This window comes from Enterobacter sp. Ap-1006, from assembly GCF_011752835.1.
Classification (GTDB): domain Bacteria; phylum Pseudomonadota; class Gammaproteobacteria; order Enterobacterales; family Enterobacteriaceae; genus Cedecea.
The window spans coordinates 56,370-171,712 of the sequence record NZ_VWWU01000002.1 but is presented as its reverse complement, the minus strand read 5'-3'; the positions used below and the strand labels follow the sequence as shown (position 1 = coordinate 171,712).

The window sequence follows — 115,343 nt, the reverse complement described above, 5'->3', positions numbered from 1 at the left end:
ACCTCGCTTCTTCCGGGGTGATGTTCTCCATTGATACCGAATCCGGTTTCGATCAGGTGGTGTTTATTACCGCCGCGTGGGGCTTGGGTGAAATGGTTGTGCAGGGCGCCGTAAACCCGGATGAATTCTACGTGCACAAGCCAACGCTTGAGGCGGGTAATCCGGCCATCGTTCGCCGCACCATGGGTTCGAAAAAAATTCGCATGGTCTACGCTCCAACGCAGGAACACGGCAAGCAGGTGCGGATTGAAGACGTGCCGGAAGCCGATCGCGACCGCTTCTGTATTACCCAGGAAGAGATTCAGGAACTGGCTAAGCAGGCGGTACAAATCGAAAAACATTATGGCCGCCCGATGGACATCGAGTGGGCTAAAGACGGCCATACCGGCAAGCTGTTCATCGTTCAGGCTCGTCCGGAAACCGTGCGTTCTCAGGGCCAGGTGATGGAACGCTACCAGCTGCACGCGCAGGGGCAGATCGTGGCGGAAGGCCGCGCGATTGGTCACCGCATCGGCGCGGGTCCGGTAAAAGTGATCCACGACATCAGCGAAATGAACCGCATCCAGCCGGGCGACGTGCTGGTCACCGACATGACCGACCCGGACTGGGAACCGATCATGAAAAAAGCGGCGGCGATTGTCACCAACCGCGGCGGGCGTACCTGCCACGCGGCCATCATCGCACGTGAGCTTGGTATTCCAGCCGTTGTGGGCTGTGGCGATGCCACCGAGCGCATGAAAGACGGCCAGAACGTGACCGTTTCCTGCGCCGAAGGCGACACCGGCTACGTTTACGCGGAGATCCTCGACTTCACCGTGAAAAGCTCCACGGTTGATGCCATGCCGGATCTGCCGCTGAAGATCATGATGAACGTTGGCAACCCGGATCGTGCGTTTGACTTCGCCTGCCTGCCGAACGAAGGCGTTGGCCTGGCGCGTCTGGAATTTATCATCAACCGCATGATTGGCGTGCACCCGCGCGCGCTGCTGGAGTTCGACAAGCAGGAGCCCGCGCTGCAGGCGGAAATCCGCACGATGATGAAAGGCTATGACGATCCGGTTGAGTTTTACGTGGGTCGCCTGACCGAAGGGATCGCGACTTTAGGCGCGGCGTTCTGGCCGAAGCGCGTGATTGTGCGTCTGTCTGACTTCAAATCTAACGAATACGCCAACCTGGTGGGCGGCGAGCGTTATGAGCCGGAAGAAGAGAACCCAATGCTGGGCTTCCGTGGGGCAGGTCGCTACGTGGCAGACAGCTTCCGCGACTGCTTCGCGCTGGAATGCGCGGCCATGAAGCGCGTGCGTAATGAAATGGGCCTGACCAACGTCGAAGTGATGGTGCCGTTTGTGCGTACCGTTGCCCAGGCAAAAGCGGTGGTTGAGGAGCTGGAACGTCAGGGCCTGAAGCGCGGTGAGAACGGGCTGAAGATCATCATGATGTGCGAGATCCCGTCCAACGCCCTGCTGGCGGACGAGTTCCTGCAATACTTTGACGGCTTCTCCATTGGCTCGAACGACATGACGCAGCTTGCGCTGGGCCTGGATCGTGACTCTGGTGTGGTGTCTGAACTGTTTGACGAGCGTAACGACGCGGTGAAAGCGCTGCTGTCGATGGCGATTAAAGCGGCGAAGAAACAGGGTAAATACGTCGGGATCTGTGGGCAGGGGCCGTCCGATCACGAAGACTTTGCCGCCTGGCTGATGGAAGAGGGGATTGACAGCCTGTCCCTGAACCCGGACACCGTGGTGCAAACCTGGCTCAGCCTTGCTGAACTGAAGAAGTAACGTTTGACCCTTCTCTTCCACAAAGAGAGGGGATCCGGCCCGGCGGCCTGCGTTAAGCGGTCACCGGGCCGACACTTATCCCCGCTTAATCAATTCCTTCATACCGGTAATAATGGCCTCGCACCAGGCGGCGTAATCATGCCCGCTCGACCAGGGATTAAAGCTCACCTCGTAGCCCTTTTCACGCAGCGCGGCTTCAAGCTGTTGCGTATTACGGTAAATACCGCCGTCTGCGCCTTTGCTTTCAAAGCGTCCCGCCTGCAGCCAAAAACGCACCGGCAGGCGCGGGGATGCCTGGTACTGCCGGGTTAACCAGCCGGGCGCTTCGCCCTCGGGTGCCCACCAGTAAGAGCCGGACAAACTCAGCACGTTGCCAAACGCTTCGGGATGGCGAAGCGCCACCCAGGCTGAAGCCAGGCCGCCGTAGCTGGAGCCTGCCACGATGGTTTTTTGTGCCGGGGTGGTGATGCCCTGGCGGCGCAGCCACGGCACCAGCTCTTCGGCCATAAAATCGGCGAAATCGGGATTGGGCGGCAGCTCTTTTTCACGTCGCTCGCCGTCGAGGCTGTCGATAAACACGGCGTTAACCGGCGGCAGGGCATGACGGGCTATCAGGCCGTCCAGCACATTGGCGAGATGATAACGGTCCTGATACATACGGCCATCGAACAACATTAGCGTCCAGCGGGCCGGCTGCCCGCCGCGTGGCCGGTAGACGGTGACTTCCCGACGGTTGGCCAGCTTTTTGCTTTCTACCTGATAGCGAACCAGGGAGCCCTGCCGAATCGGCTCGGCGGTTGCCTGCGGGGTAAAATAGCGGTGGGTGGTCAGGTCTAAAAGTGAGAAACGATTCCAGCGGTCGCCTTTGCCTGAGGGGCTGAATTGCGGGTTAAGCGGGTCGGTCTGAGCCGATACCAAAATCGCCCGGCGCTGCTCGCGCGCGGTGCCTTCCACAAGAGGAACGTCGGGGGCAAGTTTGTACTGCATAAGCGTATCAGCCGGCACCACATAGCTGCGGTACCAGACGTCGGACTGCCCGAGGCGGAACATCGGGTCATGGTCACCGGCCGGTGACCCGAGCACAAACACGTTGCCCTGCGCGCCTCGCCACAGGAACGTCACGCGTTTGCGGCTGGCATCGATGGGCTCGACCAGCGGCGTGCCCTGCTCGCGCCTTTCCTGCCAGAAGGCTTCCGTACTTGCGCCGTGGTTCAGAGCCTGCTCAAGCGCCAGCAGTGTCGGGCTTTCCGGGGATTGTTCGTCGTTACGCTTGAGCGGCACGGTTTCACGGATCTGCCAGCGAAACAGCCAGCGCCTGCCGGGTTCACCGCGAAGCACCAGCGTAGAAGGCTGGCCGACGGGCAGGGCAAAAAGCGGATTGTGCTGGCCATCCACCGGCCCATTTTCCACCAGCGAACGCCAGAGCCTGCCTTTGCTGTCCACCAGGCTGGCGTCGGTTACGCCGCTCAACCGGACGTTGGCGTAATTTTCACCCAGCGCCGGAAGGCCAAAGCAGATTTCGCCGCTGGCGTCGAACTTCCCATCCTGCTCACCCTGGCTGCCGGTAAAAGTACAGGTCGCGGCCACCGCCGACGCTGAACAAAGCCCCAACATTAATGCGCTCCACGCGGCTCTCATCGTGTTTATCATTCCTGATAAAAAAGTGCATACACGCTAATGCAAATGAGATTGATTTGCAATAACATTGCGAGTCGTTGCGTTTTACGACAAAACGTAACAGGAGAGAAAGGCGAACTTAATTCACCTAATCACATGGGATGTTACGGTCATGCACTTTAAAAATAATAAGGTAACCTGCGGCCTTTGGCTGATGGGATTCAGTGCCCTGGGGATGGGAAACGGCGTTCAGGCGCAGGAGCGGCAGGGCAGCGAGGAAACTCTGGTTGTTACCGGCTCCGTTAGCGAGGATCCTTCTGCGCCGCTGAAGGGGATGGTGGCTACCAAAACGCTGTCTGCAACGAAAACCGCGGCTGATTTGCTCAAAACGCCGCAGTCGGTTTCGGTGATTACCCGCGACCAAATGAACGCGCAGGATGTTAGCTCCGTGTCGCAGGCTTTGCGCTATTCGGCCGGGGTGCTGACGGAGTATCGGGGCAGTTCGAACCGCAACGATGAGGTGTTTGTGCGCGGCTTCAGCTATGCCCCAAAATATCTTGACGGACTGAGCTATGGTGCGACGGCGTCTTCCCAAACTGGGACGTTTGACCCGTGGCTGCTTGAGCGCGTGGAGCTGGTGCGCGGCCCGGCATCCGTGCTGTTCGGCCAGGTGAACCCCGGCGGGCTTATCAGCATGACCAGCAAGCGGCCGACAAGGGAAGCGATACATGAAGTGCAGTTCCGCTCAGGCAACCAGCATCTGGCCGAGGGGGCTTTTGATTTTGGCGGCTCGCTAAGCGACGATAACCGGGTACTTTATCGCCTGAACGGCATCGCACGCACGCAGCACAGCCAGGTGGCCGATTACAAAGAGCAGCGCCTGGCGATTGCGCCGGCGCTGACCTGGTATCCCAACGAGCAGACTCGTTTTACTTTACTGACCAGCTACCAGAAAGACCCGAAGGCAGGCTATCGTAACTTCCTGCCTGCCGCAGGCCTGGTGACGGAAACCACGGCGGGGTATATCCCGCTGGACTTTAACGTTAGCGATCCCAGTTACGATCAGTCGTGGCGCGAGCAAACGATGGTGGGCTATGAGTTCGAGCACAGCTTCAACGATATCTTCACCTTCCGCCAGAACGCCCGTTACGCCAGCATCAAACAGAAGTACCGTTACCTCGTGTATTCCACCTCTAAAAGCGAGACGCTACTTTCGCGCCGTGCGCAGCGAGAAACGCGTGATACCGATGAGTTTGGCGTGGATAACCAGCTTGAGGCGCAGTTTGATACCGGCGCGCTGGGGCATACGCTGTTAGGCGGCCTGGATTACAAGTCTAACCATGACCGGCAGCAGCTCAGCCGCGGTACCGGGGGGAAATACGATCTGTACTGGCCGAATCCGGTATATGGCCTCAATGTGGACGAAAGCACCTTCAGCGCGGTGAACGACGACCAGCAGAATCTCGACCAGACGGGCGTGTACCTGCAGGATCAGCTCAGCTGGAACAACTGGCAACTGTTGCTTTCCGGGCGTTATGATTGGGCCGAAGTGCGCACGACGGACAGGCTAAAAAGCAAAACGACGCAGCAGAATGACAGCAAGTTCACCTGGCGTACGGGGCTGCTTTACGCCTTTGATTTCGGTCTGTCGCCGTATATCAGCTACAGCACCTCGTTTGAACCCAATCTGCAGACCAACCGCGCGCCAGGCGCTGCGCCGTTCGATCCAAGCCTGGGCAAGCAGACCGAAGTGGGCCTGAAGTATCAGCCGCTGAAAGAGACCTTCATGACGCTGGCGCTGTTCGATCTCCGCCAGACAAACGTTGGAACCTACAACAGCGCGCTGGGTTGGTTTGAAAACGCCGGTGAAATCCGTTCTAAAGGGCTTGAGGCGGAGGTGCATTCCACGCTGTTTAACAGCCTCAACCTGATAGGCTCTTACACCTGGACGGATGCGGAAACCGTGAGCACCACCGTGGCGGGCACCGAAGGAAAAACGCCCGCGCGTGTTCCAACACATATGGCGTCGGCGTGGGGCAGTTACACTATTCCTGAAGGCCTGCTGAAAAACCTGACGGCAGGTGTCGGGGTTCGCTACATCGGGACCAGCTATGGCGATGCGAAAAATACCTTTAAAGTGGCGGCCGTGGATCTCTATGACGCCATGCTGCGTTACGAGCTGGGAGAAGTGAGCCCTGATTTAAAAGGGGCCGCCCTGCAGTTCAACGTCAATAATCTGTCGGACACAAAATACGTGGCGTCCTGCGCGTCGGATTCAGCCTGTTTCTACGGCATTGGCCGCACCTTAACCGCCACCGTCAGCTATCGCTGGTAAGGAGAACTTTTGCGCTATCTGCTTATGGCGCTTATCGCACTCGCTGCTCCCTCGGGGGCAGCGGTCATTGAGGATAAGCCCTACACGCTGGCGAATACGCTGGTACACAGTCTGCATTCGCCGGAAAACGGTGAGTATAAAATTATGGTTTCCTGGCCTGAAGGCGAAGCTCCGTCAGAAGGCTGGCCGGTGGTTTACCTTCTGGACGGTGAGTCCGTCTTCCCCGGTGCGGTGTCGCTGATGCAGCGCCTGACCTGTGAGCGTTGCCCGTTGACGCCGGGCGTGGTGGTGGCGATTGACTACCCGGAAAACAGCCGCCGGGAGCGGGATTATCGACCTGCGGTAGAACAAGTGGTGCTGGAGCCGAATCCGGCAGGGGGCACTTATCCGCCTGGTGCACCCGGAGAGGCGCAGAAATTCTGGCAGTTTATTGACGCTGAACTCCGGCCCTGGGTCGAAAAGCAGTGGAGAATCAATCCGCAGCGGCAGGCGCTTTTTGGGCACTCCTATGGCGGCCTGTTCACCACCTGGCTGTTTATGACCTCGCCGGGCGCTTTCCAGCATTATTACGCCTCAAGCCCATCGGTGTGGTGGAACGACCGTTATCTGCTGCGAATGGCGCAAAACTGGCGGCCTGATAAGGGAAATGCTCAGCTCTCGCTCTCCGTGGGGAGTTATGAACAGTCGCTGCAGCCGCAGGAGGCCAGGCTGTCGGAAGAGAAGCGCGCCACGCTATTAAAACATCGTGGGCAGCGAGCGATGGTAGACGGGAACCGCGACATGGCTAATGCCCTGATAGCTAACGCCCCGACCCGGGTCGATTTTACGCTGGTAGAAGGGCAGAGCCACCTGACCGTTGCCCCGTTGGTTCTGCATGGGGCGCTTATCAATCACTTTGCGAAATCAGAATAAAAAAAAGCCCATCATCAAGATGGGCAAAGACTACACACAGCAATTCGTTGTTTCACTCAGGGGATTTCGATGTTTATAAATCAACGTGTTGATTCATAACCGTGAGTAAAATAGTAGGCATCTCACTAAGTGGCGTCACTCAGATTCGTCTCAATCGTTAACAGAAGGTAAATAACTTGAGGCAGCATAGCCCGGAATGGGGGCTTCAATGGCCGGAATAGCGAAGGGAAAATGCGTTATTGATTAGATTTATTAACCATTTGCGTTAAGTCACTGCTTTAGGAGCGAGTTATCGCATGGTCACATTATGCTAGCTGGATTAGGCTCCGTTCACCTCAAGTACGAATTTATATGCCATCACAGAGAGAGTGAACGGCTCGGGGGAGTCACCGTCACTCCCCCGAGACCCCGGACTCCCGGCGAAATAAATCGACCGCGTGAGCGGCAGACCTCCGTTTTATCTCCCAGTCCTGGGTCGGCTGAGATGTGTTCCCGACGCTCTCAGCCACAACGTCTCTGCTTCTTTTACCCTCACCCTAACCCTCTCCCTGGAAGGGAGAGGGAATAAACAATGTTTCCCGTGGATTTTGTTTTCTCCCTCGCCCCTTTGGGGAGAGGGCTGGGGTGAGGGGAGATTTGTTCCCGGCTCTCATCGCCCCCGATTATGACCCAACTCAGGCGGGGTTGAGCTGTCGGGAACAGCGAAAGAGAGCGATCGTCGGGAACGCATCGCGAACGACCCCGAATGTTTGGGTGATAGCCGGTGGGTTTACCGCTTCAGCGGCGATGAGCTCGCCGGGCGCCGGGGGTTGTCAGGGGGCATGGCGTAATGCCACCTGACACGTTCACGGTTTACGGTCGTCGCATAGAGAACTGAGCTTGTGGTGAACGGAAAACCTGGGGCTGATAAATACCATCGCCAGACAGTGGCAAAAGGAGATGTTGGCCAAAAAACACCCCAACCCCTCCCAAACCTTTATTTATTTCTTCACATTCAGCGTCTCCTGCTCCTCAAGCAGTTCGACCACCTCTTGTGGATCGTCCTGCGGGGCAGGCGCCTCGTGCATCCAGACCGAAATCAGGCGATAAGAAACCGCCAGCAGCACCGGGCCGATAAACAGGCCAATCATCCCGAAGGCAATCAAGCCGCCGATAACACCGGAAAGAATCAGAATCATCGGCAAGTCCGCGCCCATGCGAATAAGCACCGGGCGAATCACGTTATCCATGGTGCCAACGACACAGCTCCATACCAGCAGCACCGTCCCCCAGGTGGTATCGCCGCTCCAGTACAGCCAGATAATGGCGGGCACCAGAATCACCAGCGGGCCAAGCTGAATCAGGCAGCTAAGCACCATCAGCACCGTAAGCAGCGCGGCGTAAGGAATGCCGGACACCGCCAGGCCAATCCCGCCCAGCACGCCCTGTGCTAGCGCGGTGACAACCACGCCCAGCGCTACGGCGCGAATCGCCTGGCCGGCCAGCAGTACGGCGGCATCACCGCGTTTGTCCGCGAGGCGGAAGGCGAAGTGACGAATGCCGTTCCCCAGCGTCTCACCTTTGGCATACAGCAGCACGCTGAACAGCAGCATCAGGCCGAGATGCACCAGCAGGGTACCTATGTGTACAGCCTGGCCAAGGAACCAACTGGTCGTGGTGCCAATATAGGGCCGGACTTTTTCCATAATCGCGCTGCCGCCGCTGCTCACCAGCGTGTTCCAGCCGCTGTAAAGTTTATCGCCGATAAGCGGGATGCTGTGCAGCCATTCGAAGGCGGGCAGCGCCATGTGCCCTTTGGTCGCCCAGTTAATCACCGGGCCGCTGTTGTCCACCAGGCTGTTCACTAACATCGCGACCGGAATGACAAACAGCATCAGCAGGAGCAGCGTCATCACCAGTACCGCAAGGGAGCGTTTGCCCCACAGCAGCTTTTGCAATTTGATGAGCAGCGGCCAGGTCGCAATGACGATGGTTCCGGCCCAGGCGAAGCCCAAAACAAACGGGCGGACAATCCACAGACAGGCGAGAATCATCACCGAAATAAACAGCACGGACAGCAGGATCTGCAGCAGATCCTTTGGCTGACTGACTTTGATCATAGGAAGAATCACCTCAATAAAATGCACCCGCGCTAAATTCGCATGGCGATAATTTAATGATGATGTATTTCCTCGATTTTTGACAGGTGCATTTCACATCGCGTTATCTGAAATAACAGCCGCAAATCGCGACGGAATATGATAAAAACAAAACAGACACGCAAACGATAACTCTTACTAAGCAACACAGGGTCGACCCGTCAATGATCCCACAAATTTCTCAGGCACCTGGCGTCGTTCAGCTGGTGCTCAGCTATTTAGCATCACTGGAGCAACAGGGCTTTACCGGCGATACCGCCACCAGCTACGCAGACCGCCTGACCATGGCGACCGACAACAGTATTTACCAACTGCTACCGGATGCGGTGCTTTTCCCTCGTTCGACCGCCGACGTCACGCTGATTACCCGCGTGGCCTCCGAAGAGCGCTTTAAATCCCTGGTGTTTACCCCGCGCGGCGGCGGCACCGGCACCAACGGGCAGTCGCTGAACGGCGGCATCGTGGTGGACATGTCCCGCTATATGCATCGCATCATTGAAATCAACCCGGAACAAGGTTGGGTGCGAGTGGAAGCCGGCGTGATTAAAGACCAGCTCAATCAGTTCCTGAAGCCGCACGGCTACTTCTTTGCCCCGGAATTGTCGACCAGTAACCGCGCCACCCTGGGCGGGATGATCAACACCGATGCCTCCGGCCAGGGATCGCTGGTGTACGGTAAAACCTCCGATCATGTGCTGGGCGTGCGCGCCGTGCTGATGGACGGTGAAATTCTGGACACGTACCAGATGGCAACCGGGCTTGCCGAAGAGCTGGGCCGCGAAGAGACATCGAGCGGTAAAATCTACCGTACCGTGCTTGAACGCTGCCGCCAGCAGCGTGAGCTGATTATCGATAAATTCCCCAAACTAAACCGCTTTCTTACCGGCTATGACCTGCGCCACGTCTTTAATGACGATCTGAGCAAGTTCGATTTAACCCGCATTCTTACCGGCTCCGAGGGGACGCTGGCCTTTATCACCGAGGCGAAGCTGGATATCACCCGCTTGCCGAAGGTGCGCCGGCTGGTGAACGTCAAGTATGACTCCTTCGATTCAGCCCTGCGTAACGCGCCCTTTATGGTGGATGCCCGGGCGCTGTCGGTGGAAACCGTCGACTCCAAAGTCCTGAACCTGGCGCGGGAAGATATCGTCTGGCACTCGGTCAGCGAATTGATCACCGACGTGCCGAACAAAGAGATGCTCGGGCTGAACATCGTTGAGTTTGCCGGGGACGACCAGGCACTGATCGACGGCCAGGTCACTGAGCTATGTGCTCGCCTCGATGCGCTAATAGCCGCAGGCGAGGGTGGGGTGATTGGCTGGCAGGTTTGTGACGAGCTGGCCGGTATCGAAAAAATCTACGGCATGCGGAAAAAAGCCGTTGGCCTGCTGGGGAACGCCAAAGGCCAGGCTAAACCGATTCCGTTTGCCGAAGACACCTGCGTGCCGCCGCAGCATCTGGCGGACTACATTGTTGAATTCCGCGCTCTGCTGGACAGCCACAACCTGAGCTACGGGATGTTTGGTCACGTTGATGCAGGCGTGTTGCACGTTCGCCCTGCGCTGGATATGTGCGATCCGCAGCAGGAAATGCTGATGAAAAGCATCTCCGACGACGTGGTGGCGCTGACGGCAAAATACGGCGGTCTGCTGTGGGGCGAACATGGCAAAGGGTTCCGCGCCGAGTACAGCCCGGCCTTCTTCGGTGAAACGTTGTATGAAGAACTGCGCCGGATTAAAGCCGCGTTTGACCCGGCTAACCGGCTGAACCCCGGGAAGATTTGCCCACCGCTCGGCGTGGACGACCCGATGATGCAGGTCGATGCCGTTAAGCGTGGGACGTTTGACCGGCAAATCCCGATTGCGGTACGCACCTCCTGGCGCGGCGCGATGGAGTGCAACGGCAATGGCCTGTGCTTTAACTTCGACGTGAAAAGCCCGATGTGCCCGTCGATGAAAATCTCCAGCAACCGTATCCACTCCCCGAAAGGGCGAGCCACGCTGACCCGTGAATGGCTGCGGCTGCTGGCCGAGCGAGGCGTTGACCCGCTGCAGCTTGAGAAACAGCTGCCGGAGCAGCGCGCCAGCCTGCGAGGCCTTATCGAGCGTACCCGCAACTCGTGGCACGCCAGCAAGGGCGAATACGATTTTTCCCACGAAGTGAAAGAGGCGATGTCCGGCTGCCTGGCCTGTAAAGCCTGCTCGACCCAATGCCCAATTAAAATCGACGTGCCGGAGTTCCGCTCTCGCTTCCTGCAGCTTTACCACACGCGCTATCTGCGCCCGCTGCGCGATCACGTTGTGGCCTCCGTGGAGAGCTACGCGCCGCTGATGGCGCGCGCGCCAAAAACCTTCAACTTCTTTATGAGCCAGCCGTGGGTCCAGAGTTTGTCCCGCAGGCACATCGGCATGGTTGACCTGCCTATGCTGTCCACGCCGACGCTGCAGCAGCAGTTGGTCGGGCACCGCTCAGCCAACGTCACGCTGGAAGAGCTGGAGCATTACTCAGATGAGCAGCGCGCCAAAACCGTGCTGGTGGTGCAGGACCCGTTCACCAGCTATTACGATGCTCAGGTGGTGGCTGATTTTATTAAGCTTGCAGATAAGCTAGGCTTTGAACCTGTGGTGCTGCCGTTCTCACCGAACGGTAAGGCTCAGCACATTAAAGGGTTCCTGCAGCGTTTTGCGCGTACGGCGAGTAAAACGTCTGAGTTCCTGAACCGCATTGCGAAACTGGGTATGCCGATGGTCGGCGTCGATCCGGCGCTGGTCCTGTGCTACCGCGATGAATATAAACAGACATTAGGCGAAGAACGCGGTGATTTTCAGGTGCAGCTGGTGCACGAATGGCTCCAGACTGCGCTGAAAGAACGGGAAGTGCAGGGCGCGGGAGGGGAAGCATGGTACCTCTTTGGCCACTGTACCGAAGTAACGGCGTTGCCGGCGACACCGAATCAGTGGGCCGGTATTTTTGCTCGTTTTGGCGCGAAGCTCGAGAGCGTGAGCGTTGGCTGCTGCGGCATGGCTGGCACTTACGGTCACGAGGTAAAGAATCTCGCCAATTCATTGGGCATCTATGAACTCTCCTGGCATCAGGCGATGCAGCGCCTGCCCCGCAACCGCTGTCTGGCAACCGGCTACTCCTGCCGCAGCCAGGTTAAGCGCGTTGAGGGCAACGGCGTGCGGCATCCATTACAGGCTCTTCTGGAGATTATCGGATGATTTGGCGACGTGAAGCCACGCTTGCCGCGCTCAATAAAATGGGCGCGAACAATATGGTCGGCCATGTAGGCATTGAATTTACGCGTTTTGACGACAACGAAATTGAGGCCACCATGCCGGTGGATGAGCGCACCCGGCAGCCGTTTGGCCTGCTGCACGGCGGCGCGTCGGTGGTGCTGGCGGAAACGCTGGGTTCCGTGGCGGGCTACCTGTGCACCGAAGGCGACCAGAAGGTGGTTGGGCTGGAAGTGAACGCCAACCATATCCGCTCGGCGCGAGAAGGCGTGGTGCGCGGCGTTTGTCGCGCGGTGCACGCGGGGCGTCGTCATCAGGTGTGGCAAATTGATATCTACGATCAGCAAGACCAGCTGTGCTGTACCTCCCGCCTGACCACGGCGGTGGTGTAGTATCGTTGTAATAACTACCTGATTTTGCAGTTAATAAGTAAGCCATTATCGGCTATCATATGTGAATAATGGTTTACTTAATTCAAACTTGATATTTGGCAGGTAAGTTCTCTTTTCTTAACCGTATGATCTTCCCAGCATTCTTCAAGTTTCTGTCTTTTATACCGATAATGTAATGATCTCGCCTGCTATCAAGGGAGCCTCGTTTTGACATCCGTATCCAACGTTACGTCAGCCAATTTTGCCTTTCTTGCAGAGCACGATCCTTTATTTGTGCAAATAGCCTCTGCGGCAGAAACCATTTTTCCAAACGATCCTAATACCACGCTAATCAAATTACGCCAGCTAGGTGAAGCGTTGGCCCAACATATCGCGGCTTTGGTCGGGGTTGAGTTTGACCAGCAGACAACGCAGGCAGAGCTTATTTTTCGCTTGCAGCGGGAATTAAAACTGGAGCCAGTGGTAAAGGATTTATTCCACACGCTGCGGGTGGAGGGGAATAAAGCGACGCATCAGTTCAGGACTCAACATAGAGAGGCTCTGGATGGGTTAAAAGTAGCGCGAGCGTTGGCAATATGGTTTCACCAGTCTTTTGGGCAGCAAGGTACGGCATTTAAACCTGGTCCTTTTATTGCGCCCAAAGATCCTAGTCTCCAGCTAAGGCAACTTCAGTCAGAAATTGAAAATCTCAAAAGCGAGCTAAATGCAGCCAGCGTTCACCTCGACTCCAGCCAGCAGCTTCAGGAACTGTTGGCAAAAGAGAAGGCGGAATATGAAGCGCTGGCTTATGAGATGGACGAAGAATCCAGGTCTCTGGCACAAGAAGCAAAAGTGCAGGAAATAAAACTGGAGCAGCTCCGTCAGGATTATGAGGCGAAACTTAAAGCTCTTCAGGCTCAGCTCATCGCCCAGGACGAAAAACAGGCCACGGCTCAAAAACAGCAGTTTGCGCAGAAAACAAGACGTGCCAGTAAGTATATTGTCCTTAACGAAGAGCTTACGCGTATCCTTATCGATCAGAAACTGGCTGAGGCAGGCTGGTTGGCGGACAGTAAAGAGATGACGTGGGCAAAAGGTTGCCGTCCGGAAAAGAACACGAATAAAGCGATTGCCGAGTGGCCAACTGAACATAAAGGCATCAAAGGCCGCGCGGACTATGTTTTATTTTACGGGCTGACGCCAGTTGCCGTTGTTGAAGCAAAACGAGAAAACGAAAACGTTGCCGGTAAAATTCCGCAGGCCGAACGCTACAGTAAAGGTTTTAAACTTAGTGGTCCGATGATTGGTGCCTGGGAACTGGCCGGACGAAGCGTGGCCTGGGCTGATGAATCTGACGGGCATTACCTTGTCCCGTTTGTCTATTCCTGCAATGGCAGGCCTTGGGTACCACAACTAGCAGAGCAATCCGGTACATGGTTCAGGGACGTTCGTGAACATCAAAACCTTCGCCGGGCGCTCCAGCAATTCCACACGCCAGAAGGGCTGTTCGATAAACTTAAACGCAGTAAAGAAGAGTCAGAGCAGCGTCTTGAGCAAGAGAGCTTTGGCTATTTACGGCTACGTGACTACCAGCAAAAAGCGATTCTTGCTGTTGAGGGTACGCTGGCGCAGAACATTCGCACGGCGCTGCTGGCGATGGCAACCGGAACCGGTAAGACGCGCACCATCATCGGCTTGATTTACCGCTTTCTGAAAACTGAACGCTTCAACCGCATTTTGTTCCTTGTGGACCGAACTGCGCTGGGAACTCAGGCGACGGATGACTTCAAAGAAGCGCCGCTTGAGCAAAACCTGACGCTGGCCCAAACCTACAATATTGCCGAAATGGCCGATATGGCCCCGGAAGTGGAAACCCGGGTACAGGTCGCGACCGTGCAGGCGATGGTCAGCAGGGTCTTTGCTTCAGATGACCCACCGCCAGTCGATCAATATGATTGCATCATTGTGGATGAGGCCCACCGAGGCTATACCCTCGATCAGGAGATGACCGAAGGCGAGCTCGCCACACGCGAGGTTAAGCAATATCTCTCCAGCTATCGCCGCGTCCTTGATTACTTTGACTCCGTCAAAATTGCGCTGACGGCAACGCCTGCAAAGCATACCAGCGAGATTTTTGGCAGGCCGGTTTATGTCTATTCCTACCGTGAAGCCGTCGCCGATGATTGGCTTATCGACCATGAGCCGCCGATCCGCTATCAAACCCTGCTGACGCAAAACGGGATTCATTTTGAACGTGGCAGCCAGGTTCATGCCGTGAATACGCATACCGGAGAAGTCGAGCTGGATGAGCTGGACGATGAACTCGATTTTGAGGTGGATGCTTTTAACCGCCAGGTGATCAGTGAAAACTTTAACCGGGTAATTTGCCAGCAGCTTGCCCAGGAGCTTGATCCCTTTGGGGAAGAGAAAACGCTTATTTTCTGCGTGACGGATAAACATGCGGACATGGTAAAACGCCTGCTCGATGAGGCTTTCCTGGCGCAATACGAAAACTACAATCAGGCAGCGGTTGAAAAAATCACCGGTAAAAGTGACAAAGTCGACACGCTTATTAGCCTCTATAAAAACGAGCGCTATCCCAATATCGCGATTACTGTCGATCTGTTAACAACGGGTATTGATGTTCCGAAAATAAGCAATCTGGTATTTATGCGCCGGGTTAAGTCGCGCATTTTATATGAGCAAATGAAAGGCAGGGCAACGCGCCGCTGCGATGATATCGGCAAAACGGTATTTCGTATTTACGATCCGGTTGATCTCTACGAAACGCTTGCCGACATTGACACCATGAAACCGCTGGTGAAAAACCCGGATATCACGCTGGAACAGCTGGTGGACGAATTGACCGATCCGGACACGCTTGAGCAGGCGCTGAACCAGCCGGGAGACGAAACGGGTGCCACTCAGGCAGATGTGGTGCTCAGCCAGCTTAGCCAGAAGCTGATGCGCGTTCTGCGTAAGGCCGAAAAGAAAGCCGAAACCAATCCACAGTTAAAAGAGAAACTGGATGAGCTGCATGAGCTTTGGGGCATCGAGCCTAAAGTACTGCATCAGCATTTGCATACCATTGGCGCGCGCCAGGCCGCAGAGTTTCTGCGTAAAAATAGCGGCCTGCTGGCTCAGCTTTATGAGGTAAAAGAGATTGCCGGTACCTTCTGGCGTCCGGTGATTTCTGAGCATTACGATGAGATGCGCGAGCGCAGCCAAAGCTATGGCGTTCACGCCGAGCCAGAGGACTATCTGGATAGCTTCAGTGAGTTTATCCGCCAGCAGATAAACAAGTCGGCGGCGCTTTCGGTAGTCGTCAACCGCCCGCGCGATCTTACCCGCCAGCAGCTGAAGGAGATCCGCCTGCTGCTGGATGACGCGGGCTATAGCGAAGTTAAACTTCGCACGGCGGTACGCAACCAGACTAACCAGGATATTGCCGCCAGCATTATTGGTCACATCCGCCGCGCAGCGCTGGGTGAGCCATTGGTGCCTTTTGAACAGCGCGTTGCGCAGGCGATGAACGTTATCTACTCCAGCCATGCCTGGACGGTACCACAGCGTAAATGGCTGGAAAGGCTGGCAAAACAACTGGTCCATGAAGTGATTATCGACAAACAGTTCGTCAACCAGTGCTTTGCCGATGACGGTGGAGCGAAACAGCTGAACAAAACTTTATCAGACAGGCTCGACAGCGTGCTCGATGCACTAAACGAGGTAATATGGCCGCCCAAAAGCGCCTGACTCTGCTAAACTCCGGCCCCATTATTTCCATTCATCAGCCGCCTTTTGCCTATACAGAGGGCGGTTTCAGGACGAAAAATGAGCAATAACGATATCGTACAAAAGCTTTGGAACCTCTGTGACGTGCTGCGCGATGACGGCATCAACTACAGCGATTACGTCGGCGAGCTGGTGATGCTGCTGTTTATCAAGATGGTGCATGAAAATACCGAAGCGGAAACTCTGGACAAGCATATCCTGCCGGAGGGCTGCCGCTGGACCGATCTGAACGCGAAGTCCGGTCTGGTGTTGCTGAACGACTATAAGCAGATGCTGTTCAGCCTTTCCACCGGGAAAGATGCTGAAGGCCATAAAGTTCATGACGATAAGCTCATCAGCGCTATCTATGCCGATGCGCAAACTCGCCTGCGCGAGCCGCGCCACCTGGAACAGATGATCCGTACCCTCGACCAGATCGACTGGTTCAGCGCCCAGAAAGATGGCCTGGGCGATCTCTACGAAGGGTTACTGGAGAAAAACGCCGGGGAAACCAAGTCCGGTGCAGGGCAGTACTTTACCCCACGCGCGCTGATTAACAGCATGGTGCGCTGCATCAAGCCCCGGCCAGGAGAAGTGATTCAGGATCCGGCGGCCGGTACGGCGGGTTTTCTGATTGCGGCCCACGAATATATCAAGCGCATCACCGACGATCTCTATACGTTATCCCTTAAAGAGCGAGCATTCCAGAAGAACCAGGCCTTTGTCGGCATAGAACTGGTGCCGTCCACTCGTCGCCTGGCGCTGATGAACTGCCTGCTGCACGGGATGGAAGGGGATGAAGAGGGCGTGGTGCACCAGGGCAACGCTCTGGGCATGGCGGGGCTTCATCTGGCACGGGCCGATATCATTCTTGCCAACCCGCCGTTTGGCACCTCTAAAGGCGGCGAGGCGAGTATTACCCGTGATGACCTCACCCATAAAACCAGCAACAAGCAGCTGGCGTTCTTACAGCATATCTACCGTAACCTGAAGCCTGGCGGGCGCGCCGCCGTGGTGCTGCCGGATAACGTGCTGTTTGAGGCGGGCGTCGGCACCAGCGTGCGCCGTGACCTGATGAACAAATGCAACCTGCACACAATTCTGCGCCTGCCGACCGGGATCTTTTATGCCCAGGGCGTGAAGACCAACGTGCTGTTCTTCACCAAAGGCAGCGCCACCGATAAGTTCCAGGACGAAAACTGTACTAAAAACGTCTGGGTTTACGATCTACGCACCAATATGCCGAGCTTCGGCAAGCGCACGCCGTTTACCGAAAGTCACCTGAAGCCGTTTGAAACCGTTTATGGAGAAGAGGCGAACGGGCAAAGCCCCCGTGAAGAGGGCGAGTGGAGCTTTAACGCCGCAGAGATTGACGCCCCCGACAGCGCAGAAAACCAGGACGTTGCCGACAGGCTGATCACCAGCCGCTGGCGCGTCTTTAGCCGCGACTGGATCCGCGACACTAAAGGCGATTCGCTGGATATCTCTTGGCTTAAAGACAACTGCAGCGTGGACGCCGCCAGCCTGCCGGAGCCGTCCGTGCTGGCCGGGGAAGCGATGAGCGAGCTGGTGCAGGCCCTGGGCGAGCTGGATACCCTGATGCGCGACCTGGGCGCGGGCGACGAGGCCGATGCCCAGAAGGTGCTACTGGATGCGCTGCTGGGGGAAGGGAAGTGATGGGTAAGGTGTTAGAGGGATTGCCGGAGGGTTGGGTTCATACAACTCTGGGAGAAATAGTTGAACTTAAATATGGAAAATCTCTTCCAACACAGTCAAGGGATGGTGGGATCTATCCGGTATATGGTTCTAATGGTGTTGTTGGCGGGCATTCAGCCCCACTTGTTACCTCTACGGGATTGATTGTAGGGCGTAAAGGATCTTATGGTGAAGTGAATATATCGCACCTTCCATTTTTTCCTATCGACACTACATATTTTGTTGATGAGTTTTACGATCAGCCAGCTAATTACTGGTTCTATCAACTAAAACACCTTCCTCTAGATCAACTGAATCGTTCTACCGCCATTCCTGGGTTAAATAGAGATGATGCCTATGCCCAAGAAATATTATTTCCTTCAATAAATGAACAGAAAAAAATCGTTGAAAAGCTCGATTTACTTTTAGCGCCAGTCGAAAGTATCAAAACCCGACTCGATAACGTTTTTGCTATCCTGAAACTCTTTCGTCAGGCGGTGCTAAGTGCGGCTTTAAGTGGTTCTTTAACCCATGTAAACAAACTTAAAGTTCAAAAGTTGGGAACATTAGTTGAAATTATATCTGGAATAGCATTTAAAAAATCGCAGTATAGTTCTGAAGGAAGTAAACTGATGCAGATTACTAATGTTGGGTATGGTGAGACTCGTTGGGATAAGAGAACATGTATTGATTTTTCTTTAGCTGATGAATATTGCGACTATTCACTTTTGGCTGATGATATCGTTCTTGCACTTAATAGACCGATTACTAATAACTTACTGAAAGTTGCATTGATTACATTGGAGGATCTACCTTCAACCTTATACCAAAGGGTAGCAAGATTGAGAGTTCTAGATACAAGTGGAAATGATATTTTCCCTCAGTATATATATTTTATTATGCAATCAAATGAATTCAAGAAAGTTGTTGAGGACAATCTTCAAGGTTCAGATCAACCCTATTTAAATACATCTGTACTTCCTGGTTTTGATATTGTATTTCCAGATTTAGATGAACAAAAAAAGATCATTGTTCACATCGAAAAACTCTTTGGCTGGGCCGACAATATCGAAAAACAGGTGGCGGAGGCGCAAAAGCGGGTTAACAACCTTACCCAGTCGATTCTTGCCAAAGCATTTCGCGGCGAGCTGACCGAACAATGGCGTAAGGACAACCCGGAGCTTATCAGCGGGGAAAACAGCGCGGCGGCGTTGCTGGAGCGTATTAAAGCGGAGCGGCAGGTAACCACGCCGAAACGCAAAACAAAAGCCAAAAAGCAGGGGGCATAAATGGCTGTATGGTTAGTCAGAGCTGGCTCACAGGGGCAGTACGAGCAGAAATTTCTTCAGGATGGGCGGATCTGGCTTACCTGGGATGGGTTAAATCACGCGCTGGATGACATCCGCAATCGTGAGGGGCTGATTACGCTGCTTGGCTCGCTGTACCCGGACGCAAAGCCCAAAGCGCTGGTTAACCATGCCAGCCAGATATGGCCGTTCGGCCACGCCATGGAGCCGGGCGACAGGGTGATCCTGCCGTCCAAGACTCAGCCGGTGATCTATACCGGTAAAATTACTACCGGCTACAGGCACGACGCCGAAGGGAACAACCCTTTTTACCACTGGCACGGCGTTGAGTGGCAAAAAGAGCCGGTGCCCCGGGCGCACTTCTCCCAGGATCTGCTCTACAGTTTTGGTGCCTTTATGACCATCTGCCGTATCACGCGCAATAACGCCGAGGCGCGTTTACAGCAGATGGAGCAAAATGGCTGGCAGGCGGAGAGTAAAAAGCAGATTGTGGCCAGTCAGCCCGTGACTGTGGAAGACGATGAAGCTGTAGATGAACAGGCAGACTCAGACATCGAAGAACTCGGCCATACCCAGATCGTTAAGCTGATTGAAGCCAGGTTCAAAGGCCATAACCTTACCCGGCTGGTCACCGCTATTCTCGAAGCGCAGGGATTCACCTGCTGGCAAAGCCCGGAAGGGGCCGACGGTGGGGTAGATATTCTGGCCGGTGACGGCCCGATGGAGTTTGGCACCCAGAGGATCTGCGTTGAAGTGAAATCGGGAGATGGTTTAATCGACAGGCCGAGCGTGGACAAATTGATGGGCGCGATGACCAAATTTAACGCTTCGCAGGGGCTGTTTATTTCCTGGGGTGGCTTCCGTCAGAATGTGCAAAAGGAGCTGGCGTCCAGCTTTTTCCGCATGCGCCTGTGGACTCAGCAGGATCTGCTGGAACAGTTGTTCCTGCATTACGACAAACTGGATGCTTCGCTGAAGGCCGAGCTGCCTCTGAAGCAGATCTGGACGGTAGCTGACGTCGAATAGCCATACCCACAGCCGCATTAGTAGCCCGGCATTGATTGCTTTGAGTTCATGCGGCAAATTTCCGCTCAGCATCATCCCTGGTTTGCTGCTGCTGACTGGGCTCATATATGGCGTGGATGTGGAACCGGCGGTTATGGGGTGCCGTGGCATTTCATGTCGGGCTGAATATCATCCATTTATTGATGTTTATCGTGCTGGTACTGAAGCATAATTAAACGATTACTTTGACAAAAAGTAGGAAAAATGAATTTAAGAATTTTAACAGCAGCCATGCTTATTCCATTGTCAGCCACGGCGGCGCTTTCGCCAGTAGAGAAAGTCGAGGCACCCGGTGGGAAGATGGTCTATTACATCCAGGGGGATGCTGAGACAAAAGGCACTGAGGATTATGTCGGCGGTGAACAAATAACTGCCCAAAATACGATATCCGGCAAGCAGGAGATTCTGCTGACGGCTGCATCTGATGCCGATCCGAAGAAGACCCTGTATGGCTTTAGCCGATTGAAACTTTCGCAGGATGCCAAAACGCTCTATTTTGAAACGGCGGCCTGGGCTACATCGGCGGCTATCCACGCGCTGGATATTGCCAGCCACCATCAGCGCTATGTCACTGATGGGAGCCTTATCTGCATTGTGGCTAGCGGTAAATATCAAGGCAACCTTATCGTGCAGCAGCATCGATATTTTGTTCAGGGGGGAGCATATGACTATCTCTATCTCTTCGATAATACGGGTAAGAAGATTGGGCTGGTTGCCGGGGATAATGTCACCCAGGAGCAGGTGTCAGACTTTTGCGAGTCGCTGAACGGGAGTGAATCCTGACGCCCACTGAGCAGAAGGGGCTAAGTGGGCATTCAGCTCACTGCCTTAACAACCGAATAACCAGCCATGCGCTTCCCGCAATAGCACACAACAAGCCGAGTACAGGGAAAAATGGGATGCCAAACAGCGTCCAGTTCAACCCGAGCAGCCATGGAGCTATCGCGATTGTCAGGGCGGCTAAAACAATGGCGAGCGCCAGAGTAGAGGCCGCTCGCTCCAGCGACTTTCCGAGCTGGTTAATATTCTCTACGTTAATGTCCGCGTGCAGCTTACCGTGACGAAGCCTTTGCATCACCAGACGTAGGGTCTGCGGCAGCGAATCACCTCCCTCCAGAAGCTGGTTGCCGAGTTTAAGCAGGCGTCTGCGGCTCCCGAGGCGGGTATAGCGTTTTAACAGCTCCCGCTTAATCACCGGGCGAAGAATGCGAATAATGTCGAACTGCGGATCCATTCTCAGCAATACGCCGTCCGCGGTGATCAACGCCTTAAACAATAAAACCAAATCCGGCGGCAGCGCCAGCTGGAATTCCCGGACGGTGGAAAGCATATCGGTCAGCGCTTTTCCCAGCTGTAGCGGGATATTGCCCTGTTTTTGCAGAAAATAGCTGGCTGCAAGTTCCAGTTCGGTAAGATCTACGGTCTCCTGGCCACTCCAGGCGATGAGGGCATCGACAATCCCGCTGGCGTCACGCTCGCTGATGGCATAAATCAGCGACAGCAGCTCGTCGCGTCGCGCCTGGCTCAGGCTTCCCACCATGCCGAAATCAATGAAGCCGACCCGGTTGCCCGCCAGGGCCATGACGTTGCCGGGATGCGGATCTGCGTGGTAAGTCCGTAGGTCAAAGAGCATATTGATAAATGCTGTCGCGCCTTTACGCGCCAACAAGGGGCCATCAAACCCGTCGGCGGCAAGCTGTTGGCCGTCAACCGGCGCCACGCCGGGCAAAAATGCCTGTACCATCAGCGTAGGGTGGCACCAGTCCCAATAAATCCTGGGGATGACGACGTCGTCGTTGTCGGCGAAAAACTGATAAATCTTTTCCCCGTTGGCTGCTTCATGGCAAAAATCCAGTTCCTGATTCAGGGCGTTTTCCAGATAACGCACCAGCATCACCGGCTGAAAGCGAGCCAGCCCCGCGCTCTGCTGCTCCAGACTTTCCGCCAGGTAACGGAGTAAACGCAGGTCGGCCTTGAGGGTTGTTTCAATCCCGGGGCGCTGAATTTTGACGATAACCTCGTCGCCGTTTTTTAGCCTGGCCCGGTGAATTTGTGCTATCGAGCCACTGGCGAGCGGGTTTTCATCAAAGGTAGCGAAAACCTCCGCAGGCGAAGCCCCAAGCGTCGCCACGACGAAGGGCTCAAGCTTTGGCCAGGGCAGAGGGCTGGCGCTCGAATTCAACTGGCTAAGCGCTTCCGTCCAGGCGGGTTCAAGCAGGTCGCTACGGGTCGAGAGGATTTGCCCGAGCTTAACGAACGTCGGGCCCAGTTCTTCCAGCGCCGCGCACAGGCGCTGCGGCATCGGTAAAGCATCGTGTTGGCTGCCGCCACGTATTTTGTCATGCAGCGAGGCCAGGCCCAGCAAACGCACAATGTCCTGCAATCCATAGCGAAGGAAAACGCCGGTGATTTCCTGCAGCCTCACGCGATCGCGGGCGGTGACCATAATCATTTTTAGCATTGGACAAGCTCCCTTTTTTCTTAACAGGAGGATAGTCGATAAATCGGAATATTTTCACGCCATTCTTATCTCAGGGCAGAGGGTTAGCCTGTCGCATACAGGCTGCGGGAAATTTGACGTTAAAGCGATGGAAGGTAATGAGAGTCGTCAATAAAAGCTAACTGATCTTCATCTCATCTATTTATCTTGTTTTTTTTGTTATGTGTATGGTTTTCTCTTATTGCTAAATCTGATTTTTATTATCGATTTTTTACCACTTTTGCCCGAGGTGAATTCTGAAAGTCTGGTGGTTTTTGATGTGTTTGTTTATGTATAATTTGTTATTTTTTTGTTTTTATTGTTTTAAAAACAATGAGTTAATTTTATTTTTTATGGCTAAGAATATTCACTTCAGGCTATTTTTATCATTATTTCTGTGTTGCCTTGTTAATTCTATTTATGAATAATTTCTCCGCACAGTAATGGTTTAATTATAATAATGGAGTAATTTTAATGAATAATAAGTCTTTGTTGGCTTTTCTTGTTTCTGGATTATTAGTCACCCAGTCTGTCTCTGCTCTTGAATGGGGGGACTGGTCATCAGACGTGACTTCCAGTAACTCCCATGCTGATGCTGATAAAACCAATGGAAATTTCGGTGATATTAAAAATAACGTCGATACCATTGATTCAGCGCTGAATGAAAGCATTCAAAAACAGCAGACAGTCAATGACCAACAAAAAATGCTCAACGATCGGCAGAATGCCACCAACGTCAAGCAGGCCGAGTGGAATGAGAACCAGAACAGCGTAAATAGCCAGCAGAATGCGGTGAATCAACAGCAGTCTACGGTTAATGCGAACCAGGCTAACGTCAACAATCAGCAGGGGGCCATTAATCAGACCCAGGCAAATCTGAACAATCAGCAGGGGGCCATTAATCAGACTCAGGCAAATCTGAACAATCAGCAGGGGGCCATTAACCAGTCTCAGGCAAATCTGAATACGCAGCAGAATACCATTAACCAGAGTCAGGCCAGGAGCAATGCTCAGTTCCAGGACTCCATCACCCAGCTTAATGGCGATCTTAACCATCTCGGTAACCGCGTGGATAAACTGGATCACAAAATGAAGCGTGGGTTTGCCTCCCAGGCGGCGCTCTCAGGGCTTTTCCAGCCCTACAGCGTTGGCAAATTCAACCTTTCTGGCTCGCTAGGCGGGTATGAATCTACCAGCGCGATGGCCATTGGTAGCGGATATCGGTTCAATGAAAATGTCGCCGCAAAGGCCGGGATTTCAACCAATACCGAAGACTTCAAGGCCGTGACATACAATGCGGCAGTCAACTTTGAGTGGTAATGCAGCTCAACATAGCTAACTCAGTTCCCCTGGTTAACCTTATGCCCTGGTAACCAGGGGGCGAATTTTTCTGGACAGATACCTTAATCCCACTGCGACCGCACCTCTTCTTGTTCCCGTAAAACTGAAAATTACTGGTACTTTATGGCGCTAATTTCGCATTCAGTGCGCTTCCAATCACATAAATAGATATTTTCTATACATCTTTTGTCTTGCCCGGTTCAGGCGTTTTTCATCTTTGATATTTCCTTTTACACCAGTGGCTTAAACAGCTCTTTTCGCCATCGGCAAGAGTTTCATGACGGTCTATCCTTAGTAAAGACGCCCAAAAAACCAGCGTTTCGCGAATACCCCTGTTTTCATAACGTTGTATTGATAATTGTTATCATTAACATAAGGGTATCGGCCTTCGGGCGCAGAGAATAATGAGGTGAAGAATGGATGTGCAAACCGGTTCCTTTGATCCCAATGATTTTGCCTGGCAGGGGCTGACCCTGACCCCGGCCGCCAGCGCGCATATCCGCGATCTGGCCGCCAAACAACCCGAGCTTAAAGGCATCCGACTGAGTATCAAACAGACGGGCTGCGCTGGCTTTGGCTACGTGCTGGACACGGTCACCGAGCCGAAGCCGGACGATCTGGTCTATGAGTTTGACGGCGCGCGCCTGTGGGTGCCGCTCTCCGCCATGCCTTTTATCGACGGCACGGAAGTGGATTACGTGCGTGAAGGCCTGAATCAGATCTTTAAATTTAATAACCCGAAAGCGCAGCACGAATGCGGCTGCGGCGAAAGCTTTGGGGTATAGGCGGTACTATGTCTCGTAATACTGAAGCAACTGACGATGTCAAAACCTGGACCGGCAACCTCAATTATAAAGAGGGCTTTTTCACCGAGCTGCAGACTGAGCAGCTGGCGAAGGGCATAAATGAAGAGGTGGTTCGGGCAATCTCTGCCCGTCGTAACGAGCCCGAATGGATGCTGGAGTTTCGTCTCAACGCCTTCCATGCATGGTTGAAAATGGAAGAGCCGCACTGGCTGAAGGCGAATTACGACAAACTGAATTACCAGGATTACAGCTATTACTCTGCGCCATCCTGCGGGAGCTGCGACGACACCTGTGCGTCTCAGCCCGGAGCGGTGCAACAGCCACCTAATGCTTTCCTGACTAACGAAGTCGAAGACGCGTTTAAGCAGCTTGGTGTACCGGTGCGCGAAGGTAGCGAAGTGGCGGTTGACGCCATTTTTGACTCCGTGTCTGTGGCAACCACTTACCGCGAAAAACTCTCCGAGCAGGGCATTATCTTCTGCTCCTTCGGCGAGGCGATTCACGATTACCCGGAACTGGTCAAAAAATACCTGGGTACCGTGGTGCCGTCTAACGATAACTTCTTCGCCGCGCTTAACGCCGCGGTGGCCTCTGACGGCACCTTTATTTACATCCCGAAAGGCGTGCGCTGCCCGATGGAGCTGTCCACCTATTTCCGTATCAACGCGGAAAAAACCGGTCAGTTCGAGCGCACTATTTTAGTGGCGGATGAAGGCAGCTATGTGAGCTACATCGAGGGCTGTTCTGCACCAGTGCGCGACAGCTACCAGCTCCACGCCGCCGTAGTGGAAGTGATTATTCACCGCGATGCGGAAGTGAAGTACTCCACGGTGCAAAACTGGTTCCCGGGGGATAACAACACCGGCGGCATCCTGAACTTCGTCACCAAGCGCGCCCTGTGCGAAGGTGAGAATAGCAAGATGTCCTGGACACAGTCAGAAACCGGCTCTGCCATCACCTGGAAGTACCCGAGCGTGATCCTGCGTGGCGATAACTCCATCGGCGAGTTCTTCTCCGTGGCGCTGACCTCCGGCCATCAGCAGGCGGACACCGGCACCAAAATGATCCACATCGGCAAGAACACCAAATCGACGATCATCTCGAAAGGGATCTCCGCCGGTCATAGCCAGAATAGCTACCGCGGACTGGTGAAAATCATGCCCACCGCGACCAACGCCCGTAACTTCACCCAGTGCGACTCGATGTTGATCGGGCCGGACAGCGGGGCGCACACCTTCCCGTACGTGGAGTGCCGCAACAACACGGCCCAGCTGGAGCACGAAGCCACCACGTCGCGCATTGGTGAAGATCAGCTGTTCTACTGCCTGCAGCGTGGCATCAGCGAAGATGACGCCATCTCGATGATCGTCAACGGGTTCTGCAAAGACGTGTTCTCAGAGTTACCGCTCGAATTCGCGGTGGAAGCACAAAAATTATTAGCCATCAGCCTCGAACACAGCGTCGGTTAAAGATTAAGGGAAAACTATGTTAAGCATTAAAGATTTACAGGTCAGCGTTGAGGATAAAGAGATCCTGCGTGGCTTAAACCTCGAAGTGAAGCCGGGCGAAGTTCACGCCATCATGGGGCCAAACGGCTCCGGGAAAAGTACCTTATCCGCCACGCTTGCCGGTCGTGAAGACTACGAAGTGACCGGGGGCTCGGTGCAGTTCAACGGCAAAGACCTGCTGGAACTGTCGCCGGAAGACCGCTCCGGCGAAGGTATTTTTATGGCCTTCCAGTACCCGGTGGAAATTCCCGGCGTCAGCAACCAGTTCTTCCTGCAAACCGCGCTGAATGCGGTGCGGGAATACCGGGGCCTTGAGTCGCTGGATCGCTTTGATTTTCAGGATCTGATGGAAGAGAAAATCAAGCTGCTGCAAATGCCGGAAGATTTACTCACCCGCTCGGTGAACGTCGGCTTCTCCGGCGGCGAGAAAAAGCGTAACGACATTCTGCAAATGGCGGTACTGGAGCCGGAGCTGTGCATTCTCGATGAAACCGACTCCGGGCTGGATATTGATGCCCTGAAGATTGTGGCCGAAGGCGTTAACTCGCTGCGTGACGGCAAGCGTTCATTTATCGTGGTCACTCACTACCAGCGTATCCTCGACTACATCAAGCCGGACTTTGTTCACGTGCTGTATCAGGGGCGCATCGTTAAATCTGGCGATTTCAGCCTGGTGAAACAACTGGAGGAGCAGGGTTATGGCTGGCTTACCGAACAGCAGTAACGGCAACGCGCTCCAGCAGTGGCATCATCTGTTTGAAGCTCAGGGCACGGGCCGCTCGCAGGTGGCCCAGCAGCACATGCAGCAGCTGTTGCGCCTGGGGTTACCGACACGCAAGCATGAAAACTGGAAATACACGCCGCTCGACGGGTTGCTGAACAACCAGTTTGTCTTTGCGCCTCAGTCGCCTTTAAGTGCGCAACAGCGTGACGAGCTTGCCCTGCCTGTAGACGCGCTGCGGCTGGTGTTTGTTGACGGGCATTTCAGCGCAGAACTGAGCGATGACATCGCCGACAGCGGTTTTGTGATCAGCATCGACGATAACCGCCAGACGCTGCCCGCGCCGGTTCAGGGCGAAGTGTTCCTGCACCTGACGGAAAGCCTGGCGGAGACCGTGACGCATATCCGCGTGGCACCTAACACGCGGCCTGAAAAAGCGCTGTTGCTGATGCACGTCACGCGCGGCAGCAAGGCGCAGGAGATGGCGACGGCGCATTACCGTCACCACCTGATCCTTGAGCAGGGCGCTCAGGCCACGGTGATGGAGCACTTCGTCAGCCTTGACGAGTCGGCGCATTTCACCGGCGCACGATTTACCGCCGAAGTGGCCGCCAACGCGCAGCTTAGCCACTACAAGCTGGCGTTTGAAAATGCCGCCAGCTACCACTTTGCGCACAACGATCTACTGATTGAGCAGGACTCGACGGTGAGCAGCCACAGCTTCCTGTTGGGGGCCGCAGTGCTGCGCCACAACACCAGCACGCAGCTTAACGGCGAGAACAACCAGCTGCACATCAACAGTCTGGCGCTGCCGGTAAATAACGAGGTGTGCGACACCCGAACCTGGCTTGAGCATAACAAGGGCTACTGCAACAGCCGCCAGCTGCATAAAACCATCGTGCGTGATAAAGGCCGGGCGGTGTTTAACGGCATGATCAAAGTGGCTCAGCACGCGATTAAAACCGACGGGCAGATGACCAACAATAACCTGTTGCTTGGCCGCCTGGCGGAGGTGGACACCAAGCCACAGCTGGAAATCTACGCCGATGACGTGAAGTGCAGCCATGGCGCAACCATTGGGCGCATTGATGACGAGCAGATGTTCTACCTGCGCTCCCGTGGTATCAGCGAACAGGCTGCTCAGCAGATGATAATCTTCGCCTTTGCCGCAGAGCTTACCGAAAGTATTCGCGACGAGGCCTTAAAACAGCAGGTGCTGGCACGTATCGCCCGGCGCTTTGCAGGGGGCGAGGCATGAGTTTTTCAATTGAGCAGGTCAGGGCTGATTTCCCGATTCTGAGCCGTGAGGTCAACGGCCAGCCGCTGGCCTATCTGGACAGCGCCGCCAGCGCGCAGAAACCACAGGCGGTGATTGACGCCGAGCTTGAGTTTTATCGCCATGGGTATGCCGCAGTGCACCGTGGCATTCATACTCTGAGCGCAGAAGCAACCACCCTGATGGAAAACGTGCGCAGTCAGGCGGCACGCTTTATCAACGCGGCAAAACCGGAAGAGATTGTCTTTGTGCGTGGCACCACCGAGGGGATAAACCTCGTGGCCAATAGCTGGGGCAGCGCCAACGTCCAGGCCGGGGATAACATCATCATCAGCGCCATGGAACACCACGCTAACATCGTGCCGTGGCAGATGCTGTGTGAGCGTACCGGTGCGGAGCTGCGCGTTATCCCGCTCAACCAGGACGGCACGCTGCAGCTCGATGTCTTCCCGACGCTGATTGACGAGCGCACAAAACTGTTGGCGATTGCCCACGTTTCTAACGTGCTCGGGACCGAAAATCCGGTGAAGGAGATGATCGCTACCGCGCATCAGGCGGGCGTCAAAGTGCTGGTGGACGGCGCACAAGCGGTGATGCACCACGTCACGGATGTGGCGGCGCTGGACTGCGATTTTTATCTTTTCTCCGGGCACAAGATTTACGGGCCAACGGGGATTGGCGTGTTGTATGTGAAAGAAAGCATTCTGCAGGATATGCCGCCATGGGAAGGCGGTGGGTCGATGATTGCTACCGTCAGCCTGACTGCAGGGACGACTTACGCCGCAGCCCCGTGGCGCTTTGAAGCCGGGACGCCAAACACGGCTGGCATTATCGGCCTTGGGGCAGCGTTGAGCTACGTTGAAGGGCTGGGCATGGAGGCGATTGGCGAGTATGAACGCAACCTGATGCGCTATGCTCAACACGCGCTGCAGGCCGTGCCCGACCTCACCGTATACGGCCCGGCAGAGCGCCGTGGTGTGTTGGCGTTTAATCTCGGGAAACATCATGCCTATGACGTCGGCAGCTTCCTCGACAACTACGGCATTGCGGTTCGCACCGGACACCATTGCGCCATGCCGCTGATGGCGTTCTACAGCGTCCCGGCCATGTGCCGCGCCTCCTTTGCCATGTACAATACCGAACAAGAAGTGGATCGCCTGGTCGCCGGACTGCAGCGTATCCACAGCCTGTTAGGATAACGGAGACGGTCATGGCCACGCTGCCGGATAAAGACAAACTACTAAAAAACTTCAGCCGCTGTGCGAACTGGGAAGAGAAGTATCTCTACATTATCGAACTGGGCAGCCGCCTGCCGGAACTGGCGGCTGAGCAGCACAAGCCTGAACATATTATTCAGGGCTGCCAGAGCCAGGTATGGATAGTCATGCACCAGCAGCCCGATGGGGTGATTACGCTGGAGGGTGACAGCGATGCCGCTATCGTTAAAGGGCTGATCGCTATCGTATTTATTCTTTATCAGCAAATGACGCCGCAGGATATCGTGGCGTTTGATGTGCGCCCGTGGTTTGAAAAAATGGCGCTCGCACAGCATCTGACGCCGTCCCGCTCTCAGGGGCTGGAAGCGATGATTCGCGCAATTCGCAACCAAGCCACCAATCTCATTTAAGTTAGCTAAACTTAATCATACCTATGGTCCTGTTTTGCGAGGCGGTTTTCTGCCTCGCTTGTCTTTCAGCCTGCTGGCGCTCGCCAGCGCGACTACAGGAATAAAAAGTATGAAATACGCGTCTTTACTCACACTGGCCATTATCGGCGCTCTGAGCGCCATTCAGCCCGCTTTAGCCCTGGATTATCCCTTACCGCCGGAAGGCAGCCGCCTGATTGGCCAAAACCAGACTTATACCGTACAGGAAGGCGATCGTAACCTGCAGGCTATTGCCCGGCGTTTTGACACCGGTGCGATGCTGCTGCTGGAGGCCAATAACACCATTGCGCCAGTGCCTAAACCTGGCACGGTGCTGACCATCCCCAGCCAGCTGCTGCTGCCGGACGTGCCGCGCGAGGGGATTGTGGTGAATCTTGCCGAGCTGCGGCTGTATTACTTCCCGCCGGGCCAAAACATTGTGCAGGTTTATCCGATTGGTATTGGTCTGCAGGGGCTGGAGACGCCGCTGATGACCACCAGGATCGGGCAAAAGATCCCTAACCCTACCTGGACACCTACCGCCGGTATTCGCCAGCGCTCCCTGGAAAAAGGGATCAAGCTGCCGCCCGTCGTGCCTGCCGGGCCTAATAACCCGCTGGGGAGATTCGCCATGCGGCTGGCCTACGGCAATGGCGAGTACCTGATCCACGGCACCAGCGCGCCGGACAGCGTGGGGCTGCGCGTCAGCTCCGGTTGTATCAGAATGAATGCCCCCGACATCAAAGCCCTGTTTGAGCAAACGAAAACTGGCACGACGGTGCGGGTGATTAACGATCCGGTGAAATTCTCCGTTGAGCCAAACGGCGTTCGCTACGTCGAAGTCCATCGGCCGCTTTCTCAGGATGAGCAGCAGAACACGCAGACTATGCCTTACGTGCTTCCCGCTGGCTTTAGCGAGTTCCGGGCCGGTAGCGGCGTGGAGAAAGCGTTAGTGGAGAAGGCACTATACAGGCGTGCGGGGTATCCCGTTGTGGTCTCTGCGGGGCAAACACCTGCGGCAACGATGGCGGTACAGTCGGCGAGGAATGGCGTGGTAAATGCTGAAGAGGCGACTAGCGCGACACAGTAGCAGGTGGGGATAAATGACAGGCAAAAAAATGGCGCACATTGTGCGCCATTTTATACCAGTGACTCTTACTTACGGTAAGAGTGAGCCTGGTTGTCCAGACGCTGGTTAGCGCGAGCGGCGTCGTCTTTAGCAGCCTGAACGTCAGAACGCACTGCGTTCACGTCGTTGCTCAGCTGATCAACTTTAGCGTTCAGAGTCTGAACGTCAGAAGACAGTTGATCGATTTTAGCGTTAGAAGAACAACCTGCCAGCATAGTAGAAGCCAGGATTACCGCGCCCAGTACCAGTTTAGTACGATTCATTATTAATACCCTCTAGATTGAGTTAATCTCCATGTAGCGTTACAAGTATTACACAAACTTTTTTGTGATGAGAATAATTTTTTGTCGGGAATACCCCTAAATTTGATCGTTCGCTCAAAGAAGCACCGAACGGAGCCGGAAAGTTAAAAAAAAGAGAGAAAACAGGGGAATTTCATCGGATTCATCTTAATTAAGAGTAAGCTTAAATAGTAAAATCCGATTTGCATTTTTATTAAGATCTGACTGCAAGTGATATAAAAAAAGCGCCCGGAGGCGCTTTTTTGTTAATTAAACTTGTTAACAAGTCAATTACAGAACATGGACCGAGGCGGTGTTAGTGGTGCCGCTTGGGACCAGCGCACCAGAAACCATCACCACGATGTCGCCTTTACGAGCCAGGCCGCTTTCCAGCGCCACTTCTTTACCCAGGCGGTAGAAGTCGTCGGTGGAGGCAATTTCTTTCACCATCTGGGTGACAACGCCTTTGCTCAGCACCAGCTGGCGCGCGGTTACTTCGTTGGTGGTCAGCGCCAGAATAGTCGCGTTCGGGAAGTATTTACGCACGGCTTTAGCGGATTTACCGCCCTGGGTGGCAACCACGATCAGCGGTGCTTCCAGTTTTTCTGCGGTTTCAACGGCGCCACGGCAAACGGCTTCGGTGATGCGCAGTTTACGGCTGTCGTTGCTGTTGTCCAGGCGGCTGGTCATCACGCGGTCGGTACGCTCGCAGATAGTTGCCATGATGGTCACAGCTTCCAGCGGGTATTTACCTTTTGCAGACTCACCGGACAGCATCACTGCGTCGGTGCCGTCGATGATGGCGTTAGCAACGTCACCGGCTTCTGCGCGGGTAGGGCGCGGGTTTTTGATCATGGAGTCGAGCATCTGGGTTGCGGTAATAACCACTTTACGCGCACGAACGCATTTCTCGATCATCATCTTCTGCGCGAAGATAACTTCTTCCACCGGGATTTCAACGCCCAGGTCGCCACGAGCAACCATGATGCCGTCAGAAGCTTCGAGGATTTCGTCGAAGTTGTTCAGGCCTTCCTGGTTTTCGATCTTGGAGATGATCTGGATCTTCTCGCCGCCGTGGGCTTTCAGGTGCTCACGAATTTCAACCACGTCAGAACGCTTACGGATGAAGGAGGCTGCCACGAAGTCAACGCCCTGTTCGCAGCCGAAGATCAGATCCTGTTTGTCTTTCTCAGCCAGAGCTGGCAGCGCGATGGACACGCCCGGCAGGTTAACGCCTTTGTTCTCACCGAGGTCGCCGTTGTTCAGCACTTTACAGATAACTTTGTTGCCTTCGATGGCGGTGACTTCCATGCCGATCAGGCCATCGTCCACCAGAACGGTGTTGCCCACGGTCAGGTCGTTGGTGAAGCCTTCGTAGGTCACTGCGACGATTTCGCTGTTGCCAACCACGGATTTGTCGGTGGTGAAGGTAAAGGTCTGGCCTGCTTTCAGGGAGACGTCGTTACCGCCTTCCAGCTTGATGGTACGGATTTCTGGCCCTTTGGTGTCCAGCAGGATAGCGGCTTTTTTACCTGTTTTAGCAACGACGTTACGCAGGTTTTTGATGCGCTGGCCGTGTTCTGCATAGTCACCGTGGGAGAAGTTCAGACGCATAACGTTCATGCCCGCGTCGAGCATTTTAGACAGCATCTCTTCGGATTCGGTTTTTGGACCGATGGTGCAAACGATTTTAGTCTTTTTCATGACAGTCTTATCTATAAGTTGAGGAGGAATGTTGAAATCGTGTTCCGGGAGACCGGGCTGCCGGAGCTTAAAAGAATACTGTGGTGTTGAAAGTGGCACCTGGTAAGGATAGGTGACAGAAATAAAGCGTGCAGAGGAAAGTGTGCTTGTGGTTCAGCAGGGGAAAGCGTTAGACGATGTTGTTGTATAAAAAAGGAGTCCAATGAGCTGAAACCATTCAAGTTAAGAACGGGCGTAGTATAGATAAATCTGGCTGGAAAAGGAATCAAAACCGTTGATTCAGCGACGGAGTGCACAGTTTTACAGCGAGTTGTTATCAGGGCGTTGCCAGATGTTTGAGCGTTTTCAGAGATGATGAAAATAAAAAGAAATGGTGCGTTCAATTGGACTCGAACCAACGACCCCCACCATGTCAAGGTGGTGCTCTAACCAACTGAGCTATGAACGCATTTAAGACGATTTATAAAACGATAATCGACTGAATTTATTATTGTTTTATCTTCTTTGGCGAGAAGTGACAACATTATGACGGGCAATCGGGATGTTGACAAGCCCCGTAGAAACTGTCCGGTGAATGTTTGAGCTTTTTATGCTTGTTCTGGCTGGTGTTTCAATCTGGCTGCTGATAAAACCGTTTCTTCTCCGACAGTCAGAGGCATTTTTATGATAACCATTATTGGTGCTGGTGTAGCGGGGCCGCTGCTGGCTTACATGTTACACCGCCAGGGTATTGCGGTCTGTATTCTTGAGGCTGATGCTTCTCTCGATTCACGCCATCAGGGTGGCATGCTCAATCTGAACGAAGGCACGGGTAAACCTGCACTTCGAGCGGCGGGATTGTATGAAGCCGCAATGGCTCTGGTGTTGGAGGGGGCGGATGCAACTCTGATGCGTGATAAAAACGGCCATATCTTGTATCAGGATGAAGGTGATGGCTCCCGCCCGGAAGTTGACCGCGGCGCGTTGCGCAAACTGGTGGTAGAGGCGTTGCCCAAGGGGATCATTCGTTGGAACAGTCGGGTAACGTCCGTCGAACGACAGGGCACAGGCTTTCTTCTCCGGCTAGAGAACGGCAGTACACATGTTTGTGATGCCCTGGTAGGCGCCGATGGTGCGTGGTCGAAAGTCAGGCCTTTGTTAACGGAACAGAAACCGCTTTATTCCGGAATAACCTTTGTTGAGCTGCGTTACCCGAACGTAAGTCAGCAATATCCTGCGGTGAAAGCGCTGGTGGGCAAGGGGTCGCTGTTTTCTCTGAGTGAAGGCCGGGGCATCATGGCTCACTGTGAACCTGGAGACGAGGTTTCAGCCTATGCCGCCATACCCGTACCGGAAGCGCAATCGCGCAGAACCTTTACTCGTGATGAATTGGCTGAACACTTCCGTGACTGGGGTGAATGCTACCGCGAGATGTTAGTGCAAAGTGAGGGGCCGATGGTTGCCAGGCCAATCTATGTGTTACCTACCGCGGAGTTCTGGAAGGCAGAGGGAAATGTGACCCTGATTGGTGATGCCGCGCATGTTATGTCACCTTTTGCCGGGGAGGGCGTGAATCTGGCGATGGCGGACGCCGTCGATCTCGCCTATGCCATCATTTCCCAGCCTTCCTGCCTGGAAGGTGCTTTTAAGGTATATCAGGAGGCAATGGCTGCACGAACCGTTCGTTTTCAGCAGGAGTCTGCCGCGAATTTTGCCATGGGGTTTGCGGCTGATGCGCCGCGGGAACTGCTGGTGTTATTCACCGGGTTAGGATCGCAGGATTAGGGCCTGTAATTCCCAAATCATTTCATCGGGATGTTGTTAATGGTCCATATGCTTCACCAGGCTGTCGATAAACAGCCTCACTTTGGCTGCCAGATGTTTCCGATTAGGGTACACCACGTTCACGCTCAGTGGCGTGCCCCCTAATTCAGGCAGTACAGGCACCAGTGTGCCCTCTGCGACATGCCGGGCAACGAGAAAAGCTGGCAGAAAAGCGATGCCTAAGCCTGCAACAGCGGCGGCGCAAATAGCCTCTCCGCTGTCGAAGCGGATCCTGCTGTGCCCTTCAACCAACACGCTCTCATTGCTGGCCGTGAACAGCGCCCAGTTTGCCGTTTGAGGGCTCAGGCCGTAAATCAGCCGCTGGTGAAGGCGAAGATCTTCTGGCGAACCTGGTATACCTGAACTGGCCAGGTAGTCCGGAGAAGCAAACAGATGAGGGCGAATGCGCTGCACGGTTCGTGCAATAAGCTGTGAATCTTTCGGTAAATCACCCAGTCGGAGGCAGAGATCAAACCCTTCCGCGACGGGGTCCACCACGCGGTCGGTGAAATTGACTTCAATATCCAGTCTCGGGTAGGCCGCCATGATGTGCTTCAGAAAAGGCAGAAGCACTACTTTGCCCCACGTTTCCGGGACGCTGAGCCGAAGCACTCCGCCGGGGCTGGAAAAATTCTGCCGGACACTCGCCTCTGCTTCTTCAATATCCTGCAAAATCTGTGCGCAGCGTTCATAAAAACCGTAGCCATCGCGGGTCAGGGCGACGCTTCGCGTCGTACGGTGAAATAGCCGCGTTTCCAGCTGTGCTTCAAGGCGTGCAATCGCTTTTCCTGCGGCGGAACGGGTTAAGCCCAGCGCCTTTCCTCCGGCGACAAAGCTCCCGCTTTCCACGATAGCCACGAAAACTCGCAGGCTGCCGAGATCGAGGTCTGAATGGCTTTTAGTACCTGTGCGGAGCGGCATTGGCGAACCTCTTTCGTCAAATCATTAAGCATAATCTTTTTTGTTTAATAACAGTAGACAATGGAGAAAGAAATGCTTCCTGATAACGCACAGGCAGCCCTTAGGGGCTGGATAAAAGCCGCCGGGCCGGTTGTGAAGAAGGTATATGGCCAGTCTGATGCTGACTGGAAAGCGGTTCGGGCTGACTATGTGAAGCAGCTGGATGAGTTGTTCCCTGCCGTGGAGGGCGTAGCCTTTGCCGATGCCAGCCTGGGTGGTATTGGTGCGATGTTGGTCACTCCTGAGGAAGTCATTGAGGGTCGGGTGATGATTTATATTCATGGCGGAGGCTATGTTCACGGTGGGGTCGAAGCTTATCGGGGATTAACCGGGCGTTATGCTCGTGCCTTGAAGGCTAAAGTATATGCGGTAGATTATCGTCAGGCGCCTGAGTTTCCTTTCCCGACGCCAATTGATGATGTCTTTCAGGCCTACCGAGCCTTGATTGAGCAGGGTACAAACCCGCGCTCGCTGATGATTTCGGGGGATTCTGCCGGTGGGGCGATGGTTGTCACGCTGATGCGTAAAGCGCGCGATGCTGGCCTGGCATTACCCGCCGCCGCAGTAGCTATTTCACCGTGGGCTAACTTAACGCATAGCGGCGCATCTGCAACGGTGCGGGATGGGCTGGACCCTTTATGCAGCGTAGCTTTCCTGAACCAACTGGCCCGAAGTTTCCTTGCCGGAGAACTGCCCACCCATCCGGATGCTTCTCCGGTTTTTGCCGATGTACAAGGCCTTTCTCCCACGCTGATACAGGTTGGTGAAAACGAGGTGATGCTGAGCGACGCCATTCGCCTTGCATCCCACATGAGTGAGAGCCGGGTTCGTACCACTCTGGAAGTTTGGCCGGAAATGTTTCACGTCTGGCATTTGTTTGCCGGGATATTGCCGGAGGCAGACCAGGCGCTACGAAACGCGATAAGATTCTTCGAAGATGCGCTAAACCCGGCCAACATCGGGTGAGATAAAAATGATTCATTTGCAGGCGCGTGAATTGCGCGCCTTTAAATAATTGGGAGAGACAGTCGTGTCAGACAGAGAAATTATTATGCCGCCTTCCATGCAAGTACTTGCTGAACGGGCGGGATATGCACCTGCGGTGGTGGTAGGTAACACGGTTTATTGTGCCGGGCAGGTTGGGCGCACGCCTGATTTACAGGTGATAGCTGAGCCAAGGGCGCAGTTTATGGCCTGCTGGGAAAACCTGCGTCTGGTCCTTCAGGCCGCGGGCTGCAACTTTGAAGACGTTGTGGAAATGACTACTTACCACGTAGACATGAAAGAACACATGGCTGTTTTTCGGGAGGTGAAAGACGAGCTGTTTCCGCGGGGACACTGTGCCTGGACCTGCGTCGGGGTGTCTGAACTGGCTCGCCCGGGGCTGCTGGCGGAAGTGAAATGTATTGCCGTGAGAAGAACGGCGTAACATAAAAAAACCGGCTGAGTAAGCCGGTTGTTTATCAGATTTTGCAGGCGTCACCGCAGTCGTCATCGGCCACAACGGCCTGAGCTTTTTTGTCTGCGTCTTCCTGGCGCTCCGCGTTGCGCGCTTCGGCTTCATCTAACCCGGAAAACACCAGATTATTGAGATCGATTTCCATAAGTTACCTGTCGTGGTTTAGTGAATAACTCGCTTTATGATATGCAACCTTTCGGGGTTTCGCATCCCCAAACACCGGCGGACGCTCAAAACGCTAAAAATGACGTTTTCATGCGCTACGGACTTGCGTGTAAAAATGAAATTTGGAATTTATCAGCTTGAAGAAAAGCGAGTTAAAGAAGGGAACTGCTTTAGCAAATATGGTGCGTCCGAGTGGACTCGAACCACCGACCCCCACCATGTCAAGGTGGTGCTCTAACCAACTGAGCTACGGACGCACTGATATATTTGAAAATGGTGCGTTCAATTGGACTCGAACCAACGACCCCCACCATGTCAAGGTGGTGCTCTAACCAACTGAGCTATGAACGCATTGTTGTCTTGGCGACAGCGGGGACGAATATTAGCGATACACCTCGGGGCTTGCAAGGGAAAACTCGCAATTTTATTCCAGATTTCACACGATTGCCGAGCATCTGCGCAGAATGGAGAGAAAGTAGCCGCGGATGCGGCTACCGTTGTTTAATTAACGAGCGGCGCGCTGCAGGATTGTGACGGAAGGCTGACGCTGCAGCCAACGCATACGCAACATCATCATGATCGCGGCGGAAGTCAGGCCGATAATAAAGCCGATCCAGAACCCGGCCGGGCCCATCGGTTCGACGACCCAGTCGGTTAGCCCCAGAATATAGCCGGCTGGCAGCCCCAGCACCCAGTACGCGATGAACGTAATAAAGAAGATCGAGCGGGTATCTTTGTAGCCACGCAGAACGCCGCTGCCAATCACCTGGATTGAGTCGGATATCTGGTAAATGGCCGCCAGCAGCATCAGATGCGCCGCCAGCGCGACAACTGCCGGATTGTCGTTGTACAGCAGAGCAATGTGCTCCCGGAAAATAACGGTAAACAAGGCAGTGCACATCGCCAGGCAAATGGCCACGCCAACCCCGGTGCGGGCGGCGATTTGTGCATCCAGGGTGGAGCCCTGCCCAAGACGGAAACCGACGCGAATAGTCACCGCGGCCCCTAAAGAGAGCGGCAGCACAAACATCAGCGAGCTGAAGTTGAGGGCAATCTGGTGCCCGGCAACGTCGGTGATACCCAGCGGAGAAACCAGCAGGGCGACAACGGCAAACAGCGTAACTTCGAAGAACAACGCCAGTGCAATCGGCAGCCCGAGCTGGCTTAGGCGCTTAACCACCGCCCAGTCCGGCTTGCTGAAACCTTCCGGGTTTTTGATGTCGCGCATCGAACGCGCTTTCTTGATGTAAGACAGCATGCTGAAGAACATCACCCAGTACACCGCCGCCGTTGCCACGCCGCAGCCCACGCCGCCCAGTTCAGGCATGCCGAAATGGCCATAAATGAAGACGTAGTTAACCGGAATATTGACCAGCAGGCCGATAAAGCCCATCACCATACCTGGCTTGGTTTTGGCCAGGCCTTCGCACTGGTTACGTCCTACCTGGAAGAACAGGTAACCCGGCGCCCCCCACAGCAGCGCGCGGAGATAGCGAACGGCTTTATCCGCCAGTTCAGGATCGATATTGTGCATAGCGTGAATGATATGGCCCGCGTTCCACAACACCACCATCACCAGCACGGAAACCATGCCAGCCAGCCAGAACCCCTGGCGAACCTGGTGCGCAATGCGGTCACGGCGTGCCGAACCGTTGAGTTGCGCAACGGTTGGCGTTAAGGCCAATAGCAGCCCGTGGCCGAACAGAATAGCGGGCAGCCAGATGGAGGTGCCGATCGCCACGGCGGCCATGTCGGTGGCGCTGTAGCCGCCGGCCATCACGGTATCGACGAATCCCATTGCAGTTTGAGCGACCTGCGCGATGATGACAGGTATCGCCAGGGCAAGGAGCTGGCGAGCTTCGGTGAGGTACTTCTGCATGATTACACCTGATTATTTTTATATGTATGAGAGACTAAAAAAGCCGCCAAAACAGGCAGCAAGAAGATGAACTGGGGAAATAACCAGTCTATTGTAGCGGGAGTTTATTTATACGCCAGTCAAAAATAGAGTCAGCGCACGCCCCGCACTGGCAAGCTGATTTTCCAACTGCTAAAGTGCGAAAATGTCTGTTAATGGCGGTAGCGTTACCGTCTGCGAATTGCCAGGAGTTTTTAGATGTTTACAGGTATTGTGCAGGGCACGGCGACCCTGGTTTCCATCGATGAGAAACCGAATTTCCGCACCCACGTTATTGATATGCCGACTGAAATGCTGCCAGACCTCGAAACCGGGGCTTCGGTGGCGCATAACGGCTGCTGCCTGACCGTAACCGAAATCAACGGCAATCACGTTAGCTTTGATTTGATGAAAGAGACGTTGCGCATCACCAACCTCGGTGAGCTAAGCGTGGGCGACAGCGTGAACGTTGAGCGTGCTGCCAAATTTAACGACGAAATCGGCGGACATTTAATGTCGGGTCATATTATGACCACGGCCGAAATTTCAAAGATTCTGACCTCAGAAAATAACCGCCAAATCTGGTTTAAGATTCAGGATAAGACCCTGATGAAATATATCCTTTATAAAGGTTATGTGGGCATCGACGGGATCAGCCTGACGGTGGGTGAGGTGACCGCCACGCGTTTTTGCGTGCATCTGATCCCTGAAACACTGGAGCGCACTACGCTTGGTGCTAAAAAACTGGGGCAGCGCGTGAACATTGAAATTGACCCGCAGACCCAGGCAATTGTCGACACCGTTGAACGCGTGCTGGCGAGCCGTGAAGCGGCAATAGCAGCGGCGATTCCCGCTAGCGAATAAACATTCTTTAGCCATTAAAAACGGGGCCAGTTGGCCCCGTTTCTCGTTCTTAATCAGGATTAATCTTCTTCGTTAAACCCGTTTTCGACTGCAGTTTTCATAAACCACTCGCCGCTTTTCTTAATCGTGCGCTGCTGGGTAGTGAGATCCAGCGACACAAAGCCATAGCGGTTTTTGTAGGCGTTACACCACGACCAGTTATCGATAAAGGTCCACATGTGGTAGCCAAGGCAGTTGCTGCCCTCGCTGATGCCCTTATGCAGCCACTTCAGGTGGTCACGAACGAAATCAATCCGGTAATCATCGTTGATTTGGCCGTTGTCGATAAAGCGCTGTTCGTTTTCGACGCCCATGCCGTTTTCTGAAATATAGCAGGCCGGGTTGCCGTAATTTTCACGCAGATTGGTGAGAATGTCGTAGATCCCGCGCTCGTAGATTTCCCAGCCGCGATAAGGGTTCATTTTGCGACCCGGCATTTCGTAGGACTCAAAGAACCACTCCGGCATAAACGGACTTTCCGGGTTAACCAGCGTGTCGCGACACTTAATGCGGCGCGGCTGGTAGTAGTTAATCCCCAGTAAGTCTACGACACCCGTGGCGAGCAGGGCTTTGTCCTCAGGCTGACAGGCCGGAAGTTTATCGTGCTCTTTCAGGAACGCGACCAGCTCAGCAGGATATTCACCGCGCAGTGCCGGGTCGAGGAAACTGCGGTTAAACATCAGGTCGGCCAGGTTGGCGGCCTTTACGTCAGCCGGGTTTTGTGAACGAGGGTAAGATGGCGTCAGGTTGAGAATGATGCCAATCTGGCCGTCATCGCTGCGGGCATGGTAAGCCTTGACCGCTTTAGCGTGGGCAAGCATGGTGTGGTAAGCGACGGTCACCGCGCGGTTGAAATCCACCACGTTAGGGTAGTGGTAGTCATAGAGGTAGCCGCATTCAACCGGAACAACCGGCTCGTTGAAGGTAAACCAGTGCTTCACGCGATCGCCGAAAAGCTCGAAACAGGTATTGGCGTAAGCGGCGTAGGCGTCAACCACTTCACGGCTTTCCCAGCCGCCTTTTTCCTGCATCACCATTGGCATATCAAAGTGGTACAGGTTGATAAATGGCTTAATGCCCTGAGCCAACAGTTCGTCAATCACCTGGTTATAGAAGTCAACCGCCAGCGGGTTGACTTCACCCGTGCCCTCGGGAATCAGACGAGCCCAGGAAATGGAGGTGCGGAAAGTATTGTGATTGAGCTTTTTCAGCAGGGCGATGTCCTGCTTCCAGCGCTGATAAAAAGTTGAGGTGTTTTGCGGCCCGACGCCGTGGTGGAAACGGTTGGGCTGCTCGGCGAACCATCGGTCCCAGATGGTTTCAGATTTGCCAAAGTTCAGCGCTTCGCCCTCGGTTTGTGGGCCGGAGGCTGCGCTGCCCCACCAGAAATGCTCAGGAAATGCGTATTTCATCGTTATCCTCACGGTCTGACCTGCCATCTCCGACAGGCAATCATTGATACGGCTAATGCCCAGATTGTCTGTGATTGATGAAACCGGTTTCCATCCCAGGAAATAATATCTGTTAAGCAGATCAAGCCGCTAAGCGCAGACAGGGCTAAACCTGTGAGGTGAATCACATTGGTGCGCAAAGAGAGACAATTGAAAAGAAGAAAACCCGGCATTCACCGGGTCTGTTTTAACGAGGTACGCGCAGGCCGTGCTCAATGCCCCGGCTGAAGACAACCTGCCAGAGCTGAATGTCGCGCGCCCGGAAAGCGCCGGCGCAGGCATTCAGGTAGTAGCTAAACATCCTTTTAAAGCGCTCAGAATAGTTGCCTTCGATTTCTGACCAGGTTGCCAGAAAACGCTCGTGCCAGGCCATCAGCGTTTTGTCATAGTCGGCGCCGAAATTGTGCCAGTCTTCCATCACAAAATGCGGTTCGCTGGCGTCGGCAATCTGCCGCACCGACGGCAGGCAGCCATTAGGGAAAATGTACTTATTGATCCACGGATCGACATTATTGTCGGTCTTTTTAGAACCTATTGTGTGCAGCAGGAAAATGCCGTCCGGCTTGAGGTTGCGGTCGGCAACGTCAAAGTAGGTGGCATAATTTTTAGGCCCGACGTGCTCAAACATGCCGACGGAAACAATGCGGTCAAATTGTTCGTTCAGGTCGCGGTAGTCCTGTAAAAGGATGGTGACATCCAGGCCTTTGCAACGCGCCTGCGCCATTTTTTGCTGTTCCGCGGAGATCGTCACACCAAAGACGGATACGCCATAGTTGCGTGCTGCAAACTCGGCCAGACCGCCCCAGCCGCAGCCGATATCCAACAGCTTCATACCGGGTTTCAGCTGCAGTTTTTCGCAGATCATTTTGAGCTTGGCATCCTGTGCGTCGCTGAGATTTGTCGCGTCTTTCCAGTAACCGCAGGAGTATTGCATGTGCTTGTCCAGCATCCGGCTGAACAGATCGTTGCCAAGATCGTAATGCTCTTTCCCGACTATCCATGCGCGTTTTTTAGACTGCAGGTTAACCAGTCTTGCCGCCGCAATGCGCAGGGTATCTTTGAAATGGTGGGGGAGTTGGTTTTCCAGCCCGGCACGCAGGACTTTAGTGAAAAAGATATCCAGCCGTTCACATTCCCACCAGCCGTCCATATAGCTTTCGCCAAGGCCGAGAGAACCTTCCTGCAGAACACGTTTAAAAAAGTTCGGGTTTTTGACCTGAATATCAAAGGGGTTTGGGCCGTTGAGGGTGATACCTGCCCGGCTCAGCATTTCATTTGCGATACGATACCATTCGTTATCTCGTACGCTCACTTCTTCTATACACGATGAACTCATAGCTTCTCCATCACCTTGTTGTGATCAGAACCTTAAAACAGCGTAGACGCTATTCCCGGCTTGTGAGAACTCTCACGGAAAATTCCGCGTGCCTGATATCCGACGTAGAACAGAGAAAGGGGGGATTCTCCCTTACTGAAAGGCCATCCATGGAAAAACGGAAGCGCTCCGGCTTCCGCAAAATAAAATTGATAAGGCTTATCGTAGAACCGCAATTACTATAAGCCCGTTTAATTGAGGGTTCAATGGAATATTGTTAGCAAGCTAATCACACAACATTCACATTATCATGCAGGTTACTGTGCGCGGGACAGCTCGCTGTGGCCCTTGTTTGGTGCTTCGCGTTGGGCCGCGTGTTGCAGGGCATAGCCCAGCCCAGCAAGCAGGACTGTCGCCAGCATCACGCTGGTGGTGGTCAGCAGCGGCGTAGTGACCAGCCAGGAAACCATTAAGCTTGCCAGGAAGCAAAGCCCAAGCTGCAGGGTGTTTTGCAGGGCTGCGGCTTTCCCGGTTGCCTGCGGGAAAGGCAGCAGGGCCGAGGACACCACGATAGGGTAGATGGCGCCGTTCGCCGCGGCCATCACGCAGAATGGGATAAGCAGTAGCGTCAGATTAGCATGGCCGCTCATCGCCACGCCCCAGGTGGCGACCACGCTCAGGGTATACAGGGCCAGCAGCCACGGAAGTAGCTGTTTGCCAGTCCACTTTTGCAGCGCGCTGCGGCAGCCATAGCCACCAACCAGGAAAGCGACAGTCTGCGGCATGTAGCTCAGGCCAATCGCCGCAGGGCTGTAGCCCATCTCATTCAGAATAAACGGCGAGCCGGTAAGCCAGGCGAAAAAGCTGGCGGAACAGGCGGCGTAAATCAGCACGTTGCCGCCGTAAACGCGGGAACGTAATAAAGAGAAGAAGCTGACTTTATTGCCTTCGGTTTGCTCGTGGTGCTGAGTCCGGGGCTTGAGGCGCAGCGTGGGGATCATCAGCAGCAAAGCGACGGCGAACAGCACGGCGAAAATAGCCTGCCATTCAAAATGGTTCAGCAGCCAGCTGCCGAGCAGCGGGGCAAGCGCCGGAGAAAGCCCGACCAGCGGCATGATGGTGGCAAAAATGCGACCGGCGCGGTTGGCGGGATAATAATCCGTCACCAGAGCCTGCCAGCTAACTGCGGCCGAGCAGACGCCCACGGCCTGAATAAAGCGCAGCACCAGCAGCGTGGTGGCATCCTGCACCCAAAGCATCCCGATACAGCCGGCGGCAAACATGGCCAGGCCAATCAACAGCACAGGTTTACGCCCGAAGCGGTCGGAAAGCGGGCCCCAGATTAGCTGGGCAAAAGCAAAGCCGGCGAGGAACAGGCTCAGGCTGGCACTCACGGCGGAGGCGGTGGTACCCAGATCTTGTTGAATAGCGGCAAAGGCGGGCAGGTACATGTCGGTGGCCAGGAAACCCAGCACGCTCAGCCCCGCAAGCCAGATAAGAAATCCCTTTGATGGTTGCATATTTCACTCTTGATTTTGATAGCAGGTTAACGGGGCAGGAGTCTACGGAGTGCAAAACCGCTTGTGAAACGCTAATATTTGCAAATTGCATTCAAATTTTTTGCAGGCAGAAATATGTGGTCTGAATATTCGCTGGAAGTGGTTGATGCCGTGGCGCGAAACGGCAGCTTTAGCGGTGCAGCCCAGGAGCTGCATCGCGTGCCTTCTGCCATCAGCTACACGGTGCGTCAGCTTGAAGAGTGGCTGGCCGTGCCGCTGTTTGAACGGCGTCATCGGGACGTTGAACTGACCGCCGCCGGGGCGTTTTTTCTTAAAGAAGGTCGGTCTGTTATCAAAAAAATGATGGCAACGCGCCAGCAGTGCCAGCAGATAGCGAACGGCTGGCGTGGGCACCTGTCCATTGCGGTAGACAATATCGTTAAACCTGAGCGTACTCGCCAGCTGGTGCTGGATTTTTATCGTCATTTCCCTGATATCGAGTTAAGGGTTTCCCAGGAAGTGTTCAACGGCGTGTGGGATGCGCTTGCCGACGGGCGAGTTGAGGCGGCGATTGGCGCCACGCAGGCTATCCCGGTCGGGGGGCGTTACGCATTTCGGGACATGGGGGCGCTGAGCTGGCGCTGCGTGGTTTCCGCTGACCATCCGCTTGCGCAACGGGAAGGCATCATTCTGGATGATGACATTCGTCCCTGGCCATCCCTTGTGCTGGAAGACACATCCCGTTCGTTACCCAAGCGCATTACCTGGCTGCTGGACAACCAGCGTCGCGTGGTGGTGCCGGACTGGGCGTCAGGAGCGGATTGCCTGACGGCGGGATTATGCATTGGTATGGTGCCCACGCACATTGCACAGCCGTGGCTCGTCAGGGGCGACTGGAAAGAGCTGATGCTGGAGAATCCATTCCCGGACGCGGCCTGCTGCTTAACCTGGCGGCAGGATGATGCTTCGCCCGCTTTGAGCTGGCTGCTGGACTATTTGGGTGACAGTGAAACGATGAATCAGGAGTGGCTGCAGGAGCCGGGTAACATATTCCCGGCCCCCGAAGAGGCTTAGCGGCGGTAATCGCGGAACGGGCCGTCAGCCACCGAGCGGCGTTCAATCAGACGAGGATGGACTTCAATCGTCTGCGACTCTTCGCGCTTATTAATGATGCGGTCGAGCAGCATGTTAAACGCCGTTTCGCCCAGGCGCTCTTTCGGCTGGTGGATTGTGGTCAGCGCCGGAGAGAAATAGCGGGCGTTGCGCACGTTGTCGTAGCCGATGATAGAAATGTCCTGCGGCACGCGCAGCCCCATTTCGTCTGCGGCGCAAATTGCACCCATGGCCATAATATCGCCGCCGCAGAAAACGGCGGTAGGGCGATGCGGCTGGTTAAGCAGTTGCTGCATGGCGCGATAACCAGACTCTGGTTCGAAATCACCCTGAACCACCCAGTTATCCGGCACTTTGATATTGGCTTCTTCAAGCGCCTTCAGGAACCCTGCATGGCGGCCGCCGCCGGTATTTCGCTCCAGCTGACCCGGAATAGCACCGATATCGCGATGGCCACGTTCAATCAGGTAGCGGCCCGCGAGGTAGCCGCCGTGGAAGGCATTATCGACCACGGAATCGGTAAAGTCCGCACGAGCTTCGCCCCAGTCCATCACCACCATCGGAATATGGCGGTACTCTTCCAGGGTTGAAAGCAGCGTCTCAGGGTATTCGGAACACATGACCAGCAGCCCATCCACGCGTTTTTGCGCCATCATGGACAGGTATGCGCGCTGCTTTTCAAAGTTGTTGTGCGCGTTGCCCAGAATCAGGGTGTAGCCCTTGGCGAAACAGCTGTTCTCAACGGATTCAATAATTTCCGCAAAATAAGGGGCTTCGCTTGAGGTGGCAAGCAGGCCGATAGATTTGGTGTGGTTGACCTTCAGGCTGCGAGCCACGGCGCTAGGCGAATAGTGCAGCTCTTTGATAGCTGCCCAGACGGCGTTGCGCGTCTCTTCCGCCACAAAACGGGTCTTGTTAATGACATGTGACACAGTGGTAGTGGAAACGTTTGCGCGCTTTGCTACGTCCTTAATCGTTGCCATTAGATGTCACTCCAGACCATATCGTAAACTCCTGATAACTCATGTGTTAAACGTTTGCCTTCGCTAACTCCTGGGGCAACACGTTGGTTGCAGGCCTGTCGGGGATGCGACATACAGCGGGAGGAGGGCGTTGCCGGGCGATACGCGGTAAATTAGCGAAGGATTTTGGCTTATCCCGGGGCAAAGTGGAAGAGGGAAAACCGATATCTGTGCAAATCCAGCAGGATTTTTATCGCTAATTGTGGGAAAATCACCCCACATACACTTTGTAGGGAAATAAAAGGAGCTTACGATGAGTACCGATCTGAAGTTTTCCGTGGTGACTACGGTTATCGTACTGAGTCTGATTGTTGCCGGGGCGCTAACCGCCGTCCTGCACTGATTTACAAAGGGCCGCTTTCGCGGCCCTTCTCGTATACAGAAGAAAAGCGTTGCTTCTCTCCTTCATGGTTAACCGCTAAAAATCAGCCCGCCAGGTTTTGCGCAACAAATTCCCAGTTGACCAGCGCCCAGAAGTGGTCGAGATAAACCGGGCGCGCGTTGCGGTAATCGATGTAGTAAGCATGTTCCCATACGTCCACGGTCAGCAGCGGTTTTGCTCCGGTTGTTAACGGGGTGCCTGCGTTAGAGGTCGAGACGATAGCCAGGCTGCCGTCGCTATTTTTCACCAGCCATGTCCAGCCGGAGCCAAAGTTTTTGATGGCCGCTTCGGTGAACTGCTTTTTAAAGGCTTCCACGCTGCCAAAAGCGTGGTTGATGGCTGCCAGCACGTCACCGGTCGGCTCCCCGCCGGCATTCGGCGCCAGGCAGTGCCAGTAGAACGTATGGTTCCAGACCTGGGCCGCATTATTGAAGATCCCGCCGTCAGATCCTGTCACGATCTCTTCCAGCGTTTTACCTTCAAACGGGCTGCCTTTGATCAGATTATTCAGGTTAGTGACGTAGGCCTGGTGGTGTTTGCCGTAATGGTATTCGAGGGTTTCGGCTGAGATATGCGGTGCCAGCGCATCTTTGGCATAGGGCAGGGCGGGTAGTTCGAACGACATGGCTTCACTCCTTGTTATTTTGCTTCACAATATAACTACATTTTGTGTGGTCATAAGGTTAGCAAATTACGAGAGTGCAAAAAAGCGCAATGAAACAACAAAATAAAACAGCCCGTGCCGGGCTGTTAATATTTTAATCAGTCTGATTAGCCCGAAAGGGCGCGATAAGTTTAACGAATAGTTTTTGGCGTCATGACCCGGCGGGCGCCCACGTAATGGCGCTGCCAGTAATCTTCGCTCAGGGAGGTGATCTGAATATCGCGGCCGCTGCGCGGGGACTGAATAAACTTCCCGTTGCCAACGTAGACGCCAACGTGATCGGCGGTGCCACGGCCCTGGGTACGGAAGAACACCAGGTCACCGCTTTCCAGTTCGCCGCGGTCAACGGAGGAGGCATCGCGCAGGTGATACATTTCATTGGCGGTGCGTGGAATACGGATATTCACCAGATCTTTATAAGCGTAATAAATCAGCCCGCTGCAGTCGAAACCTGTGCGTGGGGAAGTACCTCCCCAGCGATACGGTTTTCCAATTTGCCCCATCAGCTTGTTCATGGCCGTTTTTTGCGCTTTCTGCACGCGCACTTTATGCGCCTGCGCGATGCTCAGATTTTTTTCCGACTTCACCTTAACGCACTGCTTTTTATGCCCTTTACGATGAGTGCATTTTTCAGTGTAGGTAACGGTGGCTGAGGCTGGCTGTAGGGCTAATTTCTGCGAGGTTTTTTTGCTGCTAGTTTTAGAGAAGGTGCTGCTTTTGCCTGAGGTGGTGTGTTTTGCCACTTTGGCTTTCGCCGGTGAGGTTGTTTTTTTACCGGACTTCTTTGTGGAGGCTGTGCTGACCTTCGATTTTGCTTTCTCTTTACCCTTGTTGCTTTTACTGGTTGTTGTCTTGGCCGGATGGCCTTTTTGTGCAACAGGATGGCGGGCGTGCTCGGACGCCTGCGCCAATGGAGTATAGGGCAAAGCAAATAGCAGAGCACATAGCGTGATAGAGATTTTATTTATCCGCGCCACTCGTCAATCCCCTGATAAATGAAGACACGATACTAACCATCATGCCTGCGTATGATTTTTGCGAAACCCGACGATTCTAATGCATAAAAGCCGATAATGTTAATAGGCAAATACTATTTAACGGTCAAAAGTGGAAGCTATAGCTAAAAAATTAGCCATTCCAGGGTGTTATCCGCTGTTTAATTGATCTTGAATGAAGCAAATTGCTCATTTTCGCGCGCCGTAAAAGTGTTATTCTTAAGGTATGTTTGCGCGCCAGGCGGGGGAAAGAGAAACCCTGATAAAAATGGTGTTTTCTGCCCGGGGCGCAACTGGCTACAATGGCAGGCTATTGCCGTATCAAGGTTTGAGGAAGCAAGACAATGAGCACTATTGAAAAAATTCAACGCCAGATCGCAGAGAACCCGATTCTTCTCTATATGAAAGGTTCCCCGAAGCTGCCGAGCTGCGGCTTCTCCGCTCAGGCCGTTCAGGCGCTGTCCGCCTGCGGCGAGCGTTTCGCCTATGTGGATATTCTGCAGAACCCGGACATTCGTGCTGAGCTGCCAAAATACGCTAACTGGCCAACGTTCCCGCAGCTGTGGGTGGACGGTGAGCTGGTCGGCGGCTGCGACATCATCATCGAGATGTACCAGCGCGGCGAACTGCAGGCGCTGATCAAAGAGACTGCAGAGAAGCACAAATCTGAAGAGCCAGGCGCAGAATAATTTCGCCGGCCAGTAAAAAAGCGACCCTAAGGTCGCTTTTTTTATGCTTCAGATTCCGGTTCGTCGGCCAGCGGCAGCGGCCAGCCGCCGAGGCGCTTCCAACGGTTGACGATTTCGCAGAACAGCAGGGCGGTTTGCTCGGTGTCGTACAGGGCGGAGTGGGCCTGCGAGCTGTCAAACTTCTGGCCTGCGGCGATGCAGGCTTTGGCCAGCACGGTTTGCCCCAGCACCAGGCCGCTCAGGGCCGCGGTATCAAACGTCACAAACGGGTGGAACGGGTTGCGTTTCAAAGAGGCTCGCTCTGCCGCCGCCATCATAAAGCTGTGGTCGAACGTGGCGTTGTGCGCCACCATAATCGCCCGGCTGCAGCCGCTGTCTTTAATGCCTTTTCGCACGGTTTTGAAAATCGCGTGCAGGGCATCGTATTCGCTGACGGCACCACGCAGGGGGTTATGCGGGTCAATACCGTTGAACGCCAGGGCTTCAGGTTGCAGGTTCGCGCCCTCAAACGGATCGACATGGAAGTGCAGCGTTTCGTCGGGGGATAACCAGCCGTCTTCATCCATCTTCAGGGTAACGGCGGCGATTTCCAGTAACGCATCGGTTTTAGCGTTAAAACCTGCGGTTTCAACGTCGATCACTACCGGATAAAAACCACGAAAACGGTCGCACAGGCCATGCAATTGCGTGTTGTCTGACATCAGCTTCTCTTAATACGGGGAAAATGCAGCGCGCATTATGGCAAATTTCGGGGAGTGTTGCAGTAAAGGCCGCACAACGTGCGCCTTCAGGGTGTGGATAACTCACCAATAATAGGAGAGGCGGCCCGAAGTCATTATGAAATAAACCAGAAAAATCAATTCATTGATTTTCATCTGTTAACCACAAAGAGGGAAAAAGCACGCTTTTTCCCTCTTTATTAGCAACCTTCAGAGCGCACAACACGCACCTTGTTTGACGCTAATCGCCTGAAAATCAGTTACCCAGGCCTTTGCCCGCGTGCTTCTCTTCGATCAGCTCGATTTTGTAACCGTCCGGATCTTCAACAAAAGCGATAACGGTGGTGCCGCCTTTTACAGGGCCGGCTTCACGGGTCACGTTGCCGCCGTTATTGCGAATACGTTCGCAGGCGTCTGCGGCGCTATCCACGCTCAGCGCGATGTGGCCGTAAGCGGTGCCCAGCTCATAGCTGTCCACGCCCCAGTTATAGGTCAGTTCGATAACCGCCGTGTCGCTTTCATCGCCATAGCCGACAAATGCGAGAGAGTATTTGTATTCGGTGTTTTCGCTGGTACGCAGCAATTTCATGCCCAGCACTTTGGTATAAAACTCGATGGAGCGTTGCAGGTCGCCAACGCGCAGCATGGTATGAAGTAGACGCATAAAATCCTCGTCGAATGAGACAGTTATTTCTGGAGTCGTTGAGTATAGCGGCGTTTGCGCGCCGCTATCAATGAAAGGTACTGCGGAGTTACAGCGTTGGGTAGTCGGTGTAGCCTTCCGCGCCGCCGCCATAGAAGGACTCTGGGCGCTGTGGGTTCAGCTCGGCATTTTTGTGCAGACGAGCGACCAGGTCCGGGTTGGCAATGAACGAACGGCCAAACGCGACGGCGTCGATCAGGCCTTTGCCGATCAGATCTTCCGCTTTCTCCGGGGTATAGGCGCCAGCGCCAACGATCACACCGCTAAAACGCTCACGGACTTTGGCACGGAATGCCTCGGTGTACGGTTCGCCACCGGCCCAGTCCGGCTCGGACATATGCAGATAAGCAATGCCGCGTTTGCCCAGCTCTTCAATCAGGTACAGCGCGTCAGCCTCTTCGTCCGGGCCGTTGTCCACGTTCTGGAAGGAGCCAATCGGTGATACGCGGATCCCGATGCGGTCGGCACCCCATTCTTTGATCCCGGCATCAACCACTTCCAGCACCAGGCGAGCGCGGTTCTCGCGGCTGCCGCCATATTCGTCGGTACGGTGGTTAGAAGAAGGAGACAGGAACTGGTGCAGCAGATAGCCGTGGGCAGAGTGCAGCTCAACCAGGTCAAAACCGGCGTCACGTGCATTGCCAATTGCTTTGCGGAAGTCATCCACGATGCCCGGAATTTCGTTCAGTTCCAGCGCGCGAGGCATGGAAGTATCTTCGCGAACGGCGTTGCCGTTTTCGTCACGCAGCGAGGTACGGGTCCCGGCACTCAGCGCGGAAGGCGCGACCGGAGCCTGTTGGCCTGGCTGGAGGGTAAAGTGGGAAATACGGCCGGTGTGCCACAGCTGTACCGCCATGTGGCCTTTTTCAGCGTGCACGCCAGCGGTGATTTTTTTCCACGCGGCGATTTGCTCTTCGCTGTGCAGGCCCGGAGCGCCGGCGTAGCCTTTAGCCTGGGCGGACATCTGGGTTGCTTCGCTGATGATAAGCCCGGCGCTGGCGCGCTGGCGGTAATATTCCCCCATCAGCGGGGTTGGGATATCCCCTGGCTCAATACTGCGCAGGCGCGTCAGCGGAGCCATAAAGATACGGTTTGGTACGGTAATAGCGCCAACTTTGAGCGGCGTAAACAGTTTATCTGCTGACATGGTGTTTCCTCAAGTAGACCGGTCGTCTAGTAATTCAGTAAATAAAAAACCTGTCAGGCGACAGGTTCTGCCAATAGGATTCTTACGTGTGCTAGCGCGCTTTCCAGCGGCAGCGCGCTGCGGGAAATTTTTGCCTGCAGGCTGGCGCCTACCCACAGCGAGTACAGCACCATGGCCTGCTCCAGCGCTTCGCCTTCAAAGCGCAGGCTTTTTTCGCTGCGGCCTTTCTCCAGGGCATCAGCAAGCAGAGAGATTAGCTGTGAGCCGCCGTTATTCAGCGCGCCACGCATATCTTCCGAAAGATCACAGACTTCTGCTGAGAGTTTCACTATCAGGCAGTTACTCAGGTTTCCGCTCTGGCAGAAGTAGCTCAGCATATCCTGGTACCACTTCAGCAGGCGCTGGCGATAATTGCCTTCGCCGTGCGAAAAGTGTTCCGCCACGCGCAGATTAGAAGCCTGGTAATAGCGCTCCAGCATTGCCACGCCAAACGCTTCTTTTGAGCGGAAGTAGTGGTAGAAAGAGCCTTTGGGCACTTCTGCGGTGCGCAACAATTCGCTTAACCCCATGCCGGTAAAGCCCCGGGCAAGGCACAGCCGCTCGCCAATGGCGAGGAGATGTTCGCGAGTGTCGTGTTCAGGATGTCGATTCATGCGCTCAAATGTAGTAGACCAGTCAGTCTAATGCAATAGGCGGCGGTCATTTTTTTGTGACCCCCATCTCATTAGCTTCTGCGGCAGTCGGCAAGAATATCCGTATCTTTTTGATAAACCGAACTATGAATATTCATCATACCCAGCAGGGTGGAGAACAAATTGTCCTGGGACACGGCGTCGCTGGCGGCCTTATTGGCCAGGCACTCGCTGTCCAGCGCAAAGCTTCGCTGGTAATCCTGTGACAGCCAGAACAGCAGCGGGATATGCGTTTGCTGCGAAGGCGCGAGCATATACGGCGTACCGTGCAGGTAAATACCGCTTTCCCCGAGAGATTCCCCGTGATCGGCCAGGTAAACCAGCGCCGTATTCAGTTTATCCTGATGCTGTTTCAGCTTGTCGATAGTGCGGCTCAGCACGTCGTCGGTGTGCAGGATAGTATTGTCGTAGGTGTTAATCAGCGCCTGGCGGTCACAGTCCTGAATTTGATTACTGTCGCAGGTGGGGGTGAAACGGCGGAAGCTGGCCGGATAGCGCTGGTAATAAGCTGGCCCGTGGCTGCCCATCAGATGCAGCACCAGGACGGTATCCCGCTGCAGGCCGTCGAGAACATTGTCCAGGCGGTGGAGAAGCACATCGTCAAAGCAGGCGCCGTCTTTGCAGTAAACGTCCAGCTTCCACTGGGTCATATCCGTATGCGGAACACGGTCGCAGGCGCCTTTGCAGCCGCCGTCGTTATCCCGCCACAGCACGTTCACGCCGCCGTGGGCTAATACGTCCAGCAGGCCTTCCTGGTGCCGGGCGAGATCCGCATCGTAGGTTTTACGCGGCATCACTGAGAACATACAGGGCACAGAAACCGCGGTTTCCGTCCCGCAGGACGAGGCGTTCTGGAAGTAAATCACGCCCTGTTTTTTGAGCTGAGGATTGGTCTCACGCCCATAGCCGCCCAGCGAATAGTTCTCGGCTCTTGAGGCTTCACCTACGACCAACATCACCAGCGTTTTCTTCGGCTGCTGTTTAATTAGCGGGCCTCTTTGCGCGTCTTCGCCAATTTTAATTAGCGTCTGATCCCCGGCAAACCAGCGTTCTTTGCTGTAGCGGCTAATGGCACTGATGTAGTTTGCGGGCGTGACCATTTTCACCACGCTTTTATTGTTCCGGAACAGCGACGCGTAATCTTTGTAAAACACGGCGGCGATGAGGATTATCACCAGCAGTCCGGCGAGAATGCCGACCAGGCGAGTCAGCACGGTATGCCACCAGCGCGCCGGCTGAACCTTCACCAGGGAAAGCAACAGGGCGGGGATAATACCCAGCAAGGCCAGCCAGCTGACCAGCTGCGGCGTAACCAGCGCGGTGGCTTCCTGGGAATCTGTTTCAAACACGTTGACCATCATGTTTTTATCAATGACGGCGCCGTAGGTGAACATAAAATAGTTGCTGGCAGCGCAGCCGATGACCAGCAGCACCAGCACGGGTTTGCGCAGCCAGGGCAGGTTCACCACGCTGAAAATCATTAGCCAGCCGCAGAACAGGACCACCGGCACCGAAGCGGCAAACAGCCAGCTATGGAGCGAGTCCGGGGCAATTAGCTGCCAGCTGCGGTGGATAAAAAGAGAATTGATCAGCGTAAAGAAAAATGCGCAGCAGAGGTTAAACTGTGCATCGTTACACTGTAACTTTTTTAAAAGGTTCATATAAGCCGTGAATACAAAACTGAATATGCGCTATCCTGGAGAGAGAAGATTAGTTGAACCTTAATTTTCAGCCGCTTTCAGTCGAGAGGCGATTTTTTAGCCGCCCCGCTTGCATCCGGGGCAGACTCAGGCTTCAATTGATGCAAAGTCGTTAATGAGGCGGGTTAGTGTCTGAGCAGCTAGAGTTCTTCCCCATTCAAAGCCCCTGCCGCGGGATCTGCCAGTCGGATGAACGCGGCTTTTGCCGTGGCTGTATGCGCAGCCGGGACGAGCGTTTCCAGTGGCAGCAAATGAGCGACGCCCAAAAGCAGGACGTGCTGCGCCTCTGTCGCCAGCGCTTATTGCGCAAGTTACGAGCAAACAAGCCAAATTCTCCTGAAGAACCTGAGCAGCCCTCACTGTTTTAATCATTCACCGCCGTTATACTCGGGGAAGTTTTTTTCCATTTTTGAGGTTATTTTTTTATGGTACAGCGTATTACGATTGCCCCGCAGGGCCCGGAGTTTTCACGCCTGGTGATGGGCTACTGGCGTTTGATGGAATGGAACATGTCCCCGCGCGAGCTGGCGAGCTTTATTGAAGAGCACGTTGAGATGGGGATCACCACGGCGGATCACGCCGATATTTACGGCGGTTACGCTTGTGAAGCGGCCTTTGGCGAAGCGATGCGTCTGGTGCCACATCTGCGCAGCAAAATGGAGATTGTCACCAAGTGCGGTATCGCCACCACCGCGAAGCCAGAAAATGCCCTTGGCCACTACATTACCGATCGCGATTACATCATCAGCAGTGCAGAAAGCTCGCTGAAAAAACTGGCCACCGACTATCTGGATTTGCTGCTGATCCACCGCCCGGACCCGCTTATGGACGCCGATGAAGTGGCGGAAGCCTTCACCGCGCTGCATCACAGCGGCAAGGTGCGCCATTTCGGCGTGTCTAACTTTACCCCGGCGCAGTTTTCCCTGCTGCAGTCTCGCCTGCCGTTCACCCTGGCAACAAACCAGGTTGAGCTTTCGCCGGTGCACCAGCCGCTGCTGCTTGACGGCACGCTGGACCAGCTCCAGCAGCTGCGCATTCGTCCGATGGCGTGGTCCTGCCTTGGGGGCGGCCGTCTGTTTAACGACGATGAATTCCAGCCGCTGCGCGCCGAACTGCAGAAAGTGGCGGAAGAACTTGGGGCCGACACCATCGAACAGGTGGTTTATGCCTGGGTGATGCGCCTGCCATCTTCCCCGCTGCCGATCATCGGGTCCGGCAAAATCGAACGCGTGCGCTCTGCCATTCACTCGCTGTCTCTGGAGATGACTCGCCAGCAGTGGTTCCGCATTCGTAAGGCCGCCCTCGGCTACGACGTGCCTTAATCGTTACTGACCGCCTGCCAGGGTTCCGGCAGGCGGTGCCTGTTCCAGCTGGGACAGCGAGCAGTAAAGCCGCCAGATAATGCCCGCCAGTTCCCGCGCCGCCGGGTCGTGATGATGCGACAGCGTGTCGCACATTCTTTGCAGTTCTTTCAGTGATTCCGCCAGCGGTCTTTGCAGTACACCCCGTTCACTCATCACATCCCGCAGCGTGTGCAGGCAAACGTCCCTGACCATCGACAGCGGGTCGGAGCGTGTTTCCCAGCCGCGCAGCTGCCAGACTACGTGCGAGCAGTTGAGCAGCACCACGCCCCAGCGCAGAAGCCAGCGGCGGGCCGCCTCTTCTTTGCTACTGCTAAGCTGGCTGATGTGGTGGTACACCAGCGATTCAAACTGGCTCTCGCTGTGCTGCGGTTTGCGGCTGAGCTGGTCGATAAACCCGCGCCGCAGCGCCCGGATATGGCGGCGGCTCCTGCGTGTGTCGGAGCTGGGGCGCAGCACCGAAAAAGCCAGCCATGAAATGCCCACGCCGAGGACTTTGGCGAGGTTGTCATTCATAAACCCGGCAAAGTCGTACACCGGCGGATTGCTGACCGACAGAAACGATCCCATAAAGACAATGAGCTGCCCCCAAAGCGCGGCGCGCTTTGCCTGCTGGAGTTTCAGCAACTGCATGGTGAGCAGCAGCGGCAGCAGGAAAATAAGGAACTGCCACAGCTGGGTCACCTGAATCATCAGGCCAAATTTCACCAGGAAACTGAACAGCGACAGCCAAAGCAGGGTCCGCATCAGCAGCGTGAGCGAGCCGAGCGGCGAGGCGACCGAAGAGTAGAGCACACAGCTAATGGCGGCGAGGGAAAGCGCGCCGCCGCCGGACTCCCACTGGGTACCGATGCACCAGGCGCCGGTCAGGACGATCGTTGCAAAAGTGCGCACGGCACTCCACAGCGCTTCGGCATTGTCGGTATGGCGCGCCAGCGGCGGGGCTTCGGGCGGCGTAATTACCGACACCGGCGTGGCGTTTTCCAGCTCTCTTAGCCAGCGGCTGCTGTTGAGATAGAGCCAGCAGAAATAGCGCAGGCGGTGCCAGAATGCCTGATGGCGATAATCGTCCTGAGAATGAGGGGCGATGTGTTGCAGCAGCCGAGCAACGGTGTATTTATCGGCGTTGGGCTTGGCCAGCTCCCGCAGCAAGCTGTCCAGCACCGACCAGATATTGGCGGGTGCCTCCGGCCAGTTGAGCAGCATCCGACGCAGGCTGGATATCACGCTGGTCAGGCGCAATTGCTGGTGAAGCAGGTAGTTCAGCAGGTTGTTCTGGCGACGGAAGCGATAGTGGCTCCAGAAAGCCTGAATGCGCAGCAGATTCATGGTCAGGATCTGGCCGATAATCCCTTCATGCGCGGTGCGAATGGCGTCGGTGGTTTCCGGCTGCCAGAGCAGGCTGGCGTGTTCGAGCAGCCGGGCGTGCATGTTCTTCAGGGCGCTAACCAGGGCGCTGCCGTCCGAGGTGCTGGGCAGCACCATCATCATAAAGCCGCCGCACAATATCCCGACCACCACCTCGCACACGCGGGCCTGGGCGATATCCCACAGCTCCGTTGATTCCACGGTATTGATCATCGGGAAGGCAATAATGGCGGCGGTGTACCCGGCGAGCATGAAGGCGTAGGCCACGTTATTCTGAAAATGGCTGGAGGCCCAGGTACAAAGCGCCAGCCAGCTTGCCATGGCGAAGGTGAACAGCCAGGGATCGTTCAGCGCGTTGCCGGCAATCATTAACGAGGCTGCCGCGCCGATGAAACTGCCCGCAATCCGCCCCAGACTTTTGCTTATCACGCCGCCAACGGTGGGGAAGCTCACCACGGCGGCGGAGGTCATCGCCCAATAAGGCTCATCCAGATTCAGGCCGTAGGCAATGGCCAGCGCCATGCCCATGGCAATGGCGTTACGCAGCGCATAGCGCCATTGCCCGCCGGTGGCTTTTCCCCACGGCGTATTATGCCACGCCAGAAAACTGAGATTCATCAGGGCTGTACGCTAACGGTGCAGGTGGTGCCCGACACCAGCGTCACGCCATCAGGAATGGCATCCAGGCTAATGCGCACCGGCACGCGCTGCGCAAGGCGAACCCACGGCACGTTCGGCTTAATGTCCGGGACCAGGTCGCTGTCGCTTTCGATGCTTTGGTCGTAAATCGCACGGCCAATACTTTCTACTTTGCCGCTCAGCTTTTGGTTGCCGTTGTACAGCACGATCTGCACGGCATTACCCGGCTGAATGCGGCGCAGCTTGGTCTCTTCGAAATAGCCCACCACGTAAAACGAGTGGCTGTCCACCAGCGCGAAGACCGGCTTGCCTTCGCTGGCGTAGTTCCCGACGCGGGAGGTCAGGTTGGTGACCCAGCCGTCTACCGGGGCAGTGACTGTGGTTTGCGAAAGCTGCCACTGCGCCTGCTCCAGCGTGGCCTGGGCGACTTTCACCGCCGCCTGCATCGCTTTAACGTTAATGTTGGCGGTGTCCATGTCTTCGGCAGAAATGTAGTTGCGCGGCAGATTCTGGCGGCGGTTCGCCTCGTTGCTGGCTTTGGCCAGATCGGACTGGGCCTTCGCCAGCTGTGCCTCGGCGTTTAGCACCGCAATGTGGTAAGGCGTGGCGTCAAGGGTGAACAACGGAGTGCCTTTACTCACAAACTGGTTGTCTTTCACGTTCAGGGTCACGATGGTGCCGGATACCTGTGGCGTGATGCTCACCTGTTCGGCGCGCACTTTGCCGTCCCGCGTCCAGGGCGACTGCATGTAATAGTTCCATAACAGCCAGCCTGCCAGCAGCGCGGCGGCAAAAACGATGAGGGTGGAAAAATATTTTATTGTTTTGATATTCATTGCGTTACCACATCACCAAAAGAGCCATGCCGGCGCTGACGGACAGCGCGAAAAGGGATAAGTCCATTAACGTGGGATGCCAGATTTCGCCGGAATAAATCCAGTCGCGCAGCAAACGGTGGACGATCAGCCAGATAAAAAAGCCGACAAACACGGCCTTAAACAGCGGAGGGAAGTAGACCGATGCCCCGACCACAAGATCCTGAAGCGGGAAGCCGGACGGGCTAAAAGTGAGACTCACGTAGTGATAATCCTTTAAAAAACGGGGGTGGCTGCCGTTTCCCCTCACTTAGATGTAGAATAAAAGTATAGCTGGTTGCATAACTTCAGTGAAAGTAAGGGATTTGTTTTTAACAATTAATGCCTGCACAATAGTCTAAAATCAGTATAATAAGTTAGCAAGCTAATTATAAGGAGATGAAATTGGAATCGCCATCGCCATTAGGTTCGGATCTGGCCCGCCTGGTACGCATCTGGCGTGCTCTGATTGACCATCGCCTGAAACCTCTGGAATTGACACAGACACACTGGGTAACGCTGCATAATATTCATCAGCTGCCGCCAGATCAGTCACAGATTCAGTTGGCTAAAGCGATCGGCATTGAGCAGCCATCCCTGGTTCGTACGCTCGATCAACTCGAAGAGAAAGGGTTAATCTCGCGCAAAACCTGTGCAAACGACCGTCGGGCAAAACGAATTAAATTGACCGAGCAGGCCGCGCCTATCATTGAAAAGATGGAAGGCGTAATAAACGAAACGCGGGGAGAAATCCTGTCGGGTATTACTCGCGAAGAGCAGGCGCTCTTAAGCAGCCTGATTAGTCGGCTTGAGCAAAATATTATTGAACTGCAGGCCCGGGATTAATCTCCCCGGTTGAACCCAAGCCTCGCTGCTTATCCAGCGGGGCTTTTTTTTTACCTGACGATCCGTTACCCGCAAAAATATTCGCCCGGTAGCAAAGAGTTGAGCAGGCGTGTGAGTTTGTTTATCTCTATTTCAGAAGTCTAAATGTAAATTAATTGTTTCTCACCGCCTTCTCCCGCTTTTAATAATGCAGGCATGTTTTTAACAATGAGCCTGCATTATGTCTTATCGCATCAGTATCCTGGATAAAAGCCCGCTTGCGCCCAACGACAGCGCGACGGATGCCCTGGCCCGTACGCTGCATCTCGCACAGCAGGCAGAAAACTGGGGCTATCACCGCTTTTGGCTGGCCGAGCACCACAACACTCCCCAGCTTGCCAGCCCTTCGCCGGAAGTGTTGATTGCCTGGATTGCCGGGCAGACTCGCCGCATTCGCGTGGGCTCCGGCGGCGTGATGCTTCAGCATTACAGCCCTTACAAAGTGGCCGAAAATTTCAATCTGTTGTCGTCCCTCGCGCCTGGCCGCATCGATCTCGGCGTTGGTAAAGCTCCGGGGGGCTTGCCGCTTTCGACGCAGGCGCTGCAGCACGGGCAATCGCCGTCGGTAAAAGGCAGCTTTGATGAACAGCTCACGCAGCTCGACGACTGGCTCTCGCGACGTGAACCCGCGACGGACGAAAGCGTTCGCGCCACGCCGCTACCGGCCCAGCGCCCGGAAGGTTTTTTATTAGGCGCCAGCCTGCAAAGCGCCAGGCTGGCGGCCAGCCTGGACTGGAACTTTGTTTTTGCCGCCCATTTAAACGGCGATAAAACACTGCTGCGCGACGTAGTGACTGACTGGAAAAAGAACAGTCGCCGTGACGTGCTGGTGGCCGTACAGGCTATCGTGGCACGGGATGCAGGCCGCGCGGAAGAGCTTGCCCGACAGGTGGAAATCTGGGGCGTGGAGCTTGAAAACGGCCAGCGCGTGAGCGTGGCAAGCGAAGAGCAGGCCCACAGCTTTGCCCGCCAGTCCGGCAGCACGCTGCGAAGCCTGACGCGCCGTGAACCTTCGCTGTTCAAAGGCACGCCTGAAGCGGTGCGGGAAGCGCTGCAGGCGCTGCACGAAGAGTACGGCATTGATGAATTTATTATTGATACGCCGGTGGCAGAAGGAGCAGAACGTCTGGCTTCGCTGCAGCTGCTGGCCGAGGCCCATGCGGCTGCGGAGGTGGCTGTATGACGTTTGCTCAGCAACTGATCGACTGGCGTCGCGAGCTGCACCGGTTCCCGGAATTATCCCTTGAAGAAGTGGCAACCACTTCGCGCATCCGCGACTGGCTACAAAGCGCGGGTATCCGCCTGCTGCCGTATTCGCTTCACACCGGCGTAGTGGCGGAAATTGGCGAAGGCGAGAGCGCTATTGCGCTGCGGGCTGATATCGACGCGCTGCCCATTGAAGAAGCCAGCGGCGTGGCCTTTAGTTCGCAGAATCCGGGGGTAATGCACGCCTGCGGACATGACGTTCACAGCAGCGTGATGCTGGGCGCGGCGCTGTTGCTTAAGCAGAACGAAGCGCAGCTTAACGGCCGGGTTCGCATTCTGTTTCAGCCCGCAGAGGAGCGTTTCGGTGGGGCAACCACGCTGGTCAAGGCCGGCGTGCTGGAGGGGATCTCTGCCATTTTTGGCATGCACAATGAGCCAGGCCTGCCTGTCGGGGCGTTTGCCACACGCGGCGGCCCGTTCTATGCCAACGTTGACCGGCTGGTCATTCAGGTGCGGGGCAAGGGCGCGCATGCGGCGCGCCCGCATGAAGGCAAAGACGCGATATTGCTTGCCAGCCAATTAGTTACCCTGCTGCAAAGTATCACCAGCCGGGAGGTCAACACGCTGGATTCAGCCGTATTGAGCATTACCCGGATTGCGGGCGGTAACACCTGGAACGTGCTGCCGGAAAGCGTTGAGCTGGAAGGCACGCTGCGCACCCACAGCGCCAGCGTGCGAGAGGCGGTTAAAGCGCGCGTTATTGAGATTGCGGCCGGTCTTGCCAGCGCCTTTGGGGCGGAAATCGACGTCACCTGGCATTTGGGGCCTGATGCGCTGGTTAACGCTGAGCACTGGGCAGCATTTGCCAGTGAAGTTGCCGCCGCGGAAGGTTACGCCACGCATCATGCCGATCTGCATCTGGGCGGCGAAGATTTTGCGGTTTATCTCCAGCATATTCCCGGCGCGTTTGTCAGCATCGGCAGCGACAGCCGCTATGGGCTTCATCATCCGGCCTTCGATCCCGATGAAAGACTGATTGAACCCGCAGCCCATTATTTCGCCCGGTTAGCCCAATCGGCGCTACAACAACTTTAACTCTAATCAGCGACGGCGGATTTTAACGATCCGCATAAGGATAAGGCATGTCTGCAACACGACAATTAAGACTGGGTACGATATTACACGGCGCGTCGGGAAATATGTCGGCCTGGCGTCACCCTGCTGCGGTAGCCGACGCCAGTATTAATTTTGAGTTCGTCAAACAAACGGCATTCAAGGCGGAAGAGGGGAAGCTGGATTTTATCTTTGTGGCCGACGGACTTTATATTAACGAAAAATCTATCCCGCACTTTTTAAATCGCTTTGAGCCGCTGACGGTATTATCTGCCCTGGCGAGCGTGACGAAGCATTTGGGCCTGGTGGGAACATTGTCGACGTCGTACAGTGACCCTTTTACCACGGCGCGCCAGTTTGCGAGTCTCGATCATCTGAGCAACGGCCGCGCGGGCTGGAACGTGGTCACGTCTCCGCTGGAAGGATCGGCTAAAAACTTCTCCAGAACCCAGCATCCTGAACACGCGCTGCGCTATCGCATCGCCGATGAATACCTGGACGTCGTAAAAGGGCTCTGGGATTCATGGGAAGAAGATGCTTTTGTGCGCAATAAAGAAAGCGGGCAGTTCTTCGCCCCTGAAAAGCTGCACGCGCTCAATCATCAGGGGGATTTCTTCCAGGTCGCGGGGCCGCTGAACATTGGCCGCACGCCACAGGGCAGACCAATTTTGTTCCAGGCCGGCGCCTCGGAAGACGGCAAAAAGCTGGCGGCAAAACATGCCGATGCCATTTTTACTCACCATGAATCGCTCGATGAGGCAAAAACTTTTTACCGGGATGTGAAAAACCAGCTGGAAGGGCAAGGCCGTGAGGCTGACTCGCTGCATATCTTCCAGGGCGTGAGCGTCATCGTTGGCACGGATGCCGAAGACGCTGAACGGCAATACCAGACCACCGCCGCGCTGGTCTCCGTCAGCGATGCCCTGAATTACCTGGGCCGCTATTTCGAACACCATGACTTTAGCCAGTACCCGCTGGACGAGCCTTTTCCCGATATCGGCGACCTGGGACAGAACAGCTTCCGCAGTACCACCGATGAGATCAAACGCAACGCCCGTGAGCGCGGGTTAACCCTGCGCCAGGTCGCGCTCGAAGCCGCCAGCCCAAGGCCGCGTTTTTCCGGTTCGCCGGAACAGGTGGCGGACGGCCTGCAACAGTGGTTTGACGAGCGAGCGGCAGACGGATTCATCATCCAGGGCGGCACCCCGGACACCTTCCCGCGTTTTGTGGAGCAGGTTGTGCCGGTACTTCAGGCACGCGGCCGGTTCCGCACCGAATACCCCGGCATTACGCTGCGCGAAAGCTTTGACTTTGTGCAACCCGAAAATCGCTACGGCAAATAAAACAAATAAAGAGAAAAACTATGCAAAAAACATCCCTGCTGCTGGCGATTGCGCTGGCGTGGACGCCGCTTACCTGGGCGAACGACGTGACCATCAACGGCACCGGCGTCAGCCTGGAAGCCAACAAAGCGCCGATCAATACCGCTAAAAATCCGCAGGCCATCGCGCAGCTGCCTAAAGATTATCGATTTGCCGTTCCCGGTAAATTTACCGTGGCAGTGGCGGCGCTCAATTCGCCGCCGCTGACGGTTTTTTCTGATGACAATAAAACCCTGCTCGGCAGCGAAGTCGACATTGCCCGCCTGGTTGCCGACAGCCTTGGGCTGGAGCTGAACGTGGTTCCGACCTCCTGGGAGGACTGGCCGCTCGGCGTAGCTTCCGGAAAATATGATGCCGCGATCAGCAATATTACCGTCACTAAAGATCGCAAAGAGAAGTTCGATTTTGCCACCTACCGCAAAGACTCGCTGGGCTTTTATGTGAAGTCCAGCAGCCCGATTAAATCGCTCACCCACGCGGAAGATATCGCCGGGTTGCGCATCGTCGTTGGGTCCGGCACCAATCAGGAAGCGATCCTGCTGGCGTGGAATGCGGAAAACGAGAAAAAAGGGCTGAAGCCGTTTACGCCGGTCTACACCAAAGATGATGCCGCGCTCACGCTGGCGCTGCAGTCCGGGCGAGCCGATGCCTGGTTTGGGCCTAATGTCACCGGGGCATGGAAAGCGGCGCTGACCGGTAAAACAAAGCTGGTGGGCAGCGTGGACGGCGGCTGGCCAAAAGCGGCACACATTGCGGTGACGCTGAAAAAAGGCAGTGGCCTGGTGGAACCGGTGCAGACGGCGCTCAACGGCGCGATTCAACAGGGCGACTACGACAAAGTTTTAAAGCGCTGGGGTGAAGGCGTGGAGCGTATTTCTGCCTCGGAAGTTAACCCTGCTGGTTTAGGCGATTGAGGAGGCGTATATGAGCGAATATTTTCGCGTTTTGTCCCCGGAAGCGCCAGAGCTGCAGCCGATCATTAGCGGCCTGTTTGGCGAGTATGCCGCCCGCTACGGGGATTTTTTCTCCCGTGATGCCGAAGTGGAGCTGACCGAATGGTATCTGCCGCCGCAGGGCATTTTTATCGTGCTGGAGCGCGAGGGTGAAATTATTGCCACCGGGGCCTACAAGCCCTACGACCAGCAAACCGCCGAGATCAAACGTATCTGGACGAAAAGTACGCTGCGCAAGCAGGGCCTGGCTGGACGAGTGGTTCGCGAACTGGAGCGCCTGGCCCTTCAGGCTGGCTACAGCCGCATCTATCTCACCACTGGCTTTCGTCAGCCGGAGGCCGTCAGGCTTTATCTCAGCGAGGGCTACGATCCGCAGTTCAGCCTGGAGGTTGACCCCGAAACGTTCAGCCTGCCGCCCTACGACGGGCGGCTACGGTTCACCAAAATCTTAGCGCTGGAAAGCCTGAGTAAAACGGCCTGAGGAGTGACGATGAAAACGTCTGAAACCATTAAAGTGGTGCCCGCGCGTTACCCGCTGCGCACCGTGGGGGCAGTGGTGGCTCTGTTTGTGCTGGCGGTGGTGGTGCAATCCGTCGCGTTTAACCCTCGCTGGGAATGGGGCGTTTTTGCCCACTGGTTTTTTGATCCGGTCATTCTGGAGGGGTTAGGGCAAACTCTGTTGTTAACGCTGCTGGGCACGGCGCTGAGCGTAGTGCTCGGGGGCTTACTCGCGCTGGCAAGGCTCTCTTCTTCCTGGCTGTTGAGCAGCCTGGCCTGGAGTTACATCTGGCTGTTTCGCTCCCTGCCGCTGATTGTCGTGCTGATCGTGCTCTACAACTTCTCCTACCTGTACGACACGTTGTCGATTGGGGTGCCTTTCACCAGCATCGTCTGGGGCAGCTATGACACGATTAACGTGTTGGGGCAGTTTTCGACGGCAGTAGTGGGGCTGACGCTGGTGCAGAGCGCCTACACCGCAGAGATTGTTCGAGGTGGTTTTCTGGGAGTGGATCACGGGCAATACGAAGCCGCCGCAGCGTTAGGCTTGCCCGCGTGGCGGCGTACCGTGCGGATTATTTTACCGCAGGCGCTGCGTACGATCCTGCCCGCCGGGTTCAACGAAATCATCAGCCTCGCTAAGGGCACGGCGATGGTTTACGTGCTGGCGATGCCGGAGCTGTTTTACACCATTCAGATGATCTACAACCGCACGCAGCAGGTGATCCCGCTGCTGATGGTGGCGGCCGTCTGGTATCTGGTGATCACCAGCGTACTATCGCTGATTCAGTACCTGGTTGAACGCTCGCTGGCCCGCAGCGAACGCCGCTCCGCCATCAACCAAACGCGCACCGCCCGCAGCGCTGCGCCGTCCACAGCCCCCGTTGCCCAGGAGCCGGTCCATGCCAACCTCTCATAACGGCCATATTTCCATTACCGGCGTCAGCAAATATTTCGGTCGCCATAAGGCGCTGGATGATGTTTCGCTTGAGATCCCGCCTGGCACGGTGACGGTGATCCTCGGGCCATCCGGCTCCGGTAAATCTACGCTGTTGCGCACCATCAACCACCTTGAGCGGGTGGACGAAGGCTTTATCCAGATTGACGGCGATTACATTGGTTACCGCCTGAAAGGCGACAAACTGTACGAGCTGAAAGAAAAGGAGATCCTGCGCCAGCGGGCCAACGTGGGCTATGTCTTTCAGAACTTCAATCTGTTTCCCCACATGACGGTGCTGGAAAACCTGATTGAAGCGCCGGTGGCTCATAAACAGCTGAGCCGCAAAGAGGCGATTGAGCGTGCGTATGACCTGCTGGACGTCGTCGGGCTGCGCAATAAAGCCGATGCCTGGTCGCGGCACTTATCCGGCGGGCAGCAGCAGCGCATTGCCATTGCCCGCGCGCTGGCGCTGAGCCCACGGGTGATGCTGTTTGATGAGCCAACGTCAGCGCTTGACCCTGAGCTGGTTGGCGAAGTGCTGGACGTGATTAAAAGACTGGCCCGTTCGGGCACGACGCTTGTAGTCGTCACGCATGAAATCGGCTTTGCGCGGGAAGTGGCCGATCAGGTGGTGTTTATGGTCGACGGCAAGATTGTTGAGCAGGGAAGCAGCGACGAAGTGCTGAATCGCCCACAGCATCCGCGCACCCGTCAATTTTTATCGAAGGTGCTGTGAGATGAAATATGGATTTATCGCGCTGTTGGTCTCTTTTTCCGCTTTGTCCGCGCAGACGAATATTGACCTTGTTGCCAATGAAAAGCCTTTGAGCGTGGCGCGGGATGAAAAGGCGATTGCCAAAATCCCCGCAGGCTACAGGTTTGTCGAGCCCGGTACATTAACGGTGGCGATCTCCGCGCTTAACTCTCCGCCGCTGGCGCTGCTGGCCAGCGATAACCGCACACGCATAGGCAGCGACCCGGACATAGCCCGCCTGCTGGCCGGTAGCCTTGGCCTGAAACTGAAGCTGGTGCCGACCGCGTGGGAAGACTGGCCGCTGGGCATCACCTCCGGGCGCTATGATGTGGCGCTGGTAAACATTGCCGTGACGGAGCAGCGGAAAGAGAAATTTGATTTTGCCACCTATCGCGTGGACTCGCTCTCTTTTGCGGTGAAGGCCAGCAGCCCGATTCAGTCTATCGCTAAGGCAGAAGATCTCGCCGGGCGGAAGGTTATCGTCGGGTCAGGCACAAATCAGGAGCGTATTTTGCTAGGCTGGAATGCTGAAAATGAAGGTGCCGGGCGCGAGCCCGCTTTGCCTGTGTATGTGACCGACGATGCCTCCGCCAACCTCTATATTCAGTCTGGCCGGGCCGACGTGTTCTTTGGGCCGCAGTCAATCACCGCCTATAAAGCCGCGTTAACCGGCACTACGCGGGTGGTCGGGCTGGGGCCGAAAAAGGCCTATGTGGCGACGACAACGAAAAAGGGCAACGGGCTGGTTTACGCGCTGCAGGCGGCGCTGGATGGCGCTATTCAGCGGGGAGAGTATCAGCGGGTGCTTGCGCGGTGGGGGGAACAGGGGGAAGAAGTTGCCCAGTCGGAGGTGAATCCGCCCGGCATTACTTACTAACAGAAAAGGCCCGCTATGCGGGCCTTAAATCATTTGGCGATGTTGTCTTAGCGAGGTGCAACGGTGATGTTGTTGCCGCTGCCGGAGATGGCTACACGCTGGCCAACGGAGTAACGGGTGTCACCCTGTTTCTGCACGGCGATGATGGTTTGGCCATCATCTTTACGAATTTCCAGCTCAACGCCTTTGCTGTTGCTCATTGCGCCGCCAACTGCGTCACCCGCCAGGCCACCGGCTACAGCGCCGCCTGCGGTGGCCAGAGTACGTCCGGTGCCGCCGCCGACGGTGTTACCCAGCAGACCACCCAGTACCGCACCGCCGATAGCCCCAATAGTGCTGCTGCTTTCGCTGCCTTTGATGGTGACCGCGCGAACGTGGGTAATGGTACCGTAGGTTACGGTTCTGACCTGTTTAGCTTCAGACTCGTTGTAAACATCGCCGGACAGCCCTTCGTTGGCGCAGCCGGCCAGGGTGAAAGCAACCAGTGAAACTGCCAAAATACGTGAAATCATTTGTACCTCTCCTGTGAACCCATCAACGCTCGGTGAGCATCCGTTATGGCTAAATTATATGGCAATTCCTGGCCATAGTTCATGTTTGTTCTACAACAATCCTGTAAAAATAGTAAATCAAATGTCTTTAACAACAATTAAACCGCCGCGCTGTGCGGGTTTCGCTTAAATGTCTGACCGTCTGCTGGCGCAGCTGACACAGATTATTAATTAAAATTATTAATAAATCATAATATTGCGTGCTAGTTTAACCACATCAATTTACCGCCCCGGCGAGAATAAGGAGTGACGGATGAAGTCAGGTCGTTATATAGGCGTGATGTCAGGCACCAGTCTGGATGGTATCGATGTGGTGCTGGCTGCTATCGACGAACATCTGGTCGTTCAGCAGGCGAGCTACAGCCACCCGATGCCGCTGGCCATCAAAAACGCTGTTCTTGCCGTTTGCCAGGGGCAGCAACTCACGCTGTCCCAGCTAGGCCAGTTGGACAACCGGCTGGGTAAATTGTTCGCCGAGGCGGTGCAAATCCTTATTAAGCGCGAAGGGCTGCGGCCTGAAGACGTCACGGCCATTGGCTGCCACGGGCAAACCGTGTGGCATGAGCCGCAGGGCGAGGCTGCCCATACTATGCAAATTGGCGACAACAACCATATTGCCGCGCTGACCGGTATTACCGTCGTCGGTGATTTTCGCCGCCGCGATATGGCGCTTGGCGGGCAGGGCGCGCCGCTGGTGCCGGCGTTTCACCAGGCGCTGCTCGCTCATCCGGTTGAGCGCCGAATGGTGCTCAACATCGGCGGCATTGCCAACCTCTCTTTGCTGATCCCAGGCCAGCCGGTCAGAGGCTACGACACCGGGCCCGGTAATATGCTGATGGATGCGTGGATCTGGCGGCAGCGTGGAAAAGGCTATGATAAAGACGCCGAATGGGCGAGCCAGGGCAAAGTCGTTCTTCCTTTATTACAGCAAATGCTGAGCGATCCTTACTTCGCCGCACCTGCGCCCAAAAGTACGGGCCGCGAATACTTTAACTATGGCTGGCTCGAGCGCCAGCTTGCGATGTTCCCGGCGCTTGCCGGCGAAGATGTGCAGGCCACGCTGACTGAGCTGACGGCGACAACTATCGCCGAGCAGGTACTCCTGAGCGGCGGCTGTGAACGTCTCATGGTGTGCGGCGGAGGCAGCCGTAACCCGCTTCTGATGGCGCGCCTCGCTGCGCTGCTGCCGGGTACGGAAGTGACGACGACCGATGAAGCCGGGATAAGCGGGGACGATATGGAAGCGCTGGCGTTTGCCTGGCTGGCCTACCGAACAATGTCCGGCCTGCCGGGCAACCTGCCTTCGGTAACCGGTGCCTCTGAGCCGACCATCCTCGGTGCCATTTATCCTGCTAATCCGCGTCATAATAAGAGTTAACTGAAATTATCTTCATCCCGCAGCCGCTAAACTGCTAGCGTTAAGGAGGGCGCATGCCCTCCAGGGATAACAAGATCTTCAGGATACTCAGATGAAAAAACTGCTCGTTGCCACCGTGCCAATGCTGCTCGCCGGCTGTAGTTACTACAACGCTTTTCTCGAAAAAATGCATACCGATACGCTGGTGTATCAGTGCGATGAAAAACCGCTCACCGTGAAGCTGAATAACGACAAACAGCAGGTTAGCTTTGTCTACGATAACCAGATGCTGAACCTGACGCAGGGGCTTTCCGCGTCCGGCGCACGTTATACCGACGGCGTGTACGTCTTTTGGTCGAAGGGCGACAGCGCAACCGTCTATCGTAAAGACACAATCGTGCTGAATAATTGCCAGCTACAGACGGCCAAACGTTGAGATTTCTCAGGGTGGAGAGCACAATAGCTCCACCCGAGGATAGCCTGATGTAACGCCATGTCTGATAACGACTCTTTGCAACAGATTGCGCATTTGCGCCGCGAATACACCAAAGGTGGCCTGCGCCGCCACGATCTCACCGACACGCCGCTGCCGCTTTTTGAACGCTGGCTGGCTCAGGCCTGCGAAGCCAAACTTGCCGACCCGACCGCCATGGTCGTGGCCACGGTTGACGAAAACGGCCAGCCGTATCAACGCATCGTCCTGCTAAAGCATTTTGATGAAAAAGGGCTGGTGTTTTACACCAACCTGGGCTCCCGCAAGGCGCACCACATCGAACACAACCCCCGCGTTAGCCTGCATTTCCCGTGGCATATGCTGGAGCGCCAGGTGATGGTGCAGGGCACCGCCGAGCGTTTATCCACCCTCGAAGTGTTGAAATACTTCCACAGCCGCCCGAAGGACAGCCAGATAGGCGCCTGGGTATCGAAGCAATCGAGCCGCATATCTGCGCGCGGCGTGCTGGAAAGCAAATTCCTCGAGCTGAAACAGAAGTTTCAGCAGGGCGAAGTGCCGCTGCCGAGTTTTTGGGGTGGCTACCGCGTCAGCATCGACCAGATGGAGTTCTGGCAGGGTGGCGAACACCGTCTGCACGATCGCTTCCTCTACCAGCGCGACGGAACTGCCTGGAAAATAGACCGCCTCGCGCCGTAAAGTCAGGATTTTCACCTTAAGCGCTGGTGCTAACTGCGCCAGCCCTTTATTCTATGTCCCCTAAAAAATGAATTCTTTCGCCAGTGGGCGAAAAGCCGTGTACCGGCAAAGGTGCAGTCGTATTAGAGATGGAGAATTTGATGTCGAACATCAATTTGATCAAACAATTGCAAGAGCGGGGCCTGGTGGCCCAGGTGACGGATGAGGATGCGTTAGCAGAGCGACTGGCGCAAGGGCCAATTGCACTCTATTGCGGCTTCGATCCGACCGCCGACAGCTTGCATTTGGGCCATCTGGTTCCACTGCTGTGCCTGAAACGCTTTCAGGAAGCAGGCCATAAGCCGGTTGCCCTCGTGGGCGGTGCCACCGGTCTTATCGGCGACCCAAGCTTCAAAGCCGTTGAGCGTAAGCTGAACACCGAAGATACCGTGCAGGAGTGGGTGGAAAAAATCCGCCGTCAGGTTGCACCGTTCCTCGACTTTAACTGCGGTGATAATTCTGCCGTCGCCGCAAACAACTACGACTGGTTTGGCAGCATGAACGTGCTGACCTTCCTGCGTGATATCGGCAAGCACTTCTCTGTTAACCAGATGATTAACAAAGAAGCGGTAAAACAGCGTCTGAACCGCGACGACGTGGGGATCTCTTTCACCGAGTTCTCTTACAACCTGCTGCAGGGTTACGACTTCGCCTGCCTGAACAAACTGCATGGCGTGGTGCTGCAGATTGGCGGTTCTGACCAGTGGGGCAACATCACCTCCGGTATCGATCTGACCCGCCGTCTGCATCAGCAGCAGGCTTTCGGCCTGACCGTGCCGCTGATCACTAAATCCGACGGCACCAAATTCGGTAAAACCGAAGGCGGCGCGGTCTGGCTTGATCCGAAGAAAACCAGCCCGTACAAGTTCTACCAGTTCTGGATCAACACCGCGGATGCCGATGTGTATCGCTTCCTGAAGTTCTTCACCTTTATGGACATTGCAGAGATCAATGCCCTGGAAGAAGAAGACAAAAACAGCGGGGCTGCACCTCGCGCCCAGTACGTGCTGGCCGAGCAGGTCACCCGTCTGGTGCACGGTGAAGAAGGACTGACCGCGGCCAAGCGCATTACTGCCAGCCTGTTTAACGGCAACCTGAGTGAACTGAGCGAGGCCGACTTTGAGCAGCTGGCTCAGGACGGCGTGCCGATGGTCGAAATGGATCGCGGTGCTGACCTGCAACAGGCGTTGGTGGATTCCGAGCTGCAGCCATCCCGTGGCCAGGCGCGTAAAACCATCTCGCAGAACGCAATCACCATCAACGGTGAAAAACAGTCTGACCCGGAATACACCTTCACCGAAGGCGACCTTCTGTTTAACCGTTACACCCTGCTGCGCCGCGGTAAAAAGAACTACTGCCTCGTCTGCTGGAAATAAGTTATCGGAATAGAAAAGCACGGCTTATGCCGTGCTTTTTTTTAGCAAGCACAACACCTGGCGATACCTGAGTAGAAAATGAAAAACATTCTTGCCATCCAGTCCCACGTGGTATTTGGTCACGCCGGTAACAGCGCCGCCGAATTCCCGATGCGCCGCCTGGGCGCCAACGTCTGGCCGTTGAACACGGTGCAGTTCTCCAACCACACGCAATACGGGCAATGGACCGGCACGGTGATGCCCGCCAGCCACCTGAGCGAGATTGTGCAGGGGATTGCGAATATCGGCCAACTGGAGCGCTGTGATGCGGTTCTGAGCGGATATCTGGGCTCGGCTGAGCAGGGCGAACATATTCTTTCCATTGTGCGTCAGGTAAAAGCGGCTAACCCGAAGGCAAAATACTTCTGTGACCCGGTGATGGGCCATCCGGAGAAAGGCTGTATCGTGGCGCCTGGCGTGGCGGAATACCACACGCGCTACGCCATGCCTGCCAGCGATATCATCGCGCCGAACCTGATTGAGCTGGAAATTCTCAGCGGCCACAGCGTAAACAACGTGGACGAAGCCGTGGCGACGGCCCGAGAGCTGATTGCTCAAGGGCCGGAAATTGTGCTGGTGAAGCACCTGGCTCGCGCAGGCTACCAGCAGGATCGTTTTGAAATGCTGCTGGTGACGGCGGACGAAGCCTGGCACATCCATCGCCCGCTGGTGGACTTTGGCGAGCGTCAGCCGGTTGGCGTGGGTGACGTGACCAGCGGCCTGCTGCTGGTTAAGCTGCTGCAGGGGGCAACGCTGCGTGAAGCGCTGGAGCACGTTACGGCGGCGGTGTACGACATTATGGTCGTCACCAAACGCATGGCCGAGTACGAACTGCAGCTGGTCGCGGCTCAGGACGGGATTGCCAAACCCGAACACTATTTCACCGCGGTGAAGCTCTGAAATAAAAACGCCCTCATTTGAGGGCGTTTAGTTTCTGACAAAGAGGAAAAAAACGTGGTTTTTCCCTCTTTGTAGTTATCAGCCGAAAATCAATGAATTGATTTTCCTATTCTTTTACCGAACTGACTGGTATCACTTCTCTCGCCGACGTTTTGCTATCCAGGTCTGATTTAAATCCCTTCGGCGGTCAGCGCCGCAGATACCGCCGGGCGCGCCTTCATGCGCTCAACGTAGGCTTCGATATTTGTCAGCCCGGCCAGATCCAGCTTCAGGCCATAGGCCCAGCGCAGCACGGTAAACAGATAGGCATCCACCACGGTGAAGCGGGTCCCCATCAGCCACTGCTTATCCTGCAGCGACTCGTTCACATAGTGGAATTTCTTCTCCATCTGCTTGCGAACCACGGCCTTGAACTCTTCAGGGGTTGCCGGGTTGAACAGCGGAGAAAAGCCTTTATGCAGCTCGGTTGCCACATAGTTCAGCCACTCCAGCGTGTGGTAGCGAGTCATGCTGCCTGCTGGAGCCAGCAGATGGCGATCGGGCACTTTATCCGCCAGGTATTGCACGATAGCCACGCCCTCGGTCAGCAGAGAGCCGTCATCCAGTACCAGAGCGGGCACTTGTCCTTTGGGGTTAATGGCGAGAAAATCGTCACCGTTTTCGGTGCGCTTGGTCGCGAGGTCAACTTTCACCAGCGAAAAGTCCAGGCCAGATTCACGCAGGATAATGTGTGGGGAGAGGGAACAGGCACCGGGCTTGAAATACAGTTTCATGACGAACTCCTTTAGGGCGCTAAGATAACTTATGTTAGTGCGGACACCGGGAAAAAAAAAGCCGCCAGCTGTGAGGCCGGCGGCTAAATAATCATTTTTCCTGGAGAAATTACGCGGTAGCGGTTTCGTTAACCTTTTCGGCTTTGTCTTCGCTCAGCGTCATGCGGTTCAGCTTCGGCGCGGTCAGCAGCATCAGCACGGCAATCACGCCGGTGACGATACCGATCTGCATGAAGACACGACCGTAGACTTCCAGAGACTGCAGCGGGTCAGTCACGTTTTCCGGCACCGCCATCAGGCCTGCAACTTTACCGGCGATGATTGCTGCACCCGCAGTCGTCAGGAACCAGCTGCCCATGATGAAGCCCATCAGGCGCTGTGGTACCAGCTGTGCCACCATTGCGAGGCCCAGACCGGAGATCATCAGCTCACCAATACTCTGCAGCGCATAGCTCAGAATCAGCCAGTTTACGGACACAATACCCGCTTCGTTAGCGAACTTCGCGCCAACCGGCAGAACCAGGAAGGCGAAAGAGCACAGCACCATCCCGATGGCGAACTTGTGCGGCATCGGCAGGCGGTCGCCCATTTTGTTGTAGATAGCGGCGAGAATCGGGCTACCAATCATGATCCAGAACGGGTTCAGCGCCTGGAACTGCTCGGCTTCGAAAGTGATGCCCAGAATTTCGTGGCCCACGTTGCGAATAGCGAAGAAGTTCAGGGAGGTTGGCATCTGGCTGTAAAGCACGAAGAAGACGATAGCTTCAACCATCAGGATGAAGGCCACGATCATCTTGCGGCGAGCCGCGCCTTTCATCGCAAAAGCTTCTTTCGCGAAGATCAGAACGATACCCAGAGCCACAACGCCCAGCACGGCGCGAGCAATGCCCTGGTTGTGCAGCAGCCAGGTTGCCACGGCAATAAGCACTACAACGCCCGCGATGGTGGCCATCAGCTTACCGAAGTGCACCGGTGCGAAGTCAGGTTTAGAGCCATAGTTCTTCACCCACTTCTTACAGAAGATGAAGTTCACCAGGGTAATCAGCATGCCCACGAAGCTCAGGGAGAACGCGGTGCTCCAGCCATACTGCGCCGCAAGCCATGGAGTGGCGAGCATAGAGAAGAAGGAGCCGATGTTAATGGACATGTAGTACATGGTGAATGCACCGTCCAGACGCGGGTCGTCTTTCTCATAGCAGGTTGACAGCAGCGCGGAAGGGTTAGCCTTGAACAGGCCGTTACCTACGGCGATGGTTGCCATACCGATATACACCACGCTCACGTCGTGGCCGGAGTAGGCCACAAGGGCGTAGCCGATAGCCAGTACGACGGTACCAAGCATGATAACGCGTTTGGTGCCGAGGACTTTATCGCCCAGCCAGCCGCCAATCGCGACCAGGCCATAAACAAGGGCGCTAAAGGAGGAGAACAGCGTGATGGAGTCCGCTTCGGACATGCCCAGCATTTTGACCAGGTAAACGGCCATGATGCCTTGCAGGCCGTAATAGCCGAAACGCTCCCAGAGTTCGATAGAGAAAATCAGGTAGAACGATTTAGGTTGCTTAAAGGCGTTTAGACTAACGCTTTCTGCTGGTTCTTTGTTTGCAGTCGACACATATACCTCTTTTTTTACATCCCGCTTTAATTAAGGGGCTTGCTTATGTCTTACCGCATGGGTAAGCATTTTTCTTGTTATTAGGAAGGAAAAACGGGGGGTAATGTTCACTATCCAGGGGTTGCAGGCAAGGGGTTTGTAATGATCTGTTACATATATCCCAGGCGAGATAATACGCCATTAGATGAATTGTTATTCAGCGTTAAATTTTACCAATTCATTTATTAACGATTTTTTGTCTTTTTTCAAAGCGATTTTTTAACATTATAGTTATATGTTCTGCTTTGAAAGCCTAAATGCAGTGTTAATGACCACAATATTCAATATGCCTGGCCTATTGTATTACCGTAGATCCATTATTGCTAACGATAGCAAGGCCTTAATGGCGTTTTAGTTACCATTTTGCAACCTCAAGTTATCAAAGTGATGCAGATCACAAATTTATAGAAATTTCTTATCGCAAAAAAACGATTAACCTGGTGAGCCGATTATTGAGCGGACAATATAAAATCATCCCGCGTTATTTCCGGCATAAAAGTGTGCAAAAAGGGCGTTTATAAGGCAGGGAAGTACAGAGGAAGCCCGAGGCTGGCCCCGGGTGAGGCGATCAGGCGTCAACCTTCTCTTTGAATTCACAGAGATCTTCGATAATGCACGAGCCACAGCGCGGCTTGCGCGCGATGCAGGTATAGCGACCATGGAGGATCAGCCAGTGATGGCAGTCGACCTTAAATTCTGCCGGAACCACCTTCAGCAGTTTTTCCTCTACCTGCTCGACGTTTTTCCCGGCAGCAAACTGAGTGCGGTTACACACCCGGAAGATATGGGTATCGACGGCAATCGTTGGCCAGCCGAAGGCCGTGTTCAGCACGACGTTGGCGGTTTTACGGCCTACGCCCGGCAGCGCCTCAAGCGCCGCCCGGTCCTCAGGGACTTCGCCACCGTGCAGGTCAAGCAGCATGCGGCAGGTTTTGATCACATTCTCCGCTTTGCTGTTAAACAGGCCGATGGTTTTGATGTACTCCTTTACGCCGTCTACCCCAAGCGCCAGCATCGTCGCCGGGGTATTGGCGACAGGGTACAGCTTTGCCGTCGCCTTGTTGACGCTGACGTCGGTGGCCTGAGCGGAAAGCAGAACCGCAATCAGCAGCTCAAAAGGGCTGCTGAAATTGAGTTCGGTTGTCGGATGAGGATTGTTGTCTCTCAGGCGGGTGAGGATCTCAACGCGCTTGCTGTTATTCATTAAGCCTTCTCTGCATTGCCAGCTACGGCGGCGGCGCTTTCGCGGGCGCGACGTGCCTTCATTTTTTCATCAATGAGGTATTTTATCGCCAACAGCATACCCAGGCCAATAAAGGCGCCCGGCGGCAGCATGGCGAGCAGGAAAGGTGTGTCGGTATGGAAGACTTCAATGCGCAGCACTTTCGCCCAGTTGCCAAGCAGGCCGTCCGCGCCGTCAAACAGGGTGCCGTTACCAATAATCTCGCGAATGGAGCCTAAAACAAACATTGCGCTGGTCGCGCCCAGCCCGGTGGCAAACCCATCCAGCGCGGCATAAGGCACGCTGGCTTTTGCCGCGTAGGCTTCGGCTCGCCCGACGACGATACAGTTGGTGACGATGAGCGGGATAAAGATCCCCAGCGACTGGTAGAGCCCAAATGCATAAGCGTTGATCAGCATCTGCACGATACTGACTACCGAGGCGATGATCAGCACGTACACCGGAATACGAATCTCAGCGGGCACCCAGCGGCGCAGGGCGGAAATTGTCCCGTTGGTCAGCGTCAGTACCAGCGTGGTCGCCAGCCCAAGCCCGAGGGCGTTGGTGGCGGTGGAGGTGACGGCCAGCAGCGGGCAAAGGCCCAGCAGCTGAACCAGCGCCGAGTTATTTTTCCACAGCCCGTTTACCAGGACGCGTTTTGTTTCGCTCATTGTTGTTCTCCACAGGCCGGCAATTCGTTGAGCTGCGCGGGCAGGGTTTCTGCAAACAGGCCAGCGCGCTTAACGGCATTGACTACCGCGCGCGGGGTAATGGTTGCCCCGGTAAATTGCGTGAACTGCCCGCCGTCTTTTTGGACCGCCCAGCTCGGGTCATTGCTGCCCTGAATGCGTTTGTTAGCAAAGTGGGTGATCCAGTCGCTGAGGCGCAGTTCTATTTTATCCCCAAGCCCCGGCGTTTCGTGGTGTTCGGTCACGCGGGTACCGAGGATGGTGCCGTTAAAATCGGCGGCAACCAGAATCTGTATAGCACCAGAATAGCCATCCGGCGCGGTGGCTTCCATGACAACGGCAACGGGCTTATCGCCTTTACGCGCCACATAAATATGTCGGGCGCCTTTGCCTAGCGGGGAGTCCTTCACCACCAGGCAGCTGTCCTGAATAGGGTTATCGTAGACGTCATCGGCAATCACCTGATCAAATAACATTTTTTGCTGCAGCGCCGATTGCTGGGCAATTGTCGGTTTGGTGAGTTCGTTGACCAGCGCCGTCAACCCGGTAAACAGAGCGGCAAACAGCGCCAGGGCTACGCCATGCTTTTGCATTGTTTTAAACATAGCGTCTCCTTAGCGGTGGCCGTACGCGCGAGGGCGTGTGTAGTAGTCGATCAGCGGCACGGTAATATTACCCAGCAGCACGGCGAACGCCACGCCGTCCGGGTAGCCGCCGTAAGTACGAATCAGCCAGACCAGCAGGCCAACGAGCGCCCCGAAAATCAGTCGTCCACGGTTGGTCGTTGAGGCGGTGACCGGGTCAGTCAGGATAAAGAACGCGCCGAGCATGGTCGCACCGGAGAACAGATGCACCATCGGCGACAGGCATTTTTCCGGGGCAATAACCCAGCCGAGCGTGGAGCAGACGACCAAAGCCACCAGGAAGCCCGCCGGGATATGCCAGCGAATGGTGCCGCGCCACAGCAGAAACAGACCGCCCGCCAGATAAGCCAGGTTAACCCACTGCCAGCCGAGGCCCGCCAGCGCGCCGCCATAGATTGGCGCACTCAGAAGTTGCTCCGCGGAGTGTCCCGCGTGCAGACCGGTTTTGAAGGTGTCCAGCGGCGTGGCCTGGCTGATGCCGTCCACGCCCATGCGCAGCGTATCCATGGTACCGCCTGTGGCGGTTGCGCCGTGGAAAATCACCTGCAGGCTGTCAACAAAACCCGGTACGTTGGCGGCAATGGACTGCGGCGGCAGCCAGGAGGTCATCTGCACCGGGAAAGCAATCAGCAGCACAACGTAGCCAATCATCGCCGGGTTAAACGGGTTATTGCCAAGGCCGCCATAAAGCTGCTTGGCAATGATGATGGCAAACACCATCCCGACAACCACCATCCACCATGGCGCGAGAGGCGGAATACTGATCCCCAGCAACAGGCCGGTGAGCAGCGCCGAGTTATCGGCAAGGTGGTTTTGTACGGATTTTTTGCGCAGACGTAGCACCAGCGCTTCGGCGACCATAGCGCTGACGATCCCCAGTACAACCTGAATCAGCGTTCCCCAGCCAAACCAGTACCACTGCATCGCGATGCCGGGCAGGGCAGCGAGACAAACCAGCATCATAATCCGCGCGGTGCTGCGCTGATTATGGGTAAACGGGGAGCTTGCGATTTTAAAAACCATTTATTCCTCTGGAGACATCTGAGCGGCTTTACGCGCCTGAACGCGGGCAATTGCCGCAGCCACTGCAGCTTTGCGTGGATCTTGTTCTTCTTGTGGGGCTGATTGTTCGCTTTCCGCTTTCTGCGCCGCTTTGCGAGCTTTGGCTCGGGCAATGGCAGCTTCAACGGCGGCTTTGCGCGGGTCAACGGCTTCTGGCTCAACGGCCGCTGCCTCAGGGTTTTCTGCGTTTTGTGCGGCTTTGCGGGCCTTGGCTCGGGCAATGGCAGCTTCAACGGCGGCTTTGCGCGGGTCAACGGCTTCTGGCTCAACGGCCGCTGCCTCAGGGCTTTCTGCGTTTTGTGCGGCTTTGCGAGCCTTGGCACGGGCAATCGCGGCTTCAACGGCGGCTTTGCGCGGATCAACGGCTTCTGGCTCAACGGCCGCTGTCTCAGGGCTTTCTGCGTTTTGTGCGGCTTTGCGAGCCTTGGCCCGGGCGATCGCGCCTTCAACGGCAGCCTTACGAGGATCGGTTTCGGTGCTGCTCGCCGATTCTGCCTGTTGCGCTTTCTCTGCCTGGCGCGCGCGCGCTTCAGCTTTACGGGCTTCGCGGGCGGCAATCATTTCGCTATTGTCCGGCGTACTGCCGGCTTTCACCACTATAGGTTCGTCGCTGACCTGCGCTTTTTTGCTTTTTACGCGGGCAAGTGCGGCCTGAATGGCATCGTTATCTTTTGCCGTCGGCTGAACCGCAGCATTTTTATGGCGCTCAAGGCGAGCGGCTTTCTCACGCTCCAGCCTTTCCTGACGAGCCTCAAAGCGAGCCTTAGCCTCAACGGTGCGTTTGGCTTCCAGCTCAATCTCACGGATTTCGGCCTTTTCCTGGCGGAAGTACTGCACCAGCGGAATATTGCTTGGGCAAACGTAGGCGCAGGCCCCGCATTCGATACAGTCAGACAGGTTGTAGGCGGTGGCTTTGTCGTGCTGCTGGCCTTTGCTGAACCAGTACAGCTGCTGCGGCAGCAGATCGGCCGGGCAGGAGTCCGCGCAGGCGCTGCAGCGAATACAGCCTTGTTCTTCTTCCTGCTCGCCCATTTCAGCCGGAGACGGGGCCAACAGGCAGTTGGTAATTTTCACTACCGGCACGTCAAGCCACGGCAGGGTGAAGCCCATCAGCGGCCCACCCATAATCACTTTCTGATCCTGTCCTGGGCGGAAGCCCGCAAAACTGAGCAGGTGGCTGACCGGCGTGCCCAGACGCGCCCAGACGTTGCCCGGCTGAGTTATGGATTCACCAGTTAAAGTGACGACACGCTCGGTCAGCGGTTCGCCGTCGACGACCGCACGTTTAATGGCATACGCGGTGCCGACGTTCTGCATAAGAATGCCAATGTCGGACGAACGGCCCCCGTGGGGCACCTGCTTGCCGGTTAAAATCTGCGTCAGCTGCTTGGCGCCGCCGGACGGGTATTTCGTCGGGATGACCCGCAGCTGCATATCGTGGCTATTAGCCAGCACCGCCCGCATCATGGAGATCGCCTGCGGCTTGTTGTCCTCAATGCCAATAAGAATGCGCTGTGGCTTCAGAATATGGGCCAGAATGCGCACGCCTTCGATAATTTGCGCGGCACAGTCCTGCATCAGGCGGTCGTCGGCGGTAATGTAGGGCTCGCATTCGGCGGCGTTCACGATCAGCGTGTCAATTTTATCGCCGCCGCCCTGCAGTTTGCTGCCGGTCGGGAACCCTGCGCCGCCCAGCCCGGCCACGCCGAACTGGTGAATGCGTTCAATAAGGGCTTCACGACTCTGGCAGCGGTAGTCGCTCCAGCCGTCTCGTTCAATCCAGCGGTCCTCACCGTCGGCATCAAGAATGATGCTAAGTTCGGCGAGGGCAGAAGGATGCGCTGTTGAGTGCGGCTCAATAGCCTTAATGGTGCCGGAGGTTGGAGCATGTACCGGCAGCATACGCCCGCGCCCACGGGTCAGAGGCTGGCCGCGCAGCACATAATCACCGGGTTTGACGCACAGTTCACCTTCCGCGCCGATGTGCTGCTTCAGCGGAATCACGAGCTGGGAGGGCAGCGGAACCTGGCGCAGCGGCGTGCCGTTGGACTGGGTTTTCATCTCCGGGGGATGAATGCCGCCGTCAAAGTCCCAAATTCTGTCTTTTTTAAAGCGATTGAAGATATTAAGCATGGTTATCCGCCGGGATCATACGCACCGGGATGGTCTGCAAATCCCATTTCCAGCTTTCGGTCGTCGGGCTGACGGGGATCAGGTCGATGCAGCGGGTAGGGCAAGGGTCGACGCAAAGGTTACAGCCTGTGCACTGGTCACCGATCACGGTATGCATGGCGCGGGTCGCGCCTACAATCGCGTCAACGGGGCAGGCCTGAATGCATTTTGTGCAGCCGATGCAGTTTGCTTCGTCAATCACGGCGAGCATGCGCACCGGCTCTGCGGCGGCGGCGTCGCCGTCAATCGGCTGGGGCTCCACGTTCAGGGCGCTGGCAATCTTCAGCATTACGGCTTCGCCGCCCGGCGCGCAAAGGTTGATTTTCGCGCCCTGGTTGCCAACGGCCTCTGCGTAAGGACGGCAGCCTGGGTAACCGCACTGGCCGCACTGGCTCTGGGGCAGCAGTTCGTCAATGCGGTCAACAATCGGATCTTCTTCTACTTCAAAGCGGCGAGAGGCATAGCCCAGGATCAGGCCGAACAGCAGCCCCATCAGCGTGACCGAAATAATGGCCATCCACAACGTTGTCATCAGAACTTCACCAGCCCGCTAAAGCCCATAAAGGCGAGGGCCATCAGGCCTGCGGTCACCAGCGCGATAGCGTTGCCGCGAAACGGGGCTGGAATATCGGCTACAACCATACGCTCGCGAATGGCCGCGAACAGCACCATCACCAGCGAGAAGCCAAGCGCGGCGGAAAAACCATACACCGCCGACTGCAGGAAGTTATGGCCCAGGTTGATGTTGAGCAATGCCACGCCGAGTACGGCGCAGTTGGTGGTGATCAGCGGCAGGAAGATCCCCAGCAGGCGATAAAGCGCGGGGCTGGTTTTACGCACCACCATTTCGGTGAACTGCACGACAACCGCGATAACCAGGATAAACGCCAGGGTGCGCAGATAGATCAGGTCCAGCGGCACCAGGATAAGTTCGTCAATGATCCACGCAAAAATAGAGGCGAGCGTCATCACGAAGGTGGTCGCCAGCCCCATGCCGATGGCGCTTTCCAGTTTTTTGGAAACCCCCATAAACGGACACAGACCAAGGAACTTCACCAGCACGAAGTTATTGACCAGCACGGTACCCACAAAGAGCAGCAAATAATCTGACATGATTCGACCTGAAACAAAAAAAGCCGCCTATTATCGACGAATCGGCGGGCGGCGACAACGGGCTATCTATAGGGTTATTACGGGTTAATGAAGGTCTGCTTCACTCGCTTCGAACGCTTCAAATAAGGCACCAGTAATGCCGCCGCAAGCAGAGAAGGCAGCAACAGTTGAACCGCGACCTTGTCGCTTACCGGCGAAAATGCGAAGGACTTAATCGCCAGCAGCACGGTGAGCAGCAGCCACAAAATATAATGACGGACCACATTCTGGCGGCGTTTAAAGAACGCGATAGTCAGCCAGAGGGTATAGGCCCACATTGCCATCGCACAGGCGACGGACAGGCTGAACAACAGCGTTGTTTTTGCGTCTGCGCTGCCCAGCGCCTCGCGGGCTGCCGGGGACAAAATCATCATCAGGAAACTTAACAGCGCCACCGAGCTGCTGAGCAACGACATTAGCAGCCAGGCCAAAGGGGCAAGGAGCCAGCCGGCAATGCGCGGGGGTTGGGGCGTCGTCATGTGTCCTCCCGATTTTAAATAAGGTGAATAAAGCGGGGGGATTATAAGGGATTTTGCCGCTAATGCTACCGGCAGCGGCTATACAACGTAACGCCAGACCGTTTTCGGCACGCATCCAAGGTCAAAAAGACGTCCGCCGGAGGCCAGTTCGGCCCTGCGGTGATCGGCCGCGCGGTACATATTCATGATTTCCTGGCTGTCGGTCAGGGTGTAATTCAAGTGATCAAAAAGCTTTTCCAGATTTTCCTGCGAGCTTATTTTGCGGAATTTCATCAGGTAGTCCAGGGCACTGAGAGGTGTTGCATTTTCCATGGTGGGTATCAATTAATCACGGTCGGCGGATTGAGAGGCGATGATAATCGCAAACTCGGTCGCGACTTAGCGCTATTATTACTCGACGGAACAATTAGGAGTTTTCTTTGCAAGATCCAGGAATATCGCGTCCTGGACTACATAAAAATCTCCTTAATTTTAATTTACCCTGGCCGTTCGGGCTAAATGAAGACTGTTATTTAAAGCCATAATAACTGTCAGGATGATTAGCAATAATGGCGGTCTTATGCCTGGGCAATGCGCAATCCAGAAACTTGTGGTTGTCGCCCACCGGGGGATAAGGTGAAATGCCGGAGTTCATTAAAGAGAGGAAAACACATGAGTGATACCATCCGCGTCGGGCTTATCGGTTACGGTTATGCCAGCAAGACTTTTCATGCGCCGCTGATTTCCGGTACGCCAGGAATGATCCTCGCCGCAGTTTCCAGTAGCGATGCTGAAAAAGTACACGCTGACTGGCCGGGGATGACGGTCGTGTCCGATCCTCAGCACCTGTTTAAAGATCCCGCCATCGATCTGATTGTCATTCCTACCCCGAATGACACCCACTTCCCGCTGGCTAAAGCTGCGCTGGAAGCCGGAAAACATGTCGTCGTTGATAAGCCTTTCACCGTCACGCTATCCCAGGCGCGGGAGCTGGATGCGCTGGCTAAAAAGCTCGGCCTGCTGCTGTCCGTGTTCCACAACCGCCGTTGGGATAGCGACTTCCTGACGGTGAAAAATTTGCTGGCGGAAGGGACGCTCGGCGAAGTGGCCTATTTTGAATCCCACTTTGACCGCTACCGCCCGCAGGTACGTAACCGCTGGCGTGAACAGGCGGGCGTCGGCAGCGGTATTTGGTACGATCTTGGGCCGCATCTGCTCGATCAGGCCATCACTCTGTTTGGGCTGCCAGTCAGCCTGACCGTGGACCTCGCGCAGCTTCGCGCCGGGGCGCAGGCGACCGACTACTTCCACGCCGTGCTGGCTTATCCGCAGCGTCGTGTCGTGCTGCATGGCACGCTGCTGGCGGCGGCGGAAACGGCGCGTTACATCGTGCACGGCACGCGTGGGAGCTACATTAAATACGGCCTTGATCCGCAGGAGGATCGCCTGAAAGCGGGCGAACGACTGCCACAGGAAGACTGGGGTTACGACATGCGCGACGGCGTGCTGACCCTGGCACAGGGCGAGATAATGGACGAGCAGACGCTACTGACCGTGCCGGGTAACTATCCGGCTTATTATGCGGGAGTGCGTGATGCTCTGGCCGGGAAAGGTGAGAACCCTGTCCCGGCAGCCCAGGCGATTCAGGTCATGGAACTGATTGAGCTGGGCATCGAGTCTGCGAAAAAGCGCGCGACGCTGAACCTTGTCTGAGAATGCCCCTCACCGCGCCCGGTGAGGGTTAACCGTTAATGCAGATTGTTAAAGTTGTAGGTGAAGGTCAGGCTGAAGCGGACATCGCGGCGGCTACTGTCGCTGGGTAAATCAGCCAGTGGCCTCGCCGCCTCAACGGAGACAGAATAGTGGCGGCTGTCGCCCACCGTTACGCCGGTTGCAATCGAGGCCAGGCGCTGGTGACGGAAGCCCGGCTGATTGAACCAGGTCTGGGCGGTATCGGCCACGACATAGGGCTGTACCGTGTTAATCCACACGCCTTGATCGAGACTATGGAGATAGCGCATTTCAACCTGCCCGCCGTAGCCGTAATCTCCGCTGGCCTCGCCGTCAGGATATCCCCGGCCAAAACGCTGCGCCCCGAAGCTTACGCGCTCGGCTTCGGGCAAATTATTGTTCGACCAGTCCCCCTCCAGCGACGTACTCAATCGCCATTTAGGCGCGACCAGCCAGGCGGCATCGACGTTGCCCTTCCAGCGCGTAAAATTGAGATTAGTGTTTAATCCCGGCGTGACGCTGGCCCCAAAGGCATCAATACCCTTGCGCAGGGTCAGGCGTGCGCTCCAGTTGGCGGTGTCGTACTCGCGGTAGCCCCAGGCCGAAAACTCTGCCGCCGGGTAGCGAGCGCGCTGGCTGACGCCGGGCAAATCAATGGTATTGCCGAAGCCGCTGGCGCGCAGCGCATAATCATCGCGCTTATCGACATAATCCAGCCCGCCGCTGACCGAAAACTGCTTCTTGCGCTCAAGCAGCAGCGGGTAGCTGAAGGCTATTCCCCCGGTGTACTGGGTGGTTTTTTCCTTTGCATCGATAGCAATGTTCTGCGGCAAATAAAGCAGCGGCGTGTAGTCGCTGGGGTTTTCACGATAGAAGCTGCCTTTCAACTGCATCAGCAGGCCGTTATCGGTGAGGTATTGCTGATAGTTGGCCCCAAAGTAGGTTTTTTTCGTGCTGCTATCCAGCGGCACCAGCGTGGCAAGCCCCAGCTGATCGCCGTGGCTGGTGAGGTTGCTGAGCGTGCCGTTAATCAGGGCCAGGTTTGAGCCTTTGCGCGTGTCTATCGTGGAGGAAATATCCCAGATATGCGGCTGCGTGGCGTCGACTTTCATATCCGCCGCGCCGTAAATGTTGTTAGGTAGCGCGGCATTGGCCTCCACTTTTGTCGCCGGCGTGCGCTGCATCAGCAGGCTGTAGCGGTCAAATGTGGCCTGGCTGAGGGGTTTTTCATTCATCATTAGCGCCGACAAACGGCTTAAGCGTTCGCCCGTATTAGCGTTATCGCTTTTGATGTTGCTGTGCGCAATATAGCCTTCAACCAGCACAATACGCACCGTGCCATCATGGAAATTGTCGCTCGGCAGGTAAGCGTAGGACAGCGGCAGGCCATCCTGCTGATAGCGCTGGGTAATGTTGTTGGTCAACGTTATCAACTGGGCCAGCGGGACTGTTTTGCCGACCAGCGGCATAAACGGCTGAACCAGCGAGTCGAGTTTATAGCGCGTGCCGCCAATAAACTGCAGATGTTTCACCGTAATCGGCGTCCGCGGGGTTAACTGCGGAGCCGGCAGCGGGGTTTTTACTTCTGGCTGCTTTTGCGGGGCAGCAGGTATGGCCAGAGAACGAGCAGCTTTTGCGGGGTTGTTAGGGTCGATAAGCGTGGGGGACATATCGGCATAGCTGATACTCAGCGTAGCGCCATAAAGCAACACGATACCCAGACGAGTGTCCATAGTGATCTCCCTTAACTGCGCAGCGAAGAAGATGCTGTGAAAAAAGTGCTCCCGCCGTTACCACGGGAGCACATGTGTCATAGTGAGCACTATTTGGTTTTCAAAAGACCGCTGACCGCGCCGGTAAGCCCGACTTGCTGGCCTGAACTTGTGCTACTGCCTGTCGCACTGGCGTTGACATTGGTGGTTAGCGAAGAGGTCAGGCCGCTCACTGTGGTGCCAAGGCCGGTCACCAGGCCATTGCCCCCCACGCCGAGCGAGCCAGAAGCCCCCGCTGAAACGGAGCCTGAGCTGCTGCCGGTTTGCACTGGTTTCACCAGCGCTCCGCTGTCAGTCACCACCTGCCCGGTATTCTGGACAACCTGCCCCAGGCCGCCGAGAGATGGATTGCTGCCGCTTATATTGGTCCCCAGACCGCTGACGGCTCCCCCTGTGGTGGTCAGCAGGTTACTGACAGGCGTACCTAGCCCGGTAGCCCCGCCCACGGCCTGAGTGGCTTTCTGCGTATCTGAAAGGGTGGTGTTAACCAGCCCCGTAGAGCCGGTTGTCAGGTTGGACACCCCAGGGCTTTGTACAGTTTGAGTCAGGGCATTCCCTGTACCGGTCACGACCTGGCCCGCAGTATTGACCAGTCCACCTGCGGCACCTGTTACCCCGCCGACTGGCGTATTGGCTGTGGAGCTTGCGAGATTAGTCCCGACTGCTGAAACGGTCGTCCCAAGGCCAGATACGGCATTGGTAGCGCCGGTCACGGTGGTCCCCACGCCATTCGGATTATTGGCAGTGCCAAGACCGTTCACTACGCCGTTGCCGACGGTTGAAATGGCGCTGCCGGTACCGCCCGCGGCCACGGCAACCGTGGAGGTGACAGGATTATTCACCGGTAACTGAGAAGCTACGCCGCTGACGGTACTGCCAACGCCGCTTACGACGCCGCCGGCATCGCCGATAATGTTATTACCTGCACTATTAGCGACGGTTGTTCCGCCTCCTGTGCCTCCACCAGTTCCACTTCCGCCCGAACCGCCACTGGTTCCAGTACCTGTACCTGTTCCAGTACTGCCACCCGAGCCGGTTCCTCCACCGGAACCGCTACTCCCCGAGCCGCTACCGCCATTGCTTGCGGTGTCTGTGCCCGTGGTGCCGGCAGACCCGGCTGTTTTCGCCGTATTGTGCGAACTCCCGCCGCCGCCGCTACAGGCCGACAGGGAGAAGGCAAGAAGTACCGCCATCGCAATAGCGCTGAGGCGGCCAAAGTTATTTGAGCGCATAGCAATACTCCACTATTAGCACGCCGGACGGCGTATTAATAAGTGTATGGCGTATTTGAGTCACTGCCACATCACGGCTCATATAATATGAATTTAAATTTCCAAATGGGATTTTTGTCGTATTTCTGCATTTTGAAACTGAATGGTTTTGATATTAAATTTTTAATTATCATTAAGTTGTATTTTTACCAAAAGGTAAAAAAATTTTTATGGCAATTACCTTGATTTACGATGAAATGTCTTCTTTAAATAGCTATAAAATTAAGCCGTGCTGTATTCATATTTTAGTTTCAGTTTCGCTTAATTGCTGACGTTTCGCTTTAAGATAAAGCGATATGAACCCACTGTGCATTTTTTGGAAGTTTGCAGAATTGTTAACTCGCCAGCGCGGCCGATTTGTTGCAAAGTAACAGCCAAAATGATGTCTGTCGGGTAGAGGAACAGGATGGGTTGGCTACAAAAACTAAAAATTGATAATTTTTTACTGATAATGATTGGCGTGGTGATCGTGGCATCGCTGTTCCCGTGCGAGGGGATAGTGAAAACCGGGTTTGAATACCTGACGACGTTTGCCATCGCGCTGCTCTTCTTTATGCATGGGGCGAAGCTTTCCCGCGATGCCATTGTGGCGGGCATGGGGCACTGGAAGCTTCATTTAGTGGTGTTTCTCAGTACCTTTGCGCTGTTCCCGCTGCTGGGGCTGGCGATGGGCTTTCTCTCTCCGGCTATTCTGAGTCAGCCGCTGTATATGGGCTTCCTCTATCTTTGTGCGCTGCCCGCAACGGTGCAGTCAGCCATCGCCTTTACTTCGGTTGCCGGGGGTAACGTGGCGGCGGCGGTGTGCAGCGCTTCTGCATCCAGCATCCTGGGGATCTTCCTTTCGCCCGTTCTGGTCGGGGCGCTGATGCAGACTCAGGAAGGGACAACCGACACGCTGCATGCCATTGGCAAAATCATTATGCAGCTGATGGTGCCGTTTGTTATCGGGCACCTTTCCCGGCCGCTGATTGGCAAATGGGTGGATCGTCATAAAAAGCTGATTGGCCTGACCGACCGATCGTCCATTTTGCTGGTCGTCTATGTGGCGTTTAGCGAAGCGGTAGTCGAAGGCATTTGGCATCAGGTCAACGGTTTCTCGCTGCTGATGGTGCTGGCCTGCTCGCTGGTGCTGCTGGCGATTGTGCTGGTGGTGAATACGCTGGCGGCGCGCCTGCTGGGCTTTAATACGGCTGACGAGATTACTATCGTGTTTTGCGGGTCGAAGAAAAGTCTGGCCAACGGCGTGCCGATGGCAAATGTGCTGTTCCCGGCAAGTGCGGTAGGGATGATGGTGCTGCCGCTGATGATTTTCCACCAAATCCAGCTGATGGTTTGCGCCGTTCTGGCTCAGCGCTATGCCCGCAAAACGGCCGAACAAAAACGGCAGCTGGAATCCGCATCCTGACGCCAGCCGCCGGTATTTTTACGCCGCCTTAACCTTAGCGATAAGCGCCTGTTTTTCGGCTTCGCTCAGGAACGCAATCTTCAGGCCATTCTCCTGCGCGGTGCGAATGTGCGCCGCGCTGAGGCCGGCCTGAGGTGCCGCGACGTTGTACTCATGAATAATATCGATGCCCTGAACCGCCGGGTCATCGGTATTGATCGTGGCTAAAACGCCGCGATCGAGGAAGGCGATCAGCGGATGTTTGTCCAGGGCCGCAACGGTGCTGGTCTGAATATTCGACGTCAGGCAGGATTCAATCCCGATTTTATGCTCGGCCAGGAAATCCATCAGCGCCGGATCTTCAACCGCTTTTACGCCGTGGCCGATACGCTCCGCGCCCAGCTCGCGGATAGCCTGCCAGATGCTCTCTGGCCCGGCAGCTTCGCCGGCATGCACGGTGATCCGCCAGCCAGCATCCCGCGCACGATTAAAGTGATTCAGGAACAGGCTGCCCGGGAAGCCAAGTTCGTCTCCGGCTAAGTCCAGCGCGGTAATGCTGTCGCGGTGGGCGAGCAGGGCGTTCAGTTCCGCTTCACAGGCGGCTTCACCAAAGGTTCGGCTCATAATGCCGATCAGGCGGGCTTCAACGCCAAAATCGCGGCAGCCCTGGCGTACACCTTCAATTACGGCTTCAACCACGCCGGCCACCGGCAGGTTATGGCTCATCGCCATATAGCCTGGAGAGAAACGCAGCTCCACGTAGTGCAGGCCGTTGCGAGCGGCATCTTCAATATTTTCCCAGGCGACGCGGCGGCAGGCCTCGAGATCGCCCAGCACTTTCACGCCCCAGTCCAGCTTTTGCAGGAAACTGACCAGGTCCGGTGCAGTCTCAACGACCTGAACGTGTGGACGCAGGGTTTCGAGGGTGTTGGCAGGTAAAGATAAATTAAACTGGCGGCCGAGATCGAGGATAGTTTGCGCACGAATATTGCCATCAAGGTGGCGGTGCAAATCGGTTAACGGCAGGGTGGTATCAATCATGGTCGCACTCTTTTTTTGATTAAAGTGCGGCGTATTATAAAAAGAAATGGGGGGTAATTGCTACGGCTGTCAGCATTTTGTTGCGCAAACGTCCCTGTCGCGCTTTTGCCGAGAAAAATTACTGCAGCGTTAGCTTGTAGCCAAAATGGCTGGCCTCAAAACCAAGGTTGTCATAAAAGCGGTGCGCATCAGTCCGTGTTTTGTCCGTAGTGAGTTGTACGAGGTGACAGCCTCTTTCTTTGCACTGCTGGACGGCCCAGTCCACCATCTGTTTGCCAAACCCCGTCCCTCTCTGTGAACGCGCAATGCGTACCGCTTCAATCTGGCCGCGCCACGCGCCTTTGCGCGCTAAGCCCTGAATAAAGGTCAGCTGTAACGTCCCGATGACCTCATCTCCGGATACGGCTACGGCAAGTAGCTGGTTTGGGTCGGCATCGATGGCATGAAAAGCCTCAATGTAGCGCTGATCTAAGGGAAGGCAGGGATCTTCTCTCAGGCGGCCCAGAAGGTCGTCGGCTAACAGCGTGATAATGGCGGGAACATCGGCAAGCTGTGCTTTACGAAAAAGTATCTCGGTCATTGGCTGGTTTCCATCAGGGGAAAGAAGGCTTGTGTCGGCAAATGTTAGCACAGCCAGCTTTTAGGGCTGGCTGTTTTTGGGTTTTATAAAAAGTGGTTTGTAAGCATATTTAAATAAAAAAGATCTTTTTATTCGCCTGTGTCACCGACGGCTGCCAACCCATATTTAATCGCGCAGGTAGCTATAAACGTCGGCATAAACTGGTCAATCAAGAAACGCGGGTTGGGCTGCTTATCTTCATAAAAACCGGCCAGAGCGAAACCCGCCTCAAGCTGCCCGCCGATCTGCTCTTCCAGTGAATGGCCGAAGACGAACGCTTCTCCCCGAGCCTGTTTCGCGGCCAGCTCGTCGGCCGTGAGATCATTGACGTCAGAATAGGGCAGGCTGAATCTTGGGCGGATAACGCCTTGTTCGGCATAGTTGGCGGCACGATCGCCGATGAAAACAACCGGATTAAAAAAGCTGGATAACAGCTTTCCGCCTCTCGCTAAAATCCGGTAACAGCCGTGCCAGATGGGGCGAATATCTGGCACGTACTGGTTGGATATCGGGTGGATAATGTAGTCAAAGCTTTTATCCGCGAAACGGGACAGATCGCGCATATCGCCCTGAACAAATGTCAGCTTCAGATTGTCCCGTTGCGCAACAAAGCGGTCTTTATTGAGCTGCTCCTGCGATAAATCATATACGGTGACCTCCGCCCCGGCGGCGGCGAGCACCGGTGCCTGCTGCCCCCCGGCAGACGCCAGGCAGAGAATGCGTTTTCCCTGCACGTTCGGTAGCCAGCTGTCAGGGAGCTTGCCTGGCGTTAAATGAATCTGCCACTCGCCGCGGCGGGCTTGTGCAATGATGTCGGCACCAACAGGCTGTGACCATTCGCACTGCTGGCGGGCAAGGGCATCCCATGCGGCGCGGTTGTGCTCGAGTAAGTCGGAAGAGTGGGTAAATGTATCAGGCATCTTATTTTCCTCTGGGGAGTGAAAAGCAGAGCCAGGGAATAGCGGCAAGATGTGTGGCAGAAGCCACAGCCGAAACTGCAAAAATAAACAGCAATGCGTATTCACACTGGCATAAGTCAGGCAGCGAGCGCATTAGTTGTTCATTTCGTTGCAAACCTCGGGGAGAAAGAGTGGGCGATTAACTCTAGTTCCTGCCGGGAAGGGCGTCAACCGCCATTTAAGATATTACAAAAAGCGCGGGTTCCCCCGCGCCCTGTGACTCAGGCCTGAGCCGTGTTTTTTTGCTCGATCAGGCGGCGGAGCAGCGGGATTAGCAGCAACAAAATGACGCCGGTAGCGACGGAGCCCCAGCCCAGCTGGCTAAAGACTTTACTGTAGCCAGGGTCGGTCAGTACCGGCGTGCTGCCGCTGTTTTGCGGCATGCGGCCGGAAACATAGCCCGCCAGCACGGAGGCCACGCCCGTAACCATCATCCAGCAGCCCATCATCAGGCCCTGCAGGTTGGCCGGGGCCAGTTTGCCGATCATCGAGTAGCCCACCGGGGAAATCAGCAGTTCGCCGATGCTTTGCAGAATGTAGCTCAGGACAATCCATTTCAGCGCCACCATGCCGTCCGCTCCTGCCATGGAGATACCCAGCGGCAGCACCAGCATGCCAACGCCCATACAGAACAACGAAGAGGCAAACTGGGCGGGAATGTCGATGCGCACGCCGCGATCGCGCAGGCGTTTGAACAGCCAGGCCATCAGCGGGCCGCCGATCACGATGACGATAGTGTTGATGTTTTGCAGCCACTGCGGAGAAACTTCCCAGCCGAAAGCGTTCAGGGTGACGTTATGCTCGGCGAACAGCGTCAGCCCCATAGGAGCCAGCTGGTACAGCGACCAAAACACCAGCGATCCGGCGGCCAGCAGCAGGTAAGCTGCCATGCGGCGACGCTCGTGCTTGCGAGGGTGGCGGGCGGTCATGACGCACAGTGCCAGGAAGACCAGCACCCCCAGCACGATAACAAACGTGCTGCTGAATTCGGTATGGCCGAGCAGCAGGCGCAGGACAGGGACCAGAAGAATCAGGATCAGCAGCCCAAAAGCCATGCGCAGATAAAACCCTTTCCCCTTGATGTGCTGCAGCGGCGTACTGATATCTGCCAGCACCGGCCAGCGGAGCAGGGTAATGACTACGGCGGCGACGTTGCCGAGGGTGGCAAACAGGAACAGCGCCCGGTAGCTTTCGGTCAACTGGTAGTAGCCCGCCACGGTAAAGCCGATAAAGAAGCCCAGGTTCATCCCGGCGTAGTTCCACAGGAAGGCGGCTTCACGGCGATCGTCGTCCGGCGCAAAACGCTGGGTCAGCATCATGTTCAGGCAGGTCACGTTCAGCCCGCTGCCGCTCAGGAACATCGCCAGCCCCCACCACAGGCCCGTCAGGCCCGCGTCGGCAATCAGATAACAGCCCGCGACCTGCAGCAGCATCCCCAGCACAAACAGGTTCCGGTTGCTCAGATAGCGGCCCCCGAGGCAGCCGCCAAACAGGTGCAGCCCGTAGTTGAATGCTCCGAAGATCCCCATCATGGCATCGGCCTGGCCTTCGCTAAAGCCCAGTCGCTTTGTGACGTACAGCACCAGCGTGGAGTAAAGCACCGCAAAGCCCAGGGTGGCGAACATCTGAATAAAGAACAACGCGCCCGAGCCGGGAGGAATGGCCTGATGCGAGGCGTGGCCGGAAGATAAACTCATATTGTCTCTCTCAACAACAAAAAGACCCGGGAAGCGCGGCGTCACCGGGTCTTAATTTCTATGACTATGATGAGGGAGCATTTTCGTCGCTTTTAGCGGTTTTATGCAAAGCAGAACGACTAAATATTCACATTAAATAATTTCAAAATTTTACAAACCAAAAAGATAACCAGACGAAAGTGCTTAAAAATCACTCCGAATCGGTGCTGCGGGGAAATTCAAGGTGGCCGGTCACCTCGCCCCAGGTTGCGCCGACAGGCGAGAGAAATAGCGGATGCTGAGCGCAGTAAACCGGGTTGATCATGCCCTCCAGCGTGCCGTCCTCACGGCGGATATCCCAGCGAATCCACGCATGTTTTTTCATATCTGCGTGAATGTCTTGCGGCGTGTTTTCCAGGGGATATTCAGCCAGAATACCCGCTTCCGACACGACCTGAAGCGTGTAGCGCCGTTCGCTATCTTTTACCGCTACAGTCAATACGATCTGTTTGCCGTCAGCAGCGTCGCCCGGCAGCAGCGCGCCGTCATTCAGGCTGAACGTCAGGCCGCAGCGGCGCTCAAAGTAACAATGCCCGCTTTTGATGGCGGCAAGAATGGCCTCTCCGCTGAGCGCCTCGGCATAAACCCAGGTTGCCGGGTCGCCGTAAATAGACGGCTCTGTCGCCTGCGGATAGCGCTCGTGGGGCTGCATATGGCAGTCGCTGCCGCCGACGGCATAAATCCGGTGCCCCGCGTTCCACAGCGTGGTGAAGATCTCGACCACCTGCTCGTTCGCGATGGTGGCGTTTTTCCAGGTTGGGTCGTTGAGCACTTCCAGAACGTCGATATCCGCCATCGGCATGTCGTTATAGAGCCAGCTCCACGGGTGCAGCATGGCGTGGTTTACGCTCAGTACGCTTTCTGGCCGCTTGAGCGCAATGCCCTGAGTGAGCAGCCCGCGGCTGCTGTAATCCGCATGGAACATATTTAGCGTGGCGGCGGGGCCGTGCACGTTCAGGTGGCCTTTGTCGGCGGTGACTTCAATGCTCGGCAGCAACAAAACGCTGTCGTGGCGCGGGAGACAGGCGTGGGACAAGTTGTGCTCGGTCAGGAAGAAGAAATCCAGTCCCTGCGAAGCCATGATATCCAGCGCCTCAGGCAGCGTGTTGTTGCCGTCGGACAGCGTGGTGTGGCCGTGCAGGTCGCCGCGATACCAGCCGGGACGATCGCTGAGCGTGTGCTGGTAGTCAAAAATGACCTGGTGATCCGGGCGTAAAACGTCTTGTTTTTCAAAATCAACGGAGGCGGCCAGTGCGTCGAAAGTCACATCCAGCCGATAGCTCATAGGCTGCGGCGAACGGCTTTCACCGATGACGTTATAGATATGTAATTGCCATTCTCCGGCGGGGAGTTCACCGGGGAGAGCACCGACGGAAGCCCAGTCCGCGCAGACTGTGAGCACCTTTTCCGGTTTTTGCAGCATCACCGAGGCTCTTAGCTGCTGGCGGCTGTCGTAAAGGTAGCAGTAAAGGTGTCCGGTACGCAGCGTCGTGCCCGTCAGGCTAATCGCCGGGGCATTGTCTGCTACAGAGAAGGTGTGAACGGCATGACCGAAGGGAATTTCACCGGTAAAAACGTGCATGATTTGCTCCTGTTCTTAATTGTCACGAGCTTAAGGGGAGCGAGTGAAGATTGTGTGTCGATTGGGTGTCGGAAACATGACGAAGTGATGAATGCCGCAGGAGAGGAAGGGGAGCTGGCTCCCCTTTACGGGCTATGACAGCGAATGGATCCCGGCAATAAGCCGCTCGACGCCAGCCTCAAGTTTGACGCGCGGGCACCCGGCGTTCAGGCGTACAAAACCGTTACCCTCTTCACCGTAGGTATAGCCCGGCATAATGGCGACCTTCTGCTCTTCAATAAGCACTTTCTGCAGCGCTCTGTCGTCCAGCCCCAGCGGGCGTAAATCAATCCAGGCCAGGTAGGTTGACTGCGGCGGCTGCCAGTTCAGCTCCGGGAACGCCTGGTTCAGCCTGTCGGCCACGAACTGTAAATTGCTTTGCAGGTAGTCCCGCAGCGCGTCAAGCCAGGGTTGGCCCTCACGGTAGGCGGCAATATGAGCCACAATCGCCAGCACCGCCGGAGAGGAGAGGCCATCCTGCCCTTTGAGCACGTTCAGGTATTTTTGGCGGTCGTCTGCATGATTAATCAGCCCGTAAGCGCCGGTAAGTGCCGGGATATTGAAGCTTTTCGAGCCGGATGTGAGCAGCGCCCAGCCGCCGAGGCCAACTTCGCACCACGGAATGTGACGGTTATTGCCCCACACCATATCCATATGAATCTCATCGCTGATAACCCGCACGCCGTGGCGTGCGCAGAGTTCAGCCATGGTGGTCAGCTCTTCCCGTGTCCAGACTTTGCCCGTTGGGTTATGCGGGCTGCAAAGCAGCATGATTTTACATTCAGGCCTGGCGAGCAGGGTTTCCAGCTCCGCCATATCGCAGTGCCAGCCTTGCGCCGTTTTTTGCAGCGGCGCGCTCAGAACCTGACGCTGGTTGCCTTCAATTGCTTTGTAGAACGCATCGTACGCGGGGGTATGAATCAGCACGCCGTCGCCCGGCTGCGACCACTGGCGTATAAGCTGCGAAACCATGTAAATCACCGAAGGACCGTAGACTACGCTCTCCGGGTCGATGCTGCTGCCGAAACGCTGCTGGTACCAGTGGGCGATGGCGGAGAGAAAATCGTCGTTCTTCCAGCGGCTGTAGCCGAGTACGCCGTGGACCAATCTTTTTTGCAGGGCAGCGAGAATGCAGGGCGCGGTAGGGAAGTCCATATCGGAAATGGTGAAGGGCAGCAGGTCGGCCGCGCCGAAGCGGTCGGCCACATAATCCCACTGGGTGCACCAGGTGCCGTGGCGGTCTACCGGAACAGAAAAATCAAACATACAACCTCACAGCTTTTAACCACAAAGAGGGAAAACCGCGCTTTCCCTCTTTGCATGATAATGAAGAGCGCCGAAGTGCTCCTGGATAAATTAAGCCTCGACGGTACGCATCAGGCCGACCATCTCATCTTTTACCGACTGAACCTGTGGCCCGATAACCACCTGCAGGTTGTGCTCGTTGAGCTTCACCACGCCGATGGCGCGGTTGGCCTTCAGCGCCGCGGTATCCACCAGCGACATATCTTTAACCGACAGGCGCAGGCGGGTGATACAGTTATCCAGCGTCGAAATGTTATCGCTGCCGCCCAGCGCCGCCAGAATCGCTGGCACGTTATAGCCAGATTTGCCCGTGTGGCCGCCAACCGGTTTTTCTGCAGTGGTGGTTTCAATATCACGCCCTGGGGTTTTGATATTGAAGCGGGTAATGGCGAAGCGGAAGATGGCATAGTAGCCAGCAAACCATACCGCGGCCACAACCGGGACCATATACCATTTGGTGGACAGGCCGTGCAGCACGCCGAAGACGAAGAAGTCAATAATGTTGCCGTCGGTGTTGCCGATAGTCACGCCCAGCACGGACATCATGGTGAAGCCAATCCCGGTCAGCACGGCGTGAATCAGGTACAGCACCGGCGCGACGAACAGGAACAGAAACTCGATAGGTTCGGTGGTGCCGCCCACGACGCAGGCAATCACGCCGGAGATCAACAGCCCTTTAATTTTATGGCGGTTTTCCGGGCGAGCACAGTGGTACATCGCCAGCGCGGCACCTGGCAGGCCGCCGAGGAACGCCGGCATTTTACCCTGAGACAGGAACTGCGTTGCGCTTTCAGAGAAGCCGTGGGTGGTCGGGCAGCTCAGCTGCGCCTGGAAGATAGTCAACGCGCCGCTCACGGTGTGACCGCACACGTCCATGGTGCCGCCCGCTTCGGTGAAGCGAATCAGGGCCACCAGAATGTGCTGCAGGCCGAACGGCAGCAGCAGGCGTTCCCCGGTACCGAAGATCATTGGCCCGAAGATACCTGCGCTGTGGATCATATAGCCCAGGGCGTTTATCCCGGCGGCAAAAATTGGCCAGATCAGCGGGATAACCAGGCCAACCAGGCCCATCACCAGGGTGGTAATAATGGGCACAAAGCGGGTGCCGCCGAAGAACGCTAATGCGTCCGGCAGGCGGATATTGTGAAAACGCTCGTGCAGCAGATAAACGATAATCCCGGCAATGACCGCGCCGAGAATACCGGTATCAATTGACTGCACGCCGAGCACGCTTTGAATGTTATTGGCTTTGAGGATTGCCGCATCGGTCGTTGGCAAGATGCCTTTGGCGGTCAGCCAGAAGTTAACCGCGAGGTTCATCACCATATAGCCGACAAAGCCGGCGAAGGCGGCCACGCCTTTATTTTCACGCGCCAGGCCCAGCGGGATGGCGATACAGAACATCACTGGCAGGAAGCTGAACGCGAATGAGCCCATTTTGCTCATCCAGGTAAAGATCAGCTGTAAGACTGGGTTGCCCAGCCACGGGATCTCGGTAACAACGTCATGACTGCTCAGCGAACTGCCAATCCCCAGCATGATGCCGCAGAACGACAGCAGCGCCACCGGCAACATAAAAGTTTTGCCGAGGTTCTGGAAAAACTCCCAAAGCGATTTTTTTTGTGGTGTATTAGCCGCCATCACGACTCCTTGACCCGGTTAAAATGAGGTGTTGTGTAGTAAAGTTTGAAAATGATAAAACGTTTTACCCAATTTTATCGTGAGGACGATCGCAGAATTACCGCGCATAATGACGTTGAATGTGCCAGCATTAGTAAAACGTTTTATCTTTATATTTATCGATTCACGGAGGATCTGACTTAACGATGTCGACGCTGACCAAAAGAATCACTATCAACGAGGTTGCCGAGGCAGCAGGTGTCTCGGTGACCACGGTATCGCTGGTGCTTAGCGGTAAGGGGAGGATCTCCACCGCCACCGGTCAGCGGGTGAATGAGGCTATCGAAAAGTTAGGCTTTGTGCGTAATCGCCAGGCCGCTTCGCTGCGCGGTGGCCAGAGCGGGGTGATTGGCCTGATTGTCCGCGATCTCTGTAATCCTTTTTATGCGGAGTTAACCGCCGGGTTAACGGAAGCGCTGGAGCAACAGGGCCAGCTTCTGTTTCTCACCCAGAGCGGTAGCCAGGGACAGCACATGCAGCGCTGTTTTGACACGCTGGTGGCCCAGGGCGTGGACGGCATTATTATTGCCGGTGCGGCAGGTCAGGGCGCGGATCTGCGGGATATGGCAGTACAGAATAAGGTGCCGCTGGTGTTTGCCTCACGAGCAAGTTATCTGGACGAGGTTGATATCATCCGCCCGGATAATATGCAGGCAGCGCAAATGGTGACCGAGCATCTGATTAAGCGCGGGCATCAGCGTATTGCGTGGCTGGGCGGGCGTAGCTCGTCGTTAACACGTGCGGAACGGCTGGGCGGCTTTTGCGCCACCCTGATGCAGCATGGGCTGCCTTTCCACAGCGACTGGATCCTTGAGTGCGAGCCGAGCCAGAAACAGGCGGCGGATGCCATCACGGAACTGCTGCACAACTTCCCGACCATCAGCGCCGTGGTTTGCCACAACAGCACCGTGGCGATGGGGGCGTGGTTCGGCCTGACCCGCGCGGGTTGGCAGATGGGCGGCGGCAGCGTGGACAGTTATTACGACCGGCACATCGCGCTGGCAGGCTTTGCCGAAGTTACAGAAGATGATCTGGACGACGTGCCAATGACGTGGGTGACGACGCCTGCGAGAGAAATTGGCCGCAGCGCGGCACAGCGTATTCTCCAGCGAGCCCAGGAAAGCGACGTCCTGTTCAGCAATCAGATTATGCCCGCCCGGTTAATCACCATTAAAAACTAACTTTTTCAGGAATCACATGAGCGACTTTCCTACCCTTACCGGCCAGCGTATCAAGCTCAGGCCGCTGGCGCTGAGCGATGCCCCACTGCTGGTTGAGGCCGCCTCGGACGGTGAGCTGTGGAATTTGCCGTTTACCGTTGTGCCGTCCGCGCAGACGGTAAACGACTACATCCAGCATGCGCTCAATGGGCGGCAGGCAGGAACTATTTTGCCGTTCGTGACGACGGATATTGAGTCTGGACACGTGATTGGCTGCACGCGGTTTTGGAAAATAGATATGAAAAACCGCAAGCTTGAAATCGGCAGTACGTGGCTTGCCGCCCGCTGGCAGCGAACCTGGGCCAATACCGAAGCCAAATTTCTAATGCTGCAATATGCGTTTGAGACGCTGGATTGTGTTCGGGTGCAGTTCACCACGGATGTGATTAACGAAAAGTCTCGCCGGGCTATTCTAAGATTAGGCGCGAAGCAGGAAGGGATTGTCAGGCACGAGCGAATCATGCCGGATGGCCGCAAGCGTGATTCGGTAAGATTTAGCATTATTGACGATGAATGGCCAGAGATTCGGGATTCACTTGCGGCGCTGCTGGCCGACAGAAACTAAAAAACCCGCCATCTGGCGGGTTTTTGTATGGCTTACTGCTGAGGTGCCGGGTCGGCATCCGGAGAAGCATCGTCTCCCGGCGCTTCGTCCTGTGGCTGCGGCACGGCATCGCTATCGTTATCCTGCAGCGCCGGTCCACCCATGCCTGCCGGCAGCGCGAACATGCTGAACAGCTCGCCCAGCGACATCTGCTCGCCGTTCAGGGAGGCTTTGCCATTGCCGTATTGCAGGCTGGTGGTGATGTTATCGCCGTCAACTTTGGTGACGCGGAACATCTGGCCCATGGCAGCGAGGCCCTTGATCTGCTGGCTGGCGAGTTTGTCTGACTCTTCCGGACTATAGCCTTCCAGCTGCGCCACCTGGGACATCAGCCCCGTAGCCATCGGCATAGGGATAACCAACTTCGCGTCGAGAGATTTCACGTAGCGATCCAGCTGTTCTTCCGCCGAATTGGCCGGGCCGGTTGCGCCCTGCGGATCCTTCATAAACAAGGACAGGTTAAAGGTCGATTCGCCTTTCGCGTTCTTCCAGCTCAGCGGGGCGACGGTAATGATTGGGTTGCCCTTCAGCAGCAGCGGCAGGTTAGCGCTAATCAGCTCCACGGATTTTTGCTGATAGAGCTCAGGGTTTTGCTGCAGCGCTGGATCGGCCATCAGCTGCTGTACGCCCGCGTTATATTTCTGGGTAAACTCGCGCAGCGCGGCGGCATCAATATTGCCGAGCTTGAGCGTCAGCTTGCCGCTGCCCATGTTCTGGTTCTGGACTTTCAGCGCATCAAGGCTGTAGTCGAACTGGCCGGTGAAGTGTTTTTTGTCGTCCTGCACGTCAGATTTTGCGTTCAGGTTAAAGCCTTCCACGACGGCAATTTCTTTGCCATCCACAACCATAGACAGCTTATCGATGGTCGCTTTCTGAGAGCCTACGCGCTGGTCAAACAGGCTGCGTTTGCTGTCGCCGTCGGTTTTGATCCCGTTGAAAGAGAGCTGCACGCGCTGGCCGTATTCGTTAACGGTGTTTACAAGGCCGCTGTCGGCCGAGCCGGACAGGGCTATTTCATTGCCCGCGCCATCAACGTCGGCGGTAAATTTTCCGCCGCTGAAGCTGAACTTGTCTTCACCCTCGGTGGCATCAATGGCCGCCAGGGCGATATCCGAAGACGTTGCACCGCTGTAGCCCACGCGAGTTTCCACGCCGATAAGCGGCTTATCTTTGGTCAGCGTGAAGAGGTGTTTGGTGGTGTCGTTATTCACCAGCTCGGTGTGGATCGACGCCATGCTCGGGATCAGGTTGAATTTCTTCAGCTGTGCGAACGGGAAAGGACCATGGTCGATGGTTTCGTTGAATAACACGCTTTGGTCTGGCGTGAGCAGGGCGTTTTTCGTCCCGGCAGCCTGTTTAACCACCAGCTGTACCGAACTATGGAAAAGCCCACGCTTGTAGTCCTGATAGCTGAGGACCAGCCCTGATTCCGGTGCTGAATTTTTGATTTCAGCATTGGCGTTATCAATCATTTCGGCCATACGGCCTTCGAGCTGTTTGCCCGTAAACCAGGCCCCAGCGGTCCATACCACGCCCAGCGCAACAATTACCCCAACCGCAACCAGAGATTTTTTCATCGTGTCATTATCCATGTCATGTATAGAAGCCGGCAGCCGTCCCCCACCGGGCGAAAGAAAAACGCCTGTTATCAGGCGTTTTCGTCAACATGCTTACTAGCTTAGCAATACGCGCTAAAAAGATCAGTAAGTTAAAGTTTATTAAACACTCGTGCTACCCGGCCAACGCCGCTGACGGCAATCGGGGATTCTGCGGCGCTAATAAAGGCTGACTCGCCCGGCTTCAGCACCAGGCGCTGGGCGTCTTTGGTTAGCACGGCTTCACCTTCAACGCAGAACACAATGGCAGCGCTTTGTTGTGCCAGCGCGGCTTCCTGCGTGCCCAGGTCGTGCAGGGAGAAGGCAAAGTCATCCACTGGAATAGGGAAGTCCAGTTCGCTGCCGTTTATCTGCGGCTCGGTCAGCAGTTGATTGGCCGGTTTTGGCTCAAATTTGACGTTGGCCACCAGTTCAGGGATGTCGATGTACTTCGGCGTCAGCCCGGCACGCAGCACGTTGTCAGAGTTAGCCATCACTTCCAGCGCGACGCCGTTCAGGTAGGCGTGTGGGGTTTCGGCGAACAGGAACATCGCTTCGCCCGGCTCAAGCTTAACCACGTTTAGCAGCAGCGGGGAGAAGAGGCCGCTGTCGTCCGGGTAGAACTCGGAAATCAGGCGAATGGTTTCCCACGGCTCGCCCTGCTGATTATTCAGGGCAGCTTTTAGTACGCCAAGGGCCAGGGCTTTTTCTCCGCCCTGCATATTTAGCAGGCCGGCAAACAGCTGCGCCAGGGTTTCGGCCCCAGGCTGCTGGAGGAAATGCGCAATCAGTGGATGTGCGCCAGAAACCGGCTGCAGCAGCGACACAATGTCGGAGAATTCGCGGAAAGCGTTCATCGCGAGGAACGGCGTCAGGGCAAAAACCAGTTCAGGTTTGTGGTTAGGATCTTTGTAGTTACGCTCTGCGGCATCAAGCGGAATTCCCGCTGCATTTTCTTTCGCAAAGCCGATTTCAGAGGCTTTTTTGTTCGGATGAACCTGAATGGAGAGAGGCTGGGCGGCGCAAAGGACTTTGAACAGGAAAGGCAGCTCGCCAAAACGCTCGGCAACGGCTTTCCCCAACAGCGCTTGCTTATCGGCGTCAATCACATCGCGCAATGCGTGCGGTTGCCCGTTGGCATCGAGCACTTTTGAGCTACTCTTTGGGTGAGCGCCCATCCACAGTTCGGCCATGGGCTTATGCTGCGGGTTGGCGATGCCATACAGTTCCGTTAGCGCCGTTTCACTTCCCCAGGCATAATTTTGTACCGCATTGATCAATTTTTGCATCTCAGGTCCCTGTCATCATTGAATCGAAGTTTCAGTTATTAAACCAATTATCCGCGGGGAAGTAACCAGGGCAACAAAAAGTCGTATTAGTCTCAGTTTCTGTTAAAAAATTGTGTAGCATGTTATGACTTGTTTTTGGAACGCAGCGTAAGATCCTGCGCTGAAATATAAAAATTAACGTTACTGTTGTCGCAAGTGAGAGAAATATGTCGAATAAACCCTTCCATTACCAGGAGCCTTTTCCGCTCCAGAAAGACCCGACCGAATATTACCTCCTGAGCTCTGACTATGTTTCCGTCGCCGAGTTTGACGGCCAGCAAATCCTCAAGGTTGACCCTCAGGCCCTGACGCTGCTGGCTCAGCATGCCTTCCACGACGCTTCGTTTATGCTGCGCCCGGCGCACCAGCAGCAGGTGGCGGACATTCTGAGCGATCCGGAAGCCAGCGAGAACGATAAATACGTTGCGCTGCAGTTCCTGCGTAACTCAGATATTGCCGCCAAGGGCATTCTGCCGACCTGCCAGGACACCGGCACCGCTATCATTATGGGTAAAAAAGGCCAGCGCGTCTGGACCGGCGGTGGCGACGAAGAAGCGCTGTCTCGCGGCGTCTACAACACCTTTATTGAAGATAACCTGCGCTATTCCCAGAACGCCGCGCTGGATATGTACAAAGAGGTGAACACCGGCACCAACCTGCCAGCGCAGATCGATCTCTACAGCGTGGACGGCGACGAGTACAAATTCCTGTGCATCGCCAAAGGCGGCGGTTCGGCTAACAAAACCTATCTCTATCAGGAAACCAAAGCGCTGATCACCCCGGCGAAGCTGAAAGATTACCTGGTGGAGAAAATGCGCACCCTGGGCACCGCAGCCTGCCCGCCGTATCACGTGGCGTTTGTTATCGGCGGTACCTCTGCTGAAGCGACGCTGAAAACCGTGAAGCTGGCGTCAACCAAGTACTACGACGGTCTGCCAACCGAAGGTAACGAATACGGCCAGGCGTTCCGCGACGTGCAGCTGGAAGAAGAATTGCTGAAAGAAGCGCAGAATCTTGGCCTGGGCGCGCAGTTCGGCGGCAAATACTTCGCCCACGACATCCGCGTCGTTCGTCTGCCTCGCCACGGCGCATCCTGCCCGGTTGGCATGGGCGTGTCCTGCTCAGCCGACCGCAACATCAAAGCCAAAATTAACAAAGACGGCATCTGGCTTGAGAAGCTGGAGCACAATCCGGGCAAGTACATCCCGGAAGAGCTGCGTCAGGCGGGCGAGGGGGAAGCCGTTAAGGTCAACCTGAACCGTCCGATGAAAGAGATCCTCGCCCAGCTGTCCGACTTCCCGGTGTCCACCCGTCTGTCGTTAACCGGCACCATTATTGTGGCGCGTGACATCGCTCACGCTAAACTGAAAGAACGTCTCGATAACGGGGAAGATCTGCCGCAGTACGTGAAAGATCACCCGATTTATTACGCAGGCCCGGCCAAAACGCCGGACGGCTACGCATCCGGCTCCTTAGGGCCGACCACGGCGGGCCGCATGGACTCCTACGTGGATCAGCTGCAGGCCAACGGCGGCAGCATGATCATGCTGGCCAAAGGCAACCGCAGCCAGCAGGTGACCGATGCCTGTCACAAACACGGCGGATTCTACCTGGGCAGTATCGGTGGCCCGGCGGCGGTGCTGGCGCAAAATAGCATCAAGAGCCTGGAGTGTGTGGAGTACCCGGAACTGGGTATGGAAGCTATCTGGAAAATCGAAGTGGAAGACTTCCCGGCGTTCATCCTGGTGGATGACAAAGGCAACGACTTCTTCCAGAAAATTCAGGCCTCACAGTGCTCTCGATGCGTTAAGTAATACTCAAGCCGCCGCCTATAGTGGCGGCTTTTTTTATCGCAAAGGAGAAAGGCATGACATCCAGTCGCAGTGAAAAAGACTCAATGGGCCCGATCGACGTCCCGGCAGATAAGCTGTGGGGGGCGCAGACCCAGCGTTCACTTGAGCACTTCCGCATTTCTACCGAGAAAATGCCGACCGAGCTGATTCGAGCGCTGGCGCTTACCAAGCGCGCGGCGGCGAAGGTCAACGTTGACCTCGGCCTGCTGCCCGCAGAGCGCGGTACGGCCATTATCGCGGCCGCAGATGAAGTGCTGGCAGGAAAGCACCCCGGTGAGTTCCCGCTGGCTATCTGGCAGACCGGCTCCGGCACCCAAAGCAACATGAACATGAATGAAGTGCTGGCGAACCGCGCCAGTGAAATTCTGGGTGGCGTACGTGGGATGGAGCGACTGGTGCACCCGAACGACGACGTGAACAAAAGTCAGAGTTCGAACGACGTTTTCCCGACCGCCATGCACGTGGCGGCCATTATCGCGGTTCGCGAGCACCTGCTGCCGCAGCTAAACGTGCTCAGGCAAACGCTGGCCAAAAAAGCCGATGCGTTTAAGGATATTGTCAAAATTGGCCGTACCCACCTGCAAGACGCCACGCCGCTGACGTTGGGGCAGGAGATCTCCGGCTGGGTGGCGATGCTTGAGCATAACCTGAAGCACATCGATCATAGCCTGCCGCATCTGGCGGAGCTGGCGCTGGGCGGTACGGCGGTGGGTACCGGGCTGAATACCCACCCTGAATATGCGGTGCGCGTGGCAAAAGAGCTGGCTGACTTCACGAAGCAGCCGTTCGTCACGGCGCCAAACAAATTTGAAGCACTGGCCACCTGCGATGCCCTGGTTCATGCGCATGGCGCGCTGAAAGGGCTGGCCTCGTCGATGATGAAAATTGCCAACGACGTTCGCTGGCTGGCTTCCGGCCCGCGCTGCGGCATTGGCGAGCTGTCGATTCCTGAGAACGAACCGGGCAGCTCCATCATGCCGGGTAAAGTGAACCCGACCCAGTGCGAGGCCGTCACCATGCTGTGTTGCCAGGTGCTAGGGAACGATGTGGCGGTGAACATCGGCGGTGCGTCCGGTAACTTCGAGCTGAACGTGTATCGCCCGATGGTTATCCATAACTTCCTGCAGTCCGTTCGCCTGCTTGCCGACGGTATGGAAAGCTTCAACGAGCACTGCGCGGTGGGCATTGAGCCTAATCGCGATCGCATCAGCCAGTTGCTGAACGAGTCGCTGATGCTGGTGACCGCGCTCAATACCCATATTGGCTATGACAAGGCGGCAGAAATTGCCAAAAAGGCCCATAAAGAGGGGCTGACCCTTAAAGCATCGGCACTGAAGCTCGGTTATCTGACCGAGGATGAGTTTGACGCCTGGGTTCGCCCTGAGGATATGGTCGGCAGCATGAAGTCGTAAGTTTTACGTTGCGCAGTACAGATGCAGCCGCGGGATAATCAGTCTCAGCGGCTGCGCCTGAGGCTTATAGCGGTGCTGAATGTTTTCGGCATCGTAATTCAGCAGTTCGCCTAAATCGGGCGAGGTTTCACCACTTTCCTGCTTACACAACACAATCAGCGGAGAAGGGCAGGCATACTGCACCTGTTTCTGCTGCGCCTGATACCACACGCGGGCCACGGGCTGAACCTTCACCGGGCGCTTGATTTTCAGCCGTGCGTTTTCCGGCAGCCTTTGCACTTCATCCATTTCCTGCCTCACGCGATCGGCCCACTGTTCCTTCGTCCACGGCGGCACGGCTCGACCGGCATTCAGGCTTTTTTCCAGCATCTCCAGCACCTGCTGGCGGCTAAGATTTTTGACAATCTGTTTATTCGCCCAGCCAAAACGCACGGTGTCCGGCGTTTCAAGCAGGGTAATGGCGCGATAGGCGCTCAGGGTAAGCAGGCCAGGAATATGGTGGTGAACCCATTCAAAACGCTGAGCGGAGGGTAGCTCTGACTCGACGCTGATAATCTGCTCCAGCGCGTGTTTCAGCTGGTTGATGTTTTCCAGGAGCCCCGAAGTTTGCTGGTATTGCTCTTCGCTGACCGAATAACAGAGCGCGCCGGGTAGGCGCACGGCGGCCTTGGTGCTGATTTTTTCCGACTGCTGCTGGATAAACAGCCGCGTAAAGTGGGCGACGGCGGCGTGATGCGCCTCCAGCCCGACGCGCTGGGTGACTTCAATCTTAGAGAGCGGATCGTGCTCTTTGCTTTTTTCTATCTCCGGCAGCGTAAAGACCCGCCCGCTGAGCAGTCGAAGCTGACCGAGCTGTGCCCTGAGCACAGCCAGGTGCTGCTCCAGCTCCCGGCAGGTGGACGTTAAACGTTCAATAAGATCGTAGCGTGGCATAGCGACTCACATTAGTTACAACATACTTATGAACTGTAGCAACGGGAGGCTGCATCAGCAACTGTGAACCTGCCGCTTAACAGGGAAAAATCGCCCGGTAAGGGGTTACCGGGCTGGCGAATTCAGGATTCAGGAAAGGTACGTGGTATTGACCGGCCATGAAAAGCGGAAGCTGGCGCCGCCCAAAGAGCTGCTTTCAATGGTGACGTGTCCACCCATCGCCACGGCAATAGAATGGACTATCGCCAGGCCAAGCCCGCAGCCGCCGGTTGCCCTGTCCCGGCTGGGGTCGAGGCGAACAAAAGGCTCGAATACGCGGGCGCGCTCTTCCTCGGGAATGCCCGGGCCGTCATCTTCTACCTGCAAATGGGCGATATCATCTTCACGCCACAGGCTGACACGCAGCTGCTGCTCACTGTAGCGCAGGGCGTTATTGATCAGGTTGTCCGTGACGCGTTCCATGAGACGCAGATCCAGCGCGCCATAGTCAATGGCGGTGAGGGTATCTGTCTCCAGGCTAATCCGGCGCTGACGGTGAATGAGCTGTACGTCGGCAATATGCGTTTCCATCCAACTGGCAAATTTGACGTGCGCCAGATGAAGCTCGGTCTGCGGGCGGTCGAGGCGCGCGTAGGTTAGCAGCTCGTCAATCAGCGCCTCTAGCTGGCCAATATCCCGATTGAGCGCCAGAGATTCCTCTTCGCTGAGGTTGTCGCTCATTTCAAGACGGTAACGCAGGCGAACGAGCGGGGTACGCAGCTCGTGGGCAATGCCGTCAATCAGCTGCTTCTTGCTGGCAATCAGGGCGTTGATGTTATCGGCCATTTGGTTAAAGGCAATGCCCAGCCGTTCAAAGCTAGAGGCATTATCAAAATGGATGTGCTCATCCAGGTGACCTTTACCAAATCGCTGGGCGGCACTTTCCAGTTTGAGCATGTCCTGCCAGTGCGGGCGCATCCAGATGAACACCGGGAAGGCGAGCGAAATAGCGATAAATGCGATCAGGCCAATATCCAGCAGCCGCATCTGGTGCAGATAAAAGAGATACGGAATTGGGCCAACGGCCAGAACGTAGTGGCTGCGTGGAATGCGCTGGATAAATGTATACTCTTCGTCCAGCGCCACAATCTCGCCTTCTCGCAGGTGGCGAGCGGCAACGTCATCGAGTTTGAACTTGCTCATCGGCTCAATATTGAGCTTGAAGGAGAGGTTCAGGTCGAGATCGTTGATCGTTTTATTCCAGTCCCGCGGCGGAATTTCACGTAGCTCGCTGCGCATCAGGTACAGCGAACTTTTCATTAAGTCATCCAGCGACTGGCGTCCCGCCCGCTCGGCGGTGAACTTATACACCAGCCCGACCAGCATGGTCATCACCAGGAAGCAGACAAACAACAAAAGATAAAACTGTACAAACAGCTTTTTCATTGAGCGTTACCGTCAAATCCGTATTTCATTAAGCTTCGCTTTCCCAGGCGTGAGGAGCAAATAAATAGCCTTTGTTGCGCACGGTTTTGATACGGAAGGGCTCAGTCGCATTATCCAGCAGCTTTTTACGCAGGCGGGAGATGGCCACATCCACGCTGCGATCCATGCCGTCATAGGTCACACCACGCAGATTTTTTAATAAGGCATCACGATCCATTATCTGACCGGCGTGCGTGGCAAGTTCCCACAGCAGATCGAAATCCGCAGTCGACAACACGACGTTTTCATCCCCAAGCGTGACCTGGCGGTTCAGCGGGTCAATACACAGCGTACCAAAACGTATAGCTTTATGCGGTTTGAGGTTGCTGGCCGTTGTGTCTGCCGTTTGTTGGGCTGAAACACGTTGACGGAGGTGTAACCGTAAACGCGCCAGCAGCACCGCAGGCGGCGTTGTTTTTAAAATGTAGTCATTTGCGCCCATTTCCAGCGACAGAATATGATTCATGTCGCTGTCCAGGGATGTCAGCAGAACAATCGGGCCATCCCACTGTGGACGAAGGTCGCGGCAAAGCGTCATCCCGTCTTTCCCCGGCAGCATAATATCCAGCAGCACTAAATCCGGTTGCTGTTGCTGGATAACCGCTTCGGCGCGGTCACCGCGGGTTTCAACGATAACGTCAATGTCATGTTTCCCGAGATAGGCGGCTATCAGGCCGCCAACTTCCGGGTCGTCTTCCACGTAAACTATTTTGCTCATAATCCGCCGCGTCGGCTTTTAAAATTTGAACATACAATGATGCAATAGATTACACCATTAATGGTTGGTAAACAGTGTTAGCGTAGGTGCCGGCCACCGTCTACGGCATGACTTCTGCCGGTGACATAGCGGCTGGTTAACAGATACTCAACCAGACGCACAATTTCCTGTTCACCCGGGGCGATTTTCATCAGCGATTTGTTAAGAGAGCGCTGGCGGTAGTCGGCATCGTCATCGGTGTTAAACATGATCAGGGCAGGCGCGATGGCGTTGACTTTGACTTCCGGAGCCAGTTTAAGCGCAAAAGAGAGCGTCATATTTTCCAGTGCCGCTTTACTGGCGGCGTAAGCGATATGTTTGTCGCTGCCGCGCTCCGCCACGTAATCGGTCAGATGGATGATATCGCTGCCCGCCTGACCGTGTCCGCGCAGCAAGCTCTCCAGCTCATGGTTAAGTAAGTAGGGCGCGGCAACATGAACCTGCATCATTGCCTGTAGCGTATCGCACAGGGCCGTGTCGCGGGTTTCTGGCTTCCATTCGCTGGCATTATGAATGATGGCGCGCAGCGCGGGCGTGAGTGACTTCACCCGTTCAGCGAATTCAAGGATGCCTTCATTCGTTGAAAAGTCGGCGTACAGGCAAGTGACACCGGCCTGTTCGAGTTTGTCGACAGCGGAATGGCGAGTGCGATAGCTGACAATTACCGGCTGAGATTTAGCCAGAAAATGCTGAGCCAGTGCCAGGCCAATACGCTGGCCTGCACCGGTGATAAGAATAGGTCGGTTAATAGCTTGGCTCCCCTCATCCAGAATAGTTGCCGGGGAAAGGATTCGTTACCCCACCAGCATCCACGTTGCCGGAAATGCTGCCAGCAGCATCAGGCAAATCATCGTTCTTTCTTTTAAATTTAGCGACTTTTCGTGCGTATGGGTACGACGCGCGTAAATAAAGACTAATAATCCAGGCGCATACAATACGACCGAAAGCAGCAGATGCATCGGGCCTGACGCATAAAGCAGCCACAAACCGTAAAGGCAGGCTCCAAAACCAATCGCCTTGTGCAGAGGGCGGGTCGCGATTTTTAGCAGGTATGCACCCACCAGGAAATAAGGCACCAGAATCATTTCTGAGGCGATGGTTAGCAGCGTGTTGTAGTCCGACCCGGTCAGCCAGATCAGCACGAGGCACACCTGCACGCTAATATTTGTCAGCCAAAGAGAAGCCGACGGTGCGTTGTTTTTGTTCTGACGGGCAAACATTTTGGGGAAAGCTTTATGGGTTGCCGCCAGCAATGGCACCTCTGCAGCCATAATTGTCCAGCTCAGGTACGCGCCGCACACGGAAACAATCAATCCGGCAGCAATAATCACTTCCCCCCACGGGCCCATCATTTCGACCATCAGGCCTGCCATAGACGGATTACGCATTGCAGCAAGCTCAGGGCGAGCAACTACGCCGAGTGAAAGTAGCGTGACCAGCAGGTAGACGCTGAGTGCGGCAATGACAGCCAGAAGCGTTGCTCTGCCAACGTCTTTTTTATTTCTTGCTCGTGCGGATACCACCACGGCCCCTTCCACGCCGATAAAGACCCAAAGGGTAATCAGCATGGTGTTTTTCACCTGTTCCCAGACGGGAACGCCGAGTTTAATACCGGTAAAATCGAGAGAGAAGGTGGATAGCTTAAAAGCAACTGCCGCCAGTACCACAAACATCCCCAAAGGCAGCAGCTTCGCAAGCGTTGCGACCAGGTTGATGCCGGCCGCCGTTTGTACGCCTCGCAGCACCAGCCAGTGCACCATCCATAACAGCACGGATGCGCCAACGATGGATTGCCAGGTATTGCCGTCGCCGAACAGACGCAGCTCAGGCGTGTCGGTAAAGAAGCTAAGGGCGGAGAAAACAATGACCAGGTAAGAAACGTTGGCGATCACCGCGCACAGCCAGTACCCCCAGGCCGAGAAAAAGCCGATAAGCTCCCCAAAGCCCTCACGCGCGTAGGTGAATATTCCGCCGTCCAGGTCGGGGCGGAGTCGGGTAAGCACCAGCATCGCCAAAGCCAGAAGCAGAATACCTACGCCAGTGATCGCCCAGCCGATCAGCAACGCAGCCGGACTCGCAACGCTTGCCATATTTTGCGGCAAGCTAAACACGCCTGCGCCGAGCATGGAGCTTAATACCAGCGCGGTGAGCGCTGCGAGGCCAAGTTTCTTTTCCATACGCATCCTGTTGAGGTCAGAAGTGTTCCAGCATAATTATTTTGCTTTTTCGCATATAAATGGAGGATCACGCTAAGGCGCGGGATTTTACGAAGTGTGCACACTGCTTGCAATGCGTGTGGTGCGATAAAATGATTTGAGTGCAAAAAAAAGGGCAGCGGAAGCTGCCCTTTGATTGATGGTGTATCTTATTTAAACAGGTCTGCGCTGACGGTTAAGTTGTTACCTTGTTCCTGCCACTGGCGAGTGATGTGGTAGAACTTAGCCCCTTTATCAGCTGCACGCTTCGCAACCTGGTAGGAAACTTCGGTCATGCTGCTGAAGTTACCGGTGAACTTAATGCTGTCAAATGGCACCATTTGGGCAGCCGTTATCTTGTTGACTTCCTGTACTTTGGTGCCGTTTGGTAGCGTTACGGTATAACGTGAACCCTGAGATGACTGGGTTTCAAAGAAACGGCCAACGTCGGAAGACGGCGTTTCTGAAGAAGCAACACCTGGAATTTCCACATTTTTGGCAGCAGCGCCGCCCGCGGCGAGCGCCGCTTTACCTGCTTCGGAGTTTGCTGGCAGCAGGTCCGGACTTTGCACAACGCGTTTTTTAGCGTCAGCTTTATAGATAAACGCCGTTACGCGCTGGTTGCCGCCCTGGTTGGTATCGACCTGGCGCACGATAAAGAAGGAGGCAGCCCCTTTTTCGCGTGCAGCTTTAGTAATGGCATCATTAACGTCCGGTTGGGTACGGAAGAAACCCTGAACGGTGACGGTATCAAAGGGTTCAAGTCGATAAGCCTGGTCTTTCGGCAGCTCCATCACGCCATTGATGACGCGGTTCTTAGGCGCATCGGCTTTAGGTGCATCATTCTTATAAACATCAGCCACGACGCGGGAGTTGCCGCTTTCGCCCATTGCGCTGGTGTCCAGCACGTAGAAAGAAGCGGCCCCGATAGCATCTGCGCGGCGAGAAACGGCGGCCACGGCATCGCCGATAGCATTAAAGCGGCCTGTGATAGTGATTCGATCGTACGGCTTAAGTGCGGCCGCCTGCTCTGGTGTCAGTTCGGTCGCCGCCTGAGCGGACAGCGAGGTGACGGAAATAAGAGCTGACGCCAGAAGGGTGTTCTTGAGATTCATAAAAATAATCCTTCGCCTTGCGCAAAATGAATACAGGTACTTCTCTGATTAGGACCGATTAGATGCCGATTATGGCTTGAAATAGCGTCCTTGTCTGCGGCATTTTTCGCGCCTTGTGCCTTCCCGGCGATGAATAACAGCGACAAACGTTATTAAGTTAAAAAAAGAGGCATTCACCGCTAAAACTGATAAAGCTTATGACTTATTTGGTTAAAATGTTGTTAAAAATGGTTTTTGTTGCGGCGTAGAATCATGTCTTACCGTCTCGGTTAAGCGTATTATCAGGCCTCGGCGTGTAAATAAAGATTAAAACAACTGTCTGAGCACCTGATGACTGAATTTTTGCGATAAAAATAGAAATACCAGGATGCGGATGTAGATCACAGTCGTTATTTTCAGTAGGTTATAAAAAGTTTGTTACAGATGTATTTTTTGTTGAAGTGGTAATGGAACAGATATCTGCCTGCGCGTGCGGGCGGATGCTTGCGTCTGGCCATGGCAAGGTCTGGCAAACCATCATCAAAAACAGATGGAAGGGAATACTATGCGTATTGGTGTACCAACAGAGCGGTTGGCCAATGAAACCCGTGTAGCCGCCACGCCGAAAACGGTAGAGCAGCTGATTAAACTGGGGTTCACTGTCGCCGTTGAAAGCGATGCGGGGAAACTGGCAAGTTTTGACGACGAAGCGTTTGAGCGCGCGGGGGCGATCGTTGCCAGCGGCGCGGATGTCTGGCAGTCGGACATTATCCTTAAAGTGAACGCCCCGCTGGATAACGAGATTGAGCTTGCTCGTGAAGGTTCGACGCTGGTCAGCTTTATCTGGCCGGCGCAAAACCCGGAGCTGCTTGAAAAACTGGCGGCGCGGAACATCACCGTTATGGCGATGGACTCAGTGCCGCGTATTTCACGTGCGCAGTCGCTGGACGCGCTTAGCTCCATGGCTAACATCGCCGGTTACCGTGCGATTGTCGAAGCCGCACATGAGTTTGGCAGGTTCTTCACCGGGCAAATCACCGCCGCCGGTAAAGTCCCGCCAGCTAAAGTGATGGTTATCGGCGCGGGTGTTGCGGGCCTTGCAGCGATTGGCGCGGCTAACAGCCTCGGGGCAATTGTTCGTGCGTTTGATACCCGTCCTGAAGTGAAAGAGCAGGTGCAAAGCATGGGCGCCGAATTCCTGGAGCTGGACTTCAAAGAAGAAGCCGGCAGCGGGGATGGCTATGCGAAGGTGATGTCCGAAGCCTTTATCAAAGCCGAAATGGCGCTGTTTGCGGCTCAGGCGAAAGAGGTGGATATCATCGTCACTACGGCGCTGATTCCGGGCAAACCTGCACCGAAGCTGATTACCCGTGAAATGGTGGATTCCATGCAGCCGGGCAGCGTGATTGTCGATCTGGCGGCACAAAACGGCGGCAACTGCGAATACACCGTTGCGAACCAGGTCACCGTGACGCCTAACGGGGTGAAGGTCATTGGTTATACCGATCTGCCGGGCCGTTTGCCGACCCAGTCCTCCCAGCTTTACGGCACTAACCTCGTCAACCTGCTCAAGCTGCTGTGTAAGGAAAAAGACGGCAATATCACCGTTGATTTTGATGATGTGGTTGTGCGCGGCGTGACCGTTATTCGCGAAGGTGAAGTCACCTGGCCTGCGCCGCCGATTCAGGTTTCCGCTCAGCCGCAGGCCGCTGCAAAACCAGCTGCTGAGCCGGTCGAAGAGAAAAAACCAACGTCTCCGTGGTTTAAATATGGCCTGATGGCGCTGGCAATTATTCTGTTTGGCTGGTTCGCAAGCGTGGCGCCAAAAGAGTTCCTTGGTCACTTCACCGTCTTTGCGCTGGCCTGCGTGGTGGGCTACTACGTGGTATGGAACGTCTCCCATGCTTTGCATACGCCGCTCATGTCGGTGACGAATGCTATTTCAGGGATAATCGTGGTAGGTGCGCTGCTGCAGATTGGCCACGGCGGCTGGGTCAGCTTCCTGAGCTTCATTGCGGTACTGATCGCCAGTATCAATATTTTTGGTGGTTTCACCGTCACTCAGCGCATGCTGAAAATGTTCCGGAAGAACTAAGGGGTAACACATGTCTGGTGGATTAGTTACAGCTGCATACATTGTTGCCGCGATCCTGTTTATTTTTAGCCTGGCTGGCCTGTCGAAACACGAAACCTCAAAGCAGGGTAACCTGTTTGGTATCGCGGGGATGGCGATTGCGCTGGTGGCGACCATTTTTGGCCCGGAAACTGGCAATGTCGTGTGGATTATCATCGCGATGGTGATCGGCGGGGCGATTGGTATTCACCTGGCGAAGAAAGTCGAAATGACCGAAATGCCGGAGCTGGTTGCCGTGCTGCACAGCTTTGTGGGCCTGGCGGCGGTGCTGGTTGGCTTTAACAGCTACCTCGATCACGGTCCTGGCCTTGAGCCGATTATGGAGAATATCCACTTAACGGAAGTCTTCATCGGGATCTTCATCGGGGCAGTGACCTTTACCGGCTCTATTGTCGCCTTTGGTAAGCTGCGCGGTAAAATTTCGTCTAAACCGCTGATGCTGCCAAATCGTCATAAGCTCAATCTGGCGGCGCTGGTGGTTTCCTTCGCGCTGCTGCTGGTGTTTGTGCGTACCGAAAGCGTTGGTATGCAGGTTCTGGCCGTGCTGGTGATGACTATCATTGCGCTGGCGTTTGGCTGGCACCTGGTGGCGTCCATCGGCGGGGCAGACATGCCGGTTGTGGTGTCGATGCTTAACTCTTACTCGGGCTGGGCCGCAGCGGCTGCGGGCTTTATGCTCAGCAATGACCTGCTTATTGTCACTGGTGCGCTGGTGGGGTCTTCTGGTGCCATCCTCTCCTACATTATGTGTAAGGCGATGAATCGCTCGTTTATCAGCGTGATTGCCGGCGGTTTCGGTACCGACGGTTCTTCAACCGGTGAAACGGAAGAGGCGGGTGAACACCGTGAAATCAGCGCGGAAGAAACGGCTGAAATGCTGAAGAATTCCACGTCGGTGATCATCACCCCAGGCTACGGCATGGCGGTGGCCCAGGCGCAGTATCCGGTGGCTGAAATTACCGAAAAACTGCGTGCCCGCGGAGTCAAAGTGCGTTTTGGTATTCACCCTGTCGCGGGGCGTCTGCCGGGCCACATGAACGTACTGCTGGCTGAAGCCCGAGTGCCCTACGACGTCGTGCTGGAAATGGACGAGATCAATGACGACTTCGCCGACACCGACACCGTGCTGGTTATCGGGGCTAACGATACCGTTAACCCGGCTGCTCAG

Annotated in this window: 100 protein-coding genes, 3 tRNA genes and 1 other RNA gene (2 of these 104 cut by a window edge); 49 read left to right on the top strand and 55 right to left on the bottom strand. The window is 55.4% G+C overall.

From position 1 onward, the window contains the following. Window positions 1-1,784, top strand: the 3' portion of a protein-coding gene (ppsA, locus tag F3J28_RS08115; protein WP_166874819.1) for a phosphoenolpyruvate synthase. The gene continues 595 nt to the left of window position 1, outside the view; only the last 1,784 of its 2,379 coding nucleotides appear in the window; the start codon falls outside the window, past its left edge; its stop codon occupies window positions 1,782-1,784. Window positions 1,785-1,859: 75 nt separating this feature from the next. On the opposite strand, the gene F3J28_RS08110 is transcribed toward ppsA, so the two are convergent. After that, complete coding sequence (locus F3J28_RS08110) at window positions 1,860-3,422, bottom strand: alpha/beta hydrolase-fold protein (RefSeq protein WP_166874817.1); 1,563 nt, start codon at window positions 3,420-3,422, stop codon at window positions 1,860-1,862. A 151-nt stretch (window positions 3,423-3,573) separates the two neighbouring features. Between F3J28_RS08110 and F3J28_RS08105 the strand changes: the two genes are divergently transcribed. Together F3J28_RS08105 and F3J28_RS08100 are read left to right on the top strand one after the other, a co-directional pair. Further along, the gene (locus F3J28_RS08105) at window positions 3,574-5,736 is read left to right on the top strand and encodes a TonB-dependent siderophore receptor (RefSeq protein WP_166874814.1); all 2,163 of its coding nucleotides are present in this window, start codon (window positions 3,574-3,576) and stop codon (window positions 5,734-5,736) included. 9 nt (window positions 5,737-5,745) lie between these two features. Then, window positions 5,746-6,648: an alpha/beta hydrolase gene (locus tag F3J28_RS08100; protein WP_166874811.1), complete on the top strand. Its 903-nt coding sequence runs from the start codon at window positions 5,746-5,748 to the stop codon at window positions 6,646-6,648. Here the strand turns inward: F3J28_RS08100 and rprA are convergent. Together rprA and ydiK are read right to left on the bottom strand one after the other, a co-directional pair. Then, window positions 6,645-6,751: antisense sRNA RprA (rprA, locus tag F3J28_RS08095), an RNA gene on the bottom strand. The genes F3J28_RS08100 and rprA overlap by 4 nt on opposite strands. 877 nt (window positions 6,752-7,628) lie before the next feature. After that, the gene (gene ydiK / locus F3J28_RS08090) at window positions 7,629-8,747 is read right to left on the bottom strand and encodes an AI-2E family transporter YdiK (protein WP_166874809.1); all 1,119 of its coding nucleotides are present in this window, start codon (window positions 8,745-8,747) and stop codon (window positions 7,629-7,631) included. A gap of 203 nt (window positions 8,748-8,950) precedes the next feature. Here ydiK and ydiJ point away from each other — a divergent pair, with 203 nt between their 5' ends. The 7 genes from ydiJ to F3J28_RS08055 all read left to right on the top strand — a co-directional run bounded on the left by ydiJ (window position 8,951) and on the right by F3J28_RS08055 (window position 21,014). Continuing rightward, window positions 8,951-12,007: a D-2-hydroxyglutarate dehydrogenase YdiJ gene (gene ydiJ, locus F3J28_RS08085; protein WP_166874806.1), complete on the top strand. Its 3,057-nt coding sequence runs from the start codon at window positions 8,951-8,953 to the stop codon at window positions 12,005-12,007. Further along, window positions 12,004-12,414, top strand: coding sequence for a 1,4-dihydroxy-2-naphthoyl-CoA hydrolase (menI, locus tag F3J28_RS08080; protein WP_008456522.1), 411 nt, complete (start codon window positions 12,004-12,006; stop codon window positions 12,412-12,414). The genes ydiJ and menI overlap by 4 nt, the downstream gene beginning before the upstream one ends. Window positions 12,415-12,621: 207 nt before the next feature. Continuing rightward, window positions 12,622-16,146 carry a type I restriction-modification system endonuclease gene (hsdR, locus tag F3J28_RS08075; RefSeq protein ID WP_166874803.1) on the top strand — a complete coding sequence of 1,175 codons (3,525 nt, stop codon included), beginning with the start codon at window positions 12,622-12,624 and terminating at the stop codon, window positions 16,144-16,146. Window positions 16,147-16,224: 78 nt separating this feature from the next. Further along, entirely contained in the window at window positions 16,225-17,841 is a 1,617-nt protein-coding gene (locus F3J28_RS08070; protein WP_166874800.1) for a class I SAM-dependent DNA methyltransferase, read from the top strand. Then, entirely contained in the window at window positions 17,841-19,148 is a 1,308-nt protein-coding gene (locus F3J28_RS08065) for a restriction endonuclease subunit S (RefSeq protein ID WP_166874797.1), read from the top strand. Before F3J28_RS08070 ends, F3J28_RS08065 begins: the two co-directional genes overlap by 1 nt. Next, on the top strand, window positions 19,149-20,192 hold the full coding sequence (locus F3J28_RS08060; RefSeq protein WP_166874794.1) for a restriction endonuclease: 1,044 nt from the start codon (window positions 19,149-19,151) through the stop codon (window positions 20,190-20,192). A gap of 243 nt (window positions 20,193-20,435) precedes the next feature. Continuing rightward, complete coding sequence (locus F3J28_RS08055) at window positions 20,436-21,014, top strand: hypothetical protein (protein ID WP_166874791.1); 579 nt, start codon at window positions 20,436-20,438, stop codon at window positions 21,012-21,014. Between the two features lie 37 nt (window positions 21,015-21,051). Here the strand turns inward: F3J28_RS08055 and F3J28_RS08050 are convergent, their stop codons facing one another. After that, window positions 21,052-22,692, bottom strand: a complete 1,641-nt coding sequence (locus F3J28_RS08050; RefSeq protein ID WP_166874788.1) for an ABC1 kinase family protein — start codon at window positions 22,690-22,692, stop codon at window positions 21,052-21,054. Between the two features lie 492 nt (window positions 22,693-23,184). On the opposite strand from F3J28_RS08050, the gene F3J28_RS08045 reads away from it, so the two are divergent. The 8 genes from F3J28_RS08045 (at window position 23,185) to ldtE (ending at window position 31,097) form a co-directional block, all read left to right on the top strand. Continuing rightward, window positions 23,185-24,030, top strand: coding sequence for a YadA C-terminal domain-containing protein (locus F3J28_RS08045; RefSeq protein WP_008456516.1), 846 nt, complete (start codon window positions 23,185-23,187; stop codon window positions 24,028-24,030). A 437-nt stretch (window positions 24,031-24,467) separates the two neighbouring features. Continuing rightward, window positions 24,468-24,836 carry a Fe-S cluster assembly scaffold SufA gene (sufA, locus tag F3J28_RS08040; protein WP_039292468.1) on the top strand — a complete coding sequence of 123 codons (369 nt, stop codon included), beginning with the start codon at window positions 24,468-24,470 and terminating at the stop codon, window positions 24,834-24,836. Window positions 24,837-24,844: 8 nt separating this feature from the next. Further along, complete coding sequence (gene sufB / locus F3J28_RS08035) at window positions 24,845-26,326, top strand: Fe-S cluster assembly protein SufB (protein ID WP_008456512.1); 1,482 nt, start codon at window positions 24,845-24,847, stop codon at window positions 26,324-26,326. A gap of 16 nt (window positions 26,327-26,342) precedes the next feature. Then, window positions 26,343-27,089: a Fe-S cluster assembly ATPase SufC gene (gene sufC, locus F3J28_RS08030; protein ID WP_008456510.1), complete on the top strand. Its 747-nt coding sequence runs from the start codon at window positions 26,343-26,345 to the stop codon at window positions 27,087-27,089. Next, window positions 27,064-28,344, top strand: coding sequence for a Fe-S cluster assembly protein SufD (sufD, locus tag F3J28_RS08025; RefSeq protein ID WP_166874787.1), 1,281 nt, complete (start codon window positions 27,064-27,066; stop codon window positions 28,342-28,344). Before sufC ends, sufD begins: the two co-directional genes overlap by 26 nt. Continuing rightward, complete coding sequence (gene sufS / locus F3J28_RS08020; RefSeq protein WP_166874784.1) at window positions 28,341-29,561, top strand: cysteine desulfurase SufS; 1,221 nt, start codon at window positions 28,341-28,343, stop codon at window positions 29,559-29,561. The genes sufD and sufS overlap by 4 nt, the downstream gene beginning before the upstream one ends. Window positions 29,562-29,572: 11 nt before the next feature. Then, on the top strand, window positions 29,573-29,989 hold the full coding sequence (gene sufE / locus F3J28_RS08015; RefSeq protein WP_008456507.1) for a cysteine desulfuration protein SufE: 417 nt from the start codon (window positions 29,573-29,575) through the stop codon (window positions 29,987-29,989). Between the two features lie 109 nt (window positions 29,990-30,098). Next, entirely contained in the window at window positions 30,099-31,097 is a 999-nt protein-coding gene (gene ldtE / locus F3J28_RS08010) for a L,D-transpeptidase LdtE (RefSeq protein WP_166874780.1), read from the top strand. Window positions 31,098-31,162: 65 nt separating this feature from the next. Here ldtE and F3J28_RS08005 read toward each other — a convergent pair whose 3' ends face one another. The 3 genes from F3J28_RS08005 to F3J28_RS07995 all read right to left on the bottom strand — a co-directional run bounded on the left by F3J28_RS08005 (window position 31,163) and on the right by F3J28_RS07995 (window position 33,569). Further along, entirely contained in the window at window positions 31,163-31,399 is a 237-nt protein-coding gene (locus tag F3J28_RS08005; protein ID WP_008456504.1) for a major outer membrane lipoprotein, read from the bottom strand. A gap of 309 nt (window positions 31,400-31,708) precedes the next feature. Then, window positions 31,709-33,121 (bottom strand): pyruvate kinase PykF, encoded by a 1,413-nt coding sequence (gene pykF / locus F3J28_RS08000; protein WP_166874778.1) that lies wholly within the window; start codon window positions 33,119-33,121, stop codon window positions 31,709-31,711. A gap of 371 nt (window positions 33,122-33,492) precedes the next feature. Beyond that, a tRNA-Val gene (locus tag F3J28_RS07995) sits at window positions 33,493-33,569 on the bottom strand. A gap of 215 nt (window positions 33,570-33,784) precedes the next feature. Here F3J28_RS07995 and F3J28_RS07990 point away from each other — a divergent pair. Beyond that, a complete protein-coding gene (locus F3J28_RS07990; protein ID WP_166874775.1) occupies window positions 33,785-34,885 on the top strand; it encodes an FAD-dependent oxidoreductase in 1,101 nt (366 codons plus the stop codon). Window positions 34,886-34,921: 36 nt separating this feature from the next. Here the strand turns inward: F3J28_RS07990 and F3J28_RS07985 are convergent, their stop codons facing one another. Then, window positions 34,922-35,845, bottom strand: a complete 924-nt coding sequence (locus tag F3J28_RS07985) for a LysR family transcriptional regulator (protein WP_166874772.1) — start codon at window positions 35,843-35,845, stop codon at window positions 34,922-34,924. 72 nt (window positions 35,846-35,917) lie between these two features. Here F3J28_RS07985 and F3J28_RS07980 point away from each other — a divergent pair, with 72 nt between their 5' ends. Beyond that, window positions 35,918-36,850 carry an alpha/beta hydrolase gene (locus F3J28_RS07980; protein WP_166874769.1) on the top strand — a complete coding sequence of 311 codons (933 nt, stop codon included), beginning with the start codon at window positions 35,918-35,920 and terminating at the stop codon, window positions 36,848-36,850. A 97-nt stretch (window positions 36,851-36,947) separates the two neighbouring features. Then, complete coding sequence (locus F3J28_RS07975) at window positions 36,948-37,313, top strand: RidA family protein (RefSeq protein ID WP_286178047.1); 366 nt, start codon at window positions 36,948-36,950, stop codon at window positions 37,311-37,313. 34 nt (window positions 37,314-37,347) lie between these two features. Here F3J28_RS07975 and F3J28_RS07970 read toward each other — a convergent pair whose 3' ends face one another. The 4 genes from F3J28_RS07970 to mdtK form a co-directional block, all read right to left on the bottom strand. Continuing rightward, window positions 37,348-37,488, bottom strand: coding sequence for a hypothetical protein (locus tag F3J28_RS07970; protein ID WP_008456485.1), 141 nt, complete (start codon window positions 37,486-37,488; stop codon window positions 37,348-37,350). Between the two features lie 200 nt (window positions 37,489-37,688). Then, window positions 37,689-37,765: transfer RNA gene (locus F3J28_RS07965), tRNA-Val, on the bottom strand. Between the two features lie 17 nt (window positions 37,766-37,782). Beyond that, window positions 37,783-37,859: transfer RNA gene (locus F3J28_RS07960), tRNA-Val, on the bottom strand. A gap of 154 nt (window positions 37,860-38,013) precedes the next feature. Then, entirely contained in the window at window positions 38,014-39,387 is a 1,374-nt protein-coding gene (mdtK, locus tag F3J28_RS07955; protein WP_166874765.1) for an MdtK family multidrug efflux MATE transporter, read from the bottom strand. A 237-nt stretch (window positions 39,388-39,624) separates the two neighbouring features. Between mdtK and F3J28_RS07950 the strand changes: the two genes are divergently transcribed. Continuing rightward, window positions 39,625-40,269: a riboflavin synthase gene (locus F3J28_RS07950; protein ID WP_008456483.1), complete on the top strand. Its 645-nt coding sequence runs from the start codon at window positions 39,625-39,627 to the stop codon at window positions 40,267-40,269. Window positions 40,270-40,328: 59 nt separating this feature from the next. On the opposite strand, the gene gmuD is transcribed toward F3J28_RS07950, so the two are convergent. From gmuD to punC, 3 genes are all read right to left on the bottom strand, one after another. Then, window positions 40,329-41,720 carry a 6-phospho-beta-glucosidase GmuD gene (gmuD, locus tag F3J28_RS07945; protein WP_166874762.1) on the bottom strand — a complete coding sequence of 464 codons (1,392 nt, stop codon included), beginning with the start codon at window positions 41,718-41,720 and terminating at the stop codon, window positions 40,329-40,331. Between the two features lie 226 nt (window positions 41,721-41,946). Further along, window positions 41,947-43,095, bottom strand: coding sequence for a cyclopropane fatty acyl phospholipid synthase (gene cfa, locus F3J28_RS07940; protein WP_166874760.1), 1,149 nt, complete (start codon window positions 43,093-43,095; stop codon window positions 41,947-41,949). Between the two features lie 296 nt (window positions 43,096-43,391). Continuing rightward, complete coding sequence (gene punC, locus F3J28_RS07935; RefSeq protein ID WP_166874758.1) at window positions 43,392-44,594, bottom strand: purine nucleoside transporter PunC; 1,203 nt, start codon at window positions 44,592-44,594, stop codon at window positions 43,392-43,394. A gap of 114 nt (window positions 44,595-44,708) precedes the next feature. Here punC and punR point away from each other — a divergent pair, with 114 nt between their 5' ends. Further along, entirely contained in the window at window positions 44,709-45,647 is a 939-nt protein-coding gene (gene punR, locus F3J28_RS07930; protein WP_166874755.1) for a DNA-binding transcriptional activator PunR, read from the top strand. Here punR and purR read toward each other — a convergent pair. Next, complete coding sequence (gene purR, locus F3J28_RS07925) at window positions 45,644-46,669, bottom strand: HTH-type transcriptional repressor PurR (protein WP_008456478.1); 1,026 nt, start codon at window positions 46,667-46,669, stop codon at window positions 45,644-45,646. The genes punR and purR overlap by 4 nt on opposite strands. A gap of 292 nt (window positions 46,670-46,961) precedes the next feature. Here purR and cydH point away from each other — a divergent pair, with 292 nt between their 5' ends. After that, window positions 46,962-47,051, top strand: a complete 90-nt coding sequence (gene cydH, locus F3J28_RS07920; protein WP_008456477.1) for a cytochrome bd-I oxidase subunit CydH — start codon at window positions 46,962-46,964, stop codon at window positions 47,049-47,051. Window positions 47,052-47,133: 82 nt separating this feature from the next. Here cydH and sodB read toward each other — a convergent pair whose 3' ends face one another. Both sodB and F3J28_RS07910 read right to left on the bottom strand, forming a co-directional pair. Continuing rightward, window positions 47,134-47,715, bottom strand: a complete 582-nt coding sequence (gene sodB, locus F3J28_RS07915; RefSeq protein ID WP_166874752.1) for a superoxide dismutase [Fe] — start codon at window positions 47,713-47,715, stop codon at window positions 47,134-47,136. A 170-nt stretch (window positions 47,716-47,885) separates the two neighbouring features. After that, a complete protein-coding gene (locus F3J28_RS07910; RefSeq protein ID WP_166874750.1) occupies window positions 47,886-48,731 on the bottom strand; it encodes a C40 family peptidase in 846 nt (281 codons plus the stop codon). Between the two features lie 362 nt (window positions 48,732-49,093). Between F3J28_RS07910 and F3J28_RS07905 the strand changes: the two genes are divergently transcribed. Beyond that, the gene (locus tag F3J28_RS07905; RefSeq protein ID WP_008456474.1) at window positions 49,094-49,438 is read left to right on the top strand and encodes a Grx4 family monothiol glutaredoxin; all 345 of its coding nucleotides are present in this window, start codon (window positions 49,094-49,096) and stop codon (window positions 49,436-49,438) included. Between the two features lie 41 nt (window positions 49,439-49,479). Here F3J28_RS07905 and rnt read toward each other — a convergent pair whose 3' ends face one another. The 5 genes from rnt to eptA all read right to left on the bottom strand — a co-directional run bounded on the left by rnt (window position 49,480) and on the right by eptA (window position 54,360). Then, entirely contained in the window at window positions 49,480-50,139 is a 660-nt protein-coding gene (gene rnt, locus F3J28_RS07900; protein WP_008456473.1) for a ribonuclease T, read from the bottom strand. A gap of 274 nt (window positions 50,140-50,413) precedes the next feature. Continuing rightward, the gene (gene gloA, locus F3J28_RS07895) at window positions 50,414-50,821 is read right to left on the bottom strand and encodes a lactoylglutathione lyase (RefSeq protein WP_166874747.1); all 408 of its coding nucleotides are present in this window, start codon (window positions 50,819-50,821) and stop codon (window positions 50,414-50,416) included. Between the two features lie 88 nt (window positions 50,822-50,909). Beyond that, entirely contained in the window at window positions 50,910-52,007 is a 1,098-nt protein-coding gene (locus F3J28_RS07890; RefSeq protein ID WP_166874745.1) for an alkene reductase, read from the bottom strand. 53 nt (window positions 52,008-52,060) lie between these two features. After that, entirely contained in the window at window positions 52,061-52,660 is a 600-nt protein-coding gene (locus tag F3J28_RS07885) for a TetR/AcrR family transcriptional regulator (RefSeq protein WP_008456467.1), read from the bottom strand. A gap of 71 nt (window positions 52,661-52,731) precedes the next feature. Then, window positions 52,732-54,360, bottom strand: coding sequence for a phosphoethanolamine transferase EptA (gene eptA, locus F3J28_RS07880; protein ID WP_166874741.1), 1,629 nt, complete (start codon window positions 54,358-54,360; stop codon window positions 52,732-52,734). Window positions 54,361-54,527: 167 nt separating this feature from the next. Between eptA and F3J28_RS07875 the strand changes: the two genes are divergently transcribed. Continuing rightward, window positions 54,528-54,767 carry a DUF1289 domain-containing protein gene (locus F3J28_RS07875; RefSeq protein ID WP_008456463.1) on the top strand — a complete coding sequence of 80 codons (240 nt, stop codon included), beginning with the start codon at window positions 54,528-54,530 and terminating at the stop codon, window positions 54,765-54,767. Between the two features lie 57 nt (window positions 54,768-54,824). Beyond that, entirely contained in the window at window positions 54,825-55,721 is an 897-nt protein-coding gene (locus F3J28_RS07870; RefSeq protein ID WP_166874738.1) for an aldo/keto reductase, read from the top strand. A 3-nt stretch (window positions 55,722-55,724) separates the two neighbouring features. Here the strand turns inward: F3J28_RS07870 and F3J28_RS07865 are convergent, their stop codons facing one another. Genes F3J28_RS07865 through F3J28_RS07855 form a run of 3 tightly spaced genes read right to left on the bottom strand, consistent with a single transcriptional unit; the run spans window position 55,725 to window position 58,844 of the window. Continuing rightward, entirely contained in the window at window positions 55,725-57,746 is a 2,022-nt protein-coding gene (locus F3J28_RS07865; RefSeq protein WP_008456459.1) for an FUSC family protein, read from the bottom strand. Then, entirely contained in the window at window positions 57,746-58,603 is an 858-nt protein-coding gene (locus F3J28_RS07860) for an efflux RND transporter periplasmic adaptor subunit (protein WP_166874735.1), read from the bottom strand. The genes F3J28_RS07865 and F3J28_RS07860 overlap by 1 nt, the downstream gene beginning before the upstream one ends. 4 nt (window positions 58,604-58,607) lie before the next feature. Continuing rightward, window positions 58,608-58,844, bottom strand: a complete 237-nt coding sequence (locus F3J28_RS07855; protein WP_008456455.1) for a DUF1656 domain-containing protein — start codon at window positions 58,842-58,844, stop codon at window positions 58,608-58,610. A gap of 176 nt (window positions 58,845-59,020) precedes the next feature. Here F3J28_RS07855 and slyA point away from each other — a divergent pair, with 176 nt between their 5' ends. The 9 genes from slyA to F3J28_RS07810 all read left to right on the top strand — a co-directional run bounded on the left by slyA (window position 59,021) and on the right by F3J28_RS07810 (window position 67,229). Further along, the gene (gene slyA, locus F3J28_RS07850; protein ID WP_039302383.1) at window positions 59,021-59,467 is read left to right on the top strand and encodes a transcriptional regulator SlyA; all 447 of its coding nucleotides are present in this window, start codon (window positions 59,021-59,023) and stop codon (window positions 59,465-59,467) included. 220 nt (window positions 59,468-59,687) lie between these two features. Then, window positions 59,688-60,689 carry an LLM class flavin-dependent oxidoreductase gene (locus F3J28_RS07845; RefSeq protein ID WP_166874732.1) on the top strand — a complete coding sequence of 334 codons (1,002 nt, stop codon included), beginning with the start codon at window positions 59,688-59,690 and terminating at the stop codon, window positions 60,687-60,689. Beyond that, window positions 60,686-61,807 (top strand): amidohydrolase, encoded by a 1,122-nt coding sequence (locus F3J28_RS07840; RefSeq protein WP_166874729.1) that lies wholly within the window; start codon window positions 60,686-60,688, stop codon window positions 61,805-61,807. The genes F3J28_RS07845 and F3J28_RS07840 overlap by 4 nt, the downstream gene beginning before the upstream one ends. A 47-nt stretch (window positions 61,808-61,854) precedes the next feature. Further along, window positions 61,855-63,168 carry an LLM class flavin-dependent oxidoreductase gene (locus F3J28_RS22630; RefSeq protein WP_166874726.1) on the top strand — a complete coding sequence of 438 codons (1,314 nt, stop codon included), beginning with the start codon at window positions 61,855-61,857 and terminating at the stop codon, window positions 63,166-63,168. Window positions 63,169-63,188: 20 nt separating this feature from the next. Beyond that, window positions 63,189-64,121, top strand: a complete 933-nt coding sequence (locus F3J28_RS22625) for an ABC transporter substrate-binding protein (RefSeq protein WP_008456446.1) — start codon at window positions 63,189-63,191, stop codon at window positions 64,119-64,121. Window positions 64,122-64,131: 10 nt separating this feature from the next. Then, window positions 64,132-64,641: a GNAT family N-acetyltransferase gene (locus F3J28_RS07825; protein ID WP_166874724.1), complete on the top strand. Its 510-nt coding sequence runs from the start codon at window positions 64,132-64,134 to the stop codon at window positions 64,639-64,641. Between the two features lie 9 nt (window positions 64,642-64,650). Beyond that, a complete protein-coding gene (locus F3J28_RS07820; protein WP_166874721.1) occupies window positions 64,651-65,577 on the top strand; it encodes an amino acid ABC transporter permease in 927 nt (308 codons plus the stop codon). Further along, window positions 65,561-66,334: an amino acid ABC transporter ATP-binding protein gene (locus F3J28_RS07815; protein WP_166874719.1), complete on the top strand. Its 774-nt coding sequence runs from the start codon at window positions 65,561-65,563 to the stop codon at window positions 66,332-66,334. Before F3J28_RS07820 ends, F3J28_RS07815 begins: the two co-directional genes overlap by 17 nt. A gap of 1 nt (window position 66,335) precedes the next feature. After that, window positions 66,336-67,229 (top strand): transporter substrate-binding domain-containing protein, encoded by an 894-nt coding sequence (locus tag F3J28_RS07810; RefSeq protein WP_166874715.1) that lies wholly within the window; start codon window positions 66,336-66,338, stop codon window positions 67,227-67,229. Between the two features lie 47 nt (window positions 67,230-67,276). On the opposite strand, the gene F3J28_RS07805 is transcribed toward F3J28_RS07810, so the two are convergent. Then, entirely contained in the window at window positions 67,277-67,741 is a 465-nt protein-coding gene (locus tag F3J28_RS07805; protein WP_166874712.1) for an outer membrane lipoprotein, read from the bottom strand. A 292-nt stretch (window positions 67,742-68,033) separates the two neighbouring features. Here F3J28_RS07805 and anmK point away from each other — a divergent pair, with 292 nt between their 5' ends. From anmK to pdxY, 5 genes are all read left to right on the top strand, one after another. Next, complete coding sequence (gene anmK / locus F3J28_RS07800; protein WP_166874709.1) at window positions 68,034-69,158, top strand: anhydro-N-acetylmuramic acid kinase; 1,125 nt, start codon at window positions 68,034-68,036, stop codon at window positions 69,156-69,158. Window positions 69,159-69,249: 91 nt separating this feature from the next. Next, window positions 69,250-69,573, top strand: a complete 324-nt coding sequence (gene mliC / locus F3J28_RS07795; RefSeq protein WP_166874706.1) for a C-type lysozyme inhibitor — start codon at window positions 69,250-69,252, stop codon at window positions 69,571-69,573. Between the two features lie 57 nt (window positions 69,574-69,630). Then, window positions 69,631-70,287: a pyridoxamine 5'-phosphate oxidase gene (gene pdxH, locus F3J28_RS07790; RefSeq protein ID WP_008456433.1), complete on the top strand. Its 657-nt coding sequence runs from the start codon at window positions 69,631-69,633 to the stop codon at window positions 70,285-70,287. Between the two features lie 140 nt (window positions 70,288-70,427). Beyond that, a complete protein-coding gene (gene tyrS / locus F3J28_RS07785; protein ID WP_166874703.1) occupies window positions 70,428-71,702 on the top strand; it encodes a tyrosine--tRNA ligase in 1,275 nt (424 codons plus the stop codon). Window positions 71,703-71,780: 78 nt separating this feature from the next. Further along, entirely contained in the window at window positions 71,781-72,641 is an 861-nt protein-coding gene (gene pdxY / locus F3J28_RS07780; RefSeq protein WP_008456431.1) for a pyridoxal kinase PdxY, read from the top strand. 170 nt (window positions 72,642-72,811) lie between these two features. Here pdxY and gstA read toward each other — a convergent pair whose 3' ends face one another. The 11 genes from gstA to ydgT all read right to left on the bottom strand — a co-directional run bounded on the left by gstA (window position 72,812) and on the right by ydgT (window position 82,800). Beyond that, a complete protein-coding gene (gstA, locus tag F3J28_RS07775; RefSeq protein ID WP_166874700.1) occupies window positions 72,812-73,414 on the bottom strand; it encodes a glutathione transferase GstA in 603 nt (200 codons plus the stop codon). A 109-nt stretch (window positions 73,415-73,523) separates the two neighbouring features. Further along, window positions 73,524-75,029 carry a dipeptide/tripeptide permease DtpA gene (gene dtpA / locus F3J28_RS07770; RefSeq protein ID WP_166874697.1) on the bottom strand — a complete coding sequence of 502 codons (1,506 nt, stop codon included), beginning with the start codon at window positions 75,027-75,029 and terminating at the stop codon, window positions 73,524-73,526. 607 nt (window positions 75,030-75,636) lie between these two features. Next, complete coding sequence (nth, locus tag F3J28_RS07765; protein ID WP_008456428.1) at window positions 75,637-76,272, bottom strand: endonuclease III; 636 nt, start codon at window positions 76,270-76,272, stop codon at window positions 75,637-75,639. Further along, window positions 76,272-76,961, bottom strand: coding sequence for an electron transport complex subunit E (locus F3J28_RS07760; RefSeq protein ID WP_008456427.1), 690 nt, complete (start codon window positions 76,959-76,961; stop codon window positions 76,272-76,274). The genes nth and F3J28_RS07760 overlap by 1 nt, the downstream gene beginning before the upstream one ends. Further along, on the bottom strand, window positions 76,958-77,584 hold the full coding sequence (gene rsxG, locus F3J28_RS07755) for an electron transport complex subunit RsxG (protein ID WP_039302429.1): 627 nt from the start codon (window positions 77,582-77,584) through the stop codon (window positions 76,958-76,960). Before rsxG ends, F3J28_RS07760 begins: the two co-directional genes overlap by 4 nt. Window positions 77,585-77,593: 9 nt before the next feature. Next, on the bottom strand, window positions 77,594-78,646 hold the full coding sequence (gene rsxD / locus F3J28_RS07750) for an electron transport complex subunit RsxD (RefSeq protein ID WP_166874694.1): 1,053 nt from the start codon (window positions 78,644-78,646) through the stop codon (window positions 77,594-77,596). Beyond that, on the bottom strand, window positions 78,647-80,818 hold the full coding sequence (gene rsxC / locus F3J28_RS07745; RefSeq protein ID WP_166874691.1) for an electron transport complex subunit RsxC: 2,172 nt from the start codon (window positions 80,816-80,818) through the stop codon (window positions 78,647-78,649). It lies immediately after the preceding gene. Next, window positions 80,811-81,389, bottom strand: coding sequence for an electron transport complex subunit RsxB (gene rsxB / locus F3J28_RS07740; protein ID WP_166874689.1), 579 nt, complete (start codon window positions 81,387-81,389; stop codon window positions 80,811-80,813). Before rsxB ends, rsxC begins: the two co-directional genes overlap by 8 nt. Beyond that, window positions 81,389-81,970: an electron transport complex subunit RsxA gene (gene rsxA, locus F3J28_RS07735; RefSeq protein WP_008456422.1), complete on the bottom strand. Its 582-nt coding sequence runs from the start codon at window positions 81,968-81,970 to the stop codon at window positions 81,389-81,391. Before rsxA ends, rsxB begins: the two co-directional genes overlap by 1 nt. 77 nt (window positions 81,971-82,047) lie before the next feature. Beyond that, window positions 82,048-82,488, bottom strand: a complete 441-nt coding sequence (locus tag F3J28_RS07730; protein WP_008456421.1) for a DUF2569 family protein — start codon at window positions 82,486-82,488, stop codon at window positions 82,048-82,050. Window positions 82,489-82,566: 78 nt separating this feature from the next. After that, complete coding sequence (ydgT, locus tag F3J28_RS07725; RefSeq protein ID WP_008456420.1) at window positions 82,567-82,800, bottom strand: transcription modulator YdgT; 234 nt, start codon at window positions 82,798-82,800, stop codon at window positions 82,567-82,569. A gap of 339 nt (window positions 82,801-83,139) precedes the next feature. On the opposite strand from ydgT, the gene F3J28_RS07720 reads away from it, so the two are divergent. Next, entirely contained in the window at window positions 83,140-84,180 is a 1,041-nt protein-coding gene (locus F3J28_RS07720; RefSeq protein WP_008456419.1) for an oxidoreductase, read from the top strand. A gap of 35 nt (window positions 84,181-84,215) precedes the next feature. Here the strand turns inward: F3J28_RS07720 and F3J28_RS07715 are convergent, their stop codons facing one another. After that, a complete protein-coding gene (locus tag F3J28_RS07715) occupies window positions 84,216-85,931 on the bottom strand; it encodes a ShlB/FhaC/HecB family hemolysin secretion/activation protein (protein WP_166874686.1) in 1,716 nt (571 codons plus the stop codon). Window positions 85,932-86,020: 89 nt separating this feature from the next. Then, window positions 86,021-87,202, bottom strand: a complete 1,182-nt coding sequence (locus tag F3J28_RS07710; protein ID WP_205247143.1) for a collagen-like triple helix repeat-containing protein — start codon at window positions 87,200-87,202, stop codon at window positions 86,021-86,023. A 445-nt stretch (window positions 87,203-87,647) separates the two neighbouring features. On the opposite strand from F3J28_RS07710, the gene F3J28_RS07705 reads away from it, so the two are divergent. After that, window positions 87,648-88,646, top strand: a complete 999-nt coding sequence (locus F3J28_RS07705; RefSeq protein WP_166874683.1) for a bile acid:sodium symporter family protein — start codon at window positions 87,648-87,650, stop codon at window positions 88,644-88,646. Window positions 88,647-88,664: 18 nt separating this feature from the next. Here F3J28_RS07705 and add read toward each other — a convergent pair whose 3' ends face one another. The 7 genes from add to malX form a co-directional block, all read right to left on the bottom strand. Further along, a complete protein-coding gene (add, locus tag F3J28_RS07700; protein WP_008456411.1) occupies window positions 88,665-89,666 on the bottom strand; it encodes an adenosine deaminase in 1,002 nt (333 codons plus the stop codon). A gap of 118 nt (window positions 89,667-89,784) precedes the next feature. Further along, on the bottom strand, window positions 89,785-90,246 hold the full coding sequence (locus tag F3J28_RS07695) for a GNAT family N-acetyltransferase (protein ID WP_166874681.1): 462 nt from the start codon (window positions 90,244-90,246) through the stop codon (window positions 89,785-89,787). Between the two features lie 128 nt (window positions 90,247-90,374). After that, a complete protein-coding gene (locus F3J28_RS07690; protein ID WP_166874678.1) occupies window positions 90,375-91,205 on the bottom strand; it encodes a class I SAM-dependent methyltransferase in 831 nt (276 codons plus the stop codon). Between the two features lie 260 nt (window positions 91,206-91,465). Next, window positions 91,466-92,941, bottom strand: a complete 1,476-nt coding sequence (locus F3J28_RS07685; protein WP_166874675.1) for a peptide MFS transporter — start codon at window positions 92,939-92,941, stop codon at window positions 91,466-91,468. Between the two features lie 190 nt (window positions 92,942-93,131). Continuing rightward, the gene (locus tag F3J28_RS07680; RefSeq protein ID WP_166874673.1) at window positions 93,132-94,562 is read right to left on the bottom strand and encodes a CehA/McbA family metallohydrolase; all 1,431 of its coding nucleotides are present in this window, start codon (window positions 94,560-94,562) and stop codon (window positions 93,132-93,134) included. Window positions 94,563-94,694: 132 nt separating this feature from the next. Further along, on the bottom strand, window positions 94,695-95,867 hold the full coding sequence (locus tag F3J28_RS07675; RefSeq protein WP_166874670.1) for a MalY/PatB family protein: 1,173 nt from the start codon (window positions 95,865-95,867) through the stop codon (window positions 94,695-94,697). A gap of 90 nt (window positions 95,868-95,957) precedes the next feature. After that, window positions 95,958-97,547, bottom strand: coding sequence for a maltose/glucose-specific PTS transporter subunit IIBC (gene malX, locus F3J28_RS07670; RefSeq protein ID WP_008456400.1), 1,590 nt, complete (start codon window positions 97,545-97,547; stop codon window positions 95,958-95,960). 185 nt (window positions 97,548-97,732) lie between these two features. Here malX and F3J28_RS07665 point away from each other — a divergent pair, with 185 nt between their 5' ends. Together F3J28_RS07665 and F3J28_RS07660 are read left to right on the top strand one after the other, a co-directional pair. Beyond that, window positions 97,733-98,767, top strand: coding sequence for a Mal regulon transcriptional regulator MalI (locus F3J28_RS07665; protein ID WP_166874667.1), 1,035 nt, complete (start codon window positions 97,733-97,735; stop codon window positions 98,765-98,767). A gap of 16 nt (window positions 98,768-98,783) precedes the next feature. Next, on the top strand, window positions 98,784-99,371 hold the full coding sequence (locus F3J28_RS07660) for a GNAT family N-acetyltransferase (RefSeq protein WP_008456396.1): 588 nt from the start codon (window positions 98,784-98,786) through the stop codon (window positions 99,369-99,371). 32 nt (window positions 99,372-99,403) lie between these two features. Here the strand turns inward: F3J28_RS07660 and F3J28_RS07655 are convergent, their stop codons facing one another. Together F3J28_RS07655 and manA are read right to left on the bottom strand one after the other, a co-directional pair. Then, complete coding sequence (locus F3J28_RS07655; protein WP_166874665.1) at window positions 99,404-100,987, bottom strand: YdgA family protein; 1,584 nt, start codon at window positions 100,985-100,987, stop codon at window positions 99,404-99,406. 131 nt (window positions 100,988-101,118) lie between these two features. Continuing rightward, a complete protein-coding gene (gene manA, locus F3J28_RS07650) occupies window positions 101,119-102,294 on the bottom strand; it encodes a mannose-6-phosphate isomerase (protein ID WP_166874662.1) in 1,176 nt (391 codons plus the stop codon). Between the two features lie 206 nt (window positions 102,295-102,500). Between manA and fumA the strand changes: the two genes are divergently transcribed. Both fumA and fumC read left to right on the top strand, forming a co-directional pair. After that, entirely contained in the window at window positions 102,501-104,147 is a 1,647-nt protein-coding gene (gene fumA / locus F3J28_RS07645; RefSeq protein WP_008456390.1) for a class I fumarate hydratase FumA, read from the top strand. Window positions 104,148-104,200: 53 nt separating this feature from the next. Next, a complete protein-coding gene (gene fumC / locus F3J28_RS07640) occupies window positions 104,201-105,598 on the top strand; it encodes a class II fumarate hydratase (protein ID WP_008456388.1) in 1,398 nt (465 codons plus the stop codon). A gap of 3 nt (window positions 105,599-105,601) precedes the next feature. Here the strand turns inward: fumC and tus are convergent, their stop codons facing one another. The 6 genes from tus to ydgH form a co-directional block, all read right to left on the bottom strand. Next, on the bottom strand, window positions 105,602-106,531 hold the full coding sequence (gene tus / locus F3J28_RS07635; protein ID WP_166874659.1) for a DNA replication terminus site-binding protein: 930 nt from the start codon (window positions 106,529-106,531) through the stop codon (window positions 105,602-105,604). A 129-nt stretch (window positions 106,532-106,660) separates the two neighbouring features. Then, window positions 106,661-107,956 (bottom strand): two-component system sensor histidine kinase RstB, encoded by a 1,296-nt coding sequence (gene rstB / locus F3J28_RS07630; RefSeq protein WP_008456385.1) that lies wholly within the window; start codon window positions 107,954-107,956, stop codon window positions 106,661-106,663. Window positions 107,957-107,984: 28 nt separating this feature from the next. Then, window positions 107,985-108,713: a two-component system response regulator RstA gene (rstA, locus tag F3J28_RS07625; protein ID WP_008456384.1), complete on the bottom strand. Its 729-nt coding sequence runs from the start codon at window positions 108,711-108,713 to the stop codon at window positions 107,985-107,987. Window positions 108,714-108,790: 77 nt separating this feature from the next. Further along, window positions 108,791-109,522, bottom strand: coding sequence for a dihydromonapterin reductase (gene folM, locus F3J28_RS07620; protein WP_166874837.1), 732 nt, complete (start codon window positions 109,520-109,522; stop codon window positions 108,791-108,793). A gap of 24 nt (window positions 109,523-109,546) precedes the next feature. Next, window positions 109,547-110,929, bottom strand: a complete 1,383-nt coding sequence (locus F3J28_RS07615) for an amino acid permease (protein WP_166874656.1) — start codon at window positions 110,927-110,929, stop codon at window positions 109,547-109,549. 188 nt (window positions 110,930-111,117) lie between these two features. Beyond that, window positions 111,118-112,062, bottom strand: a complete 945-nt coding sequence (ydgH, locus tag F3J28_RS07610) for a DUF1471 family protein YdgH (protein WP_008456381.1) — start codon at window positions 112,060-112,062, stop codon at window positions 111,118-111,120. 544 nt (window positions 112,063-112,606) lie between these two features. On the opposite strand from ydgH, the gene pntA reads away from it, so the two are divergent. Beyond that, complete coding sequence (pntA, locus tag F3J28_RS07605) at window positions 112,607-114,136, top strand: Re/Si-specific NAD(P)(+) transhydrogenase subunit alpha (protein ID WP_166874653.1); 1,530 nt, start codon at window positions 112,607-112,609, stop codon at window positions 114,134-114,136. Window positions 114,137-114,146: 10 nt separating this feature from the next. Then, on the top strand, window positions 114,147-115,343 hold the 5' portion of the coding sequence (pntB, locus tag F3J28_RS07600) for a Re/Si-specific NAD(P)(+) transhydrogenase subunit beta (protein ID WP_166874650.1). It continues 192 nt past the right edge of the window; the window shows 1,197 of its 1,389 coding nt (coding positions 1-1,197); the start codon lies at window positions 114,147-114,149; its stop codon lies off the right edge, out of view.

Excerpts from the sequence above, each read along its gene's own strand:
- F3J28_RS08110 (WP_166874817.1), bottom strand. The coding sequence starts at position 3,422 with ATGAGAGCCGCGTGGAGCGCATTAATGTTGGGGCTTTGTTCAGCGTCG.
- F3J28_RS08105 (WP_166874814.1), top strand. The coding sequence starts at position 3,574 with ATGCACTTTAAAAATAATAAGGTAACCTGCGGCCTTTGGCTGATGGGA.
- ydiK (WP_166874809.1), bottom strand. The coding sequence starts at position 8,747 with ATGATCAAAGTCAGTCAGCCAAAGGATCTGCTGCAGATCCTGCTGTCC.
- ydiJ (WP_166874806.1), top strand. The coding sequence starts at position 8,951 with ATGATCCCACAAATTTCTCAGGCACCTGGCGTCGTTCAGCTGGTGCTC.
- menI (WP_008456522.1), top strand. The coding sequence starts at position 12,004 with ATGATTTGGCGACGTGAAGCCACGCTTGCCGCGCTCAATAAAATGGGC.
- F3J28_RS08070 (WP_166874800.1), top strand. The coding sequence starts at position 16,225 with ATGAGCAATAACGATATCGTACAAAAGCTTTGGAACCTCTGTGACGTG.
- F3J28_RS08065 (WP_166874797.1), top strand. The coding sequence starts at position 17,841 with ATGGGTAAGGTGTTAGAGGGATTGCCGGAGGGTTGGGTTCATACAACT.
- F3J28_RS08060 (WP_166874794.1), top strand. The coding sequence starts at position 19,149 with ATGGCTGTATGGTTAGTCAGAGCTGGCTCACAGGGGCAGTACGAGCAG.
- F3J28_RS08055 (WP_166874791.1), top strand. The coding sequence starts at position 20,436 with ATGAATTTAAGAATTTTAACAGCAGCCATGCTTATTCCATTGTCAGCC.
- F3J28_RS08050 (WP_166874788.1), bottom strand. The coding sequence starts at position 22,692 with ATGCTAAAAATGATTATGGTCACCGCCCGCGATCGCGTGAGGCTGCAG.
- F3J28_RS08045 (WP_008456516.1), top strand. The coding sequence starts at position 23,185 with ATGAATAATAAGTCTTTGTTGGCTTTTCTTGTTTCTGGATTATTAGTC.
- sufA (WP_039292468.1), top strand. The coding sequence starts at position 24,468 with ATGGATGTGCAAACCGGTTCCTTTGATCCCAATGATTTTGCCTGGCAG.
- sufB (WP_008456512.1), top strand. The coding sequence starts at position 24,845 with ATGTCTCGTAATACTGAAGCAACTGACGATGTCAAAACCTGGACCGGC.
- sufC (WP_008456510.1), top strand. The coding sequence starts at position 26,343 with ATGTTAAGCATTAAAGATTTACAGGTCAGCGTTGAGGATAAAGAGATC.
- sufD (WP_166874787.1), top strand. The coding sequence starts at position 27,064 with ATGGCTGGCTTACCGAACAGCAGTAACGGCAACGCGCTCCAGCAGTGG.
- sufS (WP_166874784.1), top strand. The coding sequence starts at position 28,341 with ATGAGTTTTTCAATTGAGCAGGTCAGGGCTGATTTCCCGATTCTGAGC.
- sufE (WP_008456507.1), top strand. The coding sequence starts at position 29,573 with ATGGCCACGCTGCCGGATAAAGACAAACTACTAAAAAACTTCAGCCGC.
- ldtE (WP_166874780.1), top strand. The coding sequence starts at position 30,099 with ATGAAATACGCGTCTTTACTCACACTGGCCATTATCGGCGCTCTGAGC.
- F3J28_RS08005 (WP_008456504.1), bottom strand. The coding sequence starts at position 31,399 with ATGAATCGTACTAAACTGGTACTGGGCGCGGTAATCCTGGCTTCTACT.
- pykF (WP_166874778.1), bottom strand. The coding sequence starts at position 33,121 with ATGAAAAAGACTAAAATCGTTTGCACCATCGGTCCAAAAACCGAATCC.
- F3J28_RS07990 (WP_166874775.1), top strand. The coding sequence starts at position 33,785 with ATGATAACCATTATTGGTGCTGGTGTAGCGGGGCCGCTGCTGGCTTAC.
- F3J28_RS07985 (WP_166874772.1), bottom strand. The coding sequence starts at position 35,845 with ATGCCGCTCCGCACAGGTACTAAAAGCCATTCAGACCTCGATCTCGGC.
- F3J28_RS07980 (WP_166874769.1), top strand. The coding sequence starts at position 35,918 with ATGCTTCCTGATAACGCACAGGCAGCCCTTAGGGGCTGGATAAAAGCC.
- F3J28_RS07975 (WP_286178047.1), top strand. The coding sequence starts at position 36,948 with ATGCAAGTACTTGCTGAACGGGCGGGATATGCACCTGCGGTGGTGGTA.
- F3J28_RS07970 (WP_008456485.1), bottom strand. The coding sequence starts at position 37,488 with ATGGAAATCGATCTCAATAATCTGGTGTTTTCCGGGTTAGATGAAGCC.
- mdtK (WP_166874765.1), bottom strand. The coding sequence starts at position 39,387 with ATGCAGAAGTACCTCACCGAAGCTCGCCAGCTCCTTGCCCTGGCGATA.
- F3J28_RS07950 (WP_008456483.1), top strand. The coding sequence starts at position 39,625 with ATGTTTACAGGTATTGTGCAGGGCACGGCGACCCTGGTTTCCATCGAT.
- gmuD (WP_166874762.1), bottom strand. The coding sequence starts at position 41,720 with ATGAAATACGCATTTCCTGAGCATTTCTGGTGGGGCAGCGCAGCCTCC.
- cfa (WP_166874760.1), bottom strand. The coding sequence starts at position 43,095 with ATGAGTTCATCGTGTATAGAAGAAGTGAGCGTACGAGATAACGAATGG.
- punC (WP_166874758.1), bottom strand. The coding sequence starts at position 44,594 with ATGCAACCATCAAAGGGATTTCTTATCTGGCTTGCGGGGCTGAGCGTG.
- punR (WP_166874755.1), top strand. The coding sequence starts at position 44,709 with ATGTGGTCTGAATATTCGCTGGAAGTGGTTGATGCCGTGGCGCGAAAC.
- purR (WP_008456478.1), bottom strand. The coding sequence starts at position 46,669 with ATGGCAACGATTAAGGACGTAGCAAAGCGCGCAAACGTTTCCACTACC.
- cydH (WP_008456477.1), top strand. The coding sequence starts at position 46,962 with ATGAGTACCGATCTGAAGTTTTCCGTGGTGACTACGGTTATCGTACTG.
- sodB (WP_166874752.1), bottom strand. The coding sequence starts at position 47,715 with ATGTCGTTCGAACTACCCGCCCTGCCCTATGCCAAAGATGCGCTGGCA.
- F3J28_RS07905 (WP_008456474.1), top strand. The coding sequence starts at position 49,094 with ATGAGCACTATTGAAAAAATTCAACGCCAGATCGCAGAGAACCCGATT.
- rnt (WP_008456473.1), bottom strand. The coding sequence starts at position 50,139 with ATGTCAGACAACACGCAATTGCATGGCCTGTGCGACCGTTTTCGTGGT.
- gloA (WP_166874747.1), bottom strand. The coding sequence starts at position 50,821 with ATGCGTCTACTTCATACCATGCTGCGCGTTGGCGACCTGCAACGCTCC.
- F3J28_RS07890 (WP_166874745.1), bottom strand. The coding sequence starts at position 52,007 with ATGTCAGCAGATAAACTGTTTACGCCGCTCAAAGTTGGCGCTATTACC.
- F3J28_RS07885 (WP_008456467.1), bottom strand. The coding sequence starts at position 52,660 with ATGAATCGACATCCTGAACACGACACTCGCGAACATCTCCTCGCCATT.
- eptA (WP_166874741.1), bottom strand. The coding sequence starts at position 54,360 with ATGAACCTTTTAAAAAAGTTACAGTGTAACGATGCACAGTTTAACCTC.
- F3J28_RS07870 (WP_166874738.1), top strand. The coding sequence starts at position 54,825 with ATGGTACAGCGTATTACGATTGCCCCGCAGGGCCCGGAGTTTTCACGC.
- F3J28_RS07865 (WP_008456459.1), bottom strand. The coding sequence starts at position 57,746 with ATGAATCTCAGTTTTCTGGCGTGGCATAATACGCCGTGGGGAAAAGCC.
- F3J28_RS07860 (WP_166874735.1), bottom strand. The coding sequence starts at position 58,603 with ATGAATATCAAAACAATAAAATATTTTTCCACCCTCATCGTTTTTGCC.
- slyA (WP_039302383.1), top strand. The coding sequence starts at position 59,021 with ATGAAATTGGAATCGCCATCGCCATTAGGTTCGGATCTGGCCCGCCTG.
- F3J28_RS07845 (WP_166874732.1), top strand. The coding sequence starts at position 59,688 with ATGTCTTATCGCATCAGTATCCTGGATAAAAGCCCGCTTGCGCCCAAC.
- F3J28_RS07840 (WP_166874729.1), top strand. The coding sequence starts at position 60,686 with ATGACGTTTGCTCAGCAACTGATCGACTGGCGTCGCGAGCTGCACCGG.
- F3J28_RS22630 (WP_166874726.1), top strand. The coding sequence starts at position 61,855 with ATGTCTGCAACACGACAATTAAGACTGGGTACGATATTACACGGCGCG.
- F3J28_RS22625 (WP_008456446.1), top strand. The coding sequence starts at position 63,189 with ATGCAAAAAACATCCCTGCTGCTGGCGATTGCGCTGGCGTGGACGCCG.
- F3J28_RS07825 (WP_166874724.1), top strand. The coding sequence starts at position 64,132 with ATGAGCGAATATTTTCGCGTTTTGTCCCCGGAAGCGCCAGAGCTGCAG.
- F3J28_RS07820 (WP_166874721.1), top strand. The coding sequence starts at position 64,651 with ATGAAAACGTCTGAAACCATTAAAGTGGTGCCCGCGCGTTACCCGCTG.
- F3J28_RS07815 (WP_166874719.1), top strand. The coding sequence starts at position 65,561 with ATGCCAACCTCTCATAACGGCCATATTTCCATTACCGGCGTCAGCAAA.
- F3J28_RS07810 (WP_166874715.1), top strand. The coding sequence starts at position 66,336 with ATGAAATATGGATTTATCGCGCTGTTGGTCTCTTTTTCCGCTTTGTCC.
- F3J28_RS07805 (WP_166874712.1), bottom strand. The coding sequence starts at position 67,741 with ATGATTTCACGTATTTTGGCAGTTTCACTGGTTGCTTTCACCCTGGCC.
- anmK (WP_166874709.1), top strand. The coding sequence starts at position 68,034 with ATGAAGTCAGGTCGTTATATAGGCGTGATGTCAGGCACCAGTCTGGAT.
- mliC (WP_166874706.1), top strand. The coding sequence starts at position 69,250 with ATGAAAAAACTGCTCGTTGCCACCGTGCCAATGCTGCTCGCCGGCTGT.
- pdxH (WP_008456433.1), top strand. The coding sequence starts at position 69,631 with ATGTCTGATAACGACTCTTTGCAACAGATTGCGCATTTGCGCCGCGAA.
- tyrS (WP_166874703.1), top strand. The coding sequence starts at position 70,428 with ATGTCGAACATCAATTTGATCAAACAATTGCAAGAGCGGGGCCTGGTG.
- pdxY (WP_008456431.1), top strand. The coding sequence starts at position 71,781 with ATGAAAAACATTCTTGCCATCCAGTCCCACGTGGTATTTGGTCACGCC.
- gstA (WP_166874700.1), bottom strand. The coding sequence starts at position 73,414 with ATGAAACTGTATTTCAAGCCCGGTGCCTGTTCCCTCTCCCCACACATT.
- nth (WP_008456428.1), bottom strand. The coding sequence starts at position 76,272 with ATGAATAACAGCAAGCGCGTTGAGATCCTCACCCGCCTGAGAGACAAC.
- F3J28_RS07760 (WP_008456427.1), bottom strand. The coding sequence starts at position 76,961 with ATGAGCGAAACAAAACGCGTCCTGGTAAACGGGCTGTGGAAAAATAAC.
- rsxG (WP_039302429.1), bottom strand. The coding sequence starts at position 77,584 with ATGTTTAAAACAATGCAAAAGCATGGCGTAGCCCTGGCGCTGTTTGCC.
- rsxD (WP_166874694.1), bottom strand. The coding sequence starts at position 78,646 with ATGGTTTTTAAAATCGCAAGCTCCCCGTTTACCCATAATCAGCGCAGC.
- rsxC (WP_166874691.1), bottom strand. The coding sequence starts at position 80,818 with ATGCTTAATATCTTCAATCGCTTTAAAAAAGACAGAATTTGGGACTTT.
- rsxB (WP_166874689.1), bottom strand. The coding sequence starts at position 81,389 with ATGACAACGTTGTGGATGGCCATTATTTCGGTCACGCTGATGGGGCTG.
- rsxA (WP_008456422.1), bottom strand. The coding sequence starts at position 81,970 with ATGTCAGATTATTTGCTGCTCTTTGTGGGTACCGTGCTGGTCAATAAC.
- F3J28_RS07730 (WP_008456421.1), bottom strand. The coding sequence starts at position 82,488 with ATGACGACGCCCCAACCCCCGCGCATTGCCGGCTGGCTCCTTGCCCCT.
- ydgT (WP_008456420.1), bottom strand. The coding sequence starts at position 82,800 with ATGGAAAATGCAACACCTCTCAGTGCCCTGGACTACCTGATGAAATTC.
- F3J28_RS07720 (WP_008456419.1), top strand. The coding sequence starts at position 83,140 with ATGAGTGATACCATCCGCGTCGGGCTTATCGGTTACGGTTATGCCAGC.
- F3J28_RS07715 (WP_166874686.1), bottom strand. The coding sequence starts at position 85,931 with ATGGACACTCGTCTGGGTATCGTGTTGCTTTATGGCGCTACGCTGAGT.
- F3J28_RS07710 (WP_205247143.1), bottom strand. The coding sequence starts at position 87,202 with ATGCGCTCAAATAACTTTGGCCGCCTCAGCGCTATTGCGATGGCGGTA.
- F3J28_RS07705 (WP_166874683.1), top strand. The coding sequence starts at position 87,648 with ATGGGTTGGCTACAAAAACTAAAAATTGATAATTTTTTACTGATAATG.
- add (WP_008456411.1), bottom strand. The coding sequence starts at position 89,666 with ATGATTGATACCACCCTGCCGTTAACCGATTTGCACCGCCACCTTGAT.
- F3J28_RS07695 (WP_166874681.1), bottom strand. The coding sequence starts at position 90,246 with ATGACCGAGATACTTTTTCGTAAAGCACAGCTTGCCGATGTTCCCGCC.
- F3J28_RS07690 (WP_166874678.1), bottom strand. The coding sequence starts at position 91,205 with ATGCCTGATACATTTACCCACTCTTCCGACTTACTCGAGCACAACCGC.
- F3J28_RS07685 (WP_166874675.1), bottom strand. The coding sequence starts at position 92,941 with ATGAGTTTATCTTCCGGCCACGCCTCGCATCAGGCCATTCCTCCCGGC.
- F3J28_RS07680 (WP_166874673.1), bottom strand. The coding sequence starts at position 94,562 with ATGCACGTTTTTACCGGTGAAATTCCCTTCGGTCATGCCGTTCACACC.
- F3J28_RS07675 (WP_166874670.1), bottom strand. The coding sequence starts at position 95,867 with ATGTTTGATTTTTCTGTTCCGGTAGACCGCCACGGCACCTGGTGCACC.
- malX (WP_008456400.1), bottom strand. The coding sequence starts at position 97,547 with ATGGCGGCTAATACACCACAAAAAAAATCGCTTTGGGAGTTTTTCCAG.
- F3J28_RS07665 (WP_166874667.1), top strand. The coding sequence starts at position 97,733 with ATGTCGACGCTGACCAAAAGAATCACTATCAACGAGGTTGCCGAGGCA.
- F3J28_RS07660 (WP_008456396.1), top strand. The coding sequence starts at position 98,784 with ATGAGCGACTTTCCTACCCTTACCGGCCAGCGTATCAAGCTCAGGCCG.
- F3J28_RS07655 (WP_166874665.1), bottom strand. The coding sequence starts at position 100,987 with ATGAAAAAATCTCTGGTTGCGGTTGGGGTAATTGTTGCGCTGGGCGTG.
- manA (WP_166874662.1), bottom strand. The coding sequence starts at position 102,294 with ATGCAAAAATTGATCAATGCGGTACAAAATTATGCCTGGGGAAGTGAA.
- fumA (WP_008456390.1), top strand. The coding sequence starts at position 102,501 with ATGTCGAATAAACCCTTCCATTACCAGGAGCCTTTTCCGCTCCAGAAA.
- fumC (WP_008456388.1), top strand. The coding sequence starts at position 104,201 with ATGACATCCAGTCGCAGTGAAAAAGACTCAATGGGCCCGATCGACGTC.
- tus (WP_166874659.1), bottom strand. The coding sequence starts at position 106,531 with ATGCCACGCTACGATCTTATTGAACGTTTAACGTCCACCTGCCGGGAG.
- rstB (WP_008456385.1), bottom strand. The coding sequence starts at position 107,956 with ATGAAAAAGCTGTTTGTACAGTTTTATCTTTTGTTGTTTGTCTGCTTC.
- rstA (WP_008456384.1), bottom strand. The coding sequence starts at position 108,713 with ATGAGCAAAATAGTTTACGTGGAAGACGACCCGGAAGTTGGCGGCCTG.
- F3J28_RS07615 (WP_166874656.1), bottom strand. The coding sequence starts at position 110,929 with ATGGAAAAGAAACTTGGCCTCGCAGCGCTCACCGCGCTGGTATTAAGC.
- ydgH (WP_008456381.1), bottom strand. The coding sequence starts at position 112,062 with ATGAATCTCAAGAACACCCTTCTGGCGTCAGCTCTTATTTCCGTCACC.
- pntA (WP_166874653.1), top strand. The coding sequence starts at position 112,607 with ATGCGTATTGGTGTACCAACAGAGCGGTTGGCCAATGAAACCCGTGTA.